The organism is Ruegeria sp. HKCCE3926, assembly GCF_017872515.1.
GTDB lineage: Bacteria > Pseudomonadota > Alphaproteobacteria > Rhodobacterales > Rhodobacteraceae > Ruegeria.
In genome coordinates this window covers 283536-369819 of sequence record NZ_JAEDOU010000003.1, presented here as the reverse complement: position 1 = coordinate 369819, position 86284 = coordinate 283536, and the positions used below count along the sequence as shown (strand labels likewise).

The window sequence follows — 86284 nt, the reverse complement described above, 5'->3', positions numbered from 1 at the left end:
CTAGGTTCTGTCACAAATTCCTTTGAAGGCTGAGGAGATGGCGCAGGCAGGTTGATTACCCTGCCAGTTGAGCAAACTGCTGAAACGGACGGAGTTCGGGCGTGAATTGACCTTTGCGGATCATGTTAACCAGTTCGATACCAGCTAGGGCAGATGCAGCTGAAGAGAAAGACTTGAAACCCAGCATTGGCCTGATCCGACGTTTTATGAAGCGATGGTCTTGTTCAATGATGTTGTTGAGATACTTCCGCCTCACCATCTCAATCGGTACCAGGCAACCAAAGCCTTTCAGCATCTTGTTTATTGCTTTGATGCCAGCTGTGTTTGCACCGCTTTTGTCGATGACAATTTTCCGTGGTAATCCGTTTACCTCAAGCGCACGAGCGAAGAACTTGGTCGCAGCCGCTTTATTTCGGCGCTTGGATAGCATGAATTCAAGGATCTTGCCGTGTTTGTCGATGGCGCGATAGAGATAAACCCACTCACCCTTCACCTTCACATAGGTCTCATCCATGCGCCATGAACGGTCGGCAGGACGCTTTTTGTGCCGCGAAGCATCAGCGACAAGACCGGCATATCGGCTCACCCAGCGATTCAAGGTCGCGTGATCGAGTTCAACGCCGCGTTCCGCCATGATTTCTTCCAGATCCCGGTATGAAACACCGTAGCGTAGGTAGAAGAAAACCGCGTACAAGATCACTTCTTTCGGAAAATATGCGCCTTTGAATGAGATTGTCACAGTCTGCTCCTGTCATTTAGAGCATGCGCTACCAAAACTAAGCTTGACCTGACAGGTGGGAACAAAGTTTGCGACAGAACCTTCTGGCTGAACTTATCCTGCTGAGCGGCATGGTTTGCGCGCACTTCTATGGAGGCCCTATAGGCTCAAGGACTGGAGGCGCGTAGCGACACGTTATGATCGCTGTCCCAAAGTCTTCCGCTCCGCAATCGCACTTGCAGCAACCGTCATCTATTGGTTATGAATCCTGACCCCAGGTCGCATTGAGACGTGCTTATCACCGCAGATTTCTCAGGGCAAAGTTGCTAAATATTGTGGGTGCCAGCGTCACAGACGTAGTACATGCACCGAACACTGAGCATGGCGAACAACGAGAGCAGCCGTGGAACCCAAAAAGAACTCTTTCATCCCAGGTTTATGTGAAGCGAGGACGATACAGTCGATGCCATGTTTGTTGGCGTATTCGGTGATTGCGCGACCTGCCGATTGGCTCTCGAGCAGGATAGACGACACGTCGGTCTCACTTGTTAGGCGCTCGGCCAAGCGCGCCTTTGCTTTCTGGAGAGATTTTTCTGCAATCCCTTCATCCATATAGCACATTATCTGTCTGTTCGGGGGCTCATGGATATGCGCGGCAGTGATTTTTCCACCTTCGGATACAAGGGCATGTGCCGCCGCAAGCGCGTGTTCACTGATGCCATGCTCCAGCGACAGCGCGACTAGAATATTTTTGTACATTTTAAACCTCCGTTTTTTTGTTTTCAGTTTTCTTCTGCGAACTGGCCTCTCCCACTTCATCTTTAGGAGGGCGCTCAGGCACCCCAGCCGAAAGTTGGGGTGCGTGCTATTTCGTCTTGGGCTTTTGCGCTTTCTTGCCACTACCGGCTGAGCAGGAGATCAGGCAGGAAGAGAGCCAACTCTGGTACAAAAGTCGTCAGCATCAGCGTCGGAAGCCATGCAAAGACAATGAAGATCAAAGTCGGCCACAGCATGCGCGAAACCGGCTCATCACAGACCTGAGCTCCAAGGTAAAGCAGCGGCGCAGTTGGAGGGGTGATGTTCGCCATACCCAGGTTCACGCCAATCACAGCCGCAAAATGGATCGGATCCATTCCAGTGCTCTGCGCGATGGGCAGCAAGATCGGTGTCGCCAGCAGCAAACCCGAGATATCGTCCATCAGCATCCCGATCAGGATCATCACAACGTTGATCATCAGAAGGATGACGACCGGATTGTCCGAAACGGAATAGACCAGATCTTTGGCCAACTGAGGGGCACCCTGCGAGATCAGGTTGTCCGACACGATCAGAACCATGAAGATCATGACCATGACCACACCAATCGTAACACCGGAATTCTGGATGGTCTGGGCCAGAGTTTTCCAGGTCAGGCCACGATAGAAGTAGATCGCGATTGGGATCGAGTAGACCACTGCGATACCGGCGGCTTCGGTCGGTGTCATGATACCGCCATAGATTCCGCCCAGAATGATCAGAGGCATCATAAGCGCAGGTCCGGCCAGGCGCGCCTGAACTCCGAATGTCGGCAGAAACGGTTTAGGACGTTCCGTCAGGTTAATGTCGTCATACTTCCGCAGCATGAACTGATTAACGATTATCAATAGCGTGATCAGGATGATCGCCGGAATGACCGTGGACAAGAAGCACTTTAGTACATGCTGCTGTGCGACCCAGCCATAAAGGATGTGCGACGAACTCGGTGGGATCAACAGACCTAAGGGGCTGGCCGCTACGATCAAAGCCGCCGATTGCCCACCCGGATAGTTGGCCTTTTTAAGGTGGGGCATCATGATGCCGCCAATACAGGTCAGCGTTGCGTTCGCACTACCGGAGATAGAGCCGAACACACCGCAGGCCAGTACTCCTGCCGCGCTCAATCCCCCTTTGATATGGCCAATGAACATTTCAGCCAACGAGACAAGAGGGGCGGCAATTTTGCCTTTTTCCATGATGCCACCAGCGATCATGAAGAGCGGGATCGCCAAAAGCACCAATGAACGGATGCCTGTAGAGCCGGTCGGCAGGTAGCCGGTGATGGATTGATCTCCAACAATTGCGATGAAAATCAAGACCGATCCGAATGCCACGTAAACGCTAACGCCCAACAGCAGCATAAAGCAGACAATAAGGAGACTTCCTCCGATGATCATTGGGTTTCTCCTTTTTGCATTTCTGATCTCAGGGGAAGCCCGAGCCCCTTGCGGATGTGTACGTACAAGTATGCCGCCGTGAACGTTGCCATGAGGCCAAAGGCAATCATGATTGCGATCCGCCAGGTCACAAATGGAATGCGCAGCACCGGGGTTGCGCGCAACCGCGGGAATGAGAAGTCATCAAGCAGCGAAACGTAGCACGCATACATGAGAAACAGGATCACCAGCACCTCAACAGTCAGGACGACAAAGCCGCGCCACCAGATCAACCGGGGGTTTTGGATTACAATGCCCAGAATGTCCGCGTTGATATGCAGGTTGCGGGCAGAGGCCAGCACTGCGCCTGCAAAAAACCCGATGATGCTAATGCCCAAAAGCCACTCTTCGTAGGCAAACAGATCACCGCCAAATCCATAGCGAATGACAACAACTGCCCCAAATGTGAAAGCCATCAGGAAACCGGCAAACATAACGATCTGCCTCATGACAAAGGCCACTGCTTTCAGCGGATATCCTATAATAACCGGCAACTCGTCAGTGATTTTTTGCGAGCTCTTCTTTTCTGCACTTTCGACGACCAACGGACGTTCAGCTTCAGAACTAGACATCTTTCTCCCTCCCTTTGTTGCGCCAAAGACCAAAGAAGGGCCAGCTGATCTGCTGGCCCTTCTTTTCAGTGTTTATTGCTGTTCCTTTGCTGCCAGCAGGCGGTCGATGATGTCCTGACCGACGTTTTGTGCCATCGCGGGCCAGACCGTTTCCTGGACATGAGCGGCCATCGCAGCTTGTTCTTCGTCGCTCAGGCGCAGGATGGTGTAGCCTTTGTCGAGTAGTTTCTGGCCGAACACCTCGTCATTCTCACGGTTGTAGGCAAAGAAGTCTTCGGACGCCTTGGTCATCGCGGCCTGCAGCGCGGCACGCTGTTCGTCGTTCAACTTGTCGAGCGTCCGCTGCGACGCATAGAAAGTTGTCAGCTCTGAGATCGAGTTGTATTCGACAAAGTGGGTGCCAACATCCGACTTTGCGAAGATCGAGTAGGTCGCAGTCTTGGTGCAGCAGATGGCCCCATCGACAATGCCGGCCTGAAGTGCGGGGAAAATGTCGCCCCATGCCATAGTGGTCGCCTGGTAACCCAGTTCTTCGACCATCGACTTCACGACGCTGGACGACCAGACACGAATGTTCATGCCTTTGTCGTCAAAGGTATTCCAGTTGTCGGGCTCTTGCGAAGCAACGATACCGATGAACCCCTCCGGATTCTGTGCCATCACGCGAACACCGTATTCGTCGGTGATCTCTTGCAGGATGGTGTTGAACTCGGAATCTATGTTCAAAAGCGTGCTTTCCATGTCATCCCAGCCGCCCAGCAGGAACGGCATTGACAGGAATTCCAAACGCGGATCGGTATCGGCATAGATGAACGCCGATGCCAGGTCGATATTACCGCGCGCAACATCTTCGAACAGCGCCTCACCCGAACCCAGTTGGTTTGCCGGGAATACTTCGATCTTCAAGCCGACGTCTGCTGCCGCGACATCCGCTGCGACCTGCTCCATCATTTTCGTGCCCTGATGGTCAATCGGGAACACACCGGCAAAGCGCAGAGTCATGTCTTCTGCTGCGGCTTCTGTTGAGATTGTGGTTGCAGCAAGCAAAGCCGCGGCACCCATCGCGCCAAGGGCGCGGCGGTTAATCTTCGTAATCATTAGGTTTCCTCCTCAGTGGTGGGTCTCCCGCCGCATTGCGCGCGGCGGGACGTTTCTTTGCTTCAATTCAGCAAAGTTCCGGGGCGATGAACTCATATCCAAGATCATCGGCCACAGCTTTGTATGTCACCTTCCCGTGGGCCACGTTCAGTCCGTTCATAAGGTGACGATTGTCTGCGAGTGCTTGCTTCCACCCATTGTTGGCAATGGCCAGAGCATGCGGCAGCGTGACGTTATTCAGTGCATAGGTCGACGTTCGGGCGACTGCGCCCGGCATGTTGGCGACGCAGTAGTGAACAACATCGTCGACAACATACGTGGGCTCTGCGTGAGTGGTGGCTTTGGACGTTTCAAAGCAGCCGCCCTGATCGATCGCCACGTCCACGACGACCGCACCGGGTTTCATTTTCGAGATCAGCTCGCGCGTGACCAGCTTGGGTGCAGCGGCACCCGGGATCAGAACCGCGCCCACAACCAGATCGGCATTGGTGACTTCTTCCTCCAGCGCAGCCTTGGTCGAATAGACAACCTTGGCGGACGCCTCGAAATGGTTCTCCAACTTCTCAAGAACTGCCGGATTGCGGTCTAGAATGGTCACGTCCGCGTGCAAGCCAACAGCCATCTGAGCCGCATTGAACCCAACAACACCGCCACCGATGACCACAACTTTGCCGGGCTTCACGCCGGGCACCCCGCCCAGCAATACGCCCAGACCGCCCTTTGCTTTCTCCAAAGCGCTGGCACCGGCCTGGATCGACATGCGACCGGCAACCTGGCTCATCGGTTTCAGCAGGGGCAGACCGCCATTATCGTCGGTGACTGTCTCGTAAGCGATGCAGACAGCGCCCGAGTTGACCAGATCTTTGGTCTGTTCCGGGTCGGGGGCCAGATGCAAATAGGTGTATAGGATTTGACCTTCGCGCAGCATGGCGCGTTCCACAGCCTGAGGTTCCTTCACCTTCACGATCATCTCTGCATTGGCAAAGATATCGGCTGCGGTTTCGGCGATCTCTGCGCCCGCGGCCCGGTACGCATCATCATCCGCGCCGATGCCGATGCCGGCATTGGTTTCCACGATGACGTTGTGACCATGAGAAACCAGTTCCGCGACGCTTTCGGGGGTCAGGCCAACCCGATATTCATGGTTCTTGATTTCCTTGGGAACACCAATGAACATTTTCTTCACTCCTTGGATCGGATGATCATTTTGCCGTTGGCATGACGAATTCGGCACCTTCCGAGATGCTCTCGGGCCAGCGCTGCATGATGGATTTCTGCTTGGTGTAGAAACGAACGCCCTCTTCGCCATAGGCGTGCATGTCGCCGAAAAGGCTCTTCTTCCAGCCGCCAAAGCCGTGCCATGCCATCGGAACCGGGATCGGGACGTTGACGCCGACCATGCCGACCTGAACCTGTTTGCCGAACTCACGCGCAACGTTGCCGTCACGGGTGAACAGTGACACGCCGTTGCCGAACTCGTGGTCGTTGATCAGTTGAAGGCCTTCGGCAAAGTTCGAGACGCGGACGCAGGACAGGACGGGGCCAAAGATCTCTTCCTTGTAGATCTTCATGTCGGGCGTGACGTTGTCGAACAGGGTGCCGCCCAGGAAGAACCCTTCTTCGTGCCCTTCGACGGTATAGTCGCGACCATCGACTAGCAGGTCAGCACCCTCTGCAACACCAGAGTCGATGTAGCCTTTGATCCGATCACGCGCAGCGGCGGTGACAATCGGGCCCATCTCGGCGTCCAGTTCAAGGCCATTCTTGATCTTCAGAGTTTCGGCGCGCTCTTTCAGGACCGGCATCAGTTTGTCGGCGGCATCGCCAACCAACAGGGCAACAGAAATCGCCATGCAGCGTTCGCCCGCCGACCCGAAGGCCGCACCAATCAGGGCGTCGGCAGCCTTGTTCATGTCGGCATCGGGCATCACCAGCATGTGGTTCTTTGCGCCACCCAGAGCCTGAACCCGTTTGCCGTGCCGAGCACCAACTTCGTAGATATAGTTCGCAATCGGGGTCGAACCGACGAAGGACACGGCCTTGACGTCGTCGTTCTCCAACAACGCGTCCACGGCGACCTTGTCACCTTGTACGACGTTGAACACACCATCAGGGAAACCTGCCTTCTGCATCAGATTCGCGTACAGCAGAGAGGCCGACGGATCGGTCGGAGACGGCTTCAGGATAAAGGTATTGCCTGCGGCGATGGCGATCGGGAACATCCACATCGGCACCATGACCGGGAAGTTGAAGGGAGTGATCCCGGCGACAACCCCCAACGCCTGACGCGTGGTCCAGTTGTCCATGCCAGTGGAGACCTGCTCCGTGTAATCGCCCTTGAGGAGTTGCGGGATGCCGCAGGCAAACTCGATGATATCAATACCGCGCTCAACCTCGCCTTGGGCGTCGGTGAAAACCTTGCCGTGCTCGACGGTGATCGCGCGCGCCAATTCGTCCTTGTGCTCACGCACCAGAGCCAGAAAGTTGTTCATAAGACGTGCACGGCGGATCGGCGGAGTGTTCGACCACTTCGGGAACGCTGCTTTGGCGGCGGCCACTGCGTCGTCGACTGTCTGGACGTTCGCCAGCGACACCTCGCCGGTTTGCGCTCCGGTTGCGGGATTGAAAACCGGCTGAGTATTTTCACCGGATGGAGCAGTGATTTGGCCATTAATGTAGTGGCCGATCAAAGCGATCGGGGATGCATCTTTCATGATGTCAGTCCTTTTTGGGGTTAGAAGTCAGGGACTATGGCAGGTCAGCCAATACTTCTCCGAGTGTTTGACAGAGTGTCGTTATTTCGGGTTCCGAGATGATCAGTGGTGGCGACAAGGCAATGATGTCACCGGTGACACGGATCATTATTCCGGCATCCCAGGCCCGCTTCATTGCATCATAGCCCCGTGCACCCGGCGCGCCTTCTCGTGGGGCGAGTTCAATTGCGCCAACCAGTCCCAGGTTGCGAATATCGATCACATTCGGCAGCCCTTTAAGGCTGTGAAGCTGATCCTCCCAAGGCTGCGATAGCAACGCGGCGCGGCGGAACAGGTCGTTCTGTTCATAGCTCTTCAAAGCTGCCAGCGCGGCGGCACAGGACACCGGATTTGCGGAATAGGTATAGCCATGGAACAGTTCGATCGGCGCATCGGCGTTTTCCATCGCCGAGTCGTAGATCTTATCGGACACAATGACCGCACCCATCGGAATTACGCCGTTGGTCAGGCCTTTGGCGGTCGTGATGATGTCTGGCTTTACATCAAAATAATCTGATGCCGTCGCCGCACCCAGACGACCAAATGCAGTGATTACCTCGTCGAAGATCAGCAGAATGCCATGTCGGTCGCAGATCTCACGCAGTCGCTTCAAGTATCCTTTCGGCGGCAGAAGCACACCGGTTGAACCGGCCATTGGTTCGACGATCACAGCCGCAATGGTCGAGGCGTCATGCAAAGCAACCAAACGCTCCAGATCGTCCGCCAACTCTGCCCCGTGTTGCGGGCAACCGCGAGAGAATGCGTTTTTCTCCAGATCATGCGTGTGACGTAGATGATCAACACCGGTCAGGAGCGTGCCAAAATGCATGCGGTTCTTGACGATGCCGCCAACCGAAATGCCACCAAACCCTGTGCCATGATACCCGCGCTCGCGCCCGATCAGGCGGGTGCGCGCTCCATCGCCTCGCATCCGATGGTAATGCAGTGCGATCTTGAGCGCCGTATCGACGGACTCGGAGCCTGAGTTGGTGAAGAAGGCGTGTTTCATTCCCTCAGGCATCATCGCGGTCAGCTTTGCCGACAACTCAAACGCCTGAGGGTGGGAGAACTGGAAATTCGGCGCATAGTCCAACTCGTGCACCTGCTTCTGCACGGCTTCTACGATCAGCGGATCCCGGTGGCCCGCGTTGACGCACCACAGTCCGGCGGTGCCATCCATGATCTTCCGACCATCGGAACTGGTGTAATACATTCCTTCAGCCGATTGGATCATCCGGGGCTCGCGAAGGAAATCACGATTGGCCGAAAACGGCATCCAAAACGATGACATTGTGTTGGGTTGATCGAGCACGTACATTCCTCGTGAAGCAGATTTTCATTTGATGACAAATCTTTGCAGAGTTCGCGCCTTCCGCATACCCGGCTTTGTTTTAATCTGTAAGTTATTGAAAAAAATCGTTGGGCCCTTAGAATGCTTTCGATCCAAAGCGGGAAAGCACTGGAGTAACGGTTATGTCATCAGATCTCGAAACAGCCCGTCGTCTAAAGTTGATTCGAACGACCAAAGGCCTCAGTCAACGCGAAATGGCGAAACGCGCAGGAGTGGGTAGCGGAACGATTTCTCAGATCGAGAGTGGATCAACTCAACCTTCCGTGGCGCTGCTAAAAAAGATCCTTGCCGCAGTCGACGTCAACTTGGGTTTTTTCTTCAGTTTCGAATTGCAGAACGAGGAGTCGTTTTTTTATCCGCACGAAAGAATGCGCGACCTTGGTTCAACCGGAGTTTCCTATTTGCTTGTCGCAGGTGAGCGCCGAGACAGAAAATTACAGATGCTAATCGAGGAGTACGAAGTAGGTGCCGACTCGGGGCGAGCTGAACTGTCTCACGAAGGTGAGGAATGCGCGGTTGTGATAGAGGGCCGTCTTGAAGTCACGGTTGATGGGCAGTCGAGGGTGCTGGGGCCAGGTGATGCGTATTACTTCTCAAGCATTTTGCCACACAGGTTTCGGAATGCCGGTGATGCGCCGTGCAAGGTGATCAGCGCATGCACACCTTCGTCGTTCTGACTGAACCACAAGAGCTCTTTTGTGAGCGTTTTCAATATTTCGCGGAATGGTGAAATTCGACAACCAACTCGTAATGTCGAGATGAAGTCGACATTCACAACCAGGAGCCAATTGCGGTTTTCTTACGCGGTCCCGAACGGCGAATTCTTATCGGATTTCGCGCTTGCCGTGAATGGCCGGAATGCGTGCGCGGCTGCAGAAATCCAACGAAGTGCGCAAAGTCGGTTCTGGGCCGTCCTTAACGGCGAGGGCTCCGCATAGCCAGGACCGACTACTTGAATTCGAAACTTGTTCCGAAGCTTGTGCCCCTCCGGCACGATTCAAACCAGCCCTCACACCTCTACCATTTAGGCATTGTCGACCGAAAACAGAGCCGCAAGCGCTGCTTCGCGTCCGGCCAACGCGCCGTCGCGCACAGTTGCGAGAACCAGCTTTCTGGCCGAAGCCTTTGGAAGTTGGATACTTTTGACCTCTGCGGACCGATATCGGACAACGTCCGGTGCAGGCAGAAGCGTAAATCCCAGTCCCGCTGAGACACATTCCATGATGGCTTCCAGGTTATCGAGAACGATCGTCTCGGACTCCTTTGGTCGGTCATGCTTCAACATTTCGCCTGCGATAAGTTTCCCGATGCCCGTGTTGGGCATGAAGTGAAAGAAGGGCTGCTCACTCAGCAAACCCGTGAGACCGTCCACTAGGAGGGTTTCATGGGCCGCAAAAACAAAAGGTTCTTCCCTCAGCACCAATTCTGACAGCGCATCAGGAACGCCTTCGGCATCCGTGACAAGCGCCGCGTCGAGTTGCCCATTCACAACCTTATCCTGCAGCACTTTTGAGAGCCCGGTCTCAAACGCGAAGGTCGCCTGTGGAGCATCGCGCTTGGCGTTCTTCAGAAAGTCAGGCAGCAGTCGGACGGCGGCGGAGGTCACAAAGCCGATCCGGAAATGTCCAACCAAAGTATCCGTGGGCCTGCACAGATCGAGAAGCTTGTCCTCGCGTTGCAGCAGCGGCGTCGCGGCCTCGACGATGGTTCGTCCGATGGGTGTCAAGCGCGGTGGCCGCACGGTGCGATCAAAGAGATCGACGCCGAGTTCCGTTTCCAAAGCCTTCATCTGCATGGAAAGAGCGGACAAAGTCATGTTCAGCTGCTCAGCTGCTTTAGCAAAGGAGCCGACCTTGGACACGCGGACCAGGGTTCTGAGAGAACGTGTCTGCATTACTTAAGAAACTCTGTATTTGATATCAAATCTTATTCGATTGCGTTGGACTTTAGCAAGCGTATTCTGACCAGAAGAGAATGAGGGACCTGCCATGACACATCCGCTTGTTGACGTCGCAAAAGAGTTGGTGCCGGGATTTGAGAAACGCGCTGCAGAGTGGGACAAATCCCGTGTCTACTGCTGGCAGAACGTTGGTGAACTCGCCGATGCCGGGATCATGGGGATGTCTATTCCGAAGGAATATGGCGGTCAGGGCGCAAGCTTTCTCGACGTGGCCATGGTGGTCGAAGAGATCGCCAAGGCCTGCACGCTGACGGCGCGCGTCGTTGTCGAAGGCAATATGGGCGGCATCAGCGCAGTCATGGGCTACGGCAATGATGAGCAGAAAGCCTTTTGCGCGTCCCATGTTCTGTCCGGAGACAAACCCGCGATTTGCATCACCGAACCTGAGGCCGGGAGTGCTGCAACTGAGATGCTGACCACGGCGCGCAAACAGGGTGATCGATACATCCTCAACGGCACCAAGCACTGGATCACCGGCGGCGGCGTGTCAAAACTCCACCTCATCTTTGCCCGCGTCCTCGATGAAGCGGGTGTCGAGCAAGGCATTGGCGGTTTCATCCTTCATGCCGATCCGCTCTCGGGCGAGATGCCAAAAGGGTTCGCCGTGGTGGGCCGCGAATATACGATGGGCCTTTGCGGGATGCCGGAAGCGGAACTTCGATTTGAGAATGTCGAGATCGAAGAAAAGTGGTTGGTCAAACCGCCATCTGGCCTCAAGCGCGGCTTTGCCGACCTCATGAATGCTTACAATTCACAACGCGTCGGCGCGGGTACCATCGCCATGGGTGTCGCCGCCGGGGCGCTCGAACATGCCAAGCGTTACCTCCATGAGCGGGAGCAGTTCGGGCGTCCGCTTGCGGAGTTCCAAGGCCTTCAATGGATGGTCGCGGATATGGACACGCAGGTCCATGCGGCGCGGCTGATGTTGCATGAGGCGGCGCGGTCGCGCGGCCCGAATGGCAGCCAATACCCTGACATGACAATGGCCGCCCGTGCCAAGCTCTTTGCCTCCGAGATGGCGATCAAAGTCGTCAGTGACGCGCTGCAGATGTTCGGTGCACGTGGCTACTGCGACCGCGAGCCGTTGGAGCGGATGTATCGGGATGTGCGCATGTTCACCATTGGCGGTGGAACAGCGCAAGTCCTGAGAACTCAAATCGCCGGGACCGTTCTTGGGATCAAAACACCACAGACGCGTGACGGATATACGCGCCTCACGACAGCAGCGCGCTTCGCGGCTGAATAGGAGACCCTATGAAAACTGAGAAAGACCTTCGGGCCGCCGACCTCGTCGCGCGGCGGCTCTACGAGGCTGGCTGCAGGCATGCATTTGGTATGCCGGGTGGCGAGGTGCTGACGATAGTCGATGCGCTCAAAACGGCCGGTATCAAATTCATTCTGTGCAAGCACGAAAACAGTGCCGGCTTTATGGCCGAGGGCGCGCATCACATGACGGGCGCGCCCGGCATTCTGGTGGCGACAGTCGGGCCGGGGGCTGTCAACGGCGTCAATGTCGTCGCGAATGCACAGCAAGACCGCGTGCCCTTGATCGTCCTGACGGGCTGTGTCGATGCAACCGAAGCCCTGACCTATACCCATCAGGTTTTAGATCATCAGGCTGTATTCCGTCCCATCACCAAGGCGAGCTTCGTGCTGACTGCGGATGGAGCGGATACGATTGCAGACAAGGCCGTTGCGATTGCAACGGATGGCCGGGACGGTCCTGTTCACATCGACGTCCCGATCTCCGTGGCCGATGCAAAGCCTGGACCCGTTGAGATGCGCCGCCGGGCCAAGGTCAGCGCGGTTGTTCCTGGGGAAGATGATCTCACGCTGGCCCGCTCATGGCTCGCGTCGTCCAAGCGACCCGTGATGATCGCTGGCCTGGATGCGCTCAAGGACAATGCGAGCGCCGCTGTTTTGCGTTTTTGCGAAGCGCATAACGTACCGGTCATTACGACTTACAAAGCCAAAGGCATCATCGCGGAAGATCATCCGCTCTGCCTTGGCGGAGCGGGCCTGTCGCCAAAGAACGATGATATCCTACTGCCCTTTGTGAAGGAGGCTGATCTGATCATCTGTGCTGGCTACGACCCAATCGAAATGCGGGTTGGGTGGCGCGATGTCTGGGACCCTGAAATTGTCAATGTCATCGACATCACCGCCGAGCCCAACACCCACTACATGCACCAATCGACCCTCCAACTCGTCAGCCATGTCGGACTAACGTTGGACGCTTTGTCAGATTGCATTGCGACAACGCCGAGCTGGTCGGGGGGCGGGATCGACGACGTGCGTGACAGCCTGACCAAGGCCGTTGCCGAGACGGAGGCGTGGGGACCTGGTGTGGTCATCGATACCTGTCGCGACGTGCTGCCAAAGAACACTGTCGCTACCGTCGATTCCGGCGCGCACCGGATTCTGCTATCCCAGAAGTGGTCCTGCTACGCGCCTAAGGGCCTGTTGCAGTCGTCTGCTCTCTGCACGATGGGCTGCGCGGTTCCGCTCGCAATGGGTGCCTCCCTGATCGAGCCCGAGCGAACCGTCGTGTCTTTTTCCGGTGATGCCGGCATGCTGATGGTCGCCGGCGAATTGTCGACAGCAGCGGAACTTGGGTTGAAGACCATTTTCGTGGTCTTTGTGGACGCCAGCCTCGCGCTGATTGAAATCAAACAGCGCGGCCGTCAGCTCAAGAACGCGGGCGTCGATTTCGACAAGCACGACTTTGCCCGATTGGCCGAAGCCTTCGGAGGCAGCGGGCATACCGTTGGCAACGCCGAAGAACTGAAGGCTGCACTCATGGAAGCCCGGAGCGCGGACAGTTTCACAGTCATTGCTGCGGTGATTGATCGGGGGGCATACGATGGACGGATCTGATATGCGTGCAGACCGCCTCGCGGCAGTCGCGCCCTCGATGATCATGGAGCTCGTCGCTAAGGCCCGCGCTTTGAAAGCGCAGCTCTCTGCTATTGCGGAGGTGTTGCGCCGCCACCCCCATCTCTGGGTTCAAAGCGACGACATTTACGAGCATCTGATGTTCGATGATCACCGCTTCGTCTCGAGCCTAAATGTTGCTCCCGACCTGAAACCAAGAGCTTTGCTGGTCAACGGCGTCTCGAAGGTCTTCGCAATGACCGGGTGGCGCATCGGCTACGGCGCGGGTCCGGCATCCCTGATCGTGGCAATGAATGTGGTCCAAGGTCAGAGCAGCACACATGCCTGTTCCATCTCACAAGCGGCGTCGGTTGCGGCACTTGATGGTCCGGCGGAGTTTTTTGCAGACCGCGCAAAAAGCTTCGAACACCGCCGCAACATCGTCGTTGATGCGCTGAACGGGATCGACGGCATCTTCTGTTTGCGACCGGAAGGTGCTTTCTATGTCTTCCCGCATGTTGGAGGCCTCATCGGTCAAACCACACGCGACGGCGCGGTTTTGAAAGACGACACTGCGGTCAGCGCTTGGCTTTTGGACAAACACCATCCGTCGACCGTTCCGGGCGCTGCCTTTGGGTTGTTGCCCCATATCCGTATCTCGACGGCTGCATCCGAGGAGGACCTTCGATCCGCGTGCGTCCGCATCAAGGCAACGGTCGGGTCTCTGAGGGTCGCGGCATGACGGGTCTTCTTTCGGGACTGAAGGTCCTCGATCTCATTGGCATTCTGGCCGGTCCCACATGCACGCAGCTTCTTGCGGATATGGGAGCGGATGTCATCAAGGTCGAAAATCCTCTCACGGCCGGGGATGACACCAGAAGCTGGGGGCCGCCTTTCTTCGATGAGTTGGAAAGTAATGTCGCGGACCTCAGCGCTTATTTTGATTGCACCAATAGGAGCAAACGATCCATCGCCATCGATCTTGCAAGCGCCGAGGGGCAGGAGGCGATCAAGCAACTCGCAGCCGTGTCTGACGTTTTGGTCGAAAACTTCAAACCCGGCGCGCTGAAGAAATTTGGCCTCGACTATGAGAGCCTGTCCACGATCTCTCCAGGTCTTGTCTATTGCTCGATTTCCGGCTTCGGCCAGACGGGACCGAATGCCAGCAAACCGGGCTATGACCTTATGGCGCAAGCCTATGGTGGGATCATGTGTCCGTCGTCAGGGATTTTTGGGACAGATGGCGGCCTGAGCTAAGAGAGGATCAGGCGCATCTGTTTGGTTTGATTATGCGGCGGTTTTGCGGTGAAGCAATCGCCGGGTTTCGATTGTCTTCCGTTTGATCCTTTCTCGTTGTTTCAGAACGGTGTGGCCGCGCTCGAAGTAGACATCGGCCGGGGTGAGGTTTTTCAGGCTCTCGTGATAGCGCCGGTGGTTGTAGTGATCGACGAAAGCATCGATCTTTTGCCGGAGATCACCGGGCAGGTAGTAGTTTTCCAGCAAGATGCGGTTCTTCAAGGTCTGGTGCCAGCGCTCGATCTTTCCCTGAGTTTGCGGATGGTATGGCGCCCCTCGGACATGATCCATTTCCTGATCTTCCAGCCATTCAACAAGTTCACCAGAGATATAACTGGATCCGTTATCACTGAGCAGCCGTGGCTTGTGGAAGACGGTCGCCTGGGCACAGCCCGAAGCCTGCAAAGCCAGGTCCAGCGTATCGGTGACATCACTGGCCTTCATCGTCGTGCAGAGCTTCCAGTCGATGATGTAGCGGCTGTAATCATCGAGGATGGTCGATAGATAGAACCAGCCCCAGCCGACCACCTTCAGGTAAGTGAAGTCGGTCTGCCAGAGTTGGTTCGGCCGAGTGGTTTTGTCCCGGAACTCGTCGGCCGCCGATGGAACCACATAGGCCGGGCTGGTGATCAGGTCGTAAGACTTGAGAATGCGATACCCGTTCGTCGGGTGATCCGTCCACTGGACGGATCACTGATCCTCCTTACCCTCTGACACAAAGTACTTTTCCGCGTCAGTGAACGGCACGGCCAGCTCCCGTGGCGACAGATCAGTTTCTTTCAGGGCCAGGTCCTTGACCTTCTCGCGCCCCGGTTCGGGAATGCGGTTCCAGACGCGGGATGGTTTCGGGCTGCGATCCTCAAGCGCCTCAGGGCCGCCAGCCAGATATCGGTCATACCAGCGATAGAAGGTGGTCTTCGGGATGCCCAGCTTCTCCAAAGTGCGCTTGGTCGGGAGATGCGAACCTTCGATGAGGCGGATGATCTCCAGTTTTTCGGATGCGGCCCTCTCATCGCTGCAGACAGCGACTGCCGGGTGACAGATATCTCATGCGTCGTCGCCCCCATCTGTCACCTGACAGGCGCATGTAAAGCATGCTGCCGAGAGGGCGCGATCATGCTTTTTTGAGCAGGCGAAGCTCCAGGGCCTGTTCTGCAACAACTTCTTTCAGATCGCGGGATTCCCGCCGTAGGTCTTTGACCTCGGTCGATGTCGCAGCACGTGCCGTGTCGCTTGCCAGACGTTTCTTGCCGGCTTCCAGGAACTCCTTGGACCAACTGTAGTAGAGGCTCTGCACTATGCCCTCGCGGCGACACAGCTCTGCAATGCTGTCCTCGCCCTTCAGGCCGTCCAGTGCGACCTTGATCTTCTCTTCCGCTGAATACTGCTTGCGGGTGGCGCGGAGGATGTCTTTGACGACCTTCTCGCCGTGGCTCTTACACGTTCCGGTCATGCGCTACATTTGATCCACTGGATCAAATGCTAAACGCTTTGACCTATATCATCTCCGCTCCTTGGTGGTTACGATGTGCCAGAAACCCTCTCTTATCAAATCGACCTAAACTGTCCCATTGGCGCTGACGTCCGACACGTGGCAGTCCGCAGCGCCACCAGCCAGGAACGAACCCGGTGCATTGCGTGCAGGTCCAACTGGTCCTGGCTCTTCTCAGTGACCGTGTGCAGGTTTGGACGCATCACTGCTTCTGCAATTGCCTCCGCATCATTGTAGTCCTTCTTTTGTCCCTTGTTGAATGGCTTCACATAGGTCGCTGGGATGATCCGAGGCTCAAAACCGAGCTCTCGCAGCAGTCGGCTGACAAAATGCGCGCTCATGCAGGCTTCCATCCCAACGATGCAACGCGAAAGTTTCTCAAAGATCGGCGTTAGTTCTAACCGCTCAATCTTCTTGCGCAAAACGCGCCGGCCTGCATGACCAAAGTCGACGAGGTGGCTTGTGTCTTTACCGATGTCGATGCCCATGACTGCGATCTTTTCCATGTCTTCTGGGATTTTTGGCAAGCTCAAGGATTGGAGACGCTTGACGACACGCTATGACCGATCACCAAAGGTGTTCCTCTCGGCCATCGCGCTCGCCGCTCTCGTCATCTATTGGTTATGAATCCTGACCCTAGGATTGCGCGGGCCAATAGAAGAAAACCAAATCCACCGGCATGCCCGGGCTGATCAGTGAATATTCAAACACAGGATTATCATAGAGGTCATTCATTCCCGAAACAGCATAACCTTCCGTTGGCATCCAGTTTTCGTCAAAACCCATCTCATAGTCGCCATTTTCGTCATGGTAGGCCACAACGCTATAGTAATCGGCATTCAGATCAGGGAAGTCCACGCGTTGCGGTTCCATGCTGGCCGGAAGCGCGATAAAGCCAGCGGCTGCGTTGTAATCCAGTATGTCGAAGGCGGCAGCATTATCAAAAGCCATGACAACAAGTTGACCTTTGTCACTGCGTGCGCCGCGCAGGTTGATCACCAGCCCATAGTCGGACGGCGTTCCTGTCGAAGAGGCCGAGGTCACGGCGATGTCGGTGCGAAAACCTGAGGCGACCCAGGCTCCGCCAACAAACAGGGCGGCTGTGGCCAGAGCCCCGAAGATGCGTTTTGAGTTGGACGGCATGGCTTGGTCCTCGCCTTAAGAGTGGTTCGAAGTTTTGGCGTCTTGTTTCTTGGGCTGCCAGCCGGGCGGACGGAACAGAACCGCCAGCTTGTTCCGGAAACCCGGCATATGCCACGCATCGCGAAAGACACGGGTAAAGCCGTGGAAAAACGCCACAAACGGATTCACCGAATTGATGGGCGTAACCAGACCATAGGTGACTTCCTCGTTCTCCTCTTCGAATGTGCCAAACATACGGTCCCAGATGATGAAGATCCCGCCATAATTCTTGTCCAGGTACTTGCGGTTTGACCCATGGTGCACACGGTGATGCGACGGCGTGTTCATGATGTACTCAATGGGCTTCCAAAGCTTGCGAACCACCTCGGTGTGCAGCGCCGTCTGGTAGAGCTGCACCAGAAGTTCCGCAATCAAAACAACGAAGGGATTGAAGCCGAGAAGAACCAACGGCAGGTGGAAGAAGACGGGCCAGAAGCCATCCAGCGGACCATGCCTGTAAGCCACCGAGATGTTGAAGAAAGGTGAACTGTGATGCACCGAATGGGTGGCCCACAGAATATTGATCCGGTGCAGGATTCGGTGTTCCCAGTAATAGGCAAGGTCCGCAAGAACCAGCACAATCAGGAACGACGCCCATGTCGTGGGAATGTCGAACACAGCATATTGCGACGCCCAGACATACGCTCCGACATAAAAGCCGGCCATCAGCACAAAGGTAATCGCAATGAAAAAGCCAAGAGTGATGAAGTTGGTGACCGTGTCCCCAACCATCTCGAAGCTAAGCTTTTTCCCTATGGCGTAGCGTACAAGCTCAAAGATCAGGAAACCTATTGCAAAGACGAAAAACCACTCGTCGATCATTGTCTCCCAATAGTTGAGCTGAAAGTCGCTAATGTACGTGTTGAGGAGTTCCATTCTCATCGCCTCCTAATAAGTTGTCTTTTGTGACAAGTAATGGATTTCAGACCCATGTCAAGTAGACCGCTCGACAAATGAAGCTCTGGTTTAAAAACGCATTCACCGCAGGAAAACGCTGCTTAATAAAGAAAAGGGTTTGGCCGCTCTCGAGCTCAGATCTTCTTCCCGAGCACAGCATCGTCGTTTCGCAATATATAATACAGCCCGGGCCGGAAACTTCGGACGGGGGTTCACCAGAACGAACCATCCCCGGTCGGATGGCAATCTCGATGACGAATGGCATCTGGACGAAGTTGTTGTCTCGATCGTGGGAGCCGACGCCTTCAGAACCAATAGCGAGCAAGCATTCAAGTGTTTACACTTGGCCGCCTGCGGTCAAACGAATGCCACGATCATTGCGGGGCATTTCATGCGATCACCGCTTGAAAGTATGGTGTTACCCAATCAACCCAAGTCGTTCGCCCGGAGCCGCAAAACGCCGTAGATTGGGGAGTATCTCAGTTAGGGCCGCATCCTGAACACCAAACCAACGAGAAAGGTCTGCATAGAGCTGATCGGTAGAAGTCGTTGGGATCAGCACGCCGTCACCCACATCCAGCGGGTTGTCATCGCCCAACCCCAGGACAGGGTAGTCACCGAAAATTCGGCCACCGACAATGGGATCCCCCATCACCAAGGTATTGCCGCCCCAACCGTGGTCCGATCCGTTGCCATTCGATGTGAGCGTGCGGCCAAAATCGGAACCGGTAAAGGTGACAACCCTGTCCGCCAGCCCCATGTCTTCGAGCGCGGACTGGAAGGCGCCCAGAGCTTGGGACAACACGGCAAGCATGCTGGCATGGGTTTCAAGCAACTCATCATGATGGTCCCAGCCGATGTAGCGCACAAAAAAAGTCTGCTGCTCCAGCCCGAGACGATCAGAGGCGGCGATGGTGCGGCCACCATCTTGAGTTGCTGTGCGAGGTCAGTTTCAGGGAACCTGCCCGGGGCCTCAATGCCCTTGGTGGCGGCAGCGAAAGTCTCGTGCTGGGCCTGGGCGTTTCGCGTCAGGCGCAGGTAGGTTTCCCTGAAGGGATCTCCGGACTGATCGGCTGACATCATACGATTGAAACTGTCATTCAGCAGATCATTGAGTGGGGTAAAGCATGTTTGCCATTGGGTGCATTCCTCTTCTGGAAAAGTTAAGCCACCGATGGAAAGAAGTCGCCCGGCAGCATGAAAAAACCCAGCACAACCCTGGCGATCTGGATACACCAGAACAGGACCGGCTCAGTTGCCATGCAGACATCGGTCAACAAGAAAGCTTGTCCAGACGATATGCCAAGGACGCTCCAATATAGAAACAACAGACCCCAAAGAAATTGATAGCCCAGGAGAATCGAGGTCATCAGCAGGGCGAACACAATGTAGTTTGCGGAATGGCTGCGTTTTATGCGGGGTCTGCCAGATTTTCACATAGCGAAATTGCCATCGCCTTCGACTGGTTCACCCACTCTGCCGGCATCTCCAAGGCAGCAAGCGATGCCGTGTTGAAGTAAAGCGCCACTATGCCATGCGCTGCGCGCTGGGTGTTGACCTCTGAAGCCCCGGGATAGTTCCGCTGCAAAACCTCAGTAACCTGCGCTTCAAATCCAAGGATCGAAGCCCGGCAGTTTATTCTGAGTTCACCATCCTCTTTGGCCCGAGCCGTAAGAGCCGCAAATGCCAGAACCAGATCGGGTGACGAATCTGACTGATCGGAGAATAGGTAGTTCACCAAGGCATGCGCGGGCTCTGAATCCGGCAATGCGGCAACCAATTCGTTCGCAGCACTGTTGAACTGGTCCAACACGTAATCCTGCAAGGCCACGATCATCTCATCCCGGTTGCCAAGGTGGTGACGGATCAGTGGGCGGGTCAACCCCGCCTCTTTTGCAATCGCACTCAAGGTGGCACTATCCAGGCCCATCCGTGCGACACAGCGCACAAACGCCTCCATGACCTGACCATAGCGCTCATCGCGATTTGAAGGGCGTCCCATTGTTCTAATCCCAATATTTCAGCCGCAATGACGACTGAGCGGTTCCACCGGCTAAGACAGCAACATCCTTGAATTCTGGAGGCAGGCCCTCGGTCGGGACCTGGACCTTCATGTCCAGGTCACCATCCATGTCCTCATCGTAAAGAGCGACAAAAGCGTAGTCTCCCAGGGGTAAATAATGAAACGTGAAGGCGGTCTTTGAGCCGGACGCCGGTATCTGTGCCATCGCTGCCGCATTGGTTACGTCCATTGCCTCAAATGCGTCAGCTTTATTGAAGCCGGCTACGATGATTACTCCATTTCCGTTTCGAAGGCCTTCAACAGTAGTCAGAAATGGTGCGTTATTGGAGGGTTGAGCAAAAGAGCTGTTTGCAATGGCTAAAAAGGCTGTCATCGCCGTGTATCTCAAAAATCGCATCAGATCACCGAAAGCTGCCAAGTGTAAGCGAACATAGGTGAAGCACGATTAATTCTCAAATGCGACAGCAAACTGCAATCCCAAACCCCTGAACGTTCAAATCGGTCATAAGAACGTTGGTTTCCACACTCTCCCACACACGAACTAGGCTCCAGACTCATTGAATTACAGCCAGAACAGCACGGTAGCTGCTAGAGCGATGGCCAAAAGGAATACCTTTGGGCATCTGTCATATCGGGTTGCCACACGCCGCCAATCCTTCAGGCGTCCGAACATGATCTCGTATCACTGCCCGGCAGTGCATTGCACAGCAATGTCACGAGAGGGGCGATTGCGTCGTTTGTAACGGCGCTTGTGGCGACCGCTAAATTTCTTTTCATCATCTACAACCGGCTTAAGAATCCCTGCTTTCAACAGGTGCTGCGCCTGCGCCCTCGTGCAGTCGATGTAGTCCGGGATTCTAGATACAGGCACAGCTCGGACCAATTTTTTGATCAATTTCTCAGCTTGCTGGACGCGAGCGGTTTGACGCATTGAATCGTGGTCGTTTGAGCCGCGAAGTAGTCCGGATTTTGTCAAAGCACTCCTAACTGTTTTCGGATGCAGCGCATACTTCCTGGCGAGCGACGCTACTGAGTGCACCCTTGCCTGATCTACTACTGAGCCAAATAGCAAAGTACCCGGCTCTACCCGGACGTTGTCTAAAATGAACTCTCGAAATACCTCTTTGAAAGGGCCGATGTGTTTAACACCGCGGTCGGCCTGGACCCAGTGAAAAAGTCTTCCGAATGTTCCCTGCGGCCCGGACTGTGCTTGGCTTTTTTCAGAACTATTCAATAGATATCTCAGGCCTTCTCGATTTCCCTCCTCGCCCCTCGATGTGAACTCGTAACCTACCTTAGCGGCGTGATCCCATTTGTCTTCGTTTAGCTTCGAAAGCGCGGCATGGGCCCCAAACTCAACGCATGCCCCAAGCATCTCGGTAGAACGGCTTGCCAGATCAATCGGCTGGCTATCCATCCAGCTCGATACCATATGACCTTCCAACCGTTTCTCCACATAACCTTGAAGTTCAGAAGGTCTTCGAGTTTTTGAGTGCGCCAAGATGTCCTCAAGATCCCCAATGTTAGGTTTCAAGTACGAAGTGTCGATCTTCGCACCATTGCTTGTTGCCTTGCGCGCTCGAACCAAAGGCACGCTATGATATCGACAGGTTCGAACCGGGTTAAATGTCCAATTGATGCTTGCTGCGCCAATTCCCAATCCGTCTCGGTTGGTCTCAATGTCCGAAAGTAAGCAAGCCGGGCAGAAAGTTTGCCTGTTTCTTAAGAGAAATTCCTGAAAGAAGTTCTCGCTGCGATAACCGTAAGCGGTATTCTCTCAGGAAGGGCTCAACTATTTGGGAAATAGCAAGGTAGCTACAAGTCTTACGCCCCAACCGTCAGGTCCACTATCTGGGCCGTCGGCCCAGTAGCGTACTCCCCCGCCTACGCTGATAAGTTGATCCTCGAGTTGGGTAACTTTGGTGACAACACCGTTGATTGGCACAGACCATTGATCGGTTTCCCAGTTGTAGGTGGACTCAGTGTTTAATGTGAACGTCCACGCGTTCGAATTTGTGTAGGAAATAAATGGCTGTAAGAACGTCTGGTTGATGTCGGTATCACCATCAATGTCCCAGATGTGATTTGTAAGGCCACCATATGTCCACTGACCCTGCTGTTTGAGTGCCACGCCGGTAACTCCAGCACCCCACTCTCCGAGACCTAAGCTGTTATCTGTCGACGTTGGCAGCAGAAAAACGGGGCCAGCCCCCCAGATCCAACCGCCCGCACTTGGTTTTTTGGGCGAAAGGAATAAGCTTTGAACAGTATCTCCTAGCCCAGTCTCGGATCCAGAACCCGGCAGGCCACCGTCTATGGAGGCAATTGGAAGAATTGTTCGGGATATGAGGTTCCAATCATCCGAAAGATCAAAGGGAACAACCGGTTGTACGTTTAATATCCAATGCGAACCATTTCTGTCGGCACCCAAATTCTGATCATAATTCAGCTGGAATGGTACACTAATGAGAGCGGCCACTGGGTTAGCAAGTTGCTTTGCTAGTTCTTCTTCCTGGGACTCTGCCCACGCAGTACCAGAAAGGGCACCAATCCCGGCAAGTATGGAGCAGCGTAGCAACCTGAGGTTCATAGGCGGTCTCCTCTTAGCTGGCCGTTTTCTCATGGGTGGCTTGCACTTGAGATCGCCAGGTTGGCAATGACGTCAATGGCCCACTCACAGTCCGCCGCCGCCGAACTGGATGAAATTATCCAGCACGGTTGACTTATAGCCAAAATACTTGATCGAACATGGCTTTCAGACTGTCTCCATAAGCGTATCCGAAAGCACATCCTCGGAGAGGGCCCCCGGTGCGCCTATCGCGACAAGCCTTGTTTCGGGTTTGCGGTCACCCCATGTTCCATCCCGTGCTATGTCCATACGTTTTCCAACGACCTGAACAAGAATGCGATGATCCGGATCCTCCTCACTGAAGACAAAACCCTTGAGACGATAGACATCACCGGGAAGCTTCCGAATAGCGCTGCGGAGAGAGGATAGGCTTATGGGGTGTTCAGCTTTCATCATAGTTGTTGAAAAGCTGTCTGAATGATCAGCGTGGCGGCAACCGCAGTCGGGGCCATGTTCATGATGATCGGGTATTTCTGTTTGTAGCTGTTCGGCGGCAAAGCGACCGACTGAAAGAAGTATATCCAGTGGGACGTCCGCATTGACAGCTTCGACCAAACGATAGCGACGGAAGCGAGACCCGAGCCAATCGTGTACCCTTTGAACAGCGGCCCTGTCGACAAGATCGACTTTGTTTAAAATAACCATATCTGAGAACGCGATTTGACGGAGCTTCAGTTCCATTTGTTCCGGCGCAGCAAAAAGCTGTTCCGCATCAACCAGACACATAAGGCTGTCCAAGCGGATCATGTCCCGAAACTTCTGATCGGTAAATGTCATCGCAATTGATGACGGATCCGACACTCCGCTTGCTTCAAGGACGATGTATTCCGGTTTCTCAGGCCGGGCGAGAACGGCTTCCACCGTTTCGATCAGGTCATCTCGGATCGAGCAGCAAACGCAGCCATTCGCGAGGCTCATGACGTCATCTTCGAGGCCGACCACCAAGTCTGCATCGACGTTTATGGATCCAAAGTCATTTACAAGAACCGCAACCCGCAACCCGTGATTGCCTGTTAGGATCCGGTTCAAAAGTGTAGTCTTACCGGCTCCAAGAAAGCCGGTAAGGATCGTTACGGGGATCGCAGAAGTCGAACCAAATTCAATCATTGCTCGATCTCCTCTCAGTCTTCATCACGCGAGCCGATTATATCAGAAACTTTAATGGTAAAGTTCTGCGGCCAATCTCCGCCGGGTGCTCGGAAAACGTCAGTTGGGTAGTATTCGCGTGGATCGATCTCCATATCGCGGTACTTCTGGTCTTGCTGATCTGCGCGGGTGAGCCTCGGATTCGGTAATGTGATTTCATCCGGAAGCTCAATACGCCCGGCCTCAGCTGCCGCAGCCAGTTCACGAAATGGTGGCACAGTACCGGATTTTCCGGGCAATGCAGCTTTCCTGTACCAGATTGCATCCTTGGTCACGTTCACAACGGCTACATCGAGACCCCATTGGAACAGACCGTCGTAGTGAGCGCGAATACCAGCCAGCATTTCAGCGTCAATGTCTTCGTCCTGGGTATAGTGTGTCACCATTCCCAAACGCGGCCTTGTGTCAGCAAAGAGCTTACCCACGGCATAGTGGGAGGTGTGATGCGTATCGATAGTGTAATTAAAGAGATCCTGTGGGATACCGTATTTGTAAGTCATCAACTGACCAATATCCTGTCCCGACATTTCGGTTACAAAGACATCAACGCCTTCGCCGTATTTCCGTGAAAGCTCATCCGGGCGTCCATCGCCGGTCCATACAAAGCTCAGACCGTTCCAATCGAGCCGATAACCAACTGCGCCGTCCTTGGCATGACTGCGCGGCCAGGACCGAACAGTCACACCGTCTTGGTCATAAACGATGCCACCTTCTTGGCGGAAATCGAACTCGTTGACCTCGATCTCATAGCCGTCCCCAATCGGGAACACATCAAAGGCCTCCAGATGCCATTTGAGCATCTGTTGCATGCCTTTGACCATTCCAGCTGTGCCAAGTTCGGGTGTCCGACCAGAGGGACCATGGATGCGCAATGGTGTATACCCTCCAGACCAAGCCCGGAACGGATAGATATAAGGAATGTCGGCGTAGTGATCGACATGCAAATGAGAGATGAAGATATCGTTGATCAACTGCCCAGGCACTTGCATCGCAATGATGTTGCGGACACAACCGGACCCAAAGTCGAAGAAGAACCGTTTTCCATTCCCCAACTCCACCATGATACAAGTACCCGCCTGATCTTCGCGCGGCGGATATGGTGTTGAGCCGCAGAATGAGATGCGCATCTCATCTGGCCCCAACTCCTCACTAAGCGGAAAATAGTTCGCATTTGAACCAGTCATGTACTTCGTAGGGCGGAAGTACTCTGGCAAAGAGATGCCGCCTGCGGGTCGACCACCATATGGGTTCTTGAGTGTTTCTCCCAGTGGACCGCCTCCTTCGTGGGCCTCGGCACTTCCTGCCGCAAACCCAGCTGCCCCTGTCGCAGCCGCTCCAGTTGCCAAGCCCTTAAGAACACTCCGCCGCGACGGGTCTTCAATTTGATCTGATGCCCGAACCTGTTTGTCGTCCTGGTCTTTTCTATTGTCTTCCTTGGTCATGGATTGGTCCTCAGTTGGAAGTATCTCAAAGGTTGCGCTTCAACATCCGGCGAAGCTCGTTGATGAGTTCAGATTTGATGTGGGCCCATTCGGCGCGCTCTAAGGCCGAGATCGATGCGTCTTTCGAAAACGCAGATGCTTTCTTCAGGTCTTCGATGACCTCGCCGAGTAGCGCATCCGTTCCGATACGCCCCGACAGCACATCAGAAAGTTCTGGAATTTCTTCAATCAGGTCGACCGTCACTGGAAAAGTCCCGACACCCACTATCTATTCTCAAATCAAGATGAGTGCGGTTGACCGCAAAGGCCAAGTGAGTCACCGTGAGTTGGGGGTGAGTTGACATTGAACAAATCCAACGATTTAACAATAAATCAACATGTTGGGCAGCCTTCTCCGGAACTCATTCGGGAAGCTCTGAGCCGAATCGTATCAAGCGACGGGTTTCAAGCTTCACCACGACTCACGCAATTTCTCACCTATATAGTCGAGGAATCTCTATCTGGTCGAAGCAATCAGATTAGAGGCAAAGCTATCGCTGTTGAGGTCTATGGGCGGCGCATAGATGGTACTGGTGGTCAAAACCTGGTTCGCGTTGAGGCAAGGCGGCTGCGTCGTCTTTTGCATCAGTTCTACGAAGATCACTGGGACGGCAATGGAGTTCGCATTTTTGTTGACCCCGGCGGATACAAGCCGCGGTTTTCATTCGAACCTACAATCGAAGACCGCACATCAAGTGAACTGAAGAGCGACAATCCAGTTGGCCGTTGGCGTTCGCGGCAACTGCTGCATGCAGGACTGGGTGTTCTTGCATTGGTCGCTGTGCTTGGCATCTGGATGAGCCAGGATAGCAGGGAGGTTGTGCCAACAACTCGATCCATCGAACAAGCAGAACGTGTGGCGCTTGGTGAACAATCATTGACACGACTCCAGGCGGTCAACCTTGCGGATCAAGCCCGCGGCATGTTTTTCCCCGTTTTTGATGTCAAGCGTCAGCAAATAGCGCTGGGAATGTTCCAGTACGCTAGGGAACTCGACCCGGGTCTGTCCGACGGCTATGCCGGATCAGCGCAGGTCTTGGCGATCCTGGCGGTGTTGTCGCCGGATGAAGCACAAAGGGATGATCTCTTCAATCAAGCCTCGGAAATGTCTGGAAAAGCGCTTGAATTGTCCCCCTCTGATGCGTGGGCAAACGGCGCAAATGGTTGGGTGCTGGCTGTCAAAAACCAGCCAAACGAGGCATTGAAATACGCTAGAATGTCCGTCGAACTGGCGCCGAAGGATGGCCATATTCTCGACGTTGCAGGTATGACCGCCATCTTGGCTAACGCCCCGGAACTTGCTGCCGAGGTTAGCAACCCAGAGAGACCCAAATCAGGATCTGGTAGGTTTGGTGCGAGAAACATCTGGGGCGTTTCACAACTAATGCTCGGGAACTACGAAAGTGTTGTTGAAGCCTTTCAGGGAGCGCCAGCTGCCGGAGCGCCAGTCAGCGCGCCTTCGCTCTTATTCCAAGCCGTTGCGTATGATCAGTTGGGAAATTCAGAAGAAGCACGACGGCTCGTCACTGAAATGCGCAGGACATGGCCTGAGTTTCCGTCCGAGTTTCTCGCCGGCAGGATTTTCCACAACGACGTCAATACGCGGAACATAATACTGGAGACGCTGAGTAGATACTGACGAAACGTATCGCGCCTATTGCCTAGAAACGAGCGTCAAATTCTATTCATATAATTCCGCTTTTAAATCACACGGCGTTGATAAAATCGGTGATAGAGCCAGACCACGCCGTCTGTCGATTGAGGATGGGCTTTGCAGATTTGCAAAGCCCGCATTCTACGCATTGCAGACGTTCGCGAGAATCCAAGCAAAAAGGCCGCATGGAACCCAAGGTTCCTTAGGAAGGCCCTTTGCGTGATCGAGCAACGCAAAGGACCATAACCGCAACGACTGAGCCAAAAACTGATTGAATTCATCGTTAAGGCAGACAATCGTGCCGCGCAATACTATGGGCAAACTACGCAAACTTATGGGGTGCGCGAAGTGTTATTCGCAAACCTACACATGATGTAGGTGTTCTCATAACGATGCATTACTATCGTTGATTTCATTCAGGAAATTCGGCTGTGTTCGCCCATAATTTTGCGCGGCATTTGCGCATAAGTTTGCACGATTTGCCCATAAGTTTGCGCGGTTCAAGAAACGCGCTAAATTGAAAGTAGTCACCGCACATCTTCTTCAACTAAAACCGGGCGCCTTTCAATCAAGAGTGCATTCTGATTGGAAATATTCAACCCTGATCATAGGGAAGCAGTTAATTCGCTGGCTAGTGATAGATCCTCGCTTCAAGAATGGGCATTTCCGTAACTGCTAGGTGAGCGCGTTCAAACCGACGCGCTCACTTTGCTTGGTTTTGTTTGTCACTACGGAGTTAAGAGCGATGTATCACCCTGCGGCAACCGCTTCCTCTTCCAGTGCCGGGTAATCGGTGTACCCTTTTTCAGTGCCGCCGTAGAGAGTGGTTGGATCGAGCTCATTCAGCGCGGCGTCTTTCTCCAGCCGGTTGACAAGATCCGGGTTGGAAATAAACGGCCGACCAAAGGCCACCAGATCGACGGCTCCGGTTTCAACCGCTTCAACCGCCATTTCGCGGTCATAAGCGTTGTTGCCGATTTTCGCACCGTCAAACAATTCATAGAGCGCCTTCAGATCGCCACCTTCCGGAATATCGCGCAGGCCGCCGGTCTGTCCCTCCACGAGATGGAGATAGGCCAGCCCATAGCCATTCAGCAATTTGACCGCATGGGTGAATGTCGCCTGTGGGTCGCTGTCGGAGATGTTGTTGGCGTCCGAGAATGGGCTGAGGCGGACACCAACGCGGTTGGCGCCCCAGACATCGACAACCACGTCCATGACCTCTTTCAGGAACCGCGCTCTATTCTCGACAGGACCGCCGTATTCGTCTTCGCGCTTGTTGGATTCGTCCCGCAGGAATTGATCGATAAGGTATCCGTTGGCTGCGTGGACCTCGACACCGTCGAAACCGGCCTCTTTGGCGTTTTCCGCAGCCCTCCGGTAGTCCGCAACGATGCCAGCAATTTCTTCGATGGCCAGAGCCCGCGGTTCAGATGTTTCAACAAACTGCTCACCATCAAACGTCTTGGCCTTGGCTCCAATTGCGGATGGTGCCACAGGGGCGCCACCATCCTGCTGCAAGCTGTAATGCGAAATCCGGCCCACATGCCAAAGCTGGATTACAATCTTCCCGTCCTTGGCATGGACGGCCTCAGTCACTTTTTTCCAGCCGTCGATCTGCGCTTCGGAATAAATGCCGGGCGTCCAGGCATAGCCCTTGCCTTGGGGCGAGATTTGCGAAGCCTCCGTTATGATCAGACCTGCACCCGCCCGCTGGGCGTAGTACTTGGCCTGCAATTCATGGACACTGTCATCCTCGGCTCTTGCCCGGTTGCGGGTCAATGGCGCCATGACAATGCGGTTTTTCAGCTCGATTGCACCAGCTTTGATGCCGGAGAACAGTTTTTCATCAGCCATTGCTGCTTCCTTCTTTGGTAAACTTCGTTCAGATATTACTGGACCAATCGGTCCAATAATAGGATCACTGTCTCTTGTTTGAGTTTGTGTTAGGTTTCATTTCCTTATGGTGGCGGGGGGCCTTATGGCGAAATCACCAACCGGGCTTGTTTCAGGGTTTGCGATATCTGCTCATCGGGAACGCCCGCCTTGCGCAAGGCTAGCGTGCCAATTGCAAGGGAGGCATAGGCGCGCGCCTTGTCGAGAGCCACACCCGGATCTGAAGGCTCAAGCGCTCTCGCAATAATCTCGTCAATACTCTCCAAATGCTGTCGCCCGAGAGCCGCCACTTCATCATCATGAGGAGCAAGCTCCGTAAGGCAATTGATCAGCATGCAGCCGTCACGACCACCTTGTGGGTTCGCTAAAGCTTCCATTATCGCACCAACGGGGTCATTTCCGCTCGCATCTGCAACGTCACGCAGATTTTTCAAACCACGCCTTGAATAGTGCCTGAGAGCTTTGTGAAATAAAGTCTGCTTGTTGACGAACGTTCCATAGAAGCTGGACCGGCTCAAACCCATGGCCTTGGTCAAATCGTCCACGGACGCGGTCTCGTAGCCCTTGTGCCAAAATACGCACAAGGCTTTTTCCAAAGCCTCAGCTTCGTCAAAGGCACGAGGTCTGCCTGGACCTGCGGATGATTTGATGTCGCCATTGGGTAGAGTTTTTTTGCTCATGCGCATGATTTGGAATGATTGATCCAGAAAATCAAGGTGGCGGTAGGAAATTTTTGGAATGGTCAGTCCGTATTGTGACCAGAGAAAGGAATTTAGGTCGGTAGAAAAACAGAACCTTCCCATCCCGCTTGGTGTCACGCTAATCTTGGGATCAGGACTGTTTGTCTTTTTGCGGGAGTGTCAGACGAAGAGGATCGTGATCGTCGAAAAGAGAGCCCACGCTCGGTACTAGTTTCCAACACTGGACAGAGTGACTGGTGGCTTTGTCCAATGCGTTGATGTTGATCACTCACAAACCAGAGATTGGTTCGGTAGATCCATGGCCAATGACCTCATTGCGTGCCACAGAGAACTCATCGAATAAACAGGCCGTCAGGCTTATCTGCGGTGCCCAAATGCAGCTTACTCCCAATCGCCAGCAGATGAGCGCCAAGTGTCGGCTTCGCCATCCCAAACACTAGCGCTGACGCATGGCGTTGGGTTTATTCCGTCGCAATTGGATCCATGAATATCCGCTACGACAACGCGTCGACGCCCAAAATCAACGACCGTCCAGCCTTGGTTGAGCAAGGAGTGCACCTCTTCGCTAACCCAAAAGTGCGACATGCATCCGCCAGTTCCGCAGTAAAGAGATGCGGCGCTCGAACACGCAAAACCAGACTCATTCAAAACCCAGTCGCGTTGTAGATCTCCGTTGAGATCGACCCTTTCGACCGCGCCCCAATCTAAGCCAAACTGACCGTTGTTGAACTCCGCGCAGGCTCGTGCCGCCAGATCAACCTTTGCTCGCAAACCGGTTGGAAGTTGCGAAACGTCAGCCGCGACAACTGGTGAGGTCCAAACCAGGCCCGAACCAAGCAGGATCGCAGATACCAAACGTTTCAAGTAGTTTGCCAATTGGGAAGCCGGTTGGAAGGTGGCTTCAGTTGCATTGATCATACCTGTAGTCCCCGTATTCCAGCCAGTTTGACGAGCCTTCGCTAAAAATCAGAAACTCGGACATGTCTTCCCCAAGCAGGGCGACGACAAATCCGGCCGGCGGCTCATAGTTTCCGAAGTAACTATAGGCCGTCATGGCTCTGATCGACGCGCCGTTGACCGTTACTCGCGCGTCCCATTCTCCGTCCGGGTTGTCCAAAATTACCGGTTCGATGACACGCTCTACCGCTCCGCCACCACAATAGACGATGCCTTCTGGGGGTTCGTAGGAGGCCCCTTGGCTAGCTCCTGAATCGCAGGCGGAACGAAGGGACCGAATTGCCGCGCCGGAACCTTTCAGGTCAAAGATTCCATAGCTGATATCTTGATCAATCACAGACAGGTTAACCGATGCATTGGCTGCAAGCTGGTCCAATACAAAACCATAATCCTGCTGACTATTGAAACTGACCTCGACAGGATAATTGTCGACGATCTGCAAAGCCGCGTTTTCTGCGCCAACCTGAAATGCCCCAACTTCGGTGGTGCCATTCTTTAAAAACCGAATGGAAAGCCCCTGCTTCTCCACAATGTCCTGGCTGTCCTCATATCCAGCCGGAGCAAAGCGGATACGGTCACACTGAAGCTCCAGCGTCATGTTTCCGGTCTGAATAAATGCGTTGGGATTAGGCCCAGAGTTGAACGACCACTCCGCCGATGCGGTGGTCGCCATTGCCATCAGTAGCATTCCAATGGAAATCGTTTTGAACCTCATTTTCTCTCTCCAGGGGTGTGGTTCGTACTGTCATTCAGCCAAAGTTTCCGGTCCGTTACCCGGGCAACAAGGTTAGGAAACAGGTGCGCCGTATTCGTTTGCGCCTTCTTGGGAAGGTCGCGTCAGCCACCAGATCATCAGGATGGACAGAATGAATTGAAGAATTGAGACAACAACAATACCGGTCACGCCCAGGACTGCCGCGGGTCCTCGTAATGCATCGGGGTTTTCCGTCCCTTGCTCCAATACCGAGAAGAACGCCACGCCGCCCAGCATAACAAAAAGCGTTGTAATGCTGAGCGCCATCGGCAGCAGCAAATACCAGCCAGGTCGTCCTGTATCATGCAGCCTCCGCCAACCGGCGGCCAGCATGGGTATGAGAACAGCCAGTTGGAAAACAGAGGACAGAACCCGAGATCCCTGCCCTGTTTCGGGGTTGGTCCCGAATATGATCGTATCCAGCACAGCTAAAGCAGCGCTCGCGAGAACCACGAACAAGAAGAACCACCAGTATTCTGAGCGTAAAGCCCGACCGGAGAACTGAAAGTATTTCGAGAAACACGTTTTAACGGCTTCGCTAAATCCCATATTTCACTCCATTCTTAACTTCTGTGCGGCCTTAAACGCTGCGCCGCTTAGGAGAGCGAACTCGCCCCTACGGATGCTCCTTCTTACCTTTGTTTGAAAGCAGAAGCCTATCGCACGAGAGCGTAATGAATTTTACGCGCGGAAAAAACATTGATTTATTAGAAAATAGATTCAAACATGCGAATTCGACACAGCTTTCATTTTACCTCCGTTGTTGTCGCTGTCGCCCGATTTGTCGGGCCCTTCCGACTGCTGGTGTGAGTGCTGGCGGTCGGAAGGCATTTTACACGGATCAGTCGTTGGGAGGGCGCGATGCTTAGACTTAACGTACTCGCCCTCTTTCCAGAGTTTGCTCTAGCATTTGCTAGTGACATCATTCGGCCATCCCACGTTGTTGGAGGTCTTGGCAGTCAACGTAATAGTGATCTGCCCGCCAAGCCCCCCCGCAGCAAGTTTTGGAAAAGGTCGTCACAGGATCGAGGTATGTTCTGTCGGCTGCCCAAACGCGAGATCCTCAAACAAGCGTATCCAACTTCGTTAATTTCAACAGACTCAGAGGGAGAAGAAAATGACCAACAAGATAGTGATGATTGCGGGCGCAACTTGTTTCACACTGCTTGCGGCCTGTGAGGACACGGGTACATCCAGTGCGCCCGCCGAACTCACACCCGCTCAGCAGGCGTGTTTGCGAGATGTGGCCAAAACAACGAACAATTCGCAAGTCGTGGTGCTCTCATCCGCATTCAGCGAAGCTGGAACACAGGTCACCGTCGGCGTTGGAGAGGATCGGGCTCCGTGGAATTGTATTGCCTACAGTGATGGCGCGACGGCTGGTATCGAGTTCTTGGGCGACGAAGGCGCATTGTGAGCAGTCTGATGCGTGGCCAATAATGGCTGCGCAGCACTGGCTTGATCTGCTGAGGCTCGACTTGGTTTGTAGAACCACCATCATCGTATTCTCGATCCTGTACCTGTTGGCGTTGATTGCATTCTTGACCGGCACATTTGGCTGGTTGGGACAGGAACGAGATCCCTTGTCCGGGGTGTTCCTTTTGCCGTTGGGATTGCCTTGGATAATTCTAGTGGATTTGGTCTCAGAGTCAGCCAAACCGTGGTTTGCGGCGATTGTACCGGTGCTCAACCTGTTAGCGCTGGTCTTGATTTGCAGATGGGTACGCAGTTTGCGCCAGAAGTGAAGGCGGAGCTCTGTCTCACCCAAAAGGAGGAAAACATGGGAAAAGTAATCTTGGGAATTGTGATCGGGCTCGTCCTCGGCGTGGTTGGAGCGATGACCTTGGGTGGCGGGGCCGCAATGGGGGTCGGCGTTGCGACAGGCTTGTCCGCCGGTGTTTGCACCACATTGAAAGGAGCACAAGCCGAGAACCTGATCACCGCCGAGCAAGCGGATCAAATCCTCAATCGCGTAAATTCCGAGATGGCATCTCTGCAAGGAATTGAAACGACAGATGAGATCGTCGGCAGCGCACAGGCATGCGATGAATTTCTGTCAAAGTTACGAGAAGCAAAGTGAGGTTCCGCTTTGTACGGAACAAAACTTCAAGGACAAGCCAACAGGGAACCATCTGATGAAACTCGTTTTACTCAAACTCCTCACACCCATGTTCGCAATCGCGAGCACAGCTGCTTTTGCAATGTCAGAAGCCGACGACGCGTGTATCGACCATTTGCGGCTGGTTGGTGGACCAGACGGTCAATCCGGAACGATTGAAAGCTCTCAGTTCTCGGAAGCTGGTACGCTCGTTATGCTGCGTGATGCAGGTGGAACACTTTGGCGCTGCATCGCTTACAAGGATGGAAGCATCGGCGAGATGTCGGTTGTCGAAGCGATGGATGATGGCGGTGGAGCAGTGGCAGGCGCCGCCGGTTCTACCATTAGCCAACGTGTCAAATTCGATGCTGATTCCACCGGCGCCGAACTAGTTGGTGAACTCGCGCCCGGAGCGTCGCAGCAATATGTTCTCGGTGCAAAGAACGAACAGTTTCTTTACGTCCGAGTTGCGCCGCGAAATGGCTCCTTGGACTATGTTATTCGTAACCCTGATGGATCTGAATTGTTAGGATTGATGTCGGCGGACAAAGAGTATCGAGGACAGCTTTGGCAATCCGGTGATCATGTTGTGGAGGTTATCAATCGCAGCAACTCTTCTGTCGACTACAACGTCATTTTCGGAATTGAATAGGTGATCAATCAGAAACCCTGGAACGCAAGTCCAAACAAGCGAGGGAAAAACAGATGAAACCCAAGGTCCTATTGGTGATCGGCACGGCGTGTATTACTGCGCTTGCAGCATGCGACGACAGTGTTGGATCAGTGGATGCAAGTGCACCAACTGTGGGCAGCTCTAGCGATCTTTCGTCATTTGAAGGGGCAAGAGCGGGCCAAGCTGAAATGGGCATCCAAAGTCTCGGATTTGAACTCATCCGCAGCGAAGGGCTGACCTCGTACTGGTTTAACAGAGATACTGGTGCATGTGCTCGGATCACGACATCTGAGGGAAGGTACTCAGATGTAACTATGCTGCCATCAAGTGACTGCTGACACATTTTTCATCAATCAAACATCTGCAAAAGGGAGCTTCAGTTTGCATTTCGACTTGGCACATGCGGCGGTTACCATCGTCGCTCTAATTGTAACAAACCTGGCCTTGAAATTGGCCGGCGTGATAAACGAAGAAAACAAAGACCAATTGAACTGGAAAGTATTTCTGGCCTACTTCGTGGTCGTCTTTATCATCAATCTGGTGTGGCCAATCTAAAGCTTCAGTTCGGAAAGTCTATCGCGCACTTGATACGGCTGCTGAGAATGAGCCGCTCCAATAGATTACCAAGTGGGAAGAGTTTGAGCATATAGCGCTTAAGAATAGAAAGGAACTGGCATGCGGTTTTTGACGTCCCTCATATTCATCGGTGTTCTGGCAACTGCGGCGAATTCTGACGTCACCAGTCGAAACGGTGGCCCAAGCAACAGCCAGATGCTCTCAAAGGGCAGCGACGGAGGCGTCGATGGCGTCGCTTTCTTTCGCCCAGTCCTAAGCGGAGTTTTGTATCGCTCTGGCTTCAAGGGCGGCGACAAGGGTCGAACGGGCTTGAGCAACGCTCAGCGCGAAACACTGTGCGATGAAGGGTTTTCGGCCGGGTTTTATGCGGACTTCGGCAAGAACACCGAATACGGCCGCACCAGTTGCGGAAACGGATCCTTTGACTATCAGAACACCAGATCGTCCCGACCCGGCACTGTCATGGCCGCCATACACGAGGTGATTGAGGACCCTGGAAAGGGTCCTGTCCTGGTGCACTGCATGTGGGGCGTTCATTCCTCTGGTGCATTGTCGGCAATGGCGCTTGTTCAGTTTTGCGGATGGACGGAAGAAAGGGCCAAGGAATATTGGAATGATGCCCGAAACGGGGCCCCATGTTCAGGCGGGTGTGACCAGTGGATTGACTCGAAGTTCTCTAACTTCAGTGTCGACCCCAGTTTGAAGATCTCCGGCGAACAACAGGCCGCGATTTGCCCCAAATGACATCGGGAGGACTATCCAAATGAGGTTCAATCTTCTGGGGTCACTGGCTTTCATTGCGCCCACTGCCTTGTGGGCGAGCGACGATGTTCGCGGAGAAGCCACGACATTTGATAGTCCCAATGGTGTTACGGAACACTGCATTCGGATCGAAAAAGTCCCAACGGGCGAGTACAAGAACAGCGATCTTGAGGAAGAAACTGCCTATTGCGAAATCGATTTCTATGCGCCCGAAATCGCCATTTGCCCAAAAACCTGGAGCACCAGCCCAGGGATGGCCGTCTACGATATTTCGGAAGGACCCTACACGGGGAACCGTTCTGAATTCGAGAGAAACGCTTGCAAAGAGGGAAAGGCGGCGAAAGATCTGGCCAAGGACAGGGTCGCTAAATTCAAGTCCACCATGAACCAAAAGGGCACCAGTGGAACGTTTTCCACTTCGTCGCTGCTTTACTATCATTTCTCCAGATATTTCGACGCGACTGTCAAAGTTCCAGTCGCCGTTTGGCGTAGCATGGACGCCCAGGCGCATTTCTCCGAGGTTGCAGAGCCTGGCCTTGCGATTTCTGGCGGCTCTCGCGGCGGGCGCATGAACCATGAAGGCTGGCGGGTCTTTGCAGCTGCGGACGCCGACCCGAACTCATACCAACCGACCGATGATCTGTTCACCGCAGACCGAACGCAAATATACGGTGTCCTGCTTGATAGCCCTGGGCATCGATACGGTTCGGAAATCAACGGCACGCGCAAATCTGGATGGGGAAAAGGTCAAAACCGCGATTTTCAGGAAACGCCTGCTTTTTTGGCTTTGCGGTCTTCAAAACCAATCTCAGAGGCCATTGCAGAGGGCGTTAGTGAAGGCCGAAAAGACAGGATGATCAACAAGGATCTCGGCCCCGATGTCAGCGACCAACAGATGGCATTCTGGATGCAAGAACTTACCGAGATTGTTCTACTCGACTTCATCTTCAGCCAGCAGGACCGTGTAGGAAACATAGACTTCACACCCTATTGGTATTGGGTCGAAGACGGAAAGTTGAAGCATAAGAAAGCCAAGCACCATCAGCCGAACGATGGAGATATTCCCGCCGAGGCATTATTGATCCGTCGCAGCAATCTAAACGACAACGATGCTGGTGGGCGTGTCGAGTATGCCAACTTCGCGAAATCTACTCAAATGCTGGAGAAAATTCGCCACTTCTCTCCAAGCACGTATCGGCGCTTGGTTGCTTTGAATAGTGATCTTCAATCTCAAGGTCTCGTCTACGGCTGGTTGTCGCGGAGCCTTGGGTTGTCAGATAGGCAGATTGCCCAAGTTGTGAAAAACACCGAGCTGGCAACGTCCATTCTCTGGGACAATTGTTCTAATGGTGATTTGATGTTCGACTTGGATCCTGTCGCATTCTTTTTGAACAATAATACCGAGGCGGAGGGCCTGGACTGCAATGATCCGTAAGCGTTCGATCACTGTCGCGGCGTTCGTTTGGACGGTCGTGCTCGCCTGCAAAGCGGCCGCTTTGGATGTGATCGTCATATCGGATCTGAACGGCAGCTATGGCTCGGTCAGATACGATGCGCGCATCGAAAAGGCGATCAAGCGGATAGTCGAGATTGATCCCGATTTGGTTATTTCGACTGGAGATATGGTTGCGGGACAGCGCATCCCCAACTTATCCGACAAACAGGTCAGGGAGATGTGGGAGGCGTTTCACAAGGCCGTATCAGACCCTTTAGAGGCTGCCGGCATTCCATTTGCGGTCACGCCAGGAAACCATGATGCCTCTGCGTACCGTGGGTTCGAGCGTGAACGAAAAATATACGCAGAGGAATGGGCGCCGAGAAAACCAGGCGTCGACTTCCTGATTTCAGATGACTACCCGTTCTTCTACGCATTCAAGATGCAAGGCATTACGTTTGCGTCTCTGGATGCAACGACCTTAGGGCCGCTATCCGGTGATCAACAGGACCGACTTGTGGAACTGGGTGCAAATGGGAATCCGGTTGTCACTTTCAGTCACCTCCCACTTTGGCCCTTCGCGATCCAGCGCGAACGCGAAATCATCGGTGACCCAACACTTGAAAAAATTTACCTAGAAAGCGGTGTCGTTCTGCATCTGTCAGGCCACCATCATGCCTTCTACCCAGGCTGGAAAGACGGTGTGGCTTATGTTTCCCAAGCTTGTTTAGGAGGTGGCCCGCGACGGCTTATTGGTGACAATGCCAAATCACCTCACAGCTTCACTCATGTTACGTTCCAACCAAACGGAGAGTTTGGGATAGCAGTATATCGAGGGCCTGATTTCGAAAGGTCAGTAAACTTCAAGTCGCTCCCGAAAGAGATCAGATCCCCGAATGCGGTGTTGAAACGCTTAGACCTTGTGAAATGATTAGAGGTTGAGTTTCAGCTCAACTTTTTCAGGGACCAGATCGTTTATCATCTCTTCGATCCGAGCTTCCGACAATCCACCCGAAGTGATGAAAAGCAAAGAAACGCGAGATTTTCCGGGTACGTGGTGTTTTCGGACCAACTTCCAGCCAGCGTCTGCGGCCATGGCTTCAATGTCCCCGCTGACTTTCAATGAGTGCTCTTCGTTTGAAGCCTTGAGCGAAATTTCCACGCCCTTGTTTCGCCCACCGAGCCAAATGAAACACCAACATACAACCGCCACCAGTGTGGCCATCAAGGGTAAGCCCAGCCCTACCGCCAGCCCAAGCACGGTGACTATAATCATTTCCACCGTGTCGACCGGGTCATCCATATTTGATCGGAACCTTAACAGAGCTCCTATTCCAAAAATCACGAACCCGATCATCGATCCGTGCTGTACGACCAGAAACCCAACCGCCATGCCGACAAGCGCATAAAGGAAGAACAGTCGCGGCATGACGATATCGCTGACACTTCTACGGGCTTTACGTCTCACCGGATGATAGACGATCAAGCCAGCCAGAATGATCGTTACGATCACATCGAGAGTAAAGAAATACAGTTCCTGTTTGCCACGAAACTGCGTCCACCGGCGTTCGATAACGATTTCCGACCCCGAAGCCCCGGCCAGCATCGTCGCAGGGTCGACTTGTGACACCGCAGCACCTGGCAACAGCAGCATCAACAACACGGTCACAAATGTGAGGGTCGTATTCAACTTGTCTTCCTTCCTGCTCACGCCAAAGGCTTACGCTTCACCAAAGGCACATCGTGCCCTATTCAATTCAATCGCAACAGGCGGGATCAGGTAAAGAGATTACCGTGCATTCTTCGGACATCGCGTCCGGACTGTGATACGAACGCTGATACAAGGATATGGTCCAAGCGCGAGAAAATCCAATGTCAGAACACAAGCTGCTTCGGTCGAAACTTGGGTTTTCACGGTGCTTACCCAAGCTTGGAGAACTCGCTTCTTTTGCAAGCGCTACTGTTGCATTTCTGGCATGGATCGAGCTCGCCCACGCCGAGAGTCCCGGTTTGACTCTCATCGACTCCTTCAAGGTGGCGGATAAATCGGAAGGCTTCTCGGAGCCTTCCGGATTGTCTCTGTCCAACGCGGAAGGCTTCTTATGGTCAGTAAGCGACGCTGAACCTAAACTGCACCTACTTGGAATCGATGGGGCATTAGGAAACTCATTCAAGCTGCCTTCATTGGCGGGATCAGATCTGGAGGGCGTCGCATCACGAAAAGATGGGTCTGTTTTAGTACTTCAGGAAACTGATCGATCAATTCTAGTCGTTCACCCGACTGACCCCATTCAACTAACTACAATCCCTCTAACATCTCTCAAAGGCTACTCGGACGCCGCTGAATTGCTCGTCGGTAACCCTTTGAACAAGGGACCTGAGGGCATCGCCGTCGACCCGGAATCCGGGCGGGTCTTCATTGGCATTGAGGGACAACCAAGGTTGTTAATGGTCGTATCACCAGAGCTAGATGAAATTATTGAGATGATTCCTTTAGCCCGCGATGCAGGTTTTATCTCCGAGCGTGTAGATAATGATGAACTGGATTTGAGCGGCCTGGCATGGTCCCCGTCTTCACGTTCTCTTTGGATTGTAAGTGACAAAGGCCGTCAAATTTTCGTCTATAATCCAGAGTCCAAGTCCATAAAATCCATCAGTTTGACGTTCACAGAAGATGGCAAACAAAAGGAAGTTAAACATCCCGAAGGTATCGCTCTCGATGAGACCAAAGGGCTTCTCTACATCCTGACAGACGACGCCAAGAAATCGCGGCTTTATGTTTTTAATATCCCCAAATTTTAGCCGCTAGAGAATGACGCTCACATTGCCACGATAGCTTCCGCAAGTTGTTGCAGCTAGCTTACCACTCCTCTTCGTTGGTCCGCCCTAATCAGAACCGAACACTTAAGTTTGCACCGAGGCCATGCTCTTGGCCATTGGAGCGAACTGAATAGCCATATCCTGCCGTTAGTCTGGCCAGATCAGATATCTGATACCCTAGCCCCAGACCAAGCACGAAGCCATTTGCCCCTCGGTTTTGTCCGACTTGTGTGAAAGTGCCAAATATCGGGCTCGTTACAGTGATATCGTGCTCACTATCCTTGTTGGCAAAGAAGTCATACTCATAACGAGCAAAGGCAATTGGGGTTAGCACACCATTCTCTGTCAAGAAGTCCCGTTGGTAGTCAACTCCAATGGACGCGACCAGAGACTCTGCATCCGCTTTTTCAATTGAGTAGTTGAAGTCACCACCGCCAGTCTCTGTGCCTGAACCTTGTTGAATACGCCCGTAGTTCAATCCAAAAACCGTAGAAACCCTTGCACCGCTGTCCAGGTTAAACAACTTCCGTGCCTGGATACCGGCGTGGATTCCCTCTTGGTCCAAATCCGATTTAGCCTCGCCTCCCGTAAAGCCATCAACAGAAGGGTTGTTTCGGTTGGCGTCGGTTTCACCGAACATGTAACCGATCAGTCCGGAGAACTCCCAAGTTCCGGTTGTTGTTCGCCCATAGACGCCCACGTGATAGTTGTCGGTCGAAAAGTCTTGATCGACTTGATCGTGCTCATCCATGGAGGACGTTCCGAAACCTGCATACACGCCGACCACACCTCTATTGGTACTTGCGACATCCGCTCCAACCAAAATGGTGCCCAGCGAATAGTCGAATGTGCCAAGGCCGTTACTTCCATCAACGTCCCCGCTCACATAGGCCGTGTCGATCCACCAGCGCCGATCAGAGCAGTCGATTGCGCCACTAGGGCTGCGGTCCGTGTCGATGCCACCTGATGCAACGGGTCTGTTTTGATTGTTGAAACCAACTGCTTGATATTTGCGGCAGTCAGCATGGCTCAGAACTGTGTTTGTTATCAGGTCTAGTTGCTCAAGCCCAATAGTCAGGTTGGAGGAATAGGGTTCTGCATGCACGCGATTAAACCCAGCCAGACCTGAATTGGTGAGCGTATTGACAGCGGCACCAATTGTTGAACCGCTACTGAGCCCCGTCCCCGGTGATGTGTTTGTGGTATTAGCAACCGCTCCAGCGAGGTTGCTGGCGTTTGGCGAACTGGTAACCGCCGGGTTCTGCGGTAAGCTTGAGACCGGTTGTGCGGTGAATGCAATGTCGACCTGACCATCTGCGGTGGGCGTATTGGCTATCGTCAGATTAGACAAAGCCGGCAGAGATCCACCTGCAACAAGTGTTGGCGAATCTCCATCAATACTCGAGGCTTGAAGGACCGTGTAATTGTTGCCGGCCGCATAGTCTTGCGCAGTCAGACCGGGACGAGCGGCTTCGACTTGGATTGTGGCGTTGTCAATCCCTGTCACCCGCCCGCTGGATGACACCAAGTCAGCTTTCTGCCCGGCAGTTGGATCGACTTCACTTAAGAGCCTTGACCCAGTTTCAAAGGCGATTCCGCCACTGTTATTAAGTGTACCAATTGAAAAGCCCGGCGAAAGCACCCCCCCGTTCTTAACTGTGAAGTTGAATGCGTTCACGGTTCCCGTGCCGGCCAACGTGCCAAAATTCTCAAAGTTTACGGTGTTCAAACTACTTGCTGCATCAAGCCGAACAGTCGTGCCTGCCGCTATCGCCAGGTCACTGGTTGAAGAAATTGAACTATTCGTCAGTGTGAAATCAGAAGCCTCAGCAACCCGAGTCTGAATATAGTAGGCCCCAAAAACTACTTCGGTCGCTCCCATAACGGTAAGGTTGTCATAGGTTAGCGGGCGGTCAGACTGGAAGTAGACTTCAGTGGGGTCGATATTCGCGCCGTTGAAGGGAGCGAACGTCATTGATCTGCCGGAACCAATCGAAGTTCCAATGAGGTTCACTCTGAGCTTTCCATTGATGTTTGTTGCCAACGCTTCCCGAGATACGAAGTCTCCGCTGCCTGCGGCGACATCAACATTCAGAAGAGTTAAAACTGAAGCATTGCTTGAAACGGTATTTTGGCCAGGAACATACAACTCAATTTCACCTGAGGACGTGATCGAGGAGTTTCCAATTGTAAGTCCTGTAATGGGTCCGTTTGGGATCGGGAGACACGTGCGTTCCGTCGTTGAGATTGTTTGATTAACGCGAATGCTTTCAGATCCAGAAGAGTACTCAATTCGAGGAGCACCTAATTCCACGCAGGCCTGTGAGCTTTGGGCTTGCACTTTGGTTGGCGACATCAAATAAGCCAAGATTAAGAATGCGATATTCGCCAGAGTGATGCGCTGAGCAATTCGACTTAGTGGGAACGGCCTATTATTTATCACCAACTTTCTCCTCTCGCGGTACAAGCGAAGCTACCTCAACTTAGGACTAGAAAAACAAAGTTTATCTTTTTGGATTTTTTGTTGTGGCATATGAGCAAGCTCACAACACGGGAAGGTCTGCGCAACGCAGACCTGCTCGTGCATTTACTGCGAGACAAGACAAGCCAGGTTTTACATTCCGACCATACCCACCTATGCGCAGAAGCAATCGCAAAAGGTCAAGCCATGAAACGATTTTGCCGAGCTTGATGGGCGCTGAACAGCGCCATTGAGTGTAGGCATGGATCATTGGATTTCGGAGTCGATAGCTAGGGTCAGGACCCATTGATTTTCAGCGAGCGGCATGATTCACGGCTGAAAACCGAGCGGTGAACATGTCTGATCTTTTCTGGTTGACCGACGCGCAGATGGCGCGTCTTGAGCCCTTCTTTCCCAAGTCTCACGGTAAGCCGCGTGTCGATGACCGGCGTGTGTTGAGCGGGATAATCTTTATCAACCGCAATGGTTTGCGATGGCGCGATGCTCCCGCTGTCTATGGCCCCACAAGACGCTCTACAATCGCTGGAAGCGATGGAGCGACAAGGGCGTTTTTGCCCGGATAATGGCCGGTCTCGCCGCCGAGCACGGCGAGAAGAAGACCGTAATGATCGACGCGACTTATCTCAAAGCCCACCGGACAGCGACCAGCATGGGCGTCAAAAAGGAGGGCGTGCACGCCTGATTGGTCGGACGAAAGGCGGCATGAATACCAAGCTGCACGCTATTTGCGATAGCCAGGGCCGGCCGCTCAACCTGTTCGTCACCGCCGGTCAGGTCAGCGACTACATCGGCGCACGGGCATTGCTGAGCAGTCTGCCGAATGTCGACTGGCTGCTCGGAGACCGTGGCTACGACGCCGACTGGTTCAGAGAAGCCTTGAAAGACAAAGGGATACGCGCCTGCATCCCTGGCAGGAAACAGCGGAAGAAGCCGGTGAAGTACGACAAGCGCCGCTACAAACGCCGCAACCGCATCGAGATCATGTTCGGCAGGCTCAAGGATTGGAGGCGTGTGGCGACCAGATACGACAGATGCCCGAAGGTCTTCCTCTCCGCCATCGCCCTCGCCGCAACCGTCATTTATTGGTTATGAGTCCTGACCCTCGAACCTGCCATCGGCGCGCTTCAAAATATCTGACATGAAGCGTGCAAACCAATTTTCCGGAATTGCACTACTAAATAATAACATTTTTTGCCAAATATTTACGCTGATTACGAGGGTTCTCTTGGCACTTGTACCTCCACCAGAAGCCATCTTTGTCGAACTGTCCCGGTCTTTCTTTGGCTCAGTAATGGGCAAGCGCGAAAAGACGCGCCTTCTTCGGCGAGAGCTTTCGATGAAGCAGATCGAAAAAGAGCATCGTAGAAGTTGTAGGGAGCTCTTTGTTGCTCTTGAGTTTGATGAGAGCGCGGTCCGGGATGCCGAACAAAATATCTGGGAAGTGGTAATGTTCTTTTGGCGGATCGAGCAGGAGCTTTGGGCATTCGATGCGCCGATCCAACATATAGTCTGGGAGCTTTTGATTCACCTGTACGTGCCGGGCGCTGCCCGACGGGCCGCATTCTGGATGATCGACGACCGTTCGGATGACGGTTTGCCGGACGGGCGGTTTTGGTTTTTGCCGGAACCGGATCCCGCAGACCCATCAAGGCTTCGGCTTCCGGTTCAACAGGTTCTGGATTGGGCCTTCGATCTGATCGGTCTGTCAGTTGAGGGCTACGCTGTTCGTTTGGCGGAAGATCATATCGAAAATGGAATCTGCAACCCGGACAAAGACCCCAAAGCAAAAATCGCGCGGGCCCTTTATCGCTGGCAACAAGGCATGGCTCTTCCTGACTAGGACAGTATCACACGCACATTTCCCGACAGGTTGACTAAGTCCGGGGATACAGGACCAAACCTGGGATCCCGACTACCGTTTTCCGGATGCTGGGAATACGACACGGGCCAAGATCTGGAATACAACTACCAGTCGGCCCGGAATTTCATTCAGGCCCGGAATCTTACCATCCCACGGTTGCGTTTTGACCTGGACATTTCAGAAGACGCACTGAGCCGCGCCCTGAATGGGCATCCGCCGGAGGACGAAAAGGCAAGATTTCCCTTTCTTGTAAGTCGGCGCTTCGCGCGGCGCAGCATGAAGACCATTCGCCAAATGTTGTTGTTCGCGCGCGCGATGCAGGACGGTTACCTGCGCCTTCTCAAACTGCTTTGCCCGGATGTTCAGCCCACATGCGCCGATCCCCGTGAAAACCGCATTCTCGAACTGACCCACATCTTCAAGCTGGTCTACAACCTGACGCTGGAAGCCCATCGCAACACGGCTGGGGAGGGAATATGGGCTCAGGACCAACATTTCGAGGCCAAACTGAAGGCTTGCGTTCCTTGGATGGTGAGTGCGCTTGCGACAATCTTGCCCTCGAATTTCCGGTATCCGGATGCAACACGCGCAGGTATCTGTGAACGCCTGAGCCGACGCTTTTCCGAGATACAAGATGGTGATCGACTACAGGCTTACATCCCCGGTTCCGGGGATCGCGACGCGTTCAGAAAAATCTTTGAACGCGAAAACCAGTCATTAAAAAACGTCGTGGCCGAATTTCAGGATCACCAGTGGCATTGTGAAAGACTGGATCGTCAGGCTGCCGTGGAAGAAATAGAAAGGGAAACGCGCCTTTGGTTTCTGAACAATCTTGCGCAGGATGCGAACGTTCCTGACGTGATCCGGGCCGCCTCGACGAACCGACTCGCGGCAATCGCAAAGGGAACTGCGCTGGAGGGCGTTTGGTTCCGGGACGCGCTTGAAGCGACTCGTCAGAAGGGCGACAAGGCACGCGTCGACAAACTGCTGAGTGAGACGAAAGAGCTTGACCCTTCGGACCGCTGGCTTCCGGTTTGGCTTCACCAAAAAGCGCGGCACCACATCAATCTCAATGAATGGAACCAGGCAAAAACATGCTTGAAGGAAGCAATCGAACTGACGCGGATACAAAGCTTCGGCCCGACACGCGGCCTTCTCTCACTTGACCTGCTTGGGCTGGAGTTGACGAAGTCAGCATACAATCAGCGAAATCACGGCGGGTTGGTAAGAGATGTGATCATGTTCGGAGTCGTGGACGTCCCGCCAACGGACAAGTGGGTGGTTGTCACGGCGGAAACCCATTTTTGGGAAGAGCTGTATCAACCCTACGCAGGGACGACGCGGCGAAAGAGGGCGCGCAATCAGCGCAGCCAGAGGCGCTGACTACGAACAAATGCACGTACCGTCAGGATCTGGGCCGAAAACCGCGAAAGACCGGCGAAGAGGCACCAACACTGTCAATGGCACCGCTGTGGCGGATCATGTGTTTTGCCCAGAAATGCCTGACGGCCCGACGCCGTCACCAACATCCTGACCCTTGGAATGCGGAGGATCAGGCCGGCTGCAAAAAAGGCGTTGCAGGGCTCAGGCCTGCTTTTGAACCTCGCCTTCGTCTGCCACCTCTGCCGACTCTGGTGTCACTTCGACCACATCATCCTCGTCTGCGGGCTCCATGACTTCTGGCTCTTCGGATTGATCTTCGAGCGCACCAACGATCAAAGGCAACATATGTACGCCGGTCGCGCTTGCGATTTCGGGTGTTCGTGGTGTCTGCCAGCTGAGCGTGTCGAAGCTGCCACAGTTCTGGCAGACCGGTCCCCATTCAGGTTGGATATCATGGCAATTGGTGCACACCCATTGCGGACCACGCGGCGCATTCAGCGCTTTGGCCAACCAGCCTTGCACAATGGCGTCCGAGGCCCCCTCGCCCCGTTCGACAGCGGCCATCAACGTATAGGCGCGCGCATCTCCCTGCGTTTCAACCACATCGCCCAGCGCACGGCGGGCTTCTGGGAAGTCTTCGGCCACGATGTTCAGTTCGGCCAATATCAGACGCGTTTCCATGTTTTCGGGGTGAATCCGGGTCAGTGCGGTGAACCGCTTGATCCGTTGATCAGGGGTTTCATCCGGCACGATGTCGGCAAAGGCATGGGCCAGATCCGGATGCGGCTGAGCCTCCCATGCTTTTTTCAGAATCTTGGTTGCGGCCCGGGGTTTGCCTTTGGCGATATACGCGCGGGCCGACATGGCAGCGGCTGGCACCAGATCAGGCGACAGGCGATTGGCTTCAATCGCGCGTTCCTGCTGTTCGACCGTCGCACCTTCGTCCAGAATTCCCTTGGCTTCGGACAAGGCCAAAACCGCGTCACGCCGTTTGAAGACATCGCGCGGCAAGTACCCGGCCTTCAACTTGGCCGTCAGGGTCGAACGTGCACCGGCCCAATCCTGCGCCTTGGTTTGCAGGTTCAGCAGCACGTCCTGCGTTTCTTCATGACGTGGTTTGATCGCCAGGGCCTTCTCGGCCAGTTTGCGGGCCGTTTCATCATCACCTTCGGCCAGCTTCTGCTTCATGATCCCGCGCACGCCGACGAAACGGGTGGCGCTGTTGGTCACCAGTTTTTTATAAGTGTCCGATGCCTTTTTCGTATCCCCGGTCATCTCGGCGGCCTGTGCCACCAGCAGGTCGGTAAGCTCGGGCTTGTTCAGCAGTTTTTCGGCCTTGCTGGCTTTGGTCATCGCCACGCGGCCTTCGCCCGAGGCCAGCGCCAACAGACCATCAGCCAGCGCCTGGTATCCCTTTTGCTGGCGATTGCGGTCAAAATACCGAGACAGGGCCGTTTCGTCACCGTTCAGGAATTTCAGCGTTGCGATCAGCAGGCTGAGCAACTTGAAAAACAGCCAGACCGCAAAAACCAACACAGCCAGCGCGATCACTGACTGAAGCGGCCCCAGCGTGAATTCCGTGCCCGCGACGGTGATCTGAACCCCGCCACTGGTTTGCATCAGGAAGTGACCGCCCAACGCCAGCAGGCCGATAATCGCAACAAAAACGAGGATCTTAAACAGTGACCACAGCATGGCAGGTCCTTCAGTTCGAGTTCAGGCTGGAAGCCAGTGTATTCGCCGCATCGACGGCGGCGACCCGTGTTTGGGCCGCCTGTTCCCAATCGGACATTGCAGCCTGTGCCGCTTCGGGAAGTGATTTCAGTTCGCTCAAGGCTTTGGCCAGGTCTCCGTCCGCAAGCGCAGCCTGTGCCCGTGACAGGATGGCATCTGGTCCATCCCCTTCCTGTGGCGTGACCGAGCGTGCACCCGTTTGACGTTGCAGGAATGCGATCAGGCCGGTGCCCTTGTCGGCTTCACGGGCTTGGGCCAGCGCGGTTCGGGCCGCAGGCGCGAAACTATCGCGCAGAGAAGAGAGTGTTTCAACACCCTTCTCAGCCGGCCCGGACAGGGCATCCGGTACATCCACACCGCCTGCTTTCAGTTCTGCAACCAGATCGGAATAGGGTTGACCCGCATCCAGTTGCCCATGCAAGCGGGACAGAACAGCGGCATTGGCCGCAGCCTGCGCATCGGCTGTTGCTTTCGCCTCCAGCGCCTGAGCGTCGGAAACCATTTTTTCAACCTCGGCCCGTTGCGAGGCCAGCGAGTCCTGAAGCTTCTTAAGCTCAGCTTCGAAGGCGGCCATGGATTCGGGCGACACGCTGGATTCGATCGGGGTTTTCTCAAGCGTCGCAATGCGCTCTGACAATGGTCCGATCTGGCCTGACAGCGTATCCACTGTGGATTTGATCGCGCTCAGGTCACTTTCCACGGGTGTCAATTTGTCGGACAGCGCTTTGACCTGATCCGTCAAACCAGCAACATCCGGACTGTTTGCAAGCGCCTGAGACAGCTTGGCAATCTGGTCGGACTGGTCTGCCAGTTTGGATTCCAACGCTGCCAAGGTATCCGAGCTGTCCGAGCCAGTTGACAACAACCCGCCATTGCCCAGCGCAAACCCGACGGCGGCAGCGATGGCACCGCCCAGCAAAGCGGGAACAAATCCGCCACGCTTTTCAACGACACGCTCGACCACTTTTTCTTCGACCAGGGCAGTATCTTCATTCGACGCTTCGGCTTCGGCTTCGGCTTCGGCTTCGGCTTCGGCTTCGGCTTCGGCTTCGGCTTCGGAAAGTTCTTCTTCTACGGCCTCAGTCGGGTCAACAGGTGTATCTTCCTGTTGCAGTTCGGGTTCGACGACGTCATCTGCCTTGGGGGTTTCCACCGGCTTTTCTTCGGACTTTTTCTTACCAGCCACCGCAATATTCCCCTTATCGAATCCAAATTCAGATGAATAACAGCCCCAGTCAAGTTAATCGGGGACCGCGCCGCCCTCAACCCGCAACGCATGTTTCACAAGCTTTTTGACAGCCTTACGCATTTTCTTTGGTGTCGGCTTCTTTGCGATCTTCAGGCGCGCATAGTCCAACGAATAAAGGGGATCCGCCGTGGCCTGACTGATTGCGGCCAACCACAAAGGCGCGGATCCGGTCCAAATATCGGCAAAATGTCGCGCCGTTCTTGGTGAAAAAAGCGGTGCGATTACCGGCGAATCCAGAGCTGCCACCCGGATCGCTTCGGATGTTAGCGGCAACAGCAATTGCTGGTAGACTGGCAGTTCCCCCACGGTCAAGCCGGATTCGGTCAGTCGACCGGCAACATTGCCGCGCGTGTTCTCACCCCTCAAATGCAACAGCGGGCTTTTGGGCCTCCGCTTCAGCAGATGTCCCACCAGTTCTTCCGCCGTGGCCCCGATCATTTCGGCCTGCCAGCCGCAACCCTTCGCTGTGCTGGTCGTAGTCGGTCCGACGCAGAAGGCGGGCAGGTTGCGGTCCACACCTTTCAGGGCCGCCGCGTTCACCGCATTGGCCGACGTGAAAATCAATCCCTGCACATCCTCGGTCTCAACCTCGACCGGCAGCGGCCGGATTTCCATGATCGGAGAATAGATGACCTGAACCCGGGATTTGGTGCGGGTCGGCAGCTGCGCGACGAACCGTTCAGAGGCAGCGCGCGGACGGGTCATCAACAAATACAACGTGCGGCCCCTTGGCCCTTCAGGATTGTTTGCATCCGCGCAGGGTGATACCCCGCCGTTAGATCATGATGCAACGGATCAGGGTGATGGTGCAAACACTTACCGTACTGGGATTGGAAAGCAGCTGCGACGATACCGCCGCGGCCATCGTGCGCCAAACGACGGGCGCCAAGGCCGAAATCCTGTCATCCGTGGTGCATGGCCAAACCGAACTGCACAGTCCTTTTGGTGGCGTCGTGCCCGAGATCGCGGCCCGGGCGCATGCGGAAAAGCTGGATGTCTGCGTTCTGCAAGCGCTGGACACCGCTGGTCTTTCCCTGAAGGACGTGGACGCCGTTGCGGTCACCGCCGGGCCGGGTCTGATCGGAGGGGTCATGTCAGGCGTCATGTGTGCAAAGGGGATCAGTGCGGCAACCGGTCTGCCGCTGGTGGGTGTCAATCACCTTGCCGGTCACGCGTTGACACCACGACTGACGGACAACATTGCCTTCCCCTACCTGATGCTTCTGGTGTCTGGCGGCCACTGCCAATTCCTGATCGCCCACGGGCCCGAACATTTTACCCGCCTTGGCGGCACCATCGACGATGCGCCAGGCGAGGCCTTCGACAAAACCGCCCGCCTTCTGGGCCTGCCGCAACCTGGTGGCCCTTCCGTCGAAGCCGAGGCGCGCGCCGGTGATCCCAAACGCTTTCGATTTCCCAGGCCGCTTCTGGACCGACCCGGTTGCGATCTGTCCTTTTCGGGATTGAAAACGGCCTTGATGCGGATGCGCGACCAGATCGTGAACGAAAAGGGTGGCTTGACGCGCCAGGACCGCGCAGATCTGTGCGCTGGATTCCAGCAGGCGATTGTGGACACGTTGGCCGAAAAGACCCGGCGAGCGATTGATCTGTATCTGGAAACCTCTCCGTCTGAACCCGTGATTGCCGTTGCCGGAGGGGTTGCCGCGAATTCGGCCATTCGGTCTGCATTAGAGTCTGTTTGTGCTGAAAAGAACACCAGATTCACCGCCCCCCCGTTGTCGTTGTGCACGGACAACGCGGCGATGATAGCCTATGCTGGCCTGGAACGCTTTCGTACCGGCGCGCGGGACGGGCTGGACCTGACCGCCCGCCCTCGCTGGCCTCTGGATCAGCACAGCCCGGCCATGCTGGGCGGCGGCAAGAAAGGGGCCAAGGCATGAGCGTATCCATTCTGGGCTCCGGTGCGTTTGGCACTGCTCTGGCTATCTCACTGGCAGGCAACGGGCCAGTGACACTGTGGTCAAGAAACGCCGATCAGGCGCAGCAGATACGCGAGACGCGCGAAAATGCAACCCGGCTGCCCAACATAACCTTGCCCAAGGGCATCACCGTGACCGCGGATATCGCCGAGGCGCTCAGGGCTGACACGCTTTTGTTAGCCGTCCCAATGCAGAAATTGCGCAGCGCTTTGCAGGATCACGCCCCGGCCCTGCGCGGCAAGACTCTGGTGGCCTGCTGCAAGGGAATTGAACTGACCTCGGGGCTTGGACCTGTCGCGGTCATCAAAGAGGGCGTGCCGGACGCCCGCGTCGCGCTGCTGACCGGGCCCAGTTTTGCAGATGACATTGCACATGGCCTGCCCACCGCTTTGACGCTGGCTTGCGAGGATACGGAACTAGGCCAGGCGCTTCAGGCCGAACTGACGACAGCGAACCTGCGCCTCTATCGCACCACAGACACGATCGGCGCTGAACTTAGCGGCGCACTGAAGAATGTCATGGCCATTGGCTGCGGTGCCGCCATCGGCGCAGGTCTGGGAGACAGCGCCCGGGCGGCCTTGATGACCCGCGGGTTTGCTGAGATGCAGCGCTTTGCCGCGATGCGCGGCGCGCGCCCAGACACCCTGATGGGTTTGTCCGGGCTAGGAGATCTTGTGCTGACCTGCTCGTCCGAACTGTCCCGAAACTATCGTTTTGGCCTGAGTTTGGGTCTGAATCAGCCCTTCGACAGTCAAACGACGGTCGAAGGCGTCGCCACCGCCCGCGCCATGTCGGACATAGCCGCCAAGGAAGGGCTGGATATGCCCATCAGCACCACGGTGGCGGACCTGAGCCATGGCGCCTACAGTGTCACCAAGGCCATTCAAAACCTGCTCAATCGACCCCTCAAGGAGGAATAACATGCTGATCGCCCTCATCGCTCGTGACAAACCCGGCGCGTTGCAAACCCGATTGGACAACCGCTCGGCCCACCTGGCTTATATCGAAGAAACCGGCGTCGTGTCACAGGCCGGACCACTGCTGGACGGCGATTCCATGATCGGCTCATTGATAATCCTCGACGTGGAAGACCTGGCCGCAGCACAATCATGGGCCGACGGCGACCCTTACGCAAAGGCAGGATTGTTCCAATCGGTTGAGCTGATCCCGTGGAAAAAGGTGATCGGTTGATGGCCTATTGGTTGTTCAAGTCAGAACCGTCGACCTGGAGTTGGGATCAGCAAGTCGCAAAGGGCGACGCGGGCGAGGAATGGGACGGAGTGCGAAATTATCAGGCGCGCAACTTCATGCGTGAGATGAAGATCGGGGACTGGGGGTTCTTCTACCATTCGCAAAAGGACAAGTCCGTTGTTGGCATTGTCGAAGTCTGTGCCGAGGCCCATCCCGACAGCACCACCGATGACGAACGGTGGGAGTGTGTCGACATCAAAGCCGTGCGGCCCTTTTCCAAACCCGTAACGCTGGACCAAATCAAGGCGGACGAGCGTCTGGCCAACATGGTGCTGGTGAAGAACTCTCGCTTGTCGGTGCAACCCGTGACCGAGGATGACTGGCGGGTGATTTGCATGCTGGGTGAAACCCAGCCTGATTGAACGGGAAAATGGCGCCGGGCGCAGAACTTCTCAAACCCCTGGCAAGATGCTATCTTTCCTTGGGCTTTGCCGGGTGAGAACATGTCGGTCGCGTTTTTCCGCGATTGAAATTGCTTGGTGGTGTTCGAATAAAGATCGGACTTTCTTGAAAGCAAAAACCCATGTCTGACGACGAAGGCAGCAATGGGATATTCGAAGACGCCGTTGCTGCGAAGAATTCAAAAAACTGGGAAGCGCGCCTGAAAGAGGCGCGTGAAAAGCGTGCCAGAGTGCTCAGCGGGGCGCAGGGTGAAGCGCAGGAAAAGCCCACCCTGAAACCTTCCGAGACAGAGCACCTGCCCCGGCCAGACGAAACCAAAATCGAAGAGATCGTATCAGACCGGGTCCGTTCCCTGCATTTGGAAGAACCAAAAACCAGGAAAAAACCCTTGGTCAGAGCAGGTATTATTCTGGCCGCCTTGGTTTGCGGCGCGATCCTGCAATGGGCGGTCACACATATTGCCGGAACTTGGCGCTCTACCGGTGGAAGGCCACCAGCCAGCCTGGATGCGGCGACTGAAACTCTTCCTGAAATCGAGGAGCTGCTTTCAGACAGAGCGCCCACCGTCAGAATCGCTGAGTCACCGGCCCCACGAGACACACAAGCAGCCGAGGACCTCGCCGATTCAGCGTCTTCCGAAGTCGCGCCCGTTTCCACCCCCGCAACCATCGAAGAGGCCGAGGGTGCGATCACAGGCGCATCTCTCGACCAGAGCGTCTCGGTTGAGGCGCTCGTGACGCCACCCGTTCCTGCCGAAGGCATTTCGGCTGCGGATGACCAAGACAGGGTGGAACCAAGACCCCCAACCCCAGAAGCGGAACCGGCCGTGTCTTTGTCCCCGCCAGCCATATTCATTCCGCCACAGCTCGAACCCATCTTGGCCACCGCTTCTTCTGCGGATATTCAAACCCTGTTTCCAGCTTCTGCCGAACCTCCGTGGCGCCACACCAACCGGTCGAACAAAGACAGCTTTTCGCAGACGTCCTTGATGGTTTTGGACCCTGTCCAGCAAGAGATCACTTTTTCTGCAGCCCCGTCTTATGCAGAGGTTAAACCGCTTTCGCCCGCACAATCCCCCATTGATCTGGAAGTCTCGCTTTTTGTTCCCTTGAGAGTGTCACAAGACGCCAGCAGCCGGGCTTTGGAACTGCTTACACAGGGCCGCGCGACGGTTGTGTCAACAGACCGCGTGGGTTTTCGGGTCAGAGAAACACAGGTTCGTTTCTACCATCCAAGCGACGCTGAAAACGCGGCGCTGGCAGCTGATGCTCTTGGCGGAATATTGAGGGACTTCACGAATTCGGGCAGCAAGACCCGTCCGGGGCGGATAGAAGTCTACTTGGCAGGCAGCGGTGGCGCGTCATCTAGGAATTCGGACCCAAGGCCCACGGCATTCGACAATTTCATTGCGCGTATTCTTGGCGAACTCAGATAAGAAACGAGGGAAGGCTCTGACGATACAGAACCTTCCCTACCCCCGCGTGCTCCCTACTCACCACACGCGTATGGAAATATCTGGTTCTGACCGTCCTGGTCACAGGTTGAACTTAGCGCAACCGCACCCTTGGTTTCAAATGCCAAGTCTTTAAATTGAAACTTAAATTAAGTACGCCCGCCAGAATCTCGGCGGGCGCTTGGCAGATTTCGACCGGGTCAGCTGTAAACGGATTCTTTTCCGAAATGCTTGGTCAAAATATAATAGACAACGGCACGGTACTTGTTGCGCTCGGACATGCCATAGGTTTCCATGGCTTTGTTGATCCCTTCCATCAGCTCGGGGCCATCTGCCAGACCCAGCTTTTTGATCAGGAAGTTGTTCTTGACGGTTTCCAGTTCCGAGTCCTGGCTGGCCGCGACAGTTGCCGCATCTGCGTCATAGATCGCCGGACCACAACCGATGGTGACCTTGGTCAGCAGGTCCATATCGGGGTCCATCCCGCATTTGGTTTTCAGGTCTTCTGCGTATTTGGCGATCAGCTCGTCGCGCTTGCCCATATCCTAGTCTCCTTGATCCGTTTACCCGGCACCTTTTACCGATGATCGAAAGACTAGCCGCGTCGCAGGCTTTTCCAAAAGGAAAAAAATTTGCGATTTCTCCCCCTTGGTCGCAGCCTGCACGTTTCTTGCTGAAAAGCCTAGCGGCAATAGCCCCACCCCGGGCCTTGCAAGTGGAAATGATCCGCGTGCAAACGATTGAAATCGGGTCCAAGAACCACGCGAAACCAACCGCAGGCCCCGCGCCAGATCCGTCGAAAAAAGGCGCCTTCCGGTCCGGAGCCCTGCCAGTTTGACAACAAGGTCAGCGTCCGACCGTCAACGGTATCCACACCGACGATATCTATCGAATCCGCGCGGGCATGGCTGCTCCACCCACCGTTTTCACCCTGCGCGGTGCGCATGGGGCGGCAATTGTAACTGCCGATGTGGCGCAATCGGGAAACGTTGGACCCAAGCAGATCGCGTGCGGCGGGCTGCACGACGTGGTATTCCCACATGGTCAGGCGCAAAGCCGTGGCGCAACTGGTTTCAACATCCTCGATCCCTGATGTCACCAATTTGGTCAGACGACCCCGACCAGCGATGCCGCAATTCTGATCGACAACCAGGTCCGCCATCGCCTCAAACCGAACACCTGCGTCTTCCAGAGCGGCCCGGCACTGTGCTTCGCTCGCCAATGCGCGGTTCAGTTGGAGCTTGGTGACGGGTGTGATCGGGGCGGTTACCTTCAGATCACGCAACGGGTTCCAATGTGACGGTATCGGCGTTTCGAGATGCGCCAACACCCACCAGACACCACCGCCCAAAAGGATCACAACAACCGCCAGCCTGAAAAAGAAAGACGCCGCCAGGTACAAATACCGGCGGCGCCCAGATTTCTGCGTCATACCCAGACTGCGATCAGTAGCGGTAGTGTTCCGGCTTGTACGGACCTTCCGGTTTGACACCGATGTAAGCGGCCTGATCCGCATCCATCTGGGTCAGCTTCACGCCGATGCGATCCAGATGCAAGCGGGCCACTTTCTCATCCAGATGCTTGGGCAGGATGTAGACCTTGTTCTCGTACTGGTCACCCTTGGTGAACAGTTCGATCTGGGCCAGAACCTGGTTGGTGAACGAGGCCGACATCACGAAGGACGGGTGCCCGGTGGCGTTGCCCAGGTTCAGCAGACGGCCTTCGGACAGCAGGATCAGACGATTGCCCGACGGCATCTCGATCATGTCCACCTGTTCCTTGATGTTGGTCCATTTGTGGTTTTTCAGGCTGGCCACCTGAATTTCGTTGTCGAAGTGGCCGATGTTGCCGACGATGGCCATGTCCTTCATCTCGCGCATATGCTCGATGCGGATCACGTCTTTGTTGCCGGTGGTTGTGATGAAGATATCCGCGGTGGCAACTTCGTCTTCCAGCAGGGTCACTTCGAACCCGTCCATCGCGGCTTGCAGGGCGCAGATCGGGTCGACTTCGGTGACTTTCACACGGGCACCAGCACCGCGCAACGACGCGGCCGAGCCTTTGCCCACATCACCGTAACCGCAGACCACTGCAACCTTGCCGGCCATCATCGTGTCGGTGGCGCGGCGGATACCGTCGACCAGCGATTCCTTGCAGCCGTATTTGTTGTCGAATTTCGACTTGGTGACGCTGTCATTCACGTTGATCGCCGGGAACGGCAGATGCCCTTCCTTGACCAGCTGATACAGGCGGTTCACACCAGTGGTGGTTTCCTCGGAAACACCCTTGATCTGATCCCGCATCTTTGTGAACCAGCCCGGGCTTGCCGCCATACGCTTGGCGATCTGCTTCTTGATCACCTCTTCCTCTTCCGAACCCGGAACAGGGATGATGTCCTCACCCGCTTCGGCACGGGCACCCAGCAGGATGTACAGTGTCGCGTCGCCGCCATCATCCAGGATCATGTTCGGGCCTTCCTCGAACAGGAAGGATTTGTCCAGATAATCCCAGTGCTCTTCCAGTGTCTGGCCCTTGACGGCGAAGACGGGAATACCCGCCTCGGCAATCGCGGCGGCGGCGTGGTCCTGGGTCGAGAAGATGTTGCACGACGCCCAGCGCACATCCGCACCCAGCGCCACCAGCGTTTCTATCAGAACGCCCGTCTGGATGGTCATGTGCAACGACCCGACGATACGCGCCCCTTTCAACGGCTTGCTGTCGCCGTATTCCGCGCGCAGGGACATCAGGCCCGGCATCTCGGTTTCGGCTATGTCCAGCTCTTTGCGGCCAAAGCCAGCCAATGAAATGTCTTTAACGATATAGTCCCCGGCCATCAGGTGCTCCATTTTCCGGTAAATCACAGTCCCGGCTGCCCCTAGCATTCCTTGGGGCAGGTGGCAACTTTGAAGACTGTGATCGGAAACGATATGGCCAATATCAGCTTGGTGTGCCTTCAATTTCGATCTTTGGTATCGCTTCAAAAAAATCGGTGCCAACGGCAACAATACAGCTGATACCGTTCGCATTGGTTACCAAAACGGTATAACTTCCCGTTTCTTTCGAGGTCCAAACCTCCATCACCGATTGCGCGCCGCGTGTTTTTTGCAGGCCGCCAAAGGCCAATTCCTCGGCATAATTCTCCTGCAATCTGGATATGATGTGATCCCGTGCCGCACAATTCTGGGCAAAGGCAGGCGGCGCGGTGGCGGCCATTCCGAAGGTCAGTGCGATTGCGAATAAACGTTTGAACATAGGGTGCTCCTTTCGATACGTGTTTCAGTTCGAGAGGGGCACACTGGGAGGAGAATGCACCCCCCTCAGTCTTTAATGTCGGGATCATACCGCGCCGTTTCAAAGCACGAACGCTCAAGAAAATGTTGGCAGCGTGTGATCCAGACAAGTACATCATACCATAAAAACGCGAATTGAACGTGTCCAACTTCACAAGGCATGGCAGAATGGCAACACAACCCAGAGCGTGGCAAAGGATGCTGTCGGGTCGCAGGCTGGACCTGCTGGACCCGACACCGGTGGATATCGAGATTGAAGACATCGCACACGGCCTTGCCTTTGTCGCTCGTTGGAACGGTCAGACAAACGGCGATTTCGCTTATTCCGTGGCCGAACATTCCCTGCTGGTTGAAGAGATTTTTGGCCGTATTGCCCCAAAAACACCCATGAAATGGCGTTTGGCGGCCCTGTTACATGACGCGCCCGAATATGTGATCGGCGATATGATCTCGCCCGTGAAATCCGCCGTCGGCCCAGATTATGGCGCGTTGGACGACCGGCTGGCGGCAGCAATCCATATACGGTTTGGACTTCCGGCTGAGGTGCCGAAAACGGTGAAACGCCAGATCAAGAAGGCCGACAAGATCAGCGCCTGGATGGAGGCGACACAGATTGCCGGGTTTTCCGAGGCCGAAGCCACAAAATTCTTTGGTCGCCCGGACAGGGGGATCATGGCGGGTTTACAGATCAGGCTGCGCCCCCCGGTCGAGGTGCGGCACGCCTTTACGGCGCGGCACGCAGAATTGATCGCTCAGATCTGAGAGGCGCTTTCCGAATGCGGTGAGTGGTACGGGGAAACTGGTGGAAGAATGATGAAAACAAAGACCGGAACCCGAGTTTTGCTTGTCGTCAACGTCGTGCTGACTTTTGGTCTTGCGGCGGCGTTGGTCGAAACCGGGTATGTCTCGAAGGCGCTCAGAAAAATCTCGGGCACATATGTCCCGGTCACGGAAACCGATCACTACAAGCTCATGGTCTGGCTGCACGAGCGGCCGATTTCTCAGGCGCTCACCTCACCGGATATTCAGATCGCTTTCATCGGCGATTCCATAATCGAAGGGTGGTTGACCAGCAACGTCCTGCCCAACGCGCTGAACCTTGGGATCAGCCGCGACACCACCCCGGGCCTGATCGCAAGAGCAAAACCGGAACTGATTGCCCATGTCCCGACATGGTATCTGGGAATCGGGGTCAATGACGCTCTGACGGCCACACCGCCAGAGAAGATTGCAGGCTATGTCGCACAGTTGAAGGCCCTGTTCATACCTGCTGACAGGTTGATCTGGCGTGCTGTGTTGCCCGTCACCGGTGCTAACTGGACCGCGGAACAAGAGGCGTTTCGAACGGCCTTCAATTCGGCTGCACAACAGGCCTGTCAGGATATGGCGAACTGCACGTTTCTGACCCCGCCGGACGGGTTCGCCGAAAAAACCGCCGACTGGACATCGGACGGGTTGCATCCCAACGCAACCGGATATCGTCAGCTGGCGCGGCAGCTCTGCGCAGAAATCTCCTGCTCACCCTGAAGCTACTGAATGGGCACGGTCAGCACCGCTGCCCGCAGACCTGTCTGAAACTTGGGCAGGGTTTGTGTTCGCCCTGTTTCAGCCAAAGACGTAGAAGCACAGTTTGTTGCCATCCGGGTCACGCACATAGGCACCATAGAACCTGTCGGGGACGCGTTGACCAGGTTCGCCTTCGTCCACCGCACCCAGGCTGATTGCCTTGTCATACAGTTCCTTGACCTCATCCTTGGAGTCGGCTGCAAAGGCGACCATGTTGCCATTTCCGGCGGCGCAGACATTGCCGTCGTAGGGCTCGCACACCGCCAGCATCGGCGCGTCGGGTTTGTTGCCGATGAACGCGATCCGGCCTGCGTCTATAACCACTTTCGCGCCCTTGTTCGCGTAAAGTTTGGTATAGAAGTCCTTGGCGCGCGCCATGTCCGAAACGCCAACGGTTACATATCCGATCATAAAGTGGTCCTGTTCTGACAAAATATTCCAGATGCGGCGAACAGTCCTCGACAGGGTCCAAGGTTACAAGTCACTAAACCGTCATCGAGCGGCCGGCAGACCTAACGCGGGCTGCGTTTCGCCAGTATCCGCTGCAACGTCCGCCGATGCATATTCAACCGTCGCGCGGTTTCGGAAACATTCCGGTCACACAGCTCATAAACGCGCTGGATATGTTCCCAGCGCACACGGTCCGCGCTCATGGGGTTTTCCGGCGGCGGGGGCATCTCGTCACCCTTTGCCAGCAATGCGTTCGTGATGTCGGTGGCATCCGCAGGCTTTGACAAATAGTCGGTCGCGCCGATCTTGACTGCCGCGACGGCGGTCGCGATCGCACCATATCCGGTCAGAACAACAACTCGGCTGTCGGGGCGTTTTTCCCGCAATACCTCGACAACGTCCAATCCGTTGCCATCCTCCAACCGCAGATCGACGACGGCATAAGCCGGGGGCCGGGCGGTGGATATCGCGCGCCCTGCCGCGACGGATCCTGCTGTCTCAACCTCGAAGCCACGCTTTTCCATGGCCTTGGCCAAACGTCTCAGAAACGGCTCGTCATCATCAACCAAAAGCAGGGATTTGTCAGGGCCGATGTCAAGCTGAGAAGTGTCTGCCATATGTTAGGTCTTTCGCTATTTCATGCCTTTGGCTCGAACATGAGTAATAGCAGCGCGGGAACAAAGGTCAAACAACCTTGTTACGACGCGGCCTGTTCCAGGAAGCATGCAACCTTGTCCGCCATCTGTTCGGCCGTGTCTTCGCGCTTGAAGAACTCCAGAAATCCATTTTCGGGTGTAACCAGATACGTAAAGGTGGAATGGTCAACCAGATAGAATTCGTCGCCTTTGTCATGCGCTTTGTAATAGGTCTTGTAGGCCTTGCTGGCCGCCTTGACCTGTTCGGGCGAGCCGGTCAGGGCGATCGTCTTGCCCCCGAGATTGAAAGCATAGTCGGCCATGACTTCGGGCGTATCGCGATCCGGGTCAATTGAGATGAACAAAGGTGTCACCGACAGCCCGCGTTCAGCCAGAATATCGACAGCCTCGGCGTTGCGGGACATGTCGAACGGGCAAACGTCCGGGCAGAACGTGTATCCGAAGTAAACCAGCGTCGGTTCGGTAATCACATCTTTGTCCGTAACCGTCTCGCCTTTACCGTTCACCAGTTCAAATGGTCCACCAATTGCGGCGGCACCCCCGGCGATCTGGCTGGACCGACATTGTGCGAACTTGTCATCGGACCCGCCACCCCGTGTCAGAATCCATATGGCCCCAAGTCCGATAGCCAGAACAAGAGTTGCGAGAATTGCGAGAAGGCGGGTCATTTCGATTATCCGGTCTCAGGGGGTTGTTGATCGTTCCGGCCGGGACACCTATCAAGATGACCAGCCGATGCAACAGGACATAAGCGACCGATGGCAGAATCCAATCAGACTTTTTGGCGCGGCCAGGAACGCAGCAGCTGGATTCGCCTGCGAACCCTGATCCTTTTGCGATGGGTGGCCATCATTGGCCAGCTCACCGCAATCACGGTGGCCCAGCGATATTATGACGTGCAGCTGGAACTGGGCCTGTGCTACCTGGCCATCGGAATCTCGGTCATGGGCAACCTGACTGCCATATTGCTGTTTCCGCAAAACAAGCGCCTGACCGAGTTTGAAAACTTCCTGATGGTTCTGTTCGACCTGCTGCAATTGTCAATTCTGCTCTATTTGACCGGCGGGCTGAACAATCCGTTTGCGCTGCTTCTGCTGGGCCCGGTTACGATTTCAGCCAATGTCATGAGCACACGATCAACCCTGATTGTCGGCGCCGTCGCAATCGTTCTGACAACTGTGCTGGCGGAATTTCACCTTCCGTTGCGGACAAGTCTGGGGCTTGTTCTGGATATCCCCGATATCCTTCTGTTTGGAAACTGGGCCGCGATCATCATCGCCATCGTCTTCATCGGCGCCTATTCCCACCGCGTCAGTTCCGAAGTCCAATCCATGTCCGAAGCGCTGGCCGCCACGCATATGGCGCTGGCGCGCGAACAGAAGCTGACCGATCTGGGCGGCGTCGTCGCCGCTGCCGCGCATGAACTGGGCACGCCTCTGGCGACGATAAAACTGACCAGCGCGGAACTGATCGAAGAACTGGACGACCGTCCGGACCTGAAAGATGACGCCGCTTTGATCCGCGAGCAGGCAGACCGTTGCCGTGACATTCTGCGCGACATGGGGCGGGCGGGCAAAGATGATCTGCACCTGCGGCAGGCACCGCTTTCGACAGTGGTGAACGAAGCGGCCGAACCACATGTCGGTCGCGGCAAAGAGGTTCATTTCTCTGAAGGCCCCGCGCAGGACGGGGATGTTCAGCAGCCCTCGATCCTGCGCAAACCCGAGATCATTCACGGTTTGCGCAACCTGATTCAGAATGCCGTGGATTTCGCCCGCGCAAATGTCTGGGTCGAGGCCGAATGGACCGACAGCAGGATCACCGTCAGCATCATGGATGACGGGCGGGGATATCCGCCCCACATGATCGGACGCATCGGGGATCCGTTTATGCGCCGAAGACGGGCAGAATCCGATCAGAGAGCACGCCCGGAATACGAAGGGATGGGCCTGGGATTGTTCATCGCCAAAACCCTGCTGGAACGCAGCGGCGCCGAACTGGAATTCGCCAATGGTTCGGACCCCTACCAGCATCTGACCGACAATCCTGAACGGCGCGGGGCAATCGTCAAGGTGACCTGGCCACGCAAACTGATCGATGCACAGAAGGGTGACACCCCGGTCCCGTCGGGATCCAACACGCGCATCCAGGTGTGAATTAAGAGACCGTTAACCAATCCCACGCATAGTCTGTCCTTGTATCGTTCAGGCTTGGGGAATTTGATGGCCGATTGGATTATTCTGGCCGCGATCAGTCTTGTTTCGTGCTGTTTCGCCGTTCTGTGGCTGTTGCCACGCCGGGCTCAGCGCGACAAGGCTTTTGGTTTGTTTTCGAACACCTCGCTGTTTGATGCCGTATTCCTTTTCGATGGCAACCAACTGATCAGCCATTCTGATTTCGCACTGGCCGGGTTTGAGCATATTGAAAACTGGCTGGACCTGCGGCGCTTGTTGCAAAGGGATTTCCCCACCTTTCCCGAAACTTCCGACAAAGTGCGCGATCAGGGCAAAATCTTGGTATCGGCCATTGACTGCACGGTTGAACGAGAAGTCGTGTGTGAGTGGATCGACGGTATCGTCCGCGTTCGACTTTGCGAATGCGCCAGGACCTCCTCGGCCGGATCGGTTTCCCCAGGCGAACCGACTCGTCTGGCAATGGATCTGGCCCCTTACCCTGTATGGTTGGCGGATAACGACAATCGGGTGCAATGGTGCAATGCCGCCTATGTCGCACTTGTTCAAAAGGCGCGTGATCAGGACGCCGATCTGACTGCGCCGCTTTTTGAAAGCCCGGAGGATGCCACAAGACCTACCGGAAAAACCCGCGTGTCGGTGGATGTTGCAGATACTGATCGCAAGCTTTGGTTCGATTTGACTCGGATCGAACACGAGAACGGTCATCTATGCTATGCCGTTGACGTCAACGCGATTGTCGAGGCGGAAACCGCCCAGCGCAAATTCGTGCAGACCATGACCAAGACCTTTGCCCAATTGTCCATTGGTCTCGCCATTTTTGACCGCAATCGGCAACTGGCCCTGTTCAACCCGGCCCTGATCGATCTGACCACGTTGCCGCCCGATTTCCTCAGTTGCCGCCCCAGCCTGAGCAGTTTCTTCGACCGCTTGCGGGATCAACACATGATGCCCGAACCGAAGAATTACCGCAGCTGGCGGCGTCAGATGAACGACCTTCTCGAAGCGGCTGAAGATGGAAACTACCACGAGACGTGGTCGCTGCCATCCGGATCGGTCTATTCCGTCAGCGGCCGCCCTCACCCGGACGGCGCAGTGGCGTTTCTATTCGAGGATATCACCGCCGAAATCACCCTGACGCGGCGCTTTCGATCAGAAATGGATCTGATGCAGTCCATCCTGGACAAACTGGCGGACGCGATTGCCGTCTTTGCAGATGACGGTACGCTGGCCTTCACCAACTATGCGTATCAAAAGCTGTGGGGAGACGCGCACGAGGTCGGGTTCCAAAGTGAAACGGTCACCGATGTCACGCGACGCTGGCAAGACCTTTGTATTGCGACGCCGGTTTTGGGTGAGGTGCGGGATTTTGTCGAAATGCGGGAAAACCGCGCCGAATGGACAGCTGAAATCCAGATGAGAACCGGCATAACCGTGGATTGCACCGTCACACCGGTTCATAACGGCGCGACAATCGTGCGGTTTACGCAATCCGAATTTCCCTCGAAATCCACCGCGATGGAACAGATCAGCGCCTGAACCGGGTTGCAGCCGGTCAGGCGCAAGGCCATTGTGGCGGCATGACACAGACCGCCCGATCTCTGACTTTCAAATCGCCCGAAGAAACCGCAGTTTTCGCACGCCAACTGGGAACATCACTGCGCCCGGGCGATGTTGTTCTGCTGGAGGGCCCGATCGGCAGCGGCAAGACGCATTTCGCGCGCAACCTCATTCAGTCATTGATGGCAGAACCCGAAGATGTGCCCTCGCCAACTTTCACTTTGGTCCAGGCTTACGACACGCCATCAGGGGAAATATGGCATTGCGACCTGTATCGTCTGAGCGCGGCCGAAGAAGTTGACGAACTGGGCCTGACGGACGCTTTCGATACCGCAATCTGCCTTGTGGAATGGCCGGACAAGCTGGGCCCGTTGGCGCCCCAAGGCGCGTTGACGTTGACCTTTGAAACAGACCCTAACAATATCGATTTCCGCTGTGTGACCCTGTCTTGGACTGCTCCGAAATGGGCGGAAAAACTGGAGAGAACTGCATGACCAACAGGACGGTCCTGGCCGAGGCCCTGATTGCACAAACACCCTGGGCCGGGGCAACACGTACGCCACTGGCAGGCGATGCCTCGAACCGGCAATACGAACGGCTGATTGATCCAACTAACGGGCGCACTGCGGTTTTGATGGACGCGCCACCTGAAAAAAGTGATAATGTTGAACCCTTTGTGCGGGTCGCCGAATACCTCCGATCGGTTGGTCTGAGCGCGCCGGAAATCTACGCCGAAGATGCCCAGTACGGTTTTCTGTTGCTGGAAGATCTGGGTGATGACCTTTTTGCGCGCGTCCTGAAAAAAGACCCGGGCAAAGAGCGCGAATTGTACCGCGCCGCCACCGACGTGCTGCTCCACCTGCATCGGGCGCCTTCTCTTGCATTGCCGTCTTATGATCCGTCCCTGATGACGGAACTGGCGGCATTGGCTTTCACCAAGTATGCGGCCGGTATCCTGGGAATATGTGATGAAGACGCCCTGTCCCGGTTCGAGCACCGGTTCGCGGATATCCTGCATCGTGAAACATCCGGTTCGAAAGTGGTCATTCTCAGGGATTATCACGCAGAAAACCTGTTGTGGCTGCCGCAGCGCGAAGGCGTGAAGCGCGTCGGGTTGCTGGACTTTCAGTTGGCCATGCTGGGGCACCCGGCCTACGATCTGGTGTCTCTACTACAGGATGTACGCCGAGATGTCTCGGCCGGGATCGAAATGCAGATGATCAACCACTATATCTCTGCGTCAGGTATGGACGACCATGAATTCCGCACGGCCTACAGTGTTTTGGGGGCCCAGAGAAACCTGCGTATCCTTGGCGTCTTCGCACGTCTGGCGACGGAATATGGCAAGCCTCACTATGTGGACATGATCCCGGCCGTCTGGGCACATCTGATGCGCGATCTGGATCACCCTGCCCTGGTTTCGGTGGCGTCCCTGCTGCACGAAGCTTTGCCCAGACCCACACCGGAAAACCTGGCCAAGTTGAGAACGCAATGACCGGATCGCCATTTGCCGTAATGCTGTTCGCAGCCGGGTTCGGCACCCGTATGGGCGCGCTGACCAAAGACCGGCCCAAGCCATTGATCGAAGTGGCGGGGCGACCACTGATTGATCATGCGCTGCGTCTTGTCGAAGATCTTGATCCCGTCCGTACCGTTGCCAACCTGCATTATCACGCTGATCAACTCGCGGCGCATCTCGGCCCCAAGGGCGTTCTGCTGTCTCGGGAAGACCCTGAAATTCTGGAAACAGGTGGCGGATTGCGGGCAGCTTTGCCGATGCTGGGCACCGACCCCGTATTCACGTTGAACACGGACGCGATCTGGTCCGGACCAAACCCTTTGACCCTGTTGCAGCACGCCTGGGACCCGGGTCGTATGGATGCGCTGCTGATGTGTGTTCCAGTTGCGCGAACCGTTGGTCATATTGGATCGGGTGATTTCACCGCTGGAAAAGATGGACGGATCACGCGCGGTCCTGGTCTGGTTTACGGCGGGGCCCAGATCCTCAGGGCCCAGGGTTTGCATTCGTTCTCGCAAACTGCGTTTTCACTCAACCTGCTCTGGAACCAGATGCTTGATCAAGGTCGGCTTTTTGCGGTCGAATACCCGGGACGCTGGTGCGATGTAGGTCGTCCGGAAGGCATCGCGCTGGCCGAGGGTTTGCTGGCTGATGTTTGAATCCGGCACCTTACCCCGTGTATTTGCCGTGCCTCCCGGCACGGATTTCCCCAAGGCATTGGTCGATGGCCTGCGGCAGCGCTGTTCGGGCCCGCCCGACGCTTTGGCGCGGGTAGAGTTGGTGCTGAACACACGACGCATGGAACGGCGCGTCCGCGATCTGTTCAATCAGGGGCCACCTTGCCTTCTGCCCCGTCTCTCGTTGGTGACGGACTTGGGTGAAAGGGTTGATCTGGCGCGGATCCCGCCTGCTATCCCGCCTCTGCGGCGGCGTCTTGAGTTGACTCAGCTTGTGTCCAAACTGCTGGAGCAACAGCCGGACCTTGCCGCCCGGTCATCGATCTTTGACCTGTCCGACAGTCTGGCCGCGCTGATTGACGAAATGCAGGGCGAAGGCGTATCGCCCGAAGCGATCCGGCAGCTGGACGTCAGCGACATGTCCGGACACTGGTCGCGGGCACAAGCCTTTATCGGCATCGCGGATAAATTCATCGACACCAGCAGGCAGACGATGGATGCACAGGCCCGCCAGCGCCGCGTGGTCGAAAACCTGATCACGCGATGGCAGATTGCCCCCCCGCAACACCCGGTCATTCTGGCGGGCTCTACCGGGTCCCGTGGCACCACCCTGATGTTGATGGAAGCCATCGCGCGCCTGCCGCAAGGGGCATTGGTGCTGCCCGGATTTGATTTCGACCAGCCGGATCACGTTTGGCAGGGGTTGGATGATGCGTTGACGTCTGAAGATCACCCACAATACCGTTTCCGCAAGTTGATGCGCGCGCTGGAACTTGCACCGGGTCAGATCACCCCATGGACGGACTTATCGGCCCCCTCACCCTCGCGTAACCGCTTGATATCACTATCTTTACGTCCGGCGCCCGTCACTGACACCTGGATGACCGAAGGCCCCGGACTGTCCGATATAAAAGGCGCAACCGACGGCCTGACGCTGGTCGAGGCTCAATCGCCTCGCGCCGAGGCATTGGCCATCGCCCTGCGCCTGCGGCAAGCGGCGGAAACAGGACAGACCGCCGCTCTGATCACGCCGGATCGCATGTTGACCCGCCAGGTCAGCGCCGCGCTGGATCGGTGGAACATCGTGCCGGACGACAGTGCGGGCCTGCCGCTACAACTTTCCCCGCCGGGACGTTTTCTGCGCCATGTGGCCAACCTGTTCACACGCCGTCTGGAAGGCGAGGCGCTGCTGACCCTTTTGAAGCATCCGCTATGTCATGATGGCGGTGACCGCGGAATTCATTTGCTGCACACGCGTGACCTGGAACTTGACTTGCGCCGTCACGGCCCGCCCTTTCCTGACAGTGCAAGCCTTGCGGCTTTTGCGGTGCGTAAAGAGGCCCAGGAAAGCTGGGTGAAATGGGTCGTGCAGCATTTCTGCGAACAGCAGATCACCAGTGAACTACACCTCGCAGACTGGGTGGAGCGTTTGATGACACTGGCCGAGGCGATCTCGGCCGGCAGCACGGGTGAAACAGGTACTCTGTGGGACAAAAACGCAGGCCAAAAGGCGCTGGAGGTGCTGAGTTCTCTCAGTGCAGAGGCGCAGCATGGCGGCCTGATGACGGCCCATGACTTTGCCGATCTGCTGGGTGCTCTGCTTGCGGGTGAAGAGGTTCGTGACCGGGATGCGCCGCATCCGCACATCATGATCTGGGGCACGCTCGAGGCACGGGTGCAGGGCGCCGACCTGCTGATCCTTGGCGGGTTGAATGAAGGAAGTTGGCCAGAGGCGCCAACGCCCGATCCCTGGTTGAACCGGCAGATGCGTGACAAAGCCGGCTTGTTGCTGCCCGAACGCCGGATCGGCCTGTCTGCGCATGACTTCCAGCAGGCCATCGGCGCACCCGAAGTATGGTTGACCCGCGCGATCCGCTCGGATGATGCCGAGACGGTTCCGTCGCGCTGGCTGAACCGACTGACCAACCTTTTGCAGGGTTTGCCGGGTCAGGGTGGCCCCGAAGCTCTGGCCAAAATGCGCGCTCACGGCGAAAAATGGTTGAACTGGTCCAAGGCACTGGAAGATGCGCCGCCGATCGACCCCGCACCGCGTCCTTCTCCGCGCCCACCGGCCGCCGCACGTCCGCGCCGTCTGTCTGTGACCGAGATAAAGAGGCTGATCCGCGATCCATACGCGATATACGCCAAACATGTGCTTCGGCTGAAACCGCTAGATCCGCTTGTACAGGCCCCCGATGCTTTGCTGAGAGGCATTGTGATTCACGAAATCCTCGAGCATTTCATCAAGGACAGCGTCCTCGACAGCGCTTTGCTGACGCGGGACAATTTCCTGAAACGGGCGCATGCTCTGTTGGATCAACACGTCGCCTGGCCGACGGCCCGTAAACTGTGGTTGGCCCGGCTTGAGCGGATCGCGGATGATTTCCTCGGGGCAGAGCTCGCGCGCCGGAAGGATGGTGGCCCCGTCGCGTTTGAGGCGGTGATGAAACTGGCGCTGCGCCCCCTGGATTTCACCATTGTCGGGCGCGCGGACAGAATCGATTGCAACAGCCGGGGCGCGTTGCGCATCATCGACTATAAAACCGGCGCACCACCGACGGAAAGCCAGCAATCCAAATTTGACAAGCAGTTGCTGATCGAGGCGGCCATGGCCGAGCAGGGCGGGATTGAGGGTCTTGACCCGACAAGCGTGGCCGAAGCCATCTTCATCGGTATGGGTGGCAGCTATAAGGAGGTTGCGGCGCCCCTGGCGAAAGAACCGACCGACAAGGTTCTTGCCGAACTGAAAGAGTTGATTTCCGCCTATTTAGAGCCTGATCAGGGGTTTTCGTCCCGGCGCATGCTGCACAAGGATACGGATATGGGTGATTATGATCACCTGGCGCGGTTCGGCGAATGGGACCGGACATCGGAAACATACCCCGAGGATCTGACATGAGCCCGCGCAACGACGCAACCGAACGGCAGGTACAGGCCGCGCGCCCCGATGCCTCGACCTGGCTGGCGGCCAACGCCGGGTCCGGCAAAACCCGGGTTCTGACCGACCGTGTGGCGCGTCTGCTGCTGGGCGGGGTCCAGCCTCAGCACATTCTGTGCCTGACCTACACCAAGGCCGCCGCCAGCGAGATGCAGAACAGGTTGTTCAAGCGCCTTGGCGAATGGGCCATGCTGGATGATACCCCCTTGTTGGAGGAGCTGACCGACCTGGGTGTACCCGGCGAAATCGGCTCGGACCGGTTGGCGCAAGCACGCACCCTGTTTGCCCGCGCCATCGAAACGCCGGGTGGTCTGAAAATCCAGACCATCCACTCGTTCTGCGCGTCATTGTTGCGACGCTTTCCGCTGGAGGCTGGCGTTAGCCCGCAGTTCACCGAAATGGAAGACCGCGCAGCAGCCTTGCTGCAAGAGGAAATTGTCGAGGATTTAGCCGCAGGCCCGCAGGCCGGGTTGATTGGAGATGTGGCCCGGTTCGTCACGGACACGGGGTTTGATAAACTGACCGCTGCGATCACGCAAAAACGCAGTCTTTTTGCGCAGCCGCTCGAATGGTCCGATCTGCTGCAACGCTTCGGTCTGCCCGCCGGTTTTGACGAAACAGCGCTGCTTGCCCGGGTTTTTCTTGGTGTCGAAGTCGAACTCATCCAGTCCATACTGCCCGCTTTGACCGAAAGCGGAGGCAACAATGCCAAGGCCGCTGCAAAACTGGCCGCATTCAACGAAGCCAGATTGATACATCTACCCATGTTGGAAAGCGTGTTTCTGACAGGGAAGGGCGCAAAGGAACCCTTCACGGCCAAACTCAACGCTTTTCCCACCAAACCCCTGCGCGAAGGTGTGTTGGCCGACCGGATGCCGCAGATCGAGGCCTTCATGCAGCGGATCGAAACCGCGCGTGAACAACGTCTGGCGCTGGTCGCGGCGCAGAAAACCGCGGTTCTGCACCGCTTTGCCGCAGCCTTCCTGCCGGAATATGAACGGCGCAAGCAGTTGCGCGGCTGGCTGGATTTCGACGACCTGATCCTGCGCGCGCGACAGGTGTTGAACGATCCGGCAGTGGCCGAATGGGTGCTGTACCGACTGGACGGTGGCATCGATCATATTCTTGTGGACGAAGCGCAGGACACCAGCCCTGATCAATGGGACGTGATCGAGAAACTGGCACAGGAATTCACCAGCGGGGAAGGGGCCCGATCCGGGGTCGAGCGCACGATCTTCGTCGTCGGCGACAAGAAACAATCGATCTATTCCTTTCAGGGCGCCGATCCACAGGCCTTTGACAGAATGCAGGATGAGTTTGGCCGGAAACTGTCTGAATCAGGCTCTAAACTGTGGGATTCGACGTTGGAATACTCGTTTCGATCCTCCAGCGCGATCCTGACCGTGGTCGATATCCTGTTTGATAACCGCTCTGATGCGGGGTTTCACAAGGACAGTCAGCACCGTGCTTTCAAGGCCGATCTGCCGGGTCGTGTTGATCTTTGGCCCGTTGTCGAAAAAGTTGCGGATGCCGAAGACGGGGATTGGACCGATCCGGTCGATCGTCCGGGCGCACGGCATCACACCGTCATTCTGGCCGAGAAAGTTGCACAGTCGATCAAAGACATGATCGAACGGGGCGAGACGATCCCGGAAGATGGCAAATCCGGCCAATTCGTTCGTCGAAAAGTGCAGCCGGGGGATTTTCTGATCCTCGTGCAACGCCGCTCGGACCTGTTTGCCGAGATCATCCGTGCCTGCAAGGCGCTGCACCTGCCCATCGCCGGAGCAGATCGGCTGAAAGTGGGCGCTGAACTGGCGGTCAAGGATCTTGCGGCCCTGCTCAGCTTTCTGGCCACGCCCGAAGATAGCCTGTCTCTGGCGACGGTTCTCAAGTCCCCCTTGTTCGGATGGTCCGAACAGCAGCTTTTCGATCTGGCGCACCGTCGGAAGGAACAGTTCCTTTGGGCCGCACTGCGCAACCGCGCGGAAGAGTTTCCGGAAACACTGTCTGTGCTGAATGATCTGCGCAGCCAGATCGACTTTCTGCGCCCCTATGATCTGATCGAACGTATCCTGACCCGCCATGACGGACGGCGCAAGCTGTTGGGGCGGTTGGGGGCGGAAGCCGAAGACGGTATCAACGCGCTGTTGTCGCAGGCGCTGGCCTATGAGCGAACGGATATCCCCAGCCTAACGGGATTTCTGGTCTGGATGCAGACCGACGATCTGGAGATCAAACGACAGATGAGCGGCGTCGGCAACAGAATCCGGGTGATGACCGTTCATGGTTCAAAAGGGTTGGAGGCGCCGATCGTCATCCTGCCGGATACCGGCAAGCGCCAGCCTCCGCGTGACGCAGAGATCATGCTGGCCGGCGGAACACCCCTGTGGAAAGTGTCGGCGGACGCATCACCAAACCTGATCTCGCAGGCGCGGGAAGAGGCGCGCAGCCGTGAGGAAAACGAACGGCTTCGGCTGCTATATGTGGCTCTGACACGGGCGGAAAAGTGGCTGATCGTGGCGGCGGCAGGTGATTTGGGGAAAGACGGCAACAGCTGGTATCAGATGGTCGAGGCGGCGATGGATCGGGCCGGGGCCGCTCAGGTGCCGGGTACCGATATCCGCCGTCTGTCCCACGGGGATTGGGACGCGCTGCCCTTGATCGATCAACCGAACACTGTCGTTCAGCAGGTCGAATTGCCGGACATGTTCCAACATCCGGCACCGGATCCGGTTGCGCCTGCCGTCACGCTCAGCCCTTCGGATCTGGGTGGCCCTAAAGCGTTGCCCGGCGATGCCGGCCTGGATGAAGATGCGGCCAAACTGCGCGGAACCCGCCTGCACCTGTTGCTGGAACACCTTCCCGTCGCCGAGAAAGACCTTTGGCCAGAGCTTTGCGCGCGGTTGCTGCCCGATATGCACGAAACGGACCGGCAAGAGATATTGAGCGAAGCCGTAACTGTGCTGATAGCGGAAGGTTTGCAGCCCGTCTTCGCGCCTGACACGTTGGCCGAAGTGCCCATTACAGCCGCTCTGAACGGGCAGCGGATGCATGGGGTTGTTGACCGTCTAATCCTATCGGAATCGGAAGTGCATGTGATTGATTTCAAATCAAATGCCACCGTTCCAGACCGCGCGGAAGACTGCCCCGAAGGCCTGTTGCGACAGATGGGGGCATACGCGCAGGCGCTGGCGCAGATCTATCCGGATCGCAGCATTCGTACCGCCATTCTGTGGACCCGCACGGCGCGGCTGATGTGGTTGCCACACGATCTTGTGACAGATGCTTTGGCCCGCACCCGGATATCTTGACCTTACCCGATGCGGCACATACGTTCTGTTCCCAAGTTTACCCCATTCAGGAGACAGAATATGTCGACCGTAGCCGTAACCGACGACACCTTTGACGCCGAAGTCAAGAATTCGACCGTTCCCGTGGTCGTGGATTTCTGGGCCGAATGGTGCGGCCCCTGCAAGCAAATCGGCCCCGCGCTGGAAGAGCTGGCGGCCGAGTATGGCGACAAGGTCAAAATCGCCAAGGTCGATGTGGACAGCAACCCGAACTCTGCCGCCGCCATGGGTGTGCGTGGCATCCCCGCGCTGTTCATCTTCAAGGACGGTCAGGTCGTTTCCAACCGCGCGGGCGCGGCGCCCAAAGCCGCCCTGCAAAGCTGGATCGACGAATCCATCTGATCTGGTCCTAACAGATTATCTCGAAGGCGCCTCTGATCGGGGCGCCTTTTCTATTGAAGACATCGGAGACACCAATGGCAAAAACGCGGGTCCTTGTGGAATTCGGGATGGGCACATCCCTGCGCCGGATGGACTATACCCAGGCGTCACTGCGGGCGATCAAGGATGCGCTTTGGCACAACTCGGTCAACATGGCGGAATTGTTCGGGTTTCCGAAAGAGGCGATGATCATTGATGCCGAAATTGGGGTTCAGCAGCCGGATCAGGTGGACACCGAAGCGTTGAAAGCTGTCTTTCCCTATGGTCATCCGAATATCACTGTCACCAAAGGCGGGCTGGACATCGCAAAGCCCCACAGTGATGGGCACACGGTCATTGCCAACGCCGCCCTGATCGTTTCCTTCGACATGGAGCCCGCGCAATGAGCGAAAAACGCATCATTCTGGAGATGGGAACAGGTAACGACCTGTATGGCCGGGACTATACCAAGGCAGCCCGCCGCGCGGTGCAGGACGCTTTGCACCATTCATCTATCACGTTGTTTTCAAAACTGGGGATCGACCATTCCGAAATGCGCGTCAGCGTCACGATCGGCGTGCAGGATCCTGAACAGGTGGATTGCGATCTGGTTGCCGCGGATCTGCCGCGGGGCAGGGCCGAGGTTCGCGCAGTCAAAGGTGGGCTTGACGTTGTCGACGAAGAAGCGGGAACGCGGCACGTGGTAGCAACTGCGGCGATCGAGGCTTTTCTGCCTGATCTTTCCGGAAAATACGTTCAGGGCTAAAAAAGAAAAAGCCGCTCGGAAATCCGTGCGGCTGTCATGAAATGGCGATCTGCGGGAACATCAGAGATCGGCGATGTCTGCGCGGCTCAGGCCGATATCGTCAAGCTGGGCGTCGCTGAGTTCCGACAGGAGTTTGCGGGTTTTGCGGGATTCTTTCCATTCGACAACGGTGTTGACGACATTGGTGAACGCGTCCACTACGTGCAGGATGGTAGCTGCTCCGAGCGGCGCATGAATGTTAGCTGTGGTTGCCATGTGCGCGGTCCTTTGTGAAGAAACAGCCGACCCGTTGTCGGTTGTGAGCCTCATGTAGTCCTGCATGCCCGGACTCACAATTGCTGGTCCGGTAACCCCGGAATGCGTTTTTTGCATATCTTTTAAGCAACTGAAGAACGGGTTGCGCCAACCTGCGACCCAGCCCATATATACCGCCAGCGAAAACGGAGACGATCATGGCAGACAACGACTTTCCCGGTTGGCACGGCACAACGATCATTGGCGTCAAGAAAGACGGTCAGATCGTTATAGCCGGTGATGGGCAGGTCAGCCTTGGTCAAACCGTGATCAAGGGCACGGCCCGCAAGGTGCGTCGCCTGTCTCCCGGAGGGTCCGAGGTTGTCGCCGGCTTTGCCGGGTCGACGGCCGACGCCTTCACGTTGCTGGAACGGCTGGAGGCCAAGCTCGAGGCGACACCGGGCCAACTTGCCCGTGCTTCTGTGGAATTGGCCAAAGACTGGCGCACCGACAAATACCTGCAAAAGCTCGAAGCGATGCTGATCGTCACGGACGGCAAGGACATGTTCGTGATCACCGGGGCGGGTGACGTACTGGAACCTGAACACAACGTGGCTGCCATCGGATCCGGGGGCAATTTTGCCCTGGCCGCTGCCCGCGCGATGATGGACAGTGACAAGTCGGCGGAAGAGGTCGCGCGTCAGGCAATGGCCATCGCGGCCGATATCTGTGTCTATACCAATGGCAAGCTGACGGTTGAGACGATCTCAGGCTAACAGCGCCGAGATCTCCTTGCCTTTCCAGCGGCGATGCATGCCGATCAGGCCAATGATCGCTGCGATGATGACGATGTAATAGGGCACGCGGATATCGATGCTCATCAATCCGCCCCCGATCAGCGACATGATCCCGCCCGCAAGGCAGAACACGGCAGTGGTCACACCCATGACCCAGCCCTGATCCGCTTCGCTGACGCTGGAAGAGAACAGCCCAAGCATGGTGGGGTAGGCGATTCCGAACAGGAAATAGAAGAAAAAGACCGGCACATAACTGAACACGCCGCTTGGGCTGAAGGCGAACGCGAAGCCGCAAATCACCATGACGATGAGCGATGTGCGGATTATCGCATGTTTGCTGAATTTCTCCTGCGCGGGTTTCACCAAAAACGTGCTGGAGAAGGCCAGCGCCACACCGATGACGACCATCGCCACGCTGCCGCCGATGACTCCGTATCCGAAGGCGCTGGTCAGGAAATTGTCGACAAAGACGTAGAAGGTGACATTGGCGATCATGAAGAACGAATAGACCGGCAGGATCTTCAACACCATCGGATGACCACGCACCGCCATCAGGCTGTCTGTTATGTCACGGGGACGGAAAACAAAGGGCGCGCGATCCGTTCGGGTATCCTGGAAGAAAAACAGGACCAGAAAAATTGCAATCAGCACAAGAACAAATGCGCCGTAAAAGGGCGTTCTCAGCGTGGCGAAGCCGCCCAGCAGGGCGGTGTCAGACAAGACCGCGCCGATGATCGGCCCGCCCACAAGACCAAAGCTGACGCCCGTCACGATATAGCCCATGTTCCGGTCCCGGTCTGTCGCGTCGGTACTGCCGTCGATCATCGCCGCTTGCGCAATGGGTTGGTTGCCCGCAGTGAATCCGGTGATCGAACGCCCGACGATCAGCAGAAGAAGGTTGTTGAGATAAAGCGCGGCAATGGTCAGGGCATAGCCGGCCAGAGCACCGCCCAGGCACACCAGCAAAGCGTTCTTGCGCCCGATCGAATCCGATACTTTCGAGACATAGACAACGCCCAAAAACCACGACAGGAAAAAGCACCCGATCACGAGGCCGTAATAGAAATGCCTGCGCCCCTCGGGCGTGTTTTCGGGCAGAAACCCGGATTTCGTTTCCATGATCAGCGAGTTGATGATGGGAAAGACCAGCCCCTGTCCGATCAGATCCACAAACACCACAAACAGAAGGGTAATCTTGGCAATTCTCGTCATTAAATTCGTCCCCGGCTCCAATGCCTTGGGACAAGTGTAACAGACGACGACTTTGTTACCTAACGGTGCGTCAGCAACCGGAGGACCCGGCCGCTGACCGAAAGAATTACTTCAGCGACGCAACACCCAGCGGCACACCCGCGACCTCGCACCAGATGTACACCTCATTGTAGCCAGAAACATCCATGGTCGGCGGAACGGCATAGGATTGGCTGCCGGTCAAGTTCAACAGCGCGCCCAGCTTGGTGTCGGGCGCATAGGTCCCATCTTTCCCGAAGGCCACCCGTGGGTCAGGGCCGCCGTCCAGCGAGAAATCATCGCCCAACTCGACGATGTAACGCTCGCCGTCCTTGACCAGCTTCACCGATCCGCTGGTGATGTGGTTCGACCTGCCTTCAAACGTGCCTTTCTTTTTGGCACCTCCGGCCAAAGCAGCCCGGGTGCCAACCAAAGCAAGAGCAGCGCCCGTGGCGGCAGCTTTCGCAAAAAGCGAACGACGAGTCATCATGATAAGGTATCTCCATATGAATGTCGCGGGCGACCTGCCCGTCACGCAAGACTATGGGGCACACACCGTTCCGTGACGATTCACATCGCCGCCAATTTCCGTGTGCTACGTGTGAGTTGGTGTGAGTTTTCCGTGATCAGCTTGTGTTTTCGTGTCTTATGATTAGGTTCCGTTGCGAAACAAACGGATAGAATTAAACATGACCGACCTGACCCCGCGCGAGATTGTCTCGGAACTGGATCGCTTCATCATCGGGCAGAAGGACGCCAAGCGTGCCGTTGCCGTCGCCCTGCGCAATCGCTGGCGCCGCAAGCAATTGCCGGACGACATCCGGGAGGAAGTATATCCCAAGAACATCCTGATGATCGGCCCTACCGGCGTCGGCAAGACCGAAATCAGCCGCCGTCTGGCCAAACTGGCCCGCGCGCCGTTTATCAAGGTCGAGGCCACCAAGTTCACCGAAGTCGGATATGTCGGCCGAGACGTAGAACAGATCGTGCGCGATCTGGCGGATGCGGCCATCCTGCAAACCCGCGAGTTCATGCGCGAAGACGTCAAGGCCAAAGCGCATCAGGCCGCCGAAGACCGCGTGATCGAAGCCATTGCTGGCGCGGATGCGCGCGAAGGCACGCGCGAGATGTTCCGCAAAAAGCTGAAAGCCGGCGAACTGGACGACACGGTGATCGAGCTGGAACTGTCCGACACCACGAACCCGATGCCGATGTTCGACATTCCGGGGCAGCCGGGTGGTCAGATGGGCATGATGAATCTGGGCGACATCTTCGGCAAGGCCTTTGGCGGACGGACCGTCAAGAAACGCATGACCGTCGCCGAAAGCTATGATGCGCTGATCGGGGAAGAGGCCGACAAGCTGCTAGATGATGAAACCGTCACCCGCACCGCGCTGGACTCCGTCGAACAGAATGGCATCGTATTTCTGGATGAGATCGACAAGGTTTGCGCCCGCTCTGACGCACGCGGCGGCGATGTCAGCCGGGAAGGCGTGCAGCGCGACCTTCTGCCCTTGATCGAGGGAACCACCGTCAGCACCAAGCACGGTCCGGTCAAAACCGACCATATCCTGTTCATCGCCTCGGGTGCGTTTCACATCGCCAAACCGTCGGATCTGTTGCCGGAATTGCAGGGGCGCCTGCCGATCCGTGTCGAACTGCGCGCCCTGACCGAAGAAGACTTCGTGCGCATCCTGACCGAAACCGACAATGCCCTGACCTTGCAATACACGGCGTTGATGGGCACCGAAGACGTGACCGTCAGTTTTACCGAGGACGGCATCGCGGCATTGGCGAAGATTGCAGCTGACGTGAACCAGAGCATCGAAAACATCGGCGCGCGGCGGCTTTACACGGTCATGGAGCGGGTTTTCGAAGAACTGTCCTTCGCTGCACCGGACAAAGCCGGTTCAGAGATCACCGTTGATGCACAGTTCGTCAGCGACAATCTTGGTGAATTGACCAAGTCCTCTGATCTGAGCCGTTACGTTTTGTAACACGGCCAGCCGTTTTTTGCCGTTGTTTTGGTCTTGCCATGCTGGACGTCGCGCAGGAATAGGATAGCGTGTGCACAAGTCACCCCGAGGTCTGGCCCGTGCTGCGATATTTCGTCATTCTGTTCATATGCCTTTCGCTCAGCGCCTGTGTCGACCGGACGGTGTCCGAGGTCGTGCCCGGTGCCGTGAACATCGGAACACCTGAAACCATCTTCGCAAGCACGACCCGCGCGCGTGAGGCCGATGGCTCCTATGGATTCCGACGCGGTGAAACGCTCAGGTTTCTGGAAACGACGGTTTCTATCCCACCCACGCATACGCCGGGTACGCTCCGCTTCTCCTACGCGAACCCGAATCCGCGGAAAGAATTCGTTCTGGCGGACGTAACCGAGTTGGATGGACCGCAGGGGCTGCGCAAACACCTGCGAGGACAGGATGATGTCACGATCTTTGTGCACGGCTACAATTCGACCCAGACCGAAACGATCTTCCGCGCGGCGCAGCTGACACATGACATCGGCCTCCCCGGATCAACGCTGGTGTATTCCTGGCCCAGCCGCGCGACGGGCTATGGATATGCCTATGATCTGGACAGTATGCTGTTCGCCCGCGACGGGTTGGAACAGACCATCCGCGAACTGAAAGCCATGGGTGTCAAACGCGTTATTCTGGTCGCACATTCCATGGGCGGTGCGTTGACGATGGAGATGATACGGCAAACCGAATTGCAGAAACCCGGCTGGGCCAAGCGAAACATCGAAGGGGTCGTTCTGATCTCGCCTGATCTTGATCTTGATCTGTTTCGATCGCAGATGAAACGTATCGACAACCCCCCCGATCCGTTCATCGTAATGGTGTCCCAAAAGGACAAGATTCTGAACATCTCGGGCCGCTTGCGTGGCACGGATGAGGGCCAGCGGTTGGGGAACATCAGTTCGGTTGACTCGCTCGAGGAATTCCCGATCAGCGTGATCGACACGACTGCTTTCAACAGTGATGCCGCATCCTCGCATTTCGTTGCCGCGACCTCTCCGGCTTTGTTGTCGATCCTCAACTCATTGCGGCGGGTCAACAATACCTTCGGGCGGGAAGACCGACCAGCCATTGATATTCTGGTACCACCTAGCGAGCGCAATCCAGACGGAGCCACTGAAATTGTTCTGACGGAAACCGGGCAGGCACAGGTTACCACTCCGTGACGCGGTTCAAGCTGCGTCGGTATCTTCTGGACAATGCCACCTGGCTTGGCGCCGGCGTTCTTCTGACGTTTTTATCCAGCTTCGGGCAAACATTCTTCATCTCGATCTTTGCCGGTGAAATCCGCGCGGAATTCGGCCTCGGCCACGGTGCGTGGGGCGGGCTATACACATTGGGCACAACCCTGTCGGCCATCGTGATGATCTGGGCCGGAGGGCTGACGGATATCCTTCGCGTCCGGGTGCTGGGTCCGGCGGTTCTGGCTGGGTTGGCCCTAGCCGCCCTTGCCATGGCGCTGAATACCTGGCTGCTCCTGTTGCCATTGGTGATTTTTCTGCTGCGCCTGCTGGGTCAGGGGATGAGCACACATCTGGCCGTGGTCGCCATGGCGCGGTGGTTTACGGTCACGCGGGGCAAGGCGCTTTCCATTGCATCCATCGGCTATGCCATCGGTGAGGCCCTGCTGCCCCTGATCTTTGTTGCGGCCATGGTTTACCTGGACTGGCGTTGGCTGTGGGTCGTCGCGGCGGGGATGACCGCCTTGGGAATTCCCGTTCTGTTGCGGCTGTTGCGCGAGGAACGAACACCGCAAAGCCTTGCCAGCGAATCCTCTGCCATTGGGATGCAGGGTCGCCACTGGAGCCGTCGCGACGCGCTGTTTGACCCCTTGTTCTGGTTCATGGTGCCCGCCGTGCTTGCGCCATCGGCATTCATCACCGCGTTTTTCTTCCATCAGGTCTATTTCGCCGAGGTCAAAGGCTGGCAGCATATCCAACTGGTCGCTCTGTTCCCGGTCTTTACCGGAGTATCACTGCTGTCGATGTTTGCTGCGGGCTGGGCATTGGACAAGTGGGGCACTGCGCGCATCATGCCATTCTATCAGCTTCCGATGGCGGTTGGCTTTGTGGTTCTGAGCATGACTGAATCAATCAGCGGCGCGACGATCGGGTTGGTGTTTCTTGGCCTGACGGTCGGAGCGAACAGCACGTTGCCCAGCGCGTTCTGGGCAGAATTCTATGGGACCCGGCATATAGGGGCCATCAAGGCGTTGGCTGCGGCCGTCATGGTACTGGGGTCAGCCATCGGTCCCGGTCTGACCGGCGTTCTGATTGACCTTGGTATCCCGCTGAGCATTCAGTTTTTCTGGATTGGCCTGTTCTTCGTGCTGGTATGCAGCCTTGTTTGGGTCGGTATTTCCCGCGCCCGTCGCGACCTTTAACGCACGCGCCTGAGATACACGTAATACGCCCCGTCACCACCGTGGCTTATATGAGCCGGCGTGACCTGCATCACCGCCTGGGCCAGCGGTGGGATCGACAACCAATGAGGAACCTGATTTCGCAGAACACCGCGCGGCGTCGGAATCGGACCGGGCTCGTCCCGATCCTTGCCTTTGCCGGTCACGACCAGAACCAGACGCTTACCCTGTGCTTGCGCGCTCAGGATGAATCGGATCAGCGCCGGGTGGGCCGAAGCCACCCGCATACCGTGCAGATCCAGCTTGCCTTCGGGTTTCAGCTTGCCGCGCTTCATCCGGCCAAAGGCCTTGTTGTCCATCTGAACCGGTGCATTGCGCAACGCATCCGTCACCGAAGGCTTCAGGTCGTTCGGTTTCGGTTTCGACTGATGGGCCTGTCCAAGTTCGAATGCCTGAAAACGGGGTTTCGGCGTTTTCTTGGGCTTGGGTTTCGGCAAAGAGGTCGGATGGATCGTCTGCGGAATCTCGGGGTGCAGCCTCTCGGCCTGTTTGGCGACCTTGCGCCACAGCTCGATCTCTTCGCTTGTCAGTTTGCGCCGGGTCATCAGAATTCATCCGGCAACAGGGCATAGGCACGCTGGATGGGCAGCAACAGCACCATCCGACCCGGATCCTTCAGCTTACCCGCGGCATGACCGGCTTCGTCCCCCGTTCCGAAAAAGATATCGGCCCGCTGCGCGCCTTTGATGGCCGCACCTGTATCCTGCGCGATCATCAGGCGGCGGATCGGTTTCTTGCCGTCTTTTTCCACCCAAACCGGCGCGCCCAACGGGGTATAGGCCGGGTCAACCGCAATGCTGCGCATCGTGGTGACAGATCGGTTCATGGCGCCCAACGGCCCAAGCTCGGGCGCGACACGTGAAACTTCGCGGAAAAACACGTATGATGGGTTGTGGAGAAGCAGTTCCGCGCCGGCCTCGGGGTTCTTGCGCACCCAGGCGCGGATCATCTGCGCGCTGACCTCATGCGCGCCAAGAATGCCGCGCCGCACCAGTTCCACGCCAATTGACCTGTAGGGATGCCCGTTCGCACCGCCATACCCGACGCGCAAAGCGCCGCCATCCGGCAATCGAACGCGGCCCGAACCCTGGATTTGCAGAAAAAACAACTCTACGGGGTCATCGACCCAGGCAATCTCAAGCCCGCGGCTCTGCATGACATCACTGGTCAGGATTTCTCGTCGGCTCAGCCAGGGCCCCTCAGCGCGGGCCTCGGGCGGCATCTTGTAGATGGGGTATTTGAAACGATCCGTCCGGGTACGCGCACCATCAAGTTCGGGTTCGAAATACCCCGTGAACAGGGAATCCTCACCATCCTCGACCAGAACAGGGCGAAAAAAGAGCTCAAAAAACGACCGTGCCGCTTCGGCATCATAGGTTCTTGCCACACCGCACAGGGCCCGCCAATCGGGATCCTTCAGATCCCCGCAGGTGTTCAGAAAAACGGACAGGGCTGCACCGTGGTCATCCTCGGCCCAGCCACGCAGATCATCGAACGACAGAATGGATCGCGTTGCCTCGGCCCCGGCAGCGCTGGCAGTGGTCAATGCACCCACCAGTAAAAGCGACCGGAGCGTGGCAATCATGCGTCCGTGGCAACAAGCAGCCAGTTCGGATCGTCCTTGCCCATCACACGGGCAAAGGTCCAGCTGTCCTTTTGGCGTTTCACGGTGTTGGGGCTGCCTTCGACGATATCGCCACCGCGATCCCGCACGACCGAAGTCAGTTCACCCACGAATTTCATGGTGATCTCGGCCTGATTGGTATCCTTGTCGAATTTCACATCCGTCAGGGTCGTCTCTCGGACACCGATGAACTCGGCCTCGATCGTCAGGCCCTGATCTTCTCGTGCGGCGACGCCCGCAACGAAGGATTCAAAAACTTCTTCCGACAGGAATGGCTGGATCTCGTCCAGGTTGCCCTTCTCAAACCCCATCACAATCATTTCATAGGCACCGCGGGCACCCTGAACAAACTCGGTGACGGAAAAACCGGGTTCAACGCGTTTCATCGCCGCCAGAGTCTGTGCCAGCTCGCTGTCTTCCGGGACATGGTCTGTGATGTCATGATCCGGGCCGCCTTCGATCACTTCGAAATCGCGGCGCGACTTATGCGCTTCGGGCTGCTGCTGCACAGGCGGTTTCTCAAAACCTTCACGCGTGCCCAACACGCTCTTGAGGCGCAGGATCAGGAAAACGGCAATTCCGGCCAGGACCAGCAACTGGATCATGGGTTCGTTCATTTCATCCTCTTTTCAGAACCGCGGCTTTGTATACGCGGCCTCATGCCACTATGTAGGTGACCGTAGGTGGCAAGTCCACAGCCCGGCCTAAGGGAAAGGATAACGCAAATGTATCTGTTCTTGGCATTTTTGTTGGTGCCCATCATCGAGATCGCGCTGTTTATTCAGGTTGGCGGGTTGATCGGCTTGTGGCCAACCCTTGCCATCGTAGTGCTAACGGCGGTTTTGGGCACTGTTTTGGTGCGGACACAAGGTCGCATGGCGTTGGGAAACCTGCAACGGTCGTTTGCCGAACTGGACGACCCGACCGAGCCGCTGGCCCATGGTGCGATGATCCTGTTGTCGGGCGCTTTGTTGCTTACACCTGGATTCTTTACTGATGCCGTTGGATTTGCGTTGCTTGTTCCCGGCGTGCGGGTCGCGGTTTTCAGGTATCTCAGATCGAAAGTCACCGTTACCCAGTTTCAGATGGGTCAAGGCCCCGGTTTTCAATCTCGCGGAAACCCGTTCGATCAGGGTGACATCATAGATGGTGACTTTACCGAGGTCCGCCCGAAAAATGATCCGTCAAAGCCGTCTAAATGGGTGGAAGGCCCCCACCGGCATTGAGGTGCCGCGCCCAACTTGATAAGCAGTGGCGAATTTCATTTTTGGAGTAGATCCATGGCCGAAGAAAAAGCTGCAGAAAACACTGCGGCCAAAGCCGCCCCGCAAGTTCAGATGCGCGTTCTGGGGCAGTTCATCCGCGACATGTCCTTTGAGAACGTGATGGCCCAGAAGGGTGTTTCCGGTGACGTACAGCCCGAAATCGCGGTTCAGGTGAATCTGGACGCCAAGAAGCGCCCGGCTGACCACCAGTTCGAAGTGTCGATCAAGCTGAACCTGACATCCAAAGCCAAGGGCCTGGAAGACGTTCTGTTCCTGTGTGAACTGGACTATTGCGGCCTGTTCCACGTGGAAGGTGTGCCGGAAGACCAGCTGCACCCGTTCCTGATGATCGAATGCCCGCGGATGCTATTCCCGTTCCTGCGCCGCATCGTCAGCGACATCACTCGCGACGGCGGTTTCCCACCGGTGAATCTGGACAATATCGATTTCGTCGCCCTGTACCGCAACGAATTGATGCGTCGTCAGGCCGAACAGTCCCAGAAGACAGACGCCTAAGGGTTCGGCCCGTGCCTGACGGGTTCAGGTGCGGGTCCACAGGGCATTGTCGCCCAGTTTTTCTATGAATGCATCATGTGCCGCGCGTTCATCCTCGGTAATACGAGACGGCAGTGGCGTTGCTCGTGGTGCCGGTCGCCAATCATCGCTGCCGCCTGCCACGGATGATGCAGATGTTGACAGTCCAAAATCGGGCTGTCGTCCTCCGATCAGCTCAAGATAAACCTCGGCCAGGATTTCAGAGTCGAGCAACGCGCCGTGCAGCACACGGTTCGAGTTGTCGATATTGAAGCGACGGCAAAGCGCATCCAGTGAGGCCGGAGAGCCGGGAAACCGTTTGCGCGCAATCGCCAGCGTATCCAGCGCCTGTTCCATCGGGATGAGCGGGGCACCCATCCATTTCAGTTCGGCATTCAGGAACTTCATGTCGAAAGATGCATTGTGGATCACCAGCCGCGCATCGCCGACGAATTCGCGAAAAGCGTGACCGATCTTGGCAAAAACCGGTTTGTCTTTCAGCGTCACTTCACCCTTTTCGGGCGGGCGTGGGTTTTCCAACAGGTCCGGGCCGATGCCATGCACGCCAAATGCCTCTTCCGGCATCGAACGTTCGGGGTTGATGTAGACGTGATACGTCTCACCCGTTGCGACGTGGTTCCACAGTTCAACGGCGCCGATTTCCACGATCCGATCACCGCTTTCGGGATCGAAACCCGTGGTTTCGGTGTCGAGTACAATTTCACGCATCTGCCATCCCCGCCCGTATCTGCCTGACCACATCCTGCACCTGCGCGCGGGCGTGGTCCAGCGTGTCGGTCACGATGACGTAATCCGACCGCGCGCATTTTTCTTCATTCGGCATCTGCTTGGCGCGGATTTGCTCGAACTGCGCCTCGGTCATTGTGCCCCGTTCCATGACACGCCGCTTTTGCTCGTCGGCCGGGATCGAAACACAAGCCACCGCGTCCATCGCCGCGTCACCGCCCGTTTCAAACAAAAGCGGAATGTCGAACACCAGGATGTCGTTTGTCGCGGCTTCACGAAATGCTGCGCGGTCAGCAGCGACCAGAGGGTGGACGATGGCTTCGATGGCCTTCAGCGCAGCAGGATCGGCGGCAATTATCTGTTTTAGCGACTCCCGGTTGACCGCACCGTCCTGAATGGCCGACGGAAACAATCGTTCCATGGGGCCAACGGCCGCGCCCCCCCTGGAATACAGGCGATGCACCGCCGCGTCCGCATCCCACAAGGCACAACCTTTTTCGACGAACATCTGCGCCGTTGTGCTTTTCCCCATGCCGATAGAACCGGTCAGGCCAAGCGCAAAACTCATGCCAAGGCCGCCGCACGTGCATCAGCATCAACTTCGGGGCGCACGCCGAACCAGCGTTCGAAACCGGGCACTGCCTGATGCAGCAACATGCCCAGCCCATCGACTGCGGTGCATCCTGCCTGTTCAGCGGTTTGCAACAGGCGGGTTTTCAATGGCGCATAAACCAGATCTGTCACCACGGCACCGGGCTGCAACCCATCAAGCGGAACCCGCAATTCCGGTTGGCCCTGCATGCCCAACGAGGTGGTGTTCACCACGAGTTCTGCGTTTTCGATGACATTTCCGGCCTGAACCCAATCCACCACGCGGATACGTTGACCGAATTCCTCTTTCAGATGATCCGCACGGGCGCGGGTTCGGTTGGTCAGCAAGATTTCCGGAACACCCGCGTCAGATAATGCCTGCAACACGGCGCGCGCGGCCCCTCCGGCCCCGAAGACAACAGCCGGTCCGTCCTTTGCATTCCAGTCCGGAGCACCAGTGCGAAGATTCTCCATGAACCCGTACCCGTCAGTGTTATCCGCGTGGATCGAGCCATCTTCACGAAACACCAGAGTGTTCACCGCACCTATCACTGTTGCGCGGTCAGACGCATGATCCGCGATCTTCAAGGCGGCTTCCTTGTGGGGAACGGTCACATTGGCGCCGACAAAACCCGCCCTGGGCAGGGTGCGCAGCACAGTTTCCAGGTCGGCGGGTGCCACATCCATCGGGATGTAATGACCGGCAAGACCGTATGTCTTCAGCCAATGACCATGCAGTTTGGGGGATCGTGAGTGACCAATGGGATGTCCAATCACACCGGCCAAAGGAACCCGATAGTCCGTCATTGATCGATTACCCCTTTGACAGCCAGAAAGTTGAGCAGCTCCAACAGGGGCATACCCAAAACGTTAAAATAGTCGCCGTCAATGGTGGCGAACAGGCGGACACCTTCTTCCTCCAGCTTGTAAGCTCCGACGGCGTGGCGGATACTGTCCCAGTTTCGCGCGACGTAATCTTTCAGATAGGCGTCGGAACTGGCCCGCATCCGCAATCGTACCTGCCCCACATGCCGCCAGACCGGCTGAGCATTCTGATAGATCACCGCTGCGGACAAAAGCATGTGACGCTTGCCTCGCATGGCTTTCAGCTGGGCCAACGCCTGTTCGGGGGTTTCCGGCTTTGACATCAGTTGACCGTCAAAATCCAGAACCTGATCACATCCCAGAACCATGGCACCGGGATTTTTGTCACTGACCTTCCGCGCCTTCATTTCTGCGAGTGTATCGGCAATGTCCCGTGGTGATGCGTTTTCAGCCAGCAGGGCGCGTTTGGCCGTCTCTTCATCCACGCGCGCGGTTTGAACCACAAACGGTACGCCTGCATTTTCAAGCAGCTGCGCGCGAATGGCGGACCCGGAAGCAAGAAGAATGGGGACAGACATGTGGAAAACCCCGTGCGCAAATCATTGAGAGTTCAGGGGTGCTTTGTATGGTTTTCCGGTTGACACGCAACCCCGGGGATTTCGCGCCAGAGATCCCAGAGTCGCTCAAATCTCATCCCGTCCGGACAAGGATAAGTCGGTTTCTCTGGAAAACCCCGATATCCCAAATTCTCCTACCAGTTATCCCCAAGCGGAACGAGGAATACTGTTATTAAACTATTGATTTTAAATGATAGAAATATCCACCAACAGAATCACCTGAAAAATTCCGTGCTCTGTCCACCTGGGGAAAACAC

The 86284-nt window shown here is 55.9% G+C and carries 84 protein-coding genes and 8 pseudogenes; 43 read left to right on the top strand and 49 right to left on the bottom strand.

Annotated features, from left to right (window positions below; genetic code table 11):
* Positions 1 to 55: 55 nt before the first annotated feature.
* Entirely contained in the window at positions 56 to 739 is a 684-nt protein-coding gene (locus I9184_RS11770; protein ID WP_209834466.1) for an IS6 family transposase, read from the bottom strand.
* Positions 740 to 878: 139 nt separating this feature from the next.
* Between I9184_RS11770 and I9184_RS11765 the strand changes: the two are divergent.
* Positions 879 to 983 (top strand): annotated as a pseudogene (locus I9184_RS11765) (IS5/IS1182 family transposase); the annotation flags it as partial.
* Between the two features lie 83 nt (positions 984 to 1066).
* Here I9184_RS11765 and I9184_RS11760 read toward each other — a convergent pair.
* The 7 genes from I9184_RS11760 to I9184_RS11730 form a co-directional block, all read right to left on the bottom strand.
* On the bottom strand, positions 1067 to 1477 hold the full coding sequence (locus tag I9184_RS11760) for a universal stress protein (protein ID WP_209834464.1): 411 nt from the start codon (positions 1475 to 1477) through the stop codon (positions 1067 to 1069).
* A gap of 140 nt (positions 1478 to 1617) precedes the next feature.
* Positions 1618 to 2910, bottom strand: coding sequence for a TRAP transporter large permease (locus I9184_RS11755; protein ID WP_171636597.1), 1293 nt, complete (start codon positions 2908 to 2910; stop codon positions 1618 to 1620).
* Positions 2907 to 3554, bottom strand: coding sequence for a TRAP transporter small permease subunit (locus tag I9184_RS11750; protein ID WP_245218091.1), 648 nt, complete (start codon positions 3552 to 3554; stop codon positions 2907 to 2909). The genes I9184_RS11755 and I9184_RS11750 overlap by 4 nt, the downstream gene beginning before the upstream one ends.
* 39 nt (positions 3555 to 3593) lie before the next feature.
* The gene (gene dctP, locus I9184_RS11745) at positions 3594 to 4583 is read right to left on the bottom strand and encodes a TRAP transporter substrate-binding protein DctP (protein WP_209834491.1); all 990 of its coding nucleotides are present in this window, start codon (positions 4581 to 4583) and stop codon (positions 3594 to 3596) included.
* Positions 4584 to 4686: 103 nt separating this feature from the next.
* Positions 4687 to 5796 carry an alanine dehydrogenase gene (gene ald / locus I9184_RS11740; RefSeq protein WP_171636599.1) on the bottom strand — a complete coding sequence of 370 codons (1110 nt, stop codon included), beginning with the start codon at positions 5794 to 5796 and terminating at the stop codon, positions 4687 to 4689.
* A gap of 25 nt (positions 5797 to 5821) precedes the next feature.
* The gene (locus tag I9184_RS11735) at positions 5822 to 7333 is read right to left on the bottom strand and encodes a CoA-acylating methylmalonate-semialdehyde dehydrogenase (protein ID WP_216598284.1); all 1512 of its coding nucleotides are present in this window, start codon (positions 7331 to 7333) and stop codon (positions 5822 to 5824) included.
* A gap of 34 nt (positions 7334 to 7367) precedes the next feature.
* On the bottom strand, positions 7368 to 8690 hold the full coding sequence (locus I9184_RS11730) for an aspartate aminotransferase family protein (protein ID WP_209834462.1): 1323 nt from the start codon (positions 8688 to 8690) through the stop codon (positions 7368 to 7370).
* Between the two features lie 155 nt (positions 8691 to 8845).
* On the opposite strand from I9184_RS11730, the gene I9184_RS11725 reads away from it, so the two are divergent.
* The gene (locus I9184_RS11725; protein WP_171636604.1) at positions 8846 to 9400 is read left to right on the top strand and encodes a cupin domain-containing protein; all 555 of its coding nucleotides are present in this window, start codon (positions 8846 to 8848) and stop codon (positions 9398 to 9400) included.
* 347 nt (positions 9401 to 9747) lie between these two features.
* Here I9184_RS11725 and I9184_RS11720 read toward each other — a convergent pair whose 3' ends face one another.
* The gene (locus tag I9184_RS11720) at positions 9748 to 10617 is read right to left on the bottom strand and encodes a LysR family transcriptional regulator (RefSeq protein ID WP_209834460.1); all 870 of its coding nucleotides are present in this window, start codon (positions 10615 to 10617) and stop codon (positions 9748 to 9750) included.
* Between the two features lie 94 nt (positions 10618 to 10711).
* Between I9184_RS11720 and acdA the strand changes: the two genes are divergently transcribed.
* From acdA to I9184_RS11700, 4 genes and pseudogenes are all read left to right on the top strand, one after another.
* Positions 10712 to 11929, top strand: coding sequence for a 3-sulfinopropanoyl-CoA desulfinase (gene acdA / locus I9184_RS11715; protein WP_209834459.1), 1218 nt, complete (start codon positions 10712 to 10714; stop codon positions 11927 to 11929).
* Between the two features lie 8 nt (positions 11930 to 11937).
* Positions 11938 to 13560 carry a thiamine pyrophosphate-binding protein gene (locus I9184_RS11710; protein WP_209834457.1) on the top strand — a complete coding sequence of 541 codons (1623 nt, stop codon included), beginning with the start codon at positions 11938 to 11940 and terminating at the stop codon, positions 13558 to 13560.
* Positions 13547 to 14299 (top strand): aminotransferase class I/II-fold pyridoxal phosphate-dependent enzyme, encoded by a 753-nt coding sequence (locus I9184_RS11705; RefSeq protein WP_209834455.1) that lies wholly within the window; start codon positions 13547 to 13549, stop codon positions 14297 to 14299. Before I9184_RS11710 ends, I9184_RS11705 begins: the two co-directional genes overlap by 14 nt.
* Positions 14296 to 14769 (top strand): annotated as a pseudogene (locus I9184_RS11700) (CoA transferase); the annotation flags it as partial. The gene I9184_RS11705 and the pseudogene I9184_RS11700, both read left to right, overlap by 4 nt.
* 75 nt (positions 14770 to 14844) lie before the next feature.
* On the opposite strand, the pseudogene I9184_RS11695 reads toward I9184_RS11700, so the two are convergent.
* Positions 14845 to 16306: pseudogene (locus I9184_RS11695) on the bottom strand (IS3 family transposase).
* 137 nt (positions 16307 to 16443) lie between these two features.
* Positions 16444 to 16851: pseudogene (locus tag I9184_RS11690) on the bottom strand (transposase); the annotation flags it as partial.
* A gap of 10 nt (positions 16852 to 16861) precedes the next feature.
* Here I9184_RS11690 and I9184_RS11685 point away from each other — a divergent pair.
* Positions 16862 to 16972 (top strand): annotated as a pseudogene (locus tag I9184_RS11685) (IS5/IS1182 family transposase); the annotation flags it as partial.
* Between the two features lie 9 nt (positions 16973 to 16981).
* Here the strand turns inward: I9184_RS11685 and I9184_RS11680 are convergent.
* The 11 genes and pseudogenes from I9184_RS11680 to I9184_RS11630 form a co-directional block, all read right to left on the bottom strand.
* Positions 16982 to 17488 carry a DUF2141 domain-containing protein gene (locus I9184_RS11680; protein WP_209834451.1) on the bottom strand — a complete coding sequence of 169 codons (507 nt, stop codon included), beginning with the start codon at positions 17486 to 17488 and terminating at the stop codon, positions 16982 to 16984.
* A 15-nt stretch (positions 17489 to 17503) separates the two neighbouring features.
* Positions 17504 to 18403: a sterol desaturase family protein gene (locus tag I9184_RS11675; protein WP_209834449.1), complete on the bottom strand. Its 900-nt coding sequence runs from the start codon at positions 18401 to 18403 to the stop codon at positions 17504 to 17506.
* 439 nt (positions 18404 to 18842) lie between these two features.
* Positions 18843 to 19346 (bottom strand): annotated as a pseudogene (locus I9184_RS11670) (DUF1501 domain-containing protein); the annotation flags it as partial.
* 489 nt (positions 19347 to 19835) lie between these two features.
* Positions 19836 to 20426: a TetR/AcrR family transcriptional regulator gene (locus tag I9184_RS11665; protein WP_171723851.1), complete on the bottom strand. Its 591-nt coding sequence runs from the start codon at positions 20424 to 20426 to the stop codon at positions 19836 to 19838.
* Positions 20427 to 20430: 4 nt separating this feature from the next.
* Positions 20431 to 20844: a DUF2141 domain-containing protein gene (locus I9184_RS11660; RefSeq protein ID WP_209834448.1), complete on the bottom strand. Its 414-nt coding sequence runs from the start codon at positions 20842 to 20844 to the stop codon at positions 20431 to 20433.
* Positions 20845 to 21009: 165 nt separating this feature from the next.
* Positions 21010 to 21126: pseudogene (locus tag I9184_RS11655) on the bottom strand (IS5/IS1182 family transposase); the annotation flags it as partial.
* A 3-nt stretch (positions 21127 to 21129) separates the two neighbouring features.
* The gene (locus I9184_RS11650; RefSeq protein ID WP_209834446.1) at positions 21130 to 22107 is read right to left on the bottom strand and encodes a hypothetical protein; all 978 of its coding nucleotides are present in this window, start codon (positions 22105 to 22107) and stop codon (positions 21130 to 21132) included.
* Positions 22108 to 22239: 132 nt separating this feature from the next.
* On the bottom strand, positions 22240 to 23037 hold the full coding sequence (locus tag I9184_RS20925; RefSeq protein ID WP_245218090.1) for a transporter: 798 nt from the start codon (positions 23035 to 23037) through the stop codon (positions 22240 to 22242).
* A gap of 165 nt (positions 23038 to 23202) precedes the next feature.
* Positions 23203 to 24183, bottom strand: a complete 981-nt coding sequence (locus I9184_RS11640; protein ID WP_171723854.1) for a GTP-binding protein — start codon at positions 24181 to 24183, stop codon at positions 23203 to 23205.
* Between the two features lie 14 nt (positions 24184 to 24197).
* On the bottom strand, positions 24198 to 25664 hold the full coding sequence (gene gntH / locus I9184_RS11635; protein ID WP_209834444.1) for a guanitoxin biosynthesis MBL fold metallo-hydrolase GntH: 1467 nt from the start codon (positions 25662 to 25664) through the stop codon (positions 24198 to 24200).
* Positions 25665 to 25689: 25 nt separating this feature from the next.
* A complete protein-coding gene (locus I9184_RS11630; RefSeq protein ID WP_171638341.1) occupies positions 25690 to 25908 on the bottom strand; it encodes a hypothetical protein in 219 nt (72 codons plus the stop codon).
* 99 nt (positions 25909 to 26007) lie between these two features.
* Here I9184_RS11630 and I9184_RS11625 point away from each other — a divergent pair, with 99 nt between their 5' ends.
* Entirely contained in the window at positions 26008 to 27342 is a 1335-nt protein-coding gene (locus tag I9184_RS11625) for a hypothetical protein (protein ID WP_209834442.1), read from the top strand.
* Between the two features lie 765 nt (positions 27343 to 28107).
* On the opposite strand, the gene I9184_RS11620 is transcribed toward I9184_RS11625, so the two are convergent.
* The 5 genes from I9184_RS11620 to I9184_RS11600 all read right to left on the bottom strand — a co-directional run bounded on the left by I9184_RS11620 (position 28108) and on the right by I9184_RS11600 (position 32214).
* Complete coding sequence (locus I9184_RS11620) at positions 28108 to 29214, bottom strand: alkene reductase (RefSeq protein ID WP_209834440.1); 1107 nt, start codon at positions 29212 to 29214, stop codon at positions 28108 to 28110.
* 122 nt (positions 29215 to 29336) lie between these two features.
* On the bottom strand, positions 29337 to 30056 hold the full coding sequence (locus I9184_RS11615) for a TetR/AcrR family transcriptional regulator (protein ID WP_245218089.1): 720 nt from the start codon (positions 30054 to 30056) through the stop codon (positions 29337 to 29339).
* A gap of 279 nt (positions 30057 to 30335) precedes the next feature.
* Complete coding sequence (locus I9184_RS11610; RefSeq protein WP_209834438.1) at positions 30336 to 30872, bottom strand: hypothetical protein; 537 nt, start codon at positions 30870 to 30872, stop codon at positions 30336 to 30338.
* Positions 30856 to 31626, bottom strand: coding sequence for a hypothetical protein (locus I9184_RS11605; protein WP_209834437.1), 771 nt, complete (start codon positions 31624 to 31626; stop codon positions 30856 to 30858). Before I9184_RS11605 ends, I9184_RS11610 begins: the two co-directional genes overlap by 17 nt.
* A gap of 72 nt (positions 31627 to 31698) precedes the next feature.
* Positions 31699 to 32214 (bottom strand): DUF805 domain-containing protein, encoded by a 516-nt coding sequence (locus I9184_RS11600; RefSeq protein ID WP_171638331.1) that lies wholly within the window; start codon positions 32212 to 32214, stop codon positions 31699 to 31701.
* 568 nt (positions 32215 to 32782) lie between these two features.
* Here I9184_RS11600 and I9184_RS11595 point away from each other — a divergent pair.
* The 8 genes from I9184_RS11595 (at position 32783) to I9184_RS11560 (ending at position 38140) form a co-directional block, all read left to right on the top strand.
* On the top strand, positions 32783 to 33082 hold the full coding sequence (locus tag I9184_RS11595; RefSeq protein ID WP_171638330.1) for a hypothetical protein: 300 nt from the start codon (positions 32783 to 32785) through the stop codon (positions 33080 to 33082).
* Positions 33083 to 33104: 22 nt separating this feature from the next.
* Complete coding sequence (locus tag I9184_RS11590) at positions 33105 to 33410, top strand: hypothetical protein (RefSeq protein WP_171638328.1); 306 nt, start codon at positions 33105 to 33107, stop codon at positions 33408 to 33410.
* A gap of 35 nt (positions 33411 to 33445) precedes the next feature.
* Positions 33446 to 33745 carry a hypothetical protein gene (locus tag I9184_RS11585; RefSeq protein ID WP_113790468.1) on the top strand — a complete coding sequence of 100 codons (300 nt, stop codon included), beginning with the start codon at positions 33446 to 33448 and terminating at the stop codon, positions 33743 to 33745.
* 55 nt (positions 33746 to 33800) lie between these two features.
* Positions 33801 to 34415, top strand: a complete 615-nt coding sequence (locus I9184_RS11580) for a hypothetical protein (protein ID WP_209834435.1) — start codon at positions 33801 to 33803, stop codon at positions 34413 to 34415.
* Positions 34416 to 34763: 348 nt separating this feature from the next.
* Complete coding sequence (locus tag I9184_RS11575) at positions 34764 to 34991, top strand: hypothetical protein (protein ID WP_171638323.1); 228 nt, start codon at positions 34764 to 34766, stop codon at positions 34989 to 34991.
* 120 nt (positions 34992 to 35111) lie between these two features.
* On the top strand, positions 35112 to 35756 hold the full coding sequence (locus I9184_RS11570) for a hypothetical protein (RefSeq protein ID WP_209834433.1): 645 nt from the start codon (positions 35112 to 35114) through the stop codon (positions 35754 to 35756).
* Between the two features lie 19 nt (positions 35757 to 35775).
* A complete protein-coding gene (locus I9184_RS11565; protein WP_209834431.1) occupies positions 35776 to 37209 on the top strand; it encodes a hypothetical protein in 1434 nt (477 codons plus the stop codon).
* Positions 37199 to 38140 carry a metallophosphoesterase gene (locus I9184_RS11560; protein ID WP_209834429.1) on the top strand — a complete coding sequence of 314 codons (942 nt, stop codon included), beginning with the start codon at positions 37199 to 37201 and terminating at the stop codon, positions 38138 to 38140. The genes I9184_RS11565 and I9184_RS11560 overlap by 11 nt, the downstream gene beginning before the upstream one ends.
* Here the strand turns inward: I9184_RS11560 and I9184_RS11555 are convergent, their stop codons facing one another.
* The gene (locus I9184_RS11555; RefSeq protein ID WP_170428316.1) at positions 38141 to 38899 is read right to left on the bottom strand and encodes a hypothetical protein; all 759 of its coding nucleotides are present in this window, start codon (positions 38897 to 38899) and stop codon (positions 38141 to 38143) included.
* Between the two features lie 182 nt (positions 38900 to 39081).
* On the opposite strand from I9184_RS11555, the gene I9184_RS11550 reads away from it, so the two are divergent.
* Positions 39082 to 40011, top strand: a complete 930-nt coding sequence (locus I9184_RS11550) for an SdiA-regulated domain-containing protein (RefSeq protein ID WP_209834427.1) — start codon at positions 39082 to 39084, stop codon at positions 40009 to 40011.
* An 88-nt stretch (positions 40012 to 40099) separates the two neighbouring features.
* On the opposite strand, the gene I9184_RS11545 is transcribed toward I9184_RS11550, so the two are convergent.
* Positions 40100 to 42472: an autotransporter domain-containing protein gene (locus I9184_RS11545; protein WP_348539529.1), complete on the bottom strand. Its 2373-nt coding sequence runs from the start codon at positions 42470 to 42472 to the stop codon at positions 40100 to 40102.
* A gap of 374 nt (positions 42473 to 42846) precedes the next feature.
* On the opposite strand from I9184_RS11545, the pseudogene I9184_RS11540 reads away from it, so the two are divergent.
* The 3 genes and pseudogenes from I9184_RS11540 to I9184_RS11530 all read left to right on the top strand — a co-directional run bounded on the left by I9184_RS11540 (position 42847) and on the right by I9184_RS11530 (position 45755).
* A pseudogene (locus I9184_RS11540) lies at positions 42847 to 43603 on the top strand (IS5 family transposase).
* 46 nt (positions 43604 to 43649) lie between these two features.
* On the top strand, positions 43650 to 44351 hold the full coding sequence (locus I9184_RS11535; protein ID WP_209834425.1) for a hypothetical protein: 702 nt from the start codon (positions 43650 to 43652) through the stop codon (positions 44349 to 44351).
* 297 nt (positions 44352 to 44648) lie between these two features.
* Complete coding sequence (locus I9184_RS11530) at positions 44649 to 45755, top strand: hypothetical protein (protein WP_209834423.1); 1107 nt, start codon at positions 44649 to 44651, stop codon at positions 45753 to 45755.
* 201 nt (positions 45756 to 45956) lie between these two features.
* Here the strand turns inward: I9184_RS11530 and I9184_RS11525 are convergent, their stop codons facing one another.
* From I9184_RS11525 to I9184_RS11515, 3 genes are read right to left on the bottom strand one after another with little or no spacing between them, the layout of a single operon-like run.
* Entirely contained in the window at positions 45957 to 47450 is a 1494-nt protein-coding gene (locus I9184_RS11525) for a heme biosynthesis HemY N-terminal domain-containing protein (RefSeq protein WP_209834421.1), read from the bottom strand.
* Positions 47451 to 47460: 10 nt separating this feature from the next.
* Positions 47461 to 48675: a hypothetical protein gene (locus I9184_RS11520; RefSeq protein WP_209834419.1), complete on the bottom strand. Its 1215-nt coding sequence runs from the start codon at positions 48673 to 48675 to the stop codon at positions 47461 to 47463.
* A 54-nt stretch (positions 48676 to 48729) separates the two neighbouring features.
* Positions 48730 to 49443: a uroporphyrinogen-III synthase gene (locus I9184_RS11515; RefSeq protein ID WP_209834417.1), complete on the bottom strand. Its 714-nt coding sequence runs from the start codon at positions 49441 to 49443 to the stop codon at positions 48730 to 48732.
* A 98-nt stretch (positions 49444 to 49541) separates the two neighbouring features.
* On the opposite strand from I9184_RS11515, the gene tsaD reads away from it, so the two are divergent.
* The 5 genes from tsaD (at position 49542) to I9184_RS11490 (ending at position 53766) form a co-directional block, all read left to right on the top strand.
* On the top strand, positions 49542 to 50639 hold the full coding sequence (gene tsaD, locus I9184_RS11510) for a tRNA (adenosine(37)-N6)-threonylcarbamoyltransferase complex transferase subunit TsaD (protein WP_209834415.1): 1098 nt from the start codon (positions 49542 to 49544) through the stop codon (positions 50637 to 50639).
* Entirely contained in the window at positions 50636 to 51598 is a 963-nt protein-coding gene (locus I9184_RS11505) for an NAD(P)H-dependent glycerol-3-phosphate dehydrogenase (protein ID WP_209834413.1), read from the top strand. The genes tsaD and I9184_RS11505 overlap by 4 nt, the downstream gene beginning before the upstream one ends.
* Before the next feature lies 1 nt (position 51599).
* Complete coding sequence (locus I9184_RS11500) at positions 51600 to 51869, top strand: YciI family protein (RefSeq protein WP_209834411.1); 270 nt, start codon at positions 51600 to 51602, stop codon at positions 51867 to 51869.
* Positions 51869 to 52291: an EVE domain-containing protein gene (locus I9184_RS11495; RefSeq protein ID WP_209834410.1), complete on the top strand. Its 423-nt coding sequence runs from the start codon at positions 51869 to 51871 to the stop codon at positions 52289 to 52291. Before I9184_RS11500 ends, I9184_RS11495 begins: the two co-directional genes overlap by 1 nt.
* Before the next feature lie 161 nt (positions 52292 to 52452).
* Positions 52453 to 53766 carry a hypothetical protein gene (locus I9184_RS11490; RefSeq protein ID WP_209834408.1) on the top strand — a complete coding sequence of 438 codons (1314 nt, stop codon included), beginning with the start codon at positions 52453 to 52455 and terminating at the stop codon, positions 53764 to 53766.
* Between the two features lie 218 nt (positions 53767 to 53984).
* Here the strand turns inward: I9184_RS11490 and I9184_RS11485 are convergent, their stop codons facing one another.
* From I9184_RS11485 to I9184_RS11470, 4 genes are all read right to left on the bottom strand, one after another.
* Complete coding sequence (locus I9184_RS11485; protein ID WP_171171577.1) at positions 53985 to 54326, bottom strand: DUF2853 family protein; 342 nt, start codon at positions 54324 to 54326, stop codon at positions 53985 to 53987.
* A gap of 140 nt (positions 54327 to 54466) precedes the next feature.
* A complete protein-coding gene (locus I9184_RS11480) occupies positions 54467 to 55216 on the bottom strand; it encodes an extensin family protein (RefSeq protein ID WP_209834406.1) in 750 nt (249 codons plus the stop codon).
* 13 nt (positions 55217 to 55229) lie between these two features.
* The gene (gene ahcY, locus I9184_RS11475) at positions 55230 to 56618 is read right to left on the bottom strand and encodes an adenosylhomocysteinase (RefSeq protein WP_209834404.1); all 1389 of its coding nucleotides are present in this window, start codon (positions 56616 to 56618) and stop codon (positions 55230 to 55232) included.
* 103 nt (positions 56619 to 56721) lie between these two features.
* On the bottom strand, positions 56722 to 57036 hold the full coding sequence (locus tag I9184_RS11470) for a hypothetical protein (RefSeq protein WP_171635301.1): 315 nt from the start codon (positions 57034 to 57036) through the stop codon (positions 56722 to 56724).
* A 206-nt stretch (positions 57037 to 57242) separates the two neighbouring features.
* Here I9184_RS11470 and I9184_RS11465 point away from each other — a divergent pair, with 206 nt between their 5' ends.
* On the top strand, positions 57243 to 57836 hold the full coding sequence (locus I9184_RS11465) for an HD family hydrolase (RefSeq protein ID WP_171206515.1): 594 nt from the start codon (positions 57243 to 57245) through the stop codon (positions 57834 to 57836).
* A 48-nt stretch (positions 57837 to 57884) separates the two neighbouring features.
* On the top strand, positions 57885 to 58601 hold the full coding sequence (locus I9184_RS11460; RefSeq protein WP_171723983.1) for a GDSL-type esterase/lipase family protein: 717 nt from the start codon (positions 57885 to 57887) through the stop codon (positions 58599 to 58601).
* Positions 58602 to 58679: 78 nt separating this feature from the next.
* Here I9184_RS11460 and I9184_RS11455 read toward each other — a convergent pair whose 3' ends face one another.
* The 3 genes from I9184_RS11455 to I9184_RS11445 all read right to left on the bottom strand — a co-directional run bounded on the left by I9184_RS11455 (position 58680) and on the right by I9184_RS11445 (position 60414).
* Complete coding sequence (locus I9184_RS11455; RefSeq protein WP_209834402.1) at positions 58680 to 59051, bottom strand: VOC family protein; 372 nt, start codon at positions 59049 to 59051, stop codon at positions 58680 to 58682.
* 101 nt (positions 59052 to 59152) lie between these two features.
* On the bottom strand, positions 59153 to 59707 hold the full coding sequence (locus I9184_RS11450; protein ID WP_152459641.1) for an ActR/PrrA/RegA family redox response regulator transcription factor: 555 nt from the start codon (positions 59705 to 59707) through the stop codon (positions 59153 to 59155).
* An 80-nt stretch (positions 59708 to 59787) separates the two neighbouring features.
* Positions 59788 to 60414 carry an SCO family protein gene (locus I9184_RS11445; RefSeq protein WP_209834400.1) on the bottom strand — a complete coding sequence of 209 codons (627 nt, stop codon included), beginning with the start codon at positions 60412 to 60414 and terminating at the stop codon, positions 59788 to 59790.
* Between the two features lie 90 nt (positions 60415 to 60504).
* On the opposite strand from I9184_RS11445, the gene I9184_RS11440 reads away from it, so the two are divergent.
* From I9184_RS11440 to I9184_RS11395, 10 genes are all read left to right on the top strand, one after another.
* Positions 60505 to 61902, top strand: a complete 1398-nt coding sequence (locus I9184_RS11440; RefSeq protein ID WP_171635312.1) for a sensor histidine kinase RegB — start codon at positions 60505 to 60507, stop codon at positions 61900 to 61902.
* A gap of 66 nt (positions 61903 to 61968) precedes the next feature.
* On the top strand, positions 61969 to 63477 hold the full coding sequence (locus tag I9184_RS11435; protein ID WP_209834398.1) for a PAS-domain containing protein: 1509 nt from the start codon (positions 61969 to 61971) through the stop codon (positions 63475 to 63477).
* A gap of 41 nt (positions 63478 to 63518) precedes the next feature.
* A complete protein-coding gene (gene tsaE / locus I9184_RS11430) occupies positions 63519 to 63992 on the top strand; it encodes a tRNA (adenosine(37)-N6)-threonylcarbamoyltransferase complex ATPase subunit type 1 TsaE (RefSeq protein WP_171723986.1) in 474 nt (157 codons plus the stop codon).
* On the top strand, positions 63989 to 64993 hold the full coding sequence (locus I9184_RS11425) for a phosphotransferase (protein ID WP_171723987.1): 1005 nt from the start codon (positions 63989 to 63991) through the stop codon (positions 64991 to 64993). The genes tsaE and I9184_RS11425 overlap by 4 nt, the downstream gene beginning before the upstream one ends.
* Complete coding sequence (locus tag I9184_RS11420; protein ID WP_209834397.1) at positions 64990 to 65676, top strand: nucleotidyltransferase family protein; 687 nt, start codon at positions 64990 to 64992, stop codon at positions 65674 to 65676. The genes I9184_RS11425 and I9184_RS11420 overlap by 4 nt, the downstream gene beginning before the upstream one ends.
* Positions 65669 to 68593 (top strand): double-strand break repair protein AddB, encoded by a 2925-nt coding sequence (gene addB, locus I9184_RS11415; RefSeq protein WP_209834395.1) that lies wholly within the window; start codon positions 65669 to 65671, stop codon positions 68591 to 68593. Before I9184_RS11420 ends, addB begins: the two co-directional genes overlap by 8 nt.
* On the top strand, positions 68590 to 71946 hold the full coding sequence (gene addA, locus I9184_RS11410) for a double-strand break repair helicase AddA (protein WP_209834393.1): 3357 nt from the start codon (positions 68590 to 68592) through the stop codon (positions 71944 to 71946). The genes addB and addA overlap by 4 nt, the downstream gene beginning before the upstream one ends.
* Before the next feature lie 9 nt (positions 71947 to 71955).
* Positions 71956 to 72327, top strand: a complete 372-nt coding sequence (trxA, locus tag I9184_RS11405) for a thioredoxin (RefSeq protein WP_348539528.1) — start codon at positions 71956 to 71958, stop codon at positions 72325 to 72327.
* 74 nt (positions 72328 to 72401) lie between these two features.
* Positions 72402 to 72752: a Lin0512 family protein gene (locus I9184_RS11400; RefSeq protein WP_171171547.1), complete on the top strand. Its 351-nt coding sequence runs from the start codon at positions 72402 to 72404 to the stop codon at positions 72750 to 72752.
* The gene (locus I9184_RS11395; protein ID WP_171723992.1) at positions 72749 to 73111 is read left to right on the top strand and encodes a Lin0512 family protein; all 363 of its coding nucleotides are present in this window, start codon (positions 72749 to 72751) and stop codon (positions 73109 to 73111) included. Before I9184_RS11400 ends, I9184_RS11395 begins: the two co-directional genes overlap by 4 nt.
* A gap of 60 nt (positions 73112 to 73171) precedes the next feature.
* Here the strand turns inward: I9184_RS11395 and I9184_RS11390 are convergent, their stop codons facing one another.
* Entirely contained in the window at positions 73172 to 73366 is a 195-nt protein-coding gene (locus I9184_RS11390) for a DUF1127 domain-containing protein (protein ID WP_152459629.1), read from the bottom strand.
* 197 nt (positions 73367 to 73563) lie between these two features.
* On the opposite strand from I9184_RS11390, the gene hslV reads away from it, so the two are divergent.
* Positions 73564 to 74121, top strand: coding sequence for an ATP-dependent protease subunit HslV (gene hslV / locus I9184_RS11385; protein WP_171635337.1), 558 nt, complete (start codon positions 73564 to 73566; stop codon positions 74119 to 74121).
* Here the strand turns inward: hslV and I9184_RS11380 are convergent.
* The gene (locus I9184_RS11380; protein ID WP_209834391.1) at positions 74113 to 75354 is read right to left on the bottom strand and encodes an MFS transporter; all 1242 of its coding nucleotides are present in this window, start codon (positions 75352 to 75354) and stop codon (positions 74113 to 74115) included. The genes hslV and I9184_RS11380 overlap by 9 nt on opposite strands.
* Before the next feature lie 106 nt (positions 75355 to 75460).
* A complete protein-coding gene (locus I9184_RS11375; RefSeq protein ID WP_209834389.1) occupies positions 75461 to 75862 on the bottom strand; it encodes a DM13 domain-containing protein in 402 nt (133 codons plus the stop codon).
* A gap of 199 nt (positions 75863 to 76061) precedes the next feature.
* On the opposite strand from I9184_RS11375, the gene hslU reads away from it, so the two are divergent.
* The 3 genes from hslU to I9184_RS11360 all read left to right on the top strand — a co-directional run bounded on the left by hslU (position 76062) and on the right by I9184_RS11360 (position 79785).
* On the top strand, positions 76062 to 77369 hold the full coding sequence (hslU, locus tag I9184_RS11370) for an ATP-dependent protease ATPase subunit HslU (protein WP_171723995.1): 1308 nt from the start codon (positions 76062 to 76064) through the stop codon (positions 77367 to 77369).
* A gap of 68 nt (positions 77370 to 77437) precedes the next feature.
* Positions 77438 to 78568: an alpha/beta fold hydrolase gene (locus I9184_RS11365; protein ID WP_348539527.1), complete on the top strand. Its 1131-nt coding sequence runs from the start codon at positions 77438 to 77440 to the stop codon at positions 78566 to 78568.
* A complete protein-coding gene (locus I9184_RS11360) occupies positions 78565 to 79785 on the top strand; it encodes an MFS transporter (protein WP_209834387.1) in 1221 nt (406 codons plus the stop codon). The genes I9184_RS11365 and I9184_RS11360 overlap by 4 nt, the downstream gene beginning before the upstream one ends.
* Here the strand turns inward: I9184_RS11360 and I9184_RS11355 are convergent.
* The 3 genes from I9184_RS11355 to I9184_RS11345 are packed head-to-tail and all read right to left on the bottom strand — an operon-like array spanning position 79782 to position 82065.
* Positions 79782 to 80369: a Smr/MutS family protein gene (locus I9184_RS11355; protein ID WP_171723997.1), complete on the bottom strand. Its 588-nt coding sequence runs from the start codon at positions 80367 to 80369 to the stop codon at positions 79782 to 79784. The two genes, I9184_RS11360 and I9184_RS11355, sit on opposite strands and share 4 nt — an antisense overlap.
* The gene (locus I9184_RS11350; RefSeq protein WP_209834385.1) at positions 80369 to 81409 is read right to left on the bottom strand and encodes a murein transglycosylase A; all 1041 of its coding nucleotides are present in this window, start codon (positions 81407 to 81409) and stop codon (positions 80369 to 80371) included. Before I9184_RS11350 ends, I9184_RS11355 begins: the two co-directional genes overlap by 1 nt.
* Positions 81406 to 82065: a Tim44/TimA family putative adaptor protein gene (locus tag I9184_RS11345; protein ID WP_152459622.1), complete on the bottom strand. Its 660-nt coding sequence runs from the start codon at positions 82063 to 82065 to the stop codon at positions 81406 to 81408. Before I9184_RS11345 ends, I9184_RS11350 begins: the two co-directional genes overlap by 4 nt.
* A 108-nt stretch (positions 82066 to 82173) precedes the next feature.
* On the opposite strand from I9184_RS11345, the gene I9184_RS11340 reads away from it, so the two are divergent.
* Both I9184_RS11340 and secB read left to right on the top strand, forming a co-directional pair.
* A complete protein-coding gene (locus I9184_RS11340; RefSeq protein WP_171723999.1) occupies positions 82174 to 82674 on the top strand; it encodes an FxsA family protein in 501 nt (166 codons plus the stop codon).
* Between the two features lie 54 nt (positions 82675 to 82728).
* On the top strand, positions 82729 to 83229 hold the full coding sequence (gene secB / locus I9184_RS11335) for a protein-export chaperone SecB (protein WP_152459620.1): 501 nt from the start codon (positions 82729 to 82731) through the stop codon (positions 83227 to 83229).
* 24 nt (positions 83230 to 83253) lie between these two features.
* Here secB and dnaQ read toward each other — a convergent pair whose 3' ends face one another.
* From dnaQ to I9184_RS11315, 4 genes are read right to left on the bottom strand one after another with little or no spacing between them, the layout of a single operon-like run.
* Complete coding sequence (gene dnaQ / locus I9184_RS11330) at positions 83254 to 83976, bottom strand: DNA polymerase III subunit epsilon (protein ID WP_171724000.1); 723 nt, start codon at positions 83974 to 83976, stop codon at positions 83254 to 83256.
* Entirely contained in the window at positions 83969 to 84562 is a 594-nt protein-coding gene (gene coaE, locus I9184_RS11325; RefSeq protein ID WP_209834383.1) for a dephospho-CoA kinase, read from the bottom strand. Before coaE ends, dnaQ begins: the two co-directional genes overlap by 8 nt.
* A complete protein-coding gene (locus I9184_RS11320; protein WP_209834381.1) occupies positions 84559 to 85392 on the bottom strand; it encodes a shikimate dehydrogenase in 834 nt (277 codons plus the stop codon). The genes coaE and I9184_RS11320 overlap by 4 nt, the downstream gene beginning before the upstream one ends.
* Positions 85389 to 85988 (bottom strand): nucleoside triphosphate pyrophosphatase, encoded by a 600-nt coding sequence (locus I9184_RS11315; RefSeq protein ID WP_152459616.1) that lies wholly within the window; start codon positions 85986 to 85988, stop codon positions 85389 to 85391. Before I9184_RS11315 ends, I9184_RS11320 begins: the two co-directional genes overlap by 4 nt.
* Between the last annotated feature and the right edge of the window lie 296 nt (positions 85989 to 86284).

What these genes read in the sequence shown, in the direction of transcription:
- I9184_RS11345 (WP_152459622.1), bottom strand. Translation starts at nt 82,065, where the DNA reads ATGAACGAACCCATGATCCAGTTGCTGGTCCTGGCCGGAATTGCCGTT.
- I9184_RS11355 (WP_171723997.1), bottom strand. Translation starts at nt 80,369, where the DNA reads ATGACCCGGCGCAAACTGACAAGCGAAGAGATCGAGCTGTGGCGCAAG.
- I9184_RS11380 (WP_209834391.1), bottom strand. Translation starts at nt 75,354, where the DNA reads ATGACGAGAATTGCCAAGATTACCCTTCTGTTTGTGGTGTTTGTGGAT.
- I9184_RS11570 (WP_209834433.1), top strand. Translation starts at nt 35,112, where the DNA reads ATGCGGTTTTTGACGTCCCTCATATTCATCGGTGTTCTGGCAACTGCG.
- I9184_RS11705 (WP_209834455.1), top strand. Translation starts at nt 13,547, where the DNA reads ATGGACGGATCTGATATGCGTGCAGACCGCCTCGCGGCAGTCGCGCCC.
- dctP (WP_209834491.1), bottom strand. Translation starts at nt 4,583, where the DNA reads ATGGGTGCCGCGGCTTTGCTTGCTGCAACCACAATCTCAACAGAAGCC.
- I9184_RS11505 (WP_209834413.1), top strand. Translation starts at nt 50,636, where the DNA reads ATGAGCGTATCCATTCTGGGCTCCGGTGCGTTTGGCACTGCTCTGGCT.
- I9184_RS11730 (WP_209834462.1), bottom strand. Translation starts at nt 8,690, where the DNA reads ATGTACGTGCTCGATCAACCCAACACAATGTCATCGTTTTGGATGCCG.
- I9184_RS11710 (WP_209834457.1), top strand. Translation starts at nt 11,938, where the DNA reads ATGAAAACTGAGAAAGACCTTCGGGCCGCCGACCTCGTCGCGCGGCGG.
- I9184_RS11395 (WP_171723992.1), top strand. Translation starts at nt 72,749, where the DNA reads ATGAGCGAAAAACGCATCATTCTGGAGATGGGAACAGGTAACGACCTG.
- I9184_RS11450 (WP_152459641.1), bottom strand. Translation starts at nt 59,707, where the DNA reads ATGGCAGACACTTCTCAGCTTGACATCGGCCCTGACAAATCCCTGCTT.
- I9184_RS11375 (WP_209834389.1), bottom strand. Translation starts at nt 75,862, where the DNA reads ATGATGACTCGTCGTTCGCTTTTTGCGAAAGCTGCCGCCACGGGCGCT.
- I9184_RS11640 (WP_171723854.1), bottom strand. Translation starts at nt 24,183, where the DNA reads ATGATTGAATTTGGTTCGACTTCTGCGATCCCCGTAACGATCCTTACC.
- ald (WP_171636599.1), bottom strand. Translation starts at nt 5,796, where the DNA reads ATGTTCATTGGTGTTCCCAAGGAAATCAAGAACCATGAATATCGGGTT.
- I9184_RS11470 (WP_171635301.1), bottom strand. Translation starts at nt 57,036, where the DNA reads ATGTTCAAACGTTTATTCGCAATCGCACTGACCTTCGGAATGGCCGCC.
- I9184_RS11665 (WP_171723851.1), bottom strand. Translation starts at nt 20,426, where the DNA reads ATGGGACGCCCTTCAAATCGCGATGAGCGCTATGGTCAGGTCATGGAG.
- I9184_RS11760 (WP_209834464.1), bottom strand. Translation starts at nt 1,477, where the DNA reads ATGTACAAAAATATTCTAGTCGCGCTGTCGCTGGAGCATGGCATCAGT.
- I9184_RS11675 (WP_209834449.1), bottom strand. Translation starts at nt 18,403, where the DNA reads ATGGAACTCCTCAACACGTACATTAGCGACTTTCAGCTCAACTATTGG.
- I9184_RS11435 (WP_209834398.1), top strand. Translation starts at nt 61,969, where the DNA reads ATGGCCGATTGGATTATTCTGGCCGCGATCAGTCTTGTTTCGTGCTGT.
- I9184_RS11530 (WP_209834423.1), top strand. Translation starts at nt 44,649, where the DNA reads ATGAAGACCATTCGCCAAATGTTGTTGTTCGCGCGCGCGATGCAGGAC.
- I9184_RS11605 (WP_209834437.1), bottom strand. Translation starts at nt 31,626, where the DNA reads ATGAGGTTCAAAACGATTTCCATTGGAATGCTACTGATGGCAATGGCG.
- I9184_RS11720 (WP_209834460.1), bottom strand. Translation starts at nt 10,617, where the DNA reads ATGCAGACACGTTCTCTCAGAACCCTGGTCCGCGTGTCCAAGGTCGGC.
- I9184_RS11590 (WP_171638328.1), top strand. Translation starts at nt 33,105, where the DNA reads ATGGCTGCGCAGCACTGGCTTGATCTGCTGAGGCTCGACTTGGTTTGT.
- I9184_RS11535 (WP_209834425.1), top strand. Translation starts at nt 43,650, where the DNA reads ATGAAGCGTGCAAACCAATTTTCCGGAATTGCACTACTAAATAATAAC.
- I9184_RS11320 (WP_209834381.1), bottom strand. Translation starts at nt 85,392, where the DNA reads ATGACGGACTATCGGGTTCCTTTGGCCGGTGTGATTGGACATCCCATT.
- addB (WP_209834395.1), top strand. Translation starts at nt 65,669, where the DNA reads ATGTTTGAATCCGGCACCTTACCCCGTGTATTTGCCGTGCCTCCCGGC.
- I9184_RS11445 (WP_209834400.1), bottom strand. Translation starts at nt 60,414, where the DNA reads ATGACCCGCCTTCTCGCAATTCTCGCAACTCTTGTTCTGGCTATCGGA.
- I9184_RS11595 (WP_171638330.1), top strand. Translation starts at nt 32,783, where the DNA reads ATGACCAACAAGATAGTGATGATTGCGGGCGCAACTTGTTTCACACTG.
- I9184_RS11340 (WP_171723999.1), top strand. Translation starts at nt 82,174, where the DNA reads ATGTATCTGTTCTTGGCATTTTTGTTGGTGCCCATCATCGAGATCGCG.
- I9184_RS11490 (WP_209834408.1), top strand. Translation starts at nt 52,453, where the DNA reads ATGTCTGACGACGAAGGCAGCAATGGGATATTCGAAGACGCCGTTGCT.
- I9184_RS20925 (WP_245218090.1), bottom strand. Translation starts at nt 23,037, where the DNA reads ATGAACCTCAGGTTGCTACGCTGCTCCATACTTGCCGGGATTGGTGCC.
- I9184_RS11755 (WP_171636597.1), bottom strand. Translation starts at nt 2,910, where the DNA reads ATGATCATCGGAGGAAGTCTCCTTATTGTCTGCTTTATGCTGCTGTTG.
- I9184_RS11610 (WP_209834438.1), bottom strand. Translation starts at nt 30,872, where the DNA reads ATGATCAATGCAACTGAAGCCACCTTCCAACCGGCTTCCCAATTGGCA.
- I9184_RS11495 (WP_209834410.1), top strand. Translation starts at nt 51,869, where the DNA reads ATGGCCTATTGGTTGTTCAAGTCAGAACCGTCGACCTGGAGTTGGGAT.
- I9184_RS11400 (WP_171171547.1), top strand. Translation starts at nt 72,402, where the DNA reads ATGGCAAAAACGCGGGTCCTTGTGGAATTCGGGATGGGCACATCCCTG.
- I9184_RS11585 (WP_113790468.1), top strand. Translation starts at nt 33,446, where the DNA reads ATGGGAAAAGTAATCTTGGGAATTGTGATCGGGCTCGTCCTCGGCGTG.
- hslU (WP_171723995.1), top strand. Translation starts at nt 76,062, where the DNA reads ATGACCGACCTGACCCCGCGCGAGATTGTCTCGGAACTGGATCGCTTC.
- secB (WP_152459620.1), top strand. Translation starts at nt 82,729, where the DNA reads ATGGCCGAAGAAAAAGCTGCAGAAAACACTGCGGCCAAAGCCGCCCCG.
- I9184_RS11525 (WP_209834421.1), bottom strand. Translation starts at nt 47,450, where the DNA reads ATGCTGTGGTCACTGTTTAAGATCCTCGTTTTTGTTGCGATTATCGGC.
- gntH (WP_209834444.1), bottom strand. Translation starts at nt 25,664, where the DNA reads ATGACCAAGGAAGACAATAGAAAAGACCAGGACGACAAACAGGTTCGG.
- tsaE (WP_171723986.1), top strand. Translation starts at nt 63,519, where the DNA reads ATGACACAGACCGCCCGATCTCTGACTTTCAAATCGCCCGAAGAAACC.
- I9184_RS11560 (WP_209834429.1), top strand. Translation starts at nt 37,199, where the DNA reads ATGATCCGTAAGCGTTCGATCACTGTCGCGGCGTTCGTTTGGACGGTC.
- I9184_RS11350 (WP_209834385.1), bottom strand. Translation starts at nt 81,409, where the DNA reads ATGATTGCCACGCTCCGGTCGCTTTTACTGGTGGGTGCATTGACCACT.
- I9184_RS11725 (WP_171636604.1), top strand. Translation starts at nt 8,846, where the DNA reads ATGTCATCAGATCTCGAAACAGCCCGTCGTCTAAAGTTGATTCGAACG.
- I9184_RS11620 (WP_209834440.1), bottom strand. Translation starts at nt 29,214, where the DNA reads ATGGCTGATGAAAAACTGTTCTCCGGCATCAAAGCTGGTGCAATCGAG.
- dnaQ (WP_171724000.1), bottom strand. Translation starts at nt 83,976, where the DNA reads ATGCGTGAAATTGTACTCGACACCGAAACCACGGGTTTCGATCCCGAA.
- ahcY (WP_209834404.1), bottom strand. Translation starts at nt 56,618, where the DNA reads ATGGCCGGGGACTATATCGTTAAAGACATTTCATTGGCTGGCTTTGGC.
- I9184_RS11485 (WP_171171577.1), bottom strand. Translation starts at nt 54,326, where the DNA reads ATGGGCAAGCGCGACGAGCTGATCGCCAAATACGCAGAAGACCTGAAA.
- tsaD (WP_209834415.1), top strand. Translation starts at nt 49,542, where the DNA reads ATGGTGCAAACACTTACCGTACTGGGATTGGAAAGCAGCTGCGACGAT.
- trxA (WP_348539528.1), top strand. Translation starts at nt 71,956, where the DNA reads ATGCGGCACATACGTTCTGTTCCCAAGTTTACCCCATTCAGGAGACAG.
- I9184_RS11660 (WP_209834448.1), bottom strand. Translation starts at nt 20,844, where the DNA reads ATGCGATTTTTGAGATACACGGCGATGACAGCCTTTTTAGCCATTGCA.
- I9184_RS11565 (WP_209834431.1), top strand. Translation starts at nt 35,776, where the DNA reads ATGAGGTTCAATCTTCTGGGGTCACTGGCTTTCATTGCGCCCACTGCC.
- I9184_RS11580 (WP_209834435.1), top strand. Translation starts at nt 33,801, where the DNA reads ATGAAACTCGTTTTACTCAAACTCCTCACACCCATGTTCGCAATCGCG.
- I9184_RS11460 (WP_171723983.1), top strand. Translation starts at nt 57,885, where the DNA reads ATGATGAAAACAAAGACCGGAACCCGAGTTTTGCTTGTCGTCAACGTC.
- I9184_RS11425 (WP_171723987.1), top strand. Translation starts at nt 63,989, where the DNA reads ATGACCAACAGGACGGTCCTGGCCGAGGCCCTGATTGCACAAACACCC.
- I9184_RS11465 (WP_171206515.1), top strand. Translation starts at nt 57,243, where the DNA reads ATGGCAACACAACCCAGAGCGTGGCAAAGGATGCTGTCGGGTCGCAGG.
- coaE (WP_209834383.1), bottom strand. Translation starts at nt 84,562, where the DNA reads ATGAGTTTTGCGCTTGGCCTGACCGGTTCTATCGGCATGGGGAAAAGC.
- I9184_RS11315 (WP_152459616.1), bottom strand. Translation starts at nt 85,988, where the DNA reads ATGTCTGTCCCCATTCTTCTTGCTTCCGGGTCCGCCATTCGCGCGCAG.
- hslV (WP_171635337.1), top strand. Translation starts at nt 73,564, where the DNA reads ATGGCAGACAACGACTTTCCCGGTTGGCACGGCACAACGATCATTGGC.
- I9184_RS11515 (WP_209834417.1), bottom strand. Translation starts at nt 49,443, where the DNA reads ATGACCCGTCCGCGCGCTGCCTCTGAACGGTTCGTCGCGCAGCTGCCG.
- I9184_RS11615 (WP_245218089.1), bottom strand. Translation starts at nt 30,056, where the DNA reads ATGGGAAGGTTCTGTTTTTCTACCGACCTAAATTCCTTTCTCTGGTCA.
- I9184_RS11735 (WP_216598284.1), bottom strand. Translation starts at nt 7,333, where the DNA reads ATGAAAGATGCATCCCCGATCGCTTTGATCGGCCACTACATTAATGGC.
- acdA (WP_209834459.1), top strand. Translation starts at nt 10,712, where the DNA reads ATGACACATCCGCTTGTTGACGTCGCAAAAGAGTTGGTGCCGGGATTT.
- I9184_RS11480 (WP_209834406.1), bottom strand. Translation starts at nt 55,216, where the DNA reads ATGACGCAGAAATCTGGGCGCCGCCGGTATTTGTACCTGGCGGCGTCT.
- I9184_RS11455 (WP_209834402.1), bottom strand. Translation starts at nt 59,051, where the DNA reads ATGATCGGATATGTAACCGTTGGCGTTTCGGACATGGCGCGCGCCAAG.
- I9184_RS11600 (WP_171638331.1), bottom strand. Translation starts at nt 32,214, where the DNA reads ATGGGATTTAGCGAAGCCGTTAAAACGTGTTTCTCGAAATACTTTCAG.
- addA (WP_209834393.1), top strand. Translation starts at nt 68,590, where the DNA reads ATGAGCCCGCGCAACGACGCAACCGAACGGCAGGTACAGGCCGCGCGC.
- I9184_RS11390 (WP_152459629.1), bottom strand. Translation starts at nt 73,366, where the DNA reads ATGGCAACCACAGCTAACATTCATGCGCCGCTCGGAGCAGCTACCATC.
- I9184_RS11500 (WP_209834411.1), top strand. Translation starts at nt 51,600, where the DNA reads ATGCTGATCGCCCTCATCGCTCGTGACAAACCCGGCGCGTTGCAAACC.
- I9184_RS11420 (WP_209834397.1), top strand. Translation starts at nt 64,990, where the DNA reads ATGACCGGATCGCCATTTGCCGTAATGCTGTTCGCAGCCGGGTTCGGC.
- I9184_RS11680 (WP_209834451.1), bottom strand. Translation starts at nt 17,488, where the DNA reads ATGCCGTCCAACTCAAAACGCATCTTCGGGGCTCTGGCCACAGCCGCC.
- I9184_RS11440 (WP_171635312.1), top strand. Translation starts at nt 60,505, where the DNA reads ATGGCAGAATCCAATCAGACTTTTTGGCGCGGCCAGGAACGCAGCAGC.
- I9184_RS11550 (WP_209834427.1), top strand. Translation starts at nt 39,082, where the DNA reads ATGTCAGAACACAAGCTGCTTCGGTCGAAACTTGGGTTTTCACGGTGC.